Origin of the sequence: Dulcicalothrix desertica PCC 7102, assembly GCF_003991905.1 — a bacterium.
Taxonomy (GTDB): Bacteria; Cyanobacteriota; Cyanobacteriia; order Cyanobacteriales; family Nostocaceae; genus Dulcicalothrix; species Dulcicalothrix desertica.
Window position 1 is genome coordinate 1 of record NZ_RSCL01000037.1, and the last position, 82,773, is coordinate 82,773.

64 protein-coding genes and 1 other RNA gene are annotated in these 82,773 nt (G+C 39.8%); 33 read left to right on the forward strand and 32 right to left on the reverse strand.

All coding sequences use genetic code 11. The annotated features are described in order from the left end of the window. The coding region (locus DSM106972_RS44660; RefSeq protein WP_127086746.1) for a PAS domain S-box protein at nucleotides 1-1,993 on the reverse strand (1,993 nt) is incomplete at its 3' end. Between the two features lie 354 nt (nucleotides 1,994-2,347). Here DSM106972_RS44660 and DSM106972_RS44665 point away from each other — a divergent pair. From DSM106972_RS44665 to phnE, 3 genes are all read left to right on the forward strand, one after another. Further along, the gene (locus DSM106972_RS44665) at nucleotides 2,348-3,316 is read left to right on the forward strand and encodes a phosphate/phosphite/phosphonate ABC transporter substrate-binding protein (RefSeq protein WP_127086747.1); all 969 of its coding nucleotides are present in this window, start codon (nucleotides 2,348-2,350) and stop codon (nucleotides 3,314-3,316) included. Nucleotides 3,317-3,431: 115 nt separating this feature from the next. Then, entirely contained in the window at nucleotides 3,432-4,175 is a 744-nt protein-coding gene (locus DSM106972_RS44670; RefSeq protein WP_127086801.1) for a phosphonate ABC transporter ATP-binding protein, read from the forward strand. Between the two features lie 6 nt (nucleotides 4,176-4,181). Then, a complete protein-coding gene (gene phnE, locus DSM106972_RS44675) occupies nucleotides 4,182-4,982 on the forward strand; it encodes a phosphonate ABC transporter, permease protein PhnE (RefSeq protein WP_127086748.1) in 801 nt (266 codons plus the stop codon). A gap of 70 nt (nucleotides 4,983-5,052) precedes the next feature. Here the strand turns inward: phnE and DSM106972_RS44680 are convergent, their stop codons facing one another. The 3 genes from DSM106972_RS44680 to DSM106972_RS44690 form a co-directional block, all read right to left on the reverse strand. Further along, nucleotides 5,053-5,694, reverse strand: coding sequence for a (2Fe-2S) ferredoxin domain-containing protein (locus tag DSM106972_RS44680; RefSeq protein WP_127086749.1), 642 nt, complete (start codon nucleotides 5,692-5,694; stop codon nucleotides 5,053-5,055). A 29-nt stretch (nucleotides 5,695-5,723) separates the two neighbouring features. After that, on the reverse strand, nucleotides 5,724-5,963 hold the full coding sequence (locus DSM106972_RS44685; protein WP_127086750.1) for an Asr1405/Asl0597 family protein: 240 nt from the start codon (nucleotides 5,961-5,963) through the stop codon (nucleotides 5,724-5,726). Nucleotides 5,964-6,209: 246 nt separating this feature from the next. Beyond that, nucleotides 6,210-7,604: a DUF2079 domain-containing protein gene (locus DSM106972_RS44690; RefSeq protein WP_127086751.1), complete on the reverse strand. Its 1,395-nt coding sequence runs from the start codon at nucleotides 7,602-7,604 to the stop codon at nucleotides 6,210-6,212. A 420-nt stretch (nucleotides 7,605-8,024) separates the two neighbouring features. Between DSM106972_RS44690 and dpsA the strand changes: the two genes are divergently transcribed. From dpsA to mutT, 5 genes are all read left to right on the forward strand, one after another. Further along, nucleotides 8,025-8,576: a DNA starvation/stress protection protein DpsA gene (dpsA, locus tag DSM106972_RS44695; protein ID WP_127086752.1), complete on the forward strand. Its 552-nt coding sequence runs from the start codon at nucleotides 8,025-8,027 to the stop codon at nucleotides 8,574-8,576. A 282-nt stretch (nucleotides 8,577-8,858) separates the two neighbouring features. Continuing rightward, entirely contained in the window at nucleotides 8,859-12,125 is a 3,267-nt protein-coding gene (gene carB, locus DSM106972_RS44700; RefSeq protein WP_127086753.1) for a carbamoyl-phosphate synthase large subunit, read from the forward strand. Nucleotides 12,126-12,644: 519 nt separating this feature from the next. Continuing rightward, nucleotides 12,645-13,601 carry an RNA polymerase sigma factor, RpoD/SigA family gene (locus DSM106972_RS44705; RefSeq protein WP_127086754.1) on the forward strand — a complete coding sequence of 319 codons (957 nt, stop codon included), beginning with the start codon at nucleotides 12,645-12,647 and terminating at the stop codon, nucleotides 13,599-13,601. Between the two features lie 253 nt (nucleotides 13,602-13,854). Further along, a complete protein-coding gene (locus DSM106972_RS44710; RefSeq protein ID WP_127086755.1) occupies nucleotides 13,855-14,193 on the forward strand; it encodes a DUF760 domain-containing protein in 339 nt (112 codons plus the stop codon). A 105-nt stretch (nucleotides 14,194-14,298) separates the two neighbouring features. After that, the gene (gene mutT, locus DSM106972_RS44715; RefSeq protein ID WP_127086756.1) at nucleotides 14,299-14,730 is read left to right on the forward strand and encodes an 8-oxo-dGTP diphosphatase MutT; all 432 of its coding nucleotides are present in this window, start codon (nucleotides 14,299-14,301) and stop codon (nucleotides 14,728-14,730) included. A 48-nt stretch (nucleotides 14,731-14,778) separates the two neighbouring features. On the opposite strand, the gene DSM106972_RS44720 is transcribed toward mutT, so the two are convergent. Continuing rightward, on the reverse strand, nucleotides 14,779-15,966 hold the full coding sequence (locus DSM106972_RS44720; protein ID WP_127086802.1) for a histidine kinase: 1,188 nt from the start codon (nucleotides 15,964-15,966) through the stop codon (nucleotides 14,779-14,781). A 188-nt stretch (nucleotides 15,967-16,154) separates the two neighbouring features. On the opposite strand from DSM106972_RS44720, the gene DSM106972_RS44725 reads away from it, so the two are divergent. The 4 genes from DSM106972_RS44725 to DSM106972_RS44740 all read left to right on the forward strand — a co-directional run bounded on the left by DSM106972_RS44725 (nucleotide 16,155) and on the right by DSM106972_RS44740 (nucleotide 20,177). Continuing rightward, a complete protein-coding gene (locus DSM106972_RS44725) occupies nucleotides 16,155-17,615 on the forward strand; it encodes a hypothetical protein (RefSeq protein ID WP_233787745.1) in 1,461 nt (486 codons plus the stop codon). 119 nt (nucleotides 17,616-17,734) lie between these two features. Beyond that, entirely contained in the window at nucleotides 17,735-19,141 is a 1,407-nt protein-coding gene (locus DSM106972_RS44730) for an S-layer homology domain-containing protein (protein WP_127086757.1), read from the forward strand. Nucleotides 19,142-19,161: 20 nt separating this feature from the next. Next, complete coding sequence (locus DSM106972_RS44735; protein WP_127086758.1) at nucleotides 19,162-19,764, forward strand: cytochrome b/b6 domain-containing protein; 603 nt, start codon at nucleotides 19,162-19,164, stop codon at nucleotides 19,762-19,764. After that, nucleotides 19,761-20,177: a cobalamin biosynthesis protein gene (locus DSM106972_RS44740; protein WP_127086759.1), complete on the forward strand. Its 417-nt coding sequence runs from the start codon at nucleotides 19,761-19,763 to the stop codon at nucleotides 20,175-20,177. Before DSM106972_RS44735 ends, DSM106972_RS44740 begins: the two co-directional genes overlap by 4 nt. Here DSM106972_RS44740 and DSM106972_RS44745 read toward each other — a convergent pair. The 7 genes from DSM106972_RS44745 to DSM106972_RS44775 all read right to left on the reverse strand — a co-directional run bounded on the left by DSM106972_RS44745 (nucleotide 20,153) and on the right by DSM106972_RS44775 (nucleotide 26,949). Beyond that, nucleotides 20,153-20,521 (reverse strand): phage holin family protein, encoded by a 369-nt coding sequence (locus tag DSM106972_RS44745; RefSeq protein ID WP_127086760.1) that lies wholly within the window; start codon nucleotides 20,519-20,521, stop codon nucleotides 20,153-20,155. The two genes, DSM106972_RS44740 and DSM106972_RS44745, sit on opposite strands and share 25 nt — an antisense overlap. Before the next feature lie 142 nt (nucleotides 20,522-20,663). Next, the gene (locus tag DSM106972_RS44750) at nucleotides 20,664-21,782 is read right to left on the reverse strand and encodes a peptidoglycan-binding domain-containing protein (protein WP_127086761.1); all 1,119 of its coding nucleotides are present in this window, start codon (nucleotides 21,780-21,782) and stop codon (nucleotides 20,664-20,666) included. A 198-nt stretch (nucleotides 21,783-21,980) separates the two neighbouring features. Further along, on the reverse strand, nucleotides 21,981-23,258 hold the full coding sequence (locus DSM106972_RS44755) for a M16 family metallopeptidase (RefSeq protein ID WP_127086762.1): 1,278 nt from the start codon (nucleotides 23,256-23,258) through the stop codon (nucleotides 21,981-21,983). Nucleotides 23,259-23,383: 125 nt separating this feature from the next. Next, nucleotides 23,384-24,658, reverse strand: coding sequence for a M16 family metallopeptidase (locus DSM106972_RS44760; RefSeq protein WP_127086763.1), 1,275 nt, complete (start codon nucleotides 24,656-24,658; stop codon nucleotides 23,384-23,386). Between the two features lie 271 nt (nucleotides 24,659-24,929). Further along, nucleotides 24,930-25,112, reverse strand: a non-coding RNA gene (ssrS, locus tag DSM106972_RS44765) — 6S RNA. Nucleotides 25,113-25,180: 68 nt separating this feature from the next. Next, the gene (locus DSM106972_RS44770; RefSeq protein WP_127086764.1) at nucleotides 25,181-26,443 is read right to left on the reverse strand and encodes a 5-(carboxyamino)imidazole ribonucleotide synthase; all 1,263 of its coding nucleotides are present in this window, start codon (nucleotides 26,441-26,443) and stop codon (nucleotides 25,181-25,183) included. Then, entirely contained in the window at nucleotides 26,440-26,949 is a 510-nt protein-coding gene (locus DSM106972_RS44775) for a pentapeptide repeat-containing protein (RefSeq protein WP_127086765.1), read from the reverse strand. Before DSM106972_RS44775 ends, DSM106972_RS44770 begins: the two co-directional genes overlap by 4 nt. A gap of 461 nt (nucleotides 26,950-27,410) precedes the next feature. On the opposite strand from DSM106972_RS44775, the gene DSM106972_RS44780 reads away from it, so the two are divergent. Together DSM106972_RS44780 and DSM106972_RS44785 are read left to right on the forward strand one after the other, a co-directional pair. Next, nucleotides 27,411-27,764 carry a slr1957 family protein gene (locus DSM106972_RS44780; RefSeq protein WP_186538902.1) on the forward strand — a complete coding sequence of 118 codons (354 nt, stop codon included), beginning with the start codon at nucleotides 27,411-27,413 and terminating at the stop codon, nucleotides 27,762-27,764. Nucleotides 27,765-27,939: 175 nt separating this feature from the next. Next, entirely contained in the window at nucleotides 27,940-29,256 is a 1,317-nt protein-coding gene (locus DSM106972_RS44785; protein ID WP_127086766.1) for a serpin family protein, read from the forward strand. On the opposite strand, the gene DSM106972_RS44790 is transcribed toward DSM106972_RS44785, so the two are convergent. Next, nucleotides 29,225-30,421, reverse strand: a complete 1,197-nt coding sequence (locus tag DSM106972_RS44790) for an AI-2E family transporter (protein WP_127086767.1) — start codon at nucleotides 30,419-30,421, stop codon at nucleotides 29,225-29,227. The two genes, DSM106972_RS44785 and DSM106972_RS44790, sit on opposite strands and share 32 nt — an antisense overlap. 123 nt (nucleotides 30,422-30,544) lie before the next feature. On the opposite strand from DSM106972_RS44790, the gene DSM106972_RS44795 reads away from it, so the two are divergent. The 9 genes from DSM106972_RS44795 (at nucleotide 30,545) to DSM106972_RS44835 (ending at nucleotide 41,263) form a co-directional block, all read left to right on the forward strand. Beyond that, nucleotides 30,545-30,949 (forward strand): hypothetical protein, encoded by a 405-nt coding sequence (locus tag DSM106972_RS44795; RefSeq protein WP_127086768.1) that lies wholly within the window; start codon nucleotides 30,545-30,547, stop codon nucleotides 30,947-30,949. Nucleotides 30,950-31,288: 339 nt separating this feature from the next. Continuing rightward, complete coding sequence (locus DSM106972_RS44800; protein WP_127086769.1) at nucleotides 31,289-32,701, forward strand: LCP family protein; 1,413 nt, start codon at nucleotides 31,289-31,291, stop codon at nucleotides 32,699-32,701. Nucleotides 32,702-33,039: 338 nt separating this feature from the next. Continuing rightward, entirely contained in the window at nucleotides 33,040-33,891 is an 852-nt protein-coding gene (locus DSM106972_RS44805) for a hypothetical protein (protein ID WP_127086770.1), read from the forward strand. Between the two features lie 760 nt (nucleotides 33,892-34,651). Further along, nucleotides 34,652-37,390: a peptidase domain-containing ABC transporter gene (locus DSM106972_RS44810; RefSeq protein WP_233787744.1), complete on the forward strand. Its 2,739-nt coding sequence runs from the start codon at nucleotides 34,652-34,654 to the stop codon at nucleotides 37,388-37,390. 7 nt (nucleotides 37,391-37,397) lie between these two features. Then, entirely contained in the window at nucleotides 37,398-38,921 is a 1,524-nt protein-coding gene (locus DSM106972_RS44815) for a beta-barrel domain-containing protein (protein WP_127086771.1), read from the forward strand. Continuing rightward, the gene (locus DSM106972_RS44820; protein ID WP_127086772.1) at nucleotides 38,921-39,652 is read left to right on the forward strand and encodes a peptidylprolyl isomerase; all 732 of its coding nucleotides are present in this window, start codon (nucleotides 38,921-38,923) and stop codon (nucleotides 39,650-39,652) included. The genes DSM106972_RS44815 and DSM106972_RS44820 overlap by 1 nt, the downstream gene beginning before the upstream one ends. A 327-nt stretch (nucleotides 39,653-39,979) precedes the next feature. Beyond that, nucleotides 39,980-40,210, forward strand: coding sequence for a hypothetical protein (locus tag DSM106972_RS44825; protein ID WP_127086773.1), 231 nt, complete (start codon nucleotides 39,980-39,982; stop codon nucleotides 40,208-40,210). Between the two features lie 82 nt (nucleotides 40,211-40,292). Beyond that, nucleotides 40,293-40,595 (forward strand): hypothetical protein, encoded by a 303-nt coding sequence (locus DSM106972_RS44830; protein WP_127086774.1) that lies wholly within the window; start codon nucleotides 40,293-40,295, stop codon nucleotides 40,593-40,595. A gap of 116 nt (nucleotides 40,596-40,711) precedes the next feature. Next, a complete protein-coding gene (locus DSM106972_RS44835; RefSeq protein ID WP_127086775.1) occupies nucleotides 40,712-41,263 on the forward strand; it encodes a hypothetical protein in 552 nt (183 codons plus the stop codon). Between the two features lie 150 nt (nucleotides 41,264-41,413). Here DSM106972_RS44835 and DSM106972_RS44840 read toward each other — a convergent pair whose 3' ends face one another. The 6 genes from DSM106972_RS44840 to grpE all read right to left on the reverse strand — a co-directional run bounded on the left by DSM106972_RS44840 (nucleotide 41,414) and on the right by grpE (nucleotide 48,410). Then, nucleotides 41,414-42,322, reverse strand: a complete 909-nt coding sequence (locus DSM106972_RS44840) for an alpha/beta fold hydrolase (RefSeq protein ID WP_186538900.1) — start codon at nucleotides 42,320-42,322, stop codon at nucleotides 41,414-41,416. Nucleotides 42,323-42,632: 310 nt separating this feature from the next. Then, a complete protein-coding gene (gene rsgA, locus DSM106972_RS44845; protein WP_127086776.1) occupies nucleotides 42,633-43,688 on the reverse strand; it encodes a small ribosomal subunit biogenesis GTPase RsgA in 1,056 nt (351 codons plus the stop codon). Nucleotide 43,689: 1 nt separating this feature from the next. Continuing rightward, nucleotides 43,690-43,956: a sulfurtransferase TusA family protein gene (locus tag DSM106972_RS44850; RefSeq protein WP_127086777.1), complete on the reverse strand. Its 267-nt coding sequence runs from the start codon at nucleotides 43,954-43,956 to the stop codon at nucleotides 43,690-43,692. Between the two features lie 7 nt (nucleotides 43,957-43,963). Then, the gene (gene dnaJ, locus DSM106972_RS44855) at nucleotides 43,964-45,106 is read right to left on the reverse strand and encodes a molecular chaperone DnaJ (protein WP_127086778.1); all 1,143 of its coding nucleotides are present in this window, start codon (nucleotides 45,104-45,106) and stop codon (nucleotides 43,964-43,966) included. Nucleotides 45,107-45,531: 425 nt separating this feature from the next. Beyond that, nucleotides 45,532-47,490 carry a molecular chaperone DnaK gene (gene dnaK / locus DSM106972_RS44860; RefSeq protein ID WP_127086779.1) on the reverse strand — a complete coding sequence of 653 codons (1,959 nt, stop codon included), beginning with the start codon at nucleotides 47,488-47,490 and terminating at the stop codon, nucleotides 45,532-45,534. A gap of 248 nt (nucleotides 47,491-47,738) precedes the next feature. After that, nucleotides 47,739-48,410, reverse strand: a complete 672-nt coding sequence (gene grpE, locus DSM106972_RS44865; RefSeq protein ID WP_127086780.1) for a nucleotide exchange factor GrpE — start codon at nucleotides 48,408-48,410, stop codon at nucleotides 47,739-47,741. Between the two features lie 237 nt (nucleotides 48,411-48,647). On the opposite strand from grpE, the gene DSM106972_RS44870 reads away from it, so the two are divergent. The 4 genes from DSM106972_RS44870 (at nucleotide 48,648) to DSM106972_RS44885 (ending at nucleotide 53,805) form a co-directional block, all read left to right on the forward strand. Further along, nucleotides 48,648-50,663: a GspE/PulE family protein gene (locus tag DSM106972_RS44870; RefSeq protein ID WP_127086781.1), complete on the forward strand. Its 2,016-nt coding sequence runs from the start codon at nucleotides 48,648-48,650 to the stop codon at nucleotides 50,661-50,663. A 48-nt stretch (nucleotides 50,664-50,711) separates the two neighbouring features. Beyond that, complete coding sequence (locus DSM106972_RS44875; protein ID WP_127086782.1) at nucleotides 50,712-51,830, forward strand: type IV pilus twitching motility protein PilT; 1,119 nt, start codon at nucleotides 50,712-50,714, stop codon at nucleotides 51,828-51,830. A gap of 111 nt (nucleotides 51,831-51,941) precedes the next feature. Beyond that, a complete protein-coding gene (locus DSM106972_RS44880) occupies nucleotides 51,942-53,162 on the forward strand; it encodes a type II secretion system F family protein (RefSeq protein ID WP_127086783.1) in 1,221 nt (406 codons plus the stop codon). A gap of 103 nt (nucleotides 53,163-53,265) precedes the next feature. Further along, nucleotides 53,266-53,805 carry a hypothetical protein gene (locus DSM106972_RS44885; RefSeq protein WP_127086784.1) on the forward strand — a complete coding sequence of 180 codons (540 nt, stop codon included), beginning with the start codon at nucleotides 53,266-53,268 and terminating at the stop codon, nucleotides 53,803-53,805. A gap of 111 nt (nucleotides 53,806-53,916) precedes the next feature. Here DSM106972_RS44885 and DSM106972_RS44890 read toward each other — a convergent pair whose 3' ends face one another. Then, nucleotides 53,917-54,702, reverse strand: coding sequence for a DUF4198 domain-containing protein (locus DSM106972_RS44890; protein ID WP_127086785.1), 786 nt, complete (start codon nucleotides 54,700-54,702; stop codon nucleotides 53,917-53,919). 328 nt (nucleotides 54,703-55,030) lie between these two features. Continuing rightward, on the reverse strand, nucleotides 55,031-56,050 hold the full coding sequence (gene bioU / locus DSM106972_RS44895) for a (S)-8-amino-7-oxononanoate synthase BioU (protein WP_127086786.1): 1,020 nt from the start codon (nucleotides 56,048-56,050) through the stop codon (nucleotides 55,031-55,033). Nucleotides 56,051-56,535: 485 nt separating this feature from the next. Here bioU and DSM106972_RS44900 point away from each other — a divergent pair, with 485 nt between their 5' ends. The 3 genes from DSM106972_RS44900 to DSM106972_RS44910 are packed head-to-tail and all read left to right on the forward strand — an operon-like array spanning nucleotide 56,536 to nucleotide 57,637. Next, nucleotides 56,536-56,748, forward strand: a complete 213-nt coding sequence (locus DSM106972_RS44900; protein WP_127086787.1) for a DUF2997 domain-containing protein — start codon at nucleotides 56,536-56,538, stop codon at nucleotides 56,746-56,748. A gap of 38 nt (nucleotides 56,749-56,786) precedes the next feature. After that, nucleotides 56,787-57,173 carry a DUF1257 domain-containing protein gene (locus DSM106972_RS44905; protein ID WP_019494389.1) on the forward strand — a complete coding sequence of 129 codons (387 nt, stop codon included), beginning with the start codon at nucleotides 56,787-56,789 and terminating at the stop codon, nucleotides 57,171-57,173. Then, a complete protein-coding gene (locus tag DSM106972_RS44910) occupies nucleotides 57,173-57,637 on the forward strand; it encodes a ferredoxin (RefSeq protein WP_073617862.1) in 465 nt (154 codons plus the stop codon). The genes DSM106972_RS44905 and DSM106972_RS44910 overlap by 1 nt, the downstream gene beginning before the upstream one ends. A gap of 489 nt (nucleotides 57,638-58,126) precedes the next feature. Here DSM106972_RS44910 and DSM106972_RS44915 read toward each other — a convergent pair whose 3' ends face one another. The 3 genes from DSM106972_RS44915 to DSM106972_RS44925 form a co-directional block, all read right to left on the reverse strand. After that, nucleotides 58,127-59,893 carry a DUF4335 domain-containing protein gene (locus DSM106972_RS44915; protein WP_127086788.1) on the reverse strand — a complete coding sequence of 589 codons (1,767 nt, stop codon included), beginning with the start codon at nucleotides 59,891-59,893 and terminating at the stop codon, nucleotides 58,127-58,129. A 42-nt stretch (nucleotides 59,894-59,935) separates the two neighbouring features. Next, nucleotides 59,936-60,541: a DUF3038 domain-containing protein gene (locus DSM106972_RS44920; RefSeq protein ID WP_127086789.1), complete on the reverse strand. Its 606-nt coding sequence runs from the start codon at nucleotides 60,539-60,541 to the stop codon at nucleotides 59,936-59,938. Between the two features lie 472 nt (nucleotides 60,542-61,013). Continuing rightward, nucleotides 61,014-63,416 (reverse strand): endonuclease MutS2, encoded by a 2,403-nt coding sequence (locus DSM106972_RS44925; protein WP_127086790.1) that lies wholly within the window; start codon nucleotides 63,414-63,416, stop codon nucleotides 61,014-61,016. Nucleotides 63,417-63,585: 169 nt separating this feature from the next. On the opposite strand from DSM106972_RS44925, the gene DSM106972_RS44930 reads away from it, so the two are divergent. Next, on the forward strand, nucleotides 63,586-64,749 hold the full coding sequence (locus DSM106972_RS44930) for a GuaB3 family IMP dehydrogenase-related protein (protein ID WP_127086791.1): 1,164 nt from the start codon (nucleotides 63,586-63,588) through the stop codon (nucleotides 64,747-64,749). 292 nt (nucleotides 64,750-65,041) lie between these two features. Next, nucleotides 65,042-65,365, forward strand: a complete 324-nt coding sequence (gene trxA / locus DSM106972_RS44935) for a thioredoxin (protein WP_019494404.1) — start codon at nucleotides 65,042-65,044, stop codon at nucleotides 65,363-65,365. Here trxA and DSM106972_RS44940 read toward each other — a convergent pair. Beyond that, nucleotides 65,362-65,691, reverse strand: coding sequence for a hypothetical protein (locus DSM106972_RS44940; RefSeq protein ID WP_127086792.1), 330 nt, complete (start codon nucleotides 65,689-65,691; stop codon nucleotides 65,362-65,364). The two genes, trxA and DSM106972_RS44940, sit on opposite strands and share 4 nt — an antisense overlap. Here DSM106972_RS44940 and DSM106972_RS44945 point away from each other — a divergent pair. Continuing rightward, on the forward strand, nucleotides 65,673-66,743 hold the full coding sequence (locus DSM106972_RS44945; RefSeq protein ID WP_127086793.1) for an LOG family protein: 1,071 nt from the start codon (nucleotides 65,673-65,675) through the stop codon (nucleotides 66,741-66,743). The genes DSM106972_RS44940 and DSM106972_RS44945 overlap by 19 nt on opposite strands. A gap of 120 nt (nucleotides 66,744-66,863) precedes the next feature. Here the strand turns inward: DSM106972_RS44945 and DSM106972_RS44950 are convergent, their stop codons facing one another. The 7 genes from DSM106972_RS44950 to DSM106972_RS44985 all read right to left on the reverse strand — a co-directional run bounded on the left by DSM106972_RS44950 (nucleotide 66,864) and on the right by DSM106972_RS44985 (nucleotide 82,602). Continuing rightward, entirely contained in the window at nucleotides 66,864-67,358 is a 495-nt protein-coding gene (locus tag DSM106972_RS44950; RefSeq protein WP_127086794.1) for a helix-turn-helix domain-containing protein, read from the reverse strand. A 79-nt stretch (nucleotides 67,359-67,437) separates the two neighbouring features. Continuing rightward, nucleotides 67,438-68,913 carry a leucyl aminopeptidase gene (locus DSM106972_RS44955; protein WP_127086795.1) on the reverse strand — a complete coding sequence of 492 codons (1,476 nt, stop codon included), beginning with the start codon at nucleotides 68,911-68,913 and terminating at the stop codon, nucleotides 67,438-67,440. A 724-nt stretch (nucleotides 68,914-69,637) separates the two neighbouring features. Beyond that, on the reverse strand, nucleotides 69,638-71,665 hold the full coding sequence (locus tag DSM106972_RS44965) for a hybrid sensor histidine kinase/response regulator (RefSeq protein WP_127086796.1): 2,028 nt from the start codon (nucleotides 71,663-71,665) through the stop codon (nucleotides 69,638-69,640). Between the two features lie 13 nt (nucleotides 71,666-71,678). After that, nucleotides 71,679-72,152: a response regulator gene (locus DSM106972_RS44970; protein WP_127086797.1), complete on the reverse strand. Its 474-nt coding sequence runs from the start codon at nucleotides 72,150-72,152 to the stop codon at nucleotides 71,679-71,681. 10 nt (nucleotides 72,153-72,162) lie between these two features. Continuing rightward, a complete protein-coding gene (locus DSM106972_RS44975) occupies nucleotides 72,163-80,001 on the reverse strand; it encodes a PAS domain S-box protein (RefSeq protein ID WP_127086798.1) in 7,839 nt (2,612 codons plus the stop codon). A 312-nt stretch (nucleotides 80,002-80,313) separates the two neighbouring features. Further along, complete coding sequence (locus DSM106972_RS44980) at nucleotides 80,314-81,378, reverse strand: hypothetical protein (protein WP_127086799.1); 1,065 nt, start codon at nucleotides 81,376-81,378, stop codon at nucleotides 80,314-80,316. A 405-nt stretch (nucleotides 81,379-81,783) separates the two neighbouring features. Then, nucleotides 81,784-82,602, reverse strand: coding sequence for an alpha/beta fold hydrolase (locus DSM106972_RS44985; RefSeq protein ID WP_127086800.1), 819 nt, complete (start codon nucleotides 82,600-82,602; stop codon nucleotides 81,784-81,786). Nucleotides 82,603-82,773: the final 171 nt, after the last annotated feature.

An 82,773-nucleotide genomic window follows, 5' to 3' on the forward strand; every position in this document is an offset into this window, starting at 1 on the left:
TACCTAATTGCTCTCTAAAAATAGTTGCTCCAAACTCTCGCTTATCCACGAACGCAGGCGCCCCCCCTGAACGGTTACTATTTATTAACGTTACAGGCGCCAAATTCAAACGAAGATTACCACGAATCATTCGAGAAATATCGAGTAAATCTTCGATGAGTTGAGCTTGTGCTTTTGCATTACGTTCAATGGTTTGCAATGCACGAAGTTTTGCTGCTTCGTCTAATTTACGGGTTTGCATGAGTTTTGCCCAACCAAGTATTGAGTTTAAAGGCGACCGTAACTCATGCGATACTATTGCTATAAATTCATCTTTTGTATGATTTGCAACTTCGGCTTCAGTACGCGCGGTTTCTGCTTTCTCTAGTAGTATTTCTTTTTCTTGCCGCAACTGTTTTTGCTCGCTAATATCCAAAATAAATGCAACACCACGGTCAGTAAATCCAGGTAAAAACGCACAACCAATTATTATTGGTAGGTGTTTACCATCTTTACAAATATATTCTTTTTCAAAGGGGACATAACTTTCTCCCTTCGATAACAGTTGAAATTTTTCAGCATCAAGTTGATGATATTCTTTTGGTGTAATATGGCTATAGTATATCTTTCCGGCTTGTAAATCTTCGCGGTTATAACCCGTCATTTTAATAAAAGCATTGTTAGCATCTGTAATTTGACCCTCCAAATTCCAAAATAAAATACCTATTAAATCAGACTCAAAAATACCTCTAAATAATGATTCGCTTTGCTGTAACGCTAACTCCGCACGTTTACGTTCAGTAATATCCATTACCAAACCATCAAAAAGCACATCTCCATTGTCTTGTAGTTCCGGTTGAGATTTAGTGTGTAACCATTTAAGATTACCTGAAGGGGTAATTAAACGAAATTCAACGTCAAACTTTTCTAAATGTTGTGATGCAATTTTATTAGCTTCCTGTACTTTTGCTACATCGTCAGGATAAATCATTGCCCAAACGTTTGCCGATTGGTTCAACTCAGAGGGTTCTAGCTCATATATATCGCGCGACTTGGGGCTAACATATGTAAAAGCATCCTTTCCGTCAGGGTGCAATATATATTGGTAAATCATTCCTGGTACATTCGCTACTAGTCGTTCAAATCTCAATTGACTTTCACGTAAAGCTGCTTCTACTTCTTTTTGTCTAGTAATATCGCTGTCAACAGAAGTAACATACCAAACACTTTCAATTTCGTCACGTTGAGAAGTTAAAGTTGCCTGAATCCACCTTAAACTACCGTCTTGATGATAAAATCTGTATTCATAATCAATTGTCAGTTCAGCGAATATATCACTAAACTTTGGCATAATCACATTTTCTAAATCTTCTGGAAATACACGCGACTGCCAGAGATTCTTATCTGCGACTAATTCAGTACTAGTATAACCAAAAACTGTTTTACAACCTGATGAATAGTAGTCATATCGCCAATCATGGTTAGCATATACACAAAACCTGCTAATTGAGAGATTTACATTATTTAGAATAAAACTTAGCTTTTTTTCATTTTCACGCAGAGCTTGTTCTACCTGATTAAGTTCTGCTAATTCATTTATGTATACTGCTTGAGTCGTTTGATTTTGCTCGATATCTTTTTTTGTAACTGCATTTCTAACTGCTTCTATTAATCCTTCTTCTGTTAACTGCTGCTTGACTAAATAATCTTCTGCTCCGTTTTTTAGTGCTTTAACTGCTACCGCTACATCATTTTCACCTAGTATTATTACTGATGGACACTTATCGCCATATGATGCTCGTAATTTAGCTAAATAATCCAATCCATTAGAGTTAGGCAAACTAGAGTCCAGCAAAATTAAGTCAATTTGCTGCTGATTGCACAATATTAAACTAGCACTAGACGATTCTAATAATACTCTGAATGTAAATTCCGATTCCAGTAAATAACGTCGAAGATTATCCGTAATTTCTGGAAAATCGCTAACTATTAATACTGTTGCTTGCTCTATCATTGCTCCAGGGCGCCGTTATTTAATCCACAATGCCGCACTGTTGTTATCTATAGCAAAAAAGTACTAATTCTTGCAATACTTATAAAGACTTAATTTTAAAATCCCAGAAACCGGGTTTTTTTGTTGCCATATTGTAATAAAAAGGAAGATTTGCGTAGAAACCCGGTTTCTATCTATTGTATCCATTGAGAAAACTCTATGGTTATACGGTTAAATGTATAATTGTTGACACCTTTAAAACTTTATTAAAACAATTATTGACTTTCGTAATGAAATGCTCAAAAATCAAAACTACGGATATTGAAACATGTTCGCAATATTACTGCAATAAATTAGCTAAAGGGGTAACGTGAAATGGCTCGGAGTCAAAAAGGTTTGCTCGGAATTAGTGCTGCGTCATTAGCACTAGCCAGCATTGTTAGTTTTTTTGGTGGTGTGGCAGCAATTGCGAACCCTAATATTGGGAGTAAAGGACAGACAGTAGTCGCTCAAAATCCTGCAAGTCTTACAATTGTGTTCCCTAGTCGTTCAGACTCTACAGATTTGCAAAATAAAGCAAATGCGGTAGCAGCGTTCCTTTCTAAAGAATTGAAAATGCCTGTTAGAGCGCAGATTGGTGATGATACTGCTGCGGTTGAGGCACTACGCGCAAACCGCGCACAAGTTGCATTTTTGAGTAGTCGTCCAGCGCTCAAAGCTGCACAGTTAGCAAATGCAAGGGTATATCTTGCAGAAACCAGAGATAATTACTCAGGTAAATTCACATATAACTCTGTATTTGTTGTTCCAGCTAATAGTCCTTTGCAAACCAGAGGCAATGCCAGAGCGACACTCGCACAACTTCGCGGTAAGAAGATGGCGTTTACATCCCCAACATCCGGTTCGGGATTTATTTTTCCTACAAGTGAATTAGTTCGTTTCGGATTGGTACAAAACCGTGATTCTTTGGGTAATTTCTTTGGTCAAGTAAGCTACGGTGGTAACTACAGCAAAGCTTTACAAGCTGTTCTACGCGGTCAAGCTGAAGCCGCAGCAGTATCAGAGTATGCTTTGTTTCCTCCTTACATAACCAACCAAGAACGCTCACAGCTACGAATTCTACACAAAATACCAGGTGTTCCGGCACATGGTGTGGCAATTGACGACAGTGTTGCGGCGCCTATGCGTGACCGTCTTGTCGCTGTGATGTTAAAACTGAATGAACCAGCAAATAATGGTTTGCTTCGTAATCTTTATAACTCTAACGAGTTAGTAAAAGTAAATCACGACAGTCACCTGGCGCCTGTCCGTGATGCACTCAGACGCGCGGGTATTGACCCTTAAAAGTAAAAAGTTATCAGTGCTGAGTGCTGAGTTATTAGTTAATAGTTACTCCTCACTCAACACTCAGCACTCAGCACCAAGCACTCAGCACCAAGCACTCAGCACTCTTTTTGCAATGAATGAAACAGTAATTGAATGTCGCGATGTCGAAACGGCGTTTTTAAAGTCGCTACATCGTCCTATATTAAATCAAGTTAATTGCCAGATTCGACGCGGTGAGTTTGTAGCTCTATTAGGATTAAATGGCGCCGGAAAATCTACACTATTACGTTCATTTGTTGGACTCACACAAGTTTCGCGAGGAACGATTACTGTAGATAATATACCAATGGCAAGTACTACGTTGCCAAAAATTCGGCGTAATGTTGGGATGTTATTTCAAGGAGGAGGTTTAATTCGCCAACTTAGTGCAGTCGAAAATGTTCTTTGTGGCAGGTTGGGAGTTAGAAAACCTTGGCAAACTTTATTTGGGTTTCCAAAACAAGATTATCGTTTAGCGCTTCAACTACTCGACGAATTAGGATTGCATGAACATGCGTATCAAAAAACGAGTTCTCTAAGTGGTGGACAACAACAGCGAGTAGCTATTGCGCGCGCTCTCATACAGTCACCCCAAGTTCTTTTAGCTGATGAACCTATTACAGGTTTAGATGTAATGGCAGCTAAACAGGTCATGGATACCTTAGCAAAATTAAATAGTGAGCATGGAATTACTATAGTTACAGTCTTACACGATTTAGGTATTGCCGCAGAATATGCCCAGCGTGCGCTTGTACTTGATGCTGGACGTATTGTTTATGATGGCGCCTGTCACAACTTACAATCTGAATTTGCCCAAATTGGCTCTTTATCAAAATAATGCAAAATGAACGCTTATATCAATAAATTAACTGGGCGCCATCCTTGGATAAGTAATTTATTAATTATCCCCGTACTTATCCTGTTAGTTGTAGTTTATGCTTGGTCACTCGAAGGTATAGGCATAAACGCAGAAGTTTTAAATAATAGCTGGTTCTACGTTACAGATTTTATTTCTCGCTTTTTCCCACCTAATCTTAGTGTTCTTTCCAATGCTGTTAAAGCATTAATCCAGACAATACAAATGTCCTTATGGGGAACTACGATTGGGGCAATTATATCAGTCCCAATTGCTATTGCCAGCGCTAGTAATATTGCACCTGTATGGTTGCAGTGGTTAGCTAACTTTATACAAAATGCCGTCCGTTCAGTTCCTTCAATTATTTTAGGCTTAATTTTTGTCGCTGCTACCGGACTCGGCGCCCCTGCTGGAACTTTAGCGTTAAGCATTTATACTATTGGCTACCTCGCTAAATTTTATCAACAAGCTATTGAAGCAGTCAACTCTCGCTCTATAGAATCTTTACAAGTTATTGGCGCCTCTCGTTGGCAAATTACCCAATACGGTATTGTGCCCCAAGTTTTACCTTTGGCATTAGGTTATACACTTTGGATGTTTGAATATAATATTCGTGCTGCTTCTGTTCTCGGTGTTGTTGGAGCAGGTGGTATCGGGTTTGAGTTGAAAAGCTATATCGATGGATTTGAATATAACAAAGCCACAACTTTTATGCTCGTGCTGCTAGTTGTTGTTACTATTATTGATTTTTTCAGCAGCCTCTTGAGACGGCACCTTGACTCTATGTAGGATTGAAACGGGCAAGGATGCCCATTTCACAAGAGTTATCAGTATATTTTCTCATTAAAAATTAAAAAAATTAAACAAGTGTCCTTAATATAGTAATGACTGGATGGGCTTGTTTATCTGGCGTTTTAGTATTGGCGCTAATGGGGAAATATTTATCTAGCAGTGCTGGTACATCTTTGGCTTGAATACGACTGTAACGGGTTTTGTCGGGCATTATTAAGTTGGGCCCACCCTTACAGTTTTTCATGCAACCTGTTGGTTTAATTGTAACTTCGGCGCCGAGATTGCGTTCAACTAATTCTTTTTGCAATGCCTGACAAAGTGCTTTTCCACCTTTGTTCATACAGTCAGACTTCTGACACATCAAAATAGTTGTCTGTTTTGCTGGTTTATTTTTAGGAGGTTCATTTGTTTGCGGAGGACTAATGTATTCCTCTCCATTGGCACGCGCTGCCATAATTCTTTCGGCTTTAAGCTTATATTCGCCTGTTTTAGAACAAAGTTTTTTTGTACCAACGATTTGTAGTCTGGTTTGAGGCGCCAATTTCCAGTCGAATGTACATCGTAAATGTTTCGCTAATTTTACATAAGACTGACCTTCAGTTGTTTCCAGCATTAAACCTTTGAGCTTGTAGCCATCTTCGATTACGACTTCTATAAAACGCCCTTCCAGGTAAAACTCTGAAACTTGCTGCTTAAATAGTTTGCTCATAACTTAAACCTCCTTATTAACAAAATTTTTTACAAATACCAACAGCGCTCTAAAGTCTGAATTAACTGACAACGCGATGCCGTAAATTGCTGAACTACACTCCACAACTGAATTGCTGCTGTGACGTTGCTTATTTCTACAGTTAGTGGCTGGTTCATTCCACATGCACAACTCATATTTAGTTCTTGCAAGCGCGTATATACCTGCCAACGGTCTGTCCAGTTCACGGAAACAACTATCTTTGCCTCTGGTGTGATTAAATGCTTCACAAAAATCCTCTTCCAAAATCCAATTAAATCACAGCAATACTACTTACTTTAATTCACATTCGAGATGTGCCACTTGAGAAAGATAGCAAATTAGCCCTTTCTACAAGCATACTATAAGTGCAAATAATTATCAGTAATTTTTGAAAAAAAAATAAAAATATTTCTCAAATGCTTTATTACATAAGCATTTTGGGGCGCCCACTCGCTTACACAAGCACCTACCAATAATTATTGGCGCTTTTTATGCTATGTGGACTTTTGAAACAAATAAACGTCTGTACGTTCATAAGTTAATTTAAAGTCACTGCGGTTTTTAAGAGAGTTTACCAGGCGCCGCGCCGATTCAGAATCATTTACCCAACCAGGATGACGAACATCCATGAGTATATAATCATATTTGACCACATCTGAGAAAGCTTGTTCTTTAAAAGCCATGTTTATATTTTGTCTATGGGTAAGATGAGGAGATATTGCTGGAGTGGTGAGTACGCTTGCTCTCGGCTGAACTTTTGATATTGCTTCTCGCGTTGCTTGCCAAGTATCGAGTTTATCTAAGTATAAACTTCCAAAATAAGTATATTTTGCTAACAATAGAAATCCAATTAATGACCAAATAATAATGCTGCGTCGCTTGTGTATCAATCCTTTCCCCACAGCTAATGTCGCAATCAACGCTAGTATTAAAAACGGGACTGCTGGCACAGAGTAATGATTGACTATATTTTTTTGCGGTTGATAGTCAGCTATGATATTTAACGCAACACAAGGAATTGCACCTACTAATGGTGCGGCGCCTTTTAATGATAGTCCCCAAATTAGTGGCGCCGTCAGTAATATTAAATATTCTAAATTTTGTAAACTCAGAATTTTACCTAAAACTATTTGTGGTTTAGTTAATAAGTTTTTGCCAATTTCCCATACTGAGTTACCCAAATAACCATAGCGACCAACTGCTGCTGCTTCTTTGCCGCTAAAAGTAGGAATAATTACTCCAGATGCAATTACAAACCAAGCTACACCCATAGTAATAGCTACAACACCCTCTTTGGAGCGTTTTTCAAAAAGTAATAGCCAAGCACCTAGACCGAAAACGGTAAGAGATAATACCGCTTTGCACATCAATATAATAAAAACGCTGAGACAAAAATACCAAAACTTTTTAGCGCGCGCACACCATACTGCTGTTAATAACATCGGTAAAGCGATAACTTCTGAGTGAAAGTCAAAAAGGTTGACGTTAAATACCTGTGGATACAGCAAGTACACTATAGCCAACGTTGTCGCGTGCGTTTTTAACCCTGCCTGACGTGCTAAATGCCAAACTGGTAAGGCGCCTATTGCTAACGCCAAAGCTTGTACAACAAATAACCAGTAAACACTAGGATATATTTTATACAATAATGCCAAGGGATACCAAATTAAAGCTGCATGGTCGCCAAGGATGTGATATCCCATAAATGTGGAAAATGGAATTTTACCTTGACTAATTAAATAAACTGCTTGGTCAAAAATGCCTAAATCATAAGCGTTAGATTGAAAAAGTATATGACGCACGCTACTAGCTACAAACAATATCAGTGTACTGGCGCCAATAATCCAAGCCAAACTGTTTTCAGGTGTTTTTTGCTGCTTGACAGCCATTGTCGTAATATTTACTTCAGTAAATCAAAAAATAATAACATTTCATTAGCACTCCATACCAAGCAATTACACTTCAATTATCACTTATTATTTACTGTAATAATTAATACAGACATAAAACCAAAGAAACCGGGTTTCTAAGCCAAATAGTCATTTTTATTACAGATTTCAAACAATAAACCCGGTTTCTAAGATTTAAAATAACGCCAAAGAAACCGGGTTTCTAAGCCAAATAGTCATTTTTATTACAGATTCCAAACAATAAACCCGGTTTTTAAGATTTAAAATCAAAAAGTTTTTAGTTTACAAAAATCAAAACTATTTAATCTAAACTATGCGCTTCGTACAGAAATTTGGGTGTTAAGATGTAAAGACCAAGCGGTTACTAATTATAACTGCTCATAAAGCGGAGGAAAACACATGTCTGATACACAAACGATGTTACGCAATTTTGGTGATGTTTATGACAACCCTGTATTACTAGATAAAAGTGTAACGACTCCTGTTTGTGAAGGATTTAATGTTGCTTTAGCCAGTTTTCAAGCGTTATATTTACAGTATCAAAAGCATCATTTTGTAGTTGAAGGCGCCGAATTTTATTCATTACATGAGTTCTTCAATGAAAGCTACGAGCAAGTTCAAGGACATGTTCATGACATTGGTGAGCGCTTGGATGGGTTAGGTGGTGTGCCTGTAGCAAATTTAACAAAATTAGCAGAATTATGCTGCTTCGAGCAAGAACCAGATGGTGTATTTTCTTGCCGCCAAATGGTAGAGAATGACCTGAAGGCAGAGCAAGCAATGATTTCTTTAATTCGGCGCCAAGCATCGCAAGCAGAAAGTTTAGGAGACCGTGGCACAAGATATCTTTATGAACAAATTCTGCTTAAAACCGAAGAAAGAGCTTATCATTTAGCACACTTCTTAGCAAAAGATAGTTTAACTTTAGGATTTGTTCAAGCAAGCAACTAACAGCATTTTTTATCAAAATTTCTTGACATAATCTTAATATAAGGCAGAAAAGATATAATTATCTCTCTGCCTTTTTTGCGTGTTAAATTTTAAGTTCTCTGTGTTCTCTCGTGGTCTCTGTGGTAAATATAAATACAATAAAACTACACAGGCAAGATGCCTGTGCTACAAGTTGTGCCACAATTATGAGACGGTTGTGTGTTGCGTTCTAAGAAAAAAAGTTTGATTGAAGGGTAAAGACCTTTACAATAATCAGGATTTGTATTCTCGCACTCCAATACTATGCCTCGCCGCAACGACATAAAAAAAATATTACTCCTCGGTTCTGGACCTATCGTCATTGGGCAAGCTTGTGAGTTTGATTATTCAGGTACCCAAGCTTGTAAAGCACTACGTGAGGAAGGTTATGTAGTAGTACTGGTAAACTCCAACCCAGCTACAATAATGACTGACCCAGAAACAGCCGACCGTACTTACATTGAACCACTGACACCGCAGTTGGTCGAAAAGGTAATTGAGAAGGAACGTCCCGACGCTTTGCTACCAACGATGGGGGGACAAACCGCGTTGAATATCGCTGTGGCATTAGCGAAAAATGGGGTTTTAGATAAATATAATGTAGAACTGATAGGCGCCAAGTTGCCAGCTATCGAAAAGGCAGAAGATAGAAAGCTGTTTAACGAAGCGATGGCAAAAATTGGTGTTTCGGTTTGCCCTAGTGGAACTGCTTCATCGTTGGAAGAAGCCAAAGAAATTGCACATCGTATTGGTACTTATCCTTTAATTATTCGCCCAGCTTTTACAATGGGTGGTACAGGGGGAGGTATTAGCTATAACTCTGAAGAGTTTGCCGAAATGGCCCAAGGGGGTATTGACGCTTCTCCTGTTTCACAAATTCTCATTGACCAGTCGCTATTAGGATGGAAAGAGTACGAACTAGAAGTAATGCGCGACTTGGCAGATAATGTGGTAATTATTTGCTCGATAGAAAACCTTGACCCAATGGGTATCCATACAGGAGATTCAATAACAGTTGCCCCAGCGCAAACCCTTACCGATAAGGAATATCAAAGGTTGCGGGATATGGCAATTAAGATTATTCGTGAAATTGGTGTAGAAACGGGTGGTTCTAATATTCAGTTTGCCGTAAACCCTGTGAACGGCGAAGTTGTTGTGATTGAAATGAACCCGCGTGTTTCTCGTTCTTCTGCACTTGCTTCTAAAGCAACAGGTTTCCCTATCGCCAAAATGGCGGCAAAACTAGCGGTTGGTTATACGCTAAATGAAATTAAAAATGATATCACCAAGCAAACTCCGGCATCGTTTGAACCGACCATCGATTATGTAGTTACAAAAATTCCTCGCTTTGCGTTTGAAAAATTTCCTGGCTCAGAACCAGTATTAACAACGCAAATGAAATCTGTTGGGGAAGCGATGGCAATTGGTCGCACGTTCAACGAATCATTTCAAAAAGCGTTGCGTTCTTTAGAAACGGGACGTGCAGGTTGGGGATGTGATAAACCTGAAAAACTTCCAAGTGGAGAGCAAATACGCGCGCAACTGCGAACTCCTAACCCCGAACGAATTTTCGCTTTGCGTCATGCAATGTTACTAGGAATGAGTATCGAGGATATTTTTGAATTGACGGGTATTGACCCTTGGTTCCTCGATAAAATGCTGTCGATTCTTGACGTGGAGAAATTTCTCAAACGTACACCTCTACATCAGTTGACAAAAGAGCATTTGTATGAAATAAAACGTCAAGGATTTAGCGATAAACAAATAGCTTTTGCAACTAAGACTAATGAAGACCAAGTGCGCGCATATCGCTCCTCACTAGGAGTTATTCCAGTTTATAAAACGGTGGACACCTGTGCTGCTGAGTTTGAAGCGTTTACTCCCTATCACTACTCAACTTACGAAGAAGAAACCGAAATAATGCCCACTGATAAACCCAAAGTTATGATTTTGGGAGGTGGTCCAAATCGTATTGGACAGGGTATTGAGTTTGATTACTGTTGTTGCCATGCTGCTTATGCTTTGAAAGAAGCAGGTTTTGAGACAATAATGGTTAACTCCAATCCAGAAACCGTCTCTACAGACTATGACACCAGCGATAGATTATATTTTGAGCCGTTAACCAAAGAAGACGTTCTCAATATTATTGAAGCCGAAAATCCTGTCGGTGTCATCGTTCAGTTTGGCGGACAAACACCTTTAAAATTATCAGTTCCTTTACAGCAAGCACTCAGCACTCAGCACTCAGCACTCAAAACTAAAATTTGGGGTACGTCTCCAGATTCTATTGATATTGCTGAAGACCGCGAACGGTTTGAACAGATTCTGAAACGACTCGATATTGCTCAACCTCCAAATGGTCTTGCTCGTACTTACGAAGATGCTTTGGTTGTTGCTAAACGCATTGGTTATCCGGTTGTGGTTCGTCCTAGTTACGTTCTTGGTGGACGTGCAATGGAAATTGTCTATTCTGACTCAGAACTTGAGCGTTATATGACTTTTGCCGTTCAAGTTGAACCTGACCACCCAATTTTAATTGATAAATTCTTAGAAAATGCCATCGAAGTCGATGTTGATGCCATTGCCGACCATACCGGACGTGTTGTGATTGGCGGTATTATGGAACACATTGAACAAGCAGGTATTCACTCTGGTGACTCAGCTTGTGCGTTGCCATCGATTTCGTTACCTCCTGCTGTTCTAGATAAAATTCGTACCTGGACAGTGGAACTTGCTAGAGCTATTTCTGTTGTTGGGTTAATGAATATTCAGTTTGCTGTCGTCGGCGCCCAAGGTTATTCACCGAGCGTGTATATTTTAGAAGCAAACCCACGCGCTTCGCGAACTGTACCATTTGTTTCAAAAGCAACAGGTGTACAGTTAGCAAAATTAGCTTCATTAATAATGTCGGGCAAAACCTTAGAAGAGTTAGGTTTTACCAAAGAAATCATTCCTTCTCATATTGCCGTCAAAGAAGCAGTATTACCGTTTAATAAATTCCCAGGTACTGATACTATACTGGGTCCAGAAATGCGCTCAACTGGCGAAGTCATGGGCATTGACATCGACTTCGGACGTGCCTATGCAAAAGCAGAACTTGGCGCCGGCGAACAACTACCCCTATCAGGAACAGTCTTCGTCTCAATGAACGACCGTGATAAAACACCAGTAGTACCCATTGTCAAGGAATTTATCGATTTGGGTTTCCACGTCATTGCCACCGACGGCACCCGAAAAATATTAAAGGAAAACGGCTTAAACGTCGAACTCATCTTAAAACTTCATGAAGGGCGCCCTCATGTACTAGATGCCGTCAAAAACCGTAAAATCCAAATCATTATTAACACCCCTTCTGGAGGAGAAGCACAATCTGATGGCCGACTTATCCGTCGCACCGCACTAACCTACAAAATTCCCATCATCACCACCCTCGCAGGCGCCAAAGCCACTGCTGCCGCTATTCGCTCGTTACAAACCACCGACCTCGACGTCCGAGTCATTCAAGAATACAGCGTTAATAGTGCTGAGTAGAAAGTGCTGAGTGCTGAGTAGAGTTAGGAGTTAGGAGTTAGGAGTTAGGAGTTACCCTCAGCACTCAGCACTCTTAACTCTTTTCTGAGAATTTGTTACATCTCTTGATGATTCCCATTAATTTTTTATGAACTAGCATAAGTGAATTAATTGACATTTCTGGTATAATTTTTTTCTGAGTGCAAGCTGAAATGCCTAAAAATATCTCAAAAATGACTAGCCAAACCTTTTTAATAAATGTTACAATCATTAATACAAAAGCTTAAAAAATAAACTTGTTGAGTTCGTTACTTTTAATCTAACTTTAGATGATTGCGACCAAAGCCCAAAATAAAGTACCTTAACTCAAATTAATAACTATAAAAGTTCTGAAAAACTAACCGCTCTATACCGAAGCGGTATTTATACTTAGATTTCCTTTGTTAAGTTTCCAACCGAATTTGGAATTGCTTAATACAGGGTTTCTATCGGTTTACACAACCCCTGCCCACTATTAAATCAATTTACAAGAGTAGCGCCATGAAGACCGCTCAGACAGCCACAGACCTCGTGCGGACTTACCTGCGTGAGATTGGCAAAGTGCCACTCTTAACACACGAGGAAGAAATCTATTATGGAAAACAAGTCAAGCGTGTAACTGGCTTGTACGAAGTTAGAGAATCTCTAACCGCTCAGTTAGGTCATGAACCAACGCTTGAGGAGTGGGCAAAAGCCAGTGACCTTGATATTAGAGATTTAAATTCTGCCATTGCAGAAGGCGAGTTTGCCAAGCGTAAAATGGTAGAAGCTAATTTGCGACTTGTGGTGTCGGTTGCAAAAAAATACATTAAGCGGAATGTTGACCTACTTGATTTGATTCAAGAAGGTAGTATTGGCATGCAGCGTGGTGTCGAAAAATTTGACCCTACCAAGGGATATCGTTTTTCTACTTATGCCTATTGGTGGATACGGCAAGCTATTACTCGTGCTATAGCCGAGAAAGGCAGAACTATACGCTTACCAATCCATATTACAGAAAAATTAAATAAAATCAAAAAAGCGCAGCGTTCTTTATCTCAACAGTTGGGACGGGCGCCTAGTGTTGGAGAATTAGCCGAAGAGCTTGACTTAACTCCAAGGCAAGTGCGCGAATATTTAGAAAAAGCTCGCTTACCACTTTCGCTTGACTTACGTCTTGGTGATAACCATGACACCGAGCTTGGAGAAATGTTAGAAGATACAAACGCAACACCAGAAGAGTTCGTGGTTCAATCTTCGCTATCAACGGACTTAGAGCGGTTAATGTCAAGTTTGACGACTCAGCAGCGCGAAGTTATATCGTTAAGATATGGTTTGGCTGATGGGCAGTCGATGACTTTGGCGCGAATTGGTGAAATGCTAAATATCAGTCGCGAAAGAGTTAGACAAATTGAACGTGAAGCTTTGACGAAGCTTCGCAAGTCCAAAATAAGTATTAATGAATATTTAGCAAGTTAATTAATGAGTGCTGAGTGCTGAGTGCTGAGTGTTAAACCCTTACTATACTCAGCACTCAGCACTTTACACTTTGCACTCATTAGAGATAGCACACAAGATTTTGTACGGTTACACCGACTGCCAACGCGCAATTAACTTGTTACATTAGTTAGCAACAGTAAAAAACAGTTAGCTTACGTTAAGGGCATTGTAACTGCATTAAGTATAGAATTGCATCAACCAACGCTAGCTGTAAAAGTCTAGGAGGCAAAAAGTGAGTAATCAACCTAATCGAGTTTCCGAATTCTTTGATAGCGAGTCAGAAGGTGCAAACTTGCTGTGGCAGTATGTTAAGTCGTTAAGTCCTGAAACATTGTCTCAGTTATCTAAACCTTCTTCACCCGAAGTGTTTCAAGTAATGGAGCGTAATATTGTCGGTTTGCTTGGTAATTTACCTTCAGAGCATTTTGGCGTGACTATTACTACTAATAGAGAAAATCTTGGTCGGTTGTTGGCATCAGCGATGATGAGCGGTTATTTTTTACGCAATGCTGAACAGCGCATGAACTTTGAAGTCGCTTTACAAGGAACTGATACAGAAGAATCTGAGTAAAATTTTGAGTATTTTGCACCATTAATATAATTTAATAGTATGTACGCGAGTTAGAAACCTGGTTTTTTCAAGAAACCAGGTTTCTTATAAATTTGGATATCTACCATGAACCAACAAGCTTCATCTCCACCGCATAAAATTATTGGTGTTGCTGTTATTGAGAATAATTCTGGTCAAATTTTAATTGACCGTCGGCGCCCAGAAGGCGTAATGGGGGGTTTATGGGAGTTTCCTGGTGGTAAAATGGAACCGGGTGAAACGGTAACAGAATGTATCGAAAGAGAAATTAAGGAAGAATTAGGGATAAATATTGAAGTTGGTGAGTTATTAATAATCATTGAACATACGTATACTCACTTAAAAGTAACTCTGATAGTACATATGAGTAAACATGTGAGCGGAGTTCCCCAGCCAATTGAATGTGACGAAGTGCGATGGGTACACTTAGATGAACTATCTCAATTTGAATTTCCTGAAGCTAATACTCAAATTATTTCAGCTTTAAAGCAATATAAGGCGCTTACGAATATTTTTTAATAAACGAAATTACGAAGTAATACTGAAGTTATTTTGAGTTAATGTAAATTATTTTGGATAAACAGGCAGTATTAAATGGAACCATGCTCCACCAATAGGAGATTCATCAACCCAGATTTGACCGTAATGCGCGCGGATAATGCGTTGGCATAAACATAAACCAATGCCATATCCATCTATATCTTCGTCACGCTCTAAGCGAAAACGATTTTCAAAAATGCGCTCGCGGTTTTCTTCGGGGATACCTGGGCCTGAGTCACCGATGCTAAACTGCACTTTTTGGGTAGTACGATGAAGTCCAGAAATCATTAACTTGCCGTTTTCGGGAGTGTATTTTATGGCGTTATCAAGAAGATTAATCAAAACTTGGCGAATGCGGTCAGGGTCAGCGTAAATAGCAGGCAAATCTTTAGGAATGTCTTTTTGGACTTCTAATGACTTCTTGGTAATGCGGTCACGCAATTCATCAAAAACTTCTTGAAATAATTTCGCAAGTTCCATTCTTTGAGGCTGAATGCGAAACTCACTATTATTACCCCGACCAACCTGCAATAAGTCGGTAATCATGCGGTCGATAGTTTTAACCTGAGTTCGTGCCTGTTTGAATAAATTTGCCGTTAAACTCGGTTTTAAACGCTCGAAGGCGCCGCGTTCGACGTTGTAGTTCGATTGTAAAGTCTCAATAGCAATAGAAGCTGCTGTTAAAGGGTTACGAAGGTCATGCGCGAGCATCCCAATAACCCGGTCTTTGAACATCAGCTGCTCAGTAAGTTTCTCTTTTTCCTGTTTGAGACGAAAAATCTCATCAGAAAGCTGAATTAACTCTGTTGATAAAGCTAATGAACGAATTGAGGATTTTGAGGATGTAGAATGACCATTTTCGACTTCTTGCTGTAGCTCCAACTCGTTCAAGCTACTGTAATTGTTTACAGAGGCTAACCAACGAGGCCACCAAGTTTTTAATTCGTGAATAATGTTACTGCCAGCAAGAGTCTGGTTTGGTTCTGGGTGAACTTTAACCAGCGCTGGTGTCGCAACCAGTTTGTAATGTTCTGCCAAATATGGTTTTTGTCCGACATTAACAACCTGTAGTTCAAACCTATGTTCAGCCTGTAGTTTGTCTAGATATGACTTTACCTGCTGAACTTCTTGTTGAGACTTTGGACGGTCATCAACAAAAAGGAACAGTTGGAGTGGAACCTCTGAATAAACCGGCTGGTTGGCTTCTGCTTGCATGTAATCGAGTTTTAGCACTGGTAACAAACCGACGACGCAATTGTGAAAGTCAGTTAACCAGCGGTGAATATCCCGTTGGACTGTACTTTGATGCAATGAACAGACAGTTGTCGTTTCTGCTGCTTATTGTTTACAAATTTAATATCTATTTTAGATTTTTCATACTACTATCCAATCACAAATTTGAGATGAGATACATTTTTTTGAGCATTTTGGCGCCTTTATGGCTGCAAACTATGTCATTTTCGGCGCTTGCGAAAGAACATAAACCACAATCAAAGATGATTCAAGCTTCCTCGTCAAGTCCTATAGACACTTTTTATACAGCGACAAGTAAGCTAGTTCAGGAGCAAATCAACTTAATTGCACGTATTGAAAACGCAATGAACGTTAAAGACCCGAACCGAGTTCGTGCGGTACGCGGACAAATACTTATACAAGCTGCATCTATTGAAGGTTTTGTCAAACGACTTGACCCTAACTATAAAAACATTTGCGCTTCTGAGCTAAACAGCAAAGAAGCAAGAATTTTTTGTCCACTTTATGCATCAAGCCAAGAGTTATTAAAACTTTCGCCTTTACTCGACCGTATTTTATCGCGACGAGGTGAGTCAGCTATGGTTCGCTCACTACCACTAGTAAGTGGAGAACGTCAATCTGACCCAGTGATGCCAATGTCACCCATTTCACGTCCAGATTTGGGTCGAATCGCAACTCCCCACGCAACGCAAGAACCGAATTTATTCAACTTGGCGCCACAACTCGTTATCGGTAGTTCCACCAAGAAACTAGTTGCCAATTATACGCAACCAATCCAAGGCGCCATCAAGATTCCCCAAGAAGCAATAAAAGTGTTAGAAGCAGCACAAAAACACATCGAACAAGCACAATTAGAGTTTGGACAAGAAGCGAAATTTCATAATCCGAAACAGACGGCAATTGCACTCGACCGCTTTGCTTATGACCTTGACCCGCAAGAAAGTCAAACCTACTCTAAGTTTCTGGCATTGCCTCAAACAGGTATTTTTCGCGTCCTACCACATACAGTTTACCACCGTCCGTTAAACACGCTTCAAAATCGATTATCAAAAACTGTCATAGAACGATATCCTTTTCCATCTTTAGCAGAAAAAGACGGTTTTACTCCAAATTTCGCACTTTCTCTAGTAGGAAATAACTTTCATGTCTTAGCAAGTGGAGTTGATTACAGCTTAATGGCAAATTTGGGAAATATACCTATTGAAAAACTAGACGCGAATCTCGAAAACGTAAATCCACTAGCCAAAGCTTTTTTTACTTACCAACCACCCAGGCAGTTAAATTTATTACAGCAGGAACGGCGCCGATTAGCTACTAATAAACAAAATAATTCAGGTTTACTATCGAGCGTTCCAGCACAATTAAACAATACCTATTTAGTGCGCTCGTTTCAATTTAAACTACCATCAGCTATAGTTAGTGGTAAAAAACTCACCCCACAAGAACGTTTAAGCATTGACGAATTACTCAAAATCTCTAGTAGCGACACAATTGTAGCGTTTCGTCCAGTTCGACAACGTTCTGATGGTAGTTATACTGTACTTTGGCGTGTCTTAAATAGATTCACAGCACCACAAATAGAAGATTTAGAAGCGTATTTAAAATATTAAGAAACCGGGTTTTTAGGCAAAGTTGTCATTTTTACAAAATATCTTGATGAACAAACCCGGTTTCTGGCAATTGTAATGCGTTAGTGTAGGAAGGGGAATTACACTTATTATTTTGGTTTGTGCTTTACTGTAAACGTTTGGTTGTGTTATTGAGTTCGGCAGTTATATTAAGTTCTTTAACTGCGTGTGCAAATAGTCCTACTGCTAAAAACTTAGAAAAGTCTTTAGCAGCAGATTCGCGATTGCAAAACAATAGTAATATTTTTGGCGCCAACCAATCACCTCAAGCTACACCACAACCGCAACCAACAGTTCAGCTACCAGCAGATTTTCCTGCGGAGATTCCAATATATCCAAATGCCCAACTACAATCTGTGACACCAGGCGCCGAGGGTCAATTTGTGGGACTATGGCAAAGTATTGACCCAAGTAATTTCATCACAAGCTTTTATCGTAGTCAATTTGGCGCCAATAATTGGCAAATAGTTCAGCAACCCAACGACGATACAGGAACATTTGAAGCTCGACGCAATAACTTATTAGTAAGAGTTACAATTCAGCCAAAGTCAGTTACAAGCGCAACACCAAATCAATCTCAAACATTAACAGAGTTACGAATTGATTATTCTCCCAACGGTACAGCGTTTGCATCTCCTATTCCATCAACAGATACAACCGCAACTCCCAACCCAACTACTACACCAAATACTGAAGTAGCAAGTAATACCAATCAACCAGGAAGTCCAGATTTTATTGGCCCAGTCTTACCAAATAGTAACGCGGCGCCTGCACCAACAACTACACCTACAACCGCACCAGCAACTACAACACAAACAGCGCAACAGTTCAGCGATATAAATAAAGCTCCCCAACAATTACAGCGTTATATACAAGACCTAGCAACATTGGGAGTTTTAACAACTTCCACAAACCAAGTAAAAGAAAATACCAACACTAATTTATTTGAACCGAGTAAAGCTATTACTCGACGTGAATACGCACGCTGGTTAATTGCTGCCAACAATGCCATGTATGCTAGTAACCCAGCAAAACAAATTCGTACAGTTTCAGAAACCGCACAACCCGCGTTTACTGACGTACCCAAAACCAATCCTGATTTTGCCTATATTCAAGGACTCGCAGAAGCAGGTATAATACCCAGTACATTATCGGGTGATTCTACAGAAGTATTATTTCGACCAGATGCACCATTAACACGCGAGCAATTACTTCTATGGAAACTACCACTAGATACACGCTCCGCATTACCAACAGCAAACTTAGAAGCCGTCAAACAAACATGGGGTTTCCAAGATGCAGGTAAAATAGACTCTAGAGCATTGCGAGCAGTACTAGCTGACTATCAAAATGGAGAACAATCAAATATTAGACGTGTATTTGGATTTACCACACTCTTTCAACCCAAACGAACTGTAACACGCGCCGAAGCAGCCGCAGCCCTATGGTATTTTGGCACACAAGGTGACGGCATCTCAGCAGCAGACGTACTCAAAGGTAAAACTTAACAAATTTGTTATATTCACTTATGCCTCAAACCAAACCTTATCAACCACTACTACTACGACTTCTGCACAGTATAAACGCCATCCTAATAATAGGTGCCTTAATTACAGGATTTTTAGTATACGACAGTTGGGATGGTAGGTTTGGAAGCTTAGGAATAACAAGAGTAAACCGTGACTTAATAGATATTCACGGAACATTTGGATTTTTTATCTCATTTGTAGCACTGCCAATATTTTTGATTTATTGTTGGAACGCAGGAAGACAACGTTTAATTCAAGCTTCCACATTCAAACAGTTAGGTAACGTTAGAAAACCAGCATGGTGGTACGCACTGCAACAAGTAATCAATACTTTAGTATTATTAGCAGCATTATTCTCAGTCATATCAGGTAAATTTCAAGACGAAAACTGGCTACCGCAAGGTGAATTAAATCACATCGCTTATTATATTCATTTAATCGCTTGGGTAGTAATAGTAATAGCGCTGTTAATGCATTTATTGATGAGTGCCAAAGTCGGAGGTTTCCCCTTATTACTCTCAATGCTCGACATAACATATCGTCCAAACGACAGTCCGCGTTTATGGCGCCAAAAAATTGTAAATTGGTTTCAGAAAAAATGACCAATGCAAACTATCTATGGGTAGGTATTGGTTGTCAACGTGGAACGGAGTGTGAATTTATCGCAGCAGCAATAAAACATGTGTTTCAACAAAATAATCTACTTGAAGGCGCCATTACAGGAGTTGCCACTATAAATAGTAAAGCAAACGAAACCGGTTTAATCGAATATTGCTCTATGCGTAATTTACCCTTAGTCTTTTTTACTACCGAACAACTACAAAATATAAACGTACCTAACCCATCACAAATCGTTGCCAGTAAACTTGAAACACCAAGCGTTGCTGAAGCTGCCGCCATGATTGCCGCATCAGTTGATACATTATATGTGCCTAAACAAATTATTCGTTCAGTCCAAAATTTAAAAGGCGCCGTTACATTAGCAGTAGCTTACTCAACTACTCTTAAAACATAGCTAATAATACTCGAAACAATAGACAGTACAATTGAACCTAAAAAAGCAGGTATAAAGCCGTTAATTGTAAAATAATTAGCAGGAGTTAGCGCACTTGCTAACCAAAGAGCTAAAGCATTTAAAACAAATGTAAATAAGCCAAAAGTTATTAAAGTAACTGGGAACGCGAGAATACCTAAAATTGGACGGATAAAAGCATTTACTAAACCAACAACAACGGTTGCAACAAGAGCAGCAGCAAAATTTTTAACAATAAAACTATTCGCAATAAAATTATTAACAATATGAGCAGTGATAATTAGCGCAACGGCAGTTCCAAGCCAAGTTAATAAAAAGTGCTTCATATTTTTTTTCTAGATAAAATAACCTCGTCATTGTCATGCTGAACGTAGTGAAGCATCTAATATATATAGTGGTACTTTAGATTCTTCGCTGCGCTCAGAATGACAGTTGAGGCAACTAATGCCAGTTGGTATCAAAAGTATATTAAGATTGAGAGCGGTTAGTACGGCGCCGGGTTAAAATTTCCCAGGTTTCACCACCAGCGACACCATCAGCTTCCATACCAAAGCGTTTTTGTAATGCTTTGACTGCTGTTTCGGTATCGGCGCCAAAATCGCCATCAGGGTTATTTTTAAGATATCCTAATCGCTGTAATCTGGTTTGTAAGTCGTAAACTTCTTCACCACGCATTCCTAAACGCAAAATTGGAAATCCGGCTGCTGTATATTGAATACCAGGCTTTTGTAAATTTGAGTCGGTTTGACGAGTGCGGTATGTTGAGCTATTACTTGCCGTGCTACGTGCAGTACGATTATTTGTATTTCTTGTTGATGTTGTAGTAGTCGTATTGCGTCCACGATTAGCTGTACTCGTATTATTAGTATTATTTCTATTTGCATTAGTACGAGTTGATGCTGTATTAGTCGTATTGCGTCCACGATTATTTGTACTATTTTGATTAGTGGTGCGCGTGGTTTGTCGCGAAGTATTATTATTGCTGTTGCGAGTTGTAGATGTGGTGCGTACTGTTTCTTGTTGTCCGTTGCCTGTATTTATTCTTGTTGTAGTAGTGGTTCTAGATTCTTGGTTGGATACTACTACAGGTTTGGGTAAATTAGCAGCGGTTTGATTTGGTTTGGGAAAGTTAGTGTTTGTTGTAGTTGCTGGTGAGGATGTTTCGTCTGAACTGGCAGCGACTGTTTGCCCACCTGGGAATAATTGTTGCCAAGTTGCTGTGTCTACTACACCATCTGGCGCCAAACCTGCTGATTGTTTAAACTGGGATACTGCTGCTGCTGTTGTTTGACCGTATGTTCCATCGACGGCGCCGTTATAATAGCCCATAATTTTTAAAGCAGCTTGTAGTTCACTTACTGCATCTCCTTGGCTACCAACTTTGAGAGTTGGACGGTTTACGGTGCCTACGGTGATAACTTGAGCTATTTGCTGTTCTACTGTAACAGAGGCTACAGATGGAGTGCTAAATAGTAAGGGTACTCCGGAACATAATAGCAAGCCTAAAAGGTTCTTCCGACTCAGTAATTTAAACGAGATGACTGATACCAGGTAATTGATTATACTTATTTCGTTTCTACCTTTCATTGGAATTTGCCCCCGGTGTCTCTATACTAATAGTACAATTATCTAATGCTGAATAAAAGTGCTGAGTAGAAAGTGCTGAGTGCTGAGTAATCTTTTTAATTCCTAACTCCTAACTCCTAACTCCCAACTCAGCACTCAGTACTCAGCACTCAGTACTCAGTACTCAGCACTCAGCACTCAGTACTCAGCACTCAGCACTCAGCACTTATTAAAAGCATTGTCAATCGCTTCTTTTTGACCTACTAGTGATACATAAGGTTCCCGTAAATAATTACACGCTGCTGCCATAGCGCTTTCGGATGTGACTGCTGTAATTAAGTTGTGAAAGTTGCTGTCAAACTCAACGCCAAGTCCCAATATTTCATACCAACCGTATATTTGAGCAAGTTGGGCGTTTGTTTGTTTACCAAGTGCATACTGTCCCAAAATTTTATTTTTCGCAGCTTGAAGTGCTGTTTCTTCTAGTGGTTCGGTTGTAAGTAAATTTACTTCGCGTTGCAGTTCTGTCAGTGCTGTTTTGGTATTTTCTGGCGCCGTTCCCATATAAACTACAAATGCTGCGGTAAATAACCGAGTTGGGTATAGTGCTGATACTTCGTAAGCTAAACCGCGTTTTTCTCTTAATTCGACAAATAATCGACTCGATAGTCCGTTACCTAAGTATGACGATAATAGTTTTAGCGCTGCATAATCTGATGAATGTACTGATGGCGCCAAATAACCCAGCATTAAAATAGATTGCTGTGTATTTTGGTGTTTAAGCACTTGTTGTGGAGCAAGCTTGACTTCGGGTAATTGTGTTGGAATTATTTGACGAGCATCGTTCTTCCAGTCACCAAAAATTTCTTCAATTAGTGCAACTGCGTTGTCTAAAGTAATACGTCCAGCAATACTAATAACTATATTATCTGGACGAAAATAAGTTTTGTGAAACTCAACTAAATCAGCACGAGTTAAACTGCTCATTGTCGCTTCATCACCTAATGCTGACATTGCATACGGATGATTTTGATACATCGCTAGACGTAACTGCTCGAATGCGATGCTAAAAGGTTGCTCCTTTTGTGAGCGAATATCTTGAAGCGCTAGTCTTCGTTCTAGTTCAACTTCAAGTTCTGGAAAAGTTGGAAATCGTAATATTCTTCCCGCTAGCGCTAATATTTCGGCAAAATCTGCCGTTACTGTTTTTAGCGATACCAAAAAATAATCGCTTGTACTATCTGCACTCAAAGATGCTCCTACAGACTCGACTGCTTCAGCAATTTCCATGCTCGAAAGTCCATCACATCCTTTCGTCATTACTGCTGATAATAAATGCGATAAACCCGCTTTTTCTGGTTGCTCACAAAAACTTCCTGCACGAATAAACACACGTGCAGCAATAATATCGGCTACTGGATTTTCTGTAACTAAAACTACAATACCATTACTTAATACTGTACGATGAACATGAGATTTTTGTGGCGAAATTGTCATATGATTTTGGATTTTGGATTTTGGATTTTAAATTGTTGATTCTATGATTTGTTAATTTTAGATTATCCCCATAAATAAATTCAATCGCTTATTTTTATGACAATCCAAAATCTAAAATCTAAAATCTAAAATCTAAAATCTTGTGATGGTTTAAGCGTAGTTACCGCGTATTGAGTAGGCGAAAGATATAAGAGTGCTAATTTTTGCAGTTCTTGGGTATCAAATGATAAAATTTGGTCAGGATAAGTTATTGCTAACTCGACATCAGTAATTGTGTTGTAATAACCGTAAAGTCCTGCTAGTTGATTTGGTGTTTCGGTTGAAAAGGCAAAGTCGTTACAGAGTAATCTTTGAGCGCGTCTCAATTCTTGTTCACTAATACCATTTGTAATGATATCTTGCAAATGCATTTTAATTGCGGTTTCGACTCGTTCTAAACATTCTGGCTCTAAAACTGCACTAATTGTAAATAAACTTGATTCTTTTTGCAGCGAAAAATTGCAGCATATATAACGAACTAATTGCTGTTCTTCACGTAAATCCCTTACTAACCGTGATGTTCGACCAGATGCTAATAAGACTGATAATAAGTCTAATCCACATGCTGTTGTTAGGTCATATACTCCTGGCCCAATCCATGCCATCATTAGACGTGCATTTTCTAAACGTGGTAAGTTGATTTCTTGGCGCCTAATTCCTGCTATAAATGGTTCAACTATTGTTTCTCTTGAAGTTAAATTAAAATTATTATCAGATAGAGGCTGAAAACTGTCTGATTTAAAAGTGTTTTTAACTAATTCTAAAGCAGGTGCAACAGGAATTCCACCGACGATGACCACGGTCATATTTTCTGGTCGATAATAAGTGCGGTGAAACGAGCGTATATCAGAGCTAGAATGCTGCTCAATATCGGTTTCGTTACCTAAAATCGAACGTCCGTAGGGGTGTTGTTGGTAAATACTCTGGACTAAATGCTGATATCCTACCCAATCGGGGTCATCATTATAAGAGCGAATCTCTTCTAATACAACATCACGTTCTCGCTCTAGTTCGTCGTCGGGAATTGCCGCATTTAACAGCATTTCTGCTAATTGTGGAAAAGAGGAGTGTAAATATGAGTTCGTGGAGGTAATAGAATAATGTGCGTAGTCGTAACTTGTCGCTGCATTACTGACACCACCTTGGTTTTCTATATTATAGTCAAATACTCCAGCAGGTAATTTTGCTGTACCTTTGAATATCATATGCTCTAGAAAATGTGCCATTCCGAACCCGGAAGTTGGTTCTGATATACTACCTGCACTAACCCAAACATCTGCCACAACTACGGGTGTCGTGGGTATTTCTTGATGTATCAAAGTTAAGCCGCTGTCCAGTTTGAATATTGAGGCTGGAAACACTGTATTTATTGATGGTTGTAATATTTTTTGTAATTGTAATCACAATTTCTTACAATTCTACTGATTGTAGCTCTGAATGTGGCACCATTTAGATTCAATTTATACAAATTTATTTGAAAAAGCAAAACGTATTATTTGTGGTATAATAACAATCCTAGAAACCGGGTTTATAATTTTATATTTCGCTAAAAAACTTAATCTCTTAAAGGAAGTCGGTTTCTTAAAAAAGTGAAAGCTCCTGCGTCGAAAAGACTTCAGGAGCTGATTATTTTGTCATACCGCGACGCCGTTTTACCTAAGTTTATGACCTGGTATAACCAGGTGGGAGCCTTGTGTTTCGTTTAAAGTTTCCGAGTACAAGCTCGGTCTACTGCCACGAACAATAATTGGTTCCCTAATTCTTAAAGACATAGATCAAAAAACTTGATGGCAGTCACCAACGTTGCAGTACAACAACCCCATTATAGCCTCCAAAAATACAGTTGTGCATCATTACAAGATTTTTCTTTATTTCTTTGTGTTTCAGTTTTGATTTGGATACCAAATTGCTTCGACAGTACGCGCAGCTAACATGGCGCCATCTCGACTGGGGTTGTCTAATAATATAGTCACGTGTCCGAGTTTGCGGCCCGGACGAGATTCGGTTTTTCCGTACCAATGAAGGTGGGCATTTTCTATACGCGACAAAATCTCGCGCTTTTCAAAGTAATCAGACAACGAATTTTCGTAACCGAGTAAGTTTACCATAACGGCGCCGGGACTAATTAAGGCTGTACTGCCTAGTGGGAGTCCACATACTGCCCGTAAATGCTGCTCAAATTGTGAAGTTTGACATGCATCGATTGAGAAATGTCCCGAATTATGGGTACGTGGCGCCACTTCATTGATTAATACATTGTCATCTACCGTCAGGAATAGTTCGATGCCAAAAACTCCAACCGCATCAAGACTGTTGAGGAGAGTTTTAGCGACATCATTAATTTTGGCGGTAACTTCAGCAGAAATATCGGCTGGTACAATTGCACGCCGACAAACTTGTTGCTCCTGTTGAGTTTCTACCACTGGATAGATGACAACTTCGCCATCGATTGAGCGAGCCGCGATAACAGCAAGTTCATATTTAAAGGGCACAAACTCTTCAAGTAGAAACTCAGTGTTACTAGCTTTGAACCGTCCATTCTCAAGTTGGTTAATTACTGATTTAAATTCGTTGCCATTTTTAATAATGTATGTACCTTGACCGTCGTAGCCATGACGACGAGCTTTCAAAACCACAGGAAAATTAAAATTAAAAACGGCGCCGTTGGTAGTATTAGTGACATCGAAGGCGGTAAATGATGGTACTGGTAAACCAATATCGCGTAAATAGCACCGTTGATGATACTTATCCAAAAGAGGAGCAAGCGCTTCTAGCTTCGGACGAAAACAAACGCCACGTTCGGCTAAAGTTGAAAGTGCCTCTAAATCAACAAATTCGTTTTCAAAAGTAATGACATCACTGTTTTTAGCCAGTTGTACTGTAGCAACTGCATCATCAATGCGTGCTTGTACAAAATTAACAGGCTCTTTTACAGGAGTCTCGGTAATTGCAAACAGTTTTTGCTGCGGTTCATCGATTAAATACTGCTCTGGTTTACTTTTATGAAAACCATTGCCGTTTCTGAGTGCAACAGCTGGGTCTTTTGCACTCGGAGTTTGTACAACTAGTTCTAAACCAAGCTTGCTTGCTGCCCCTCCCATCATCCAAGCGAGCTGCCCACCACCAATTACACCTATACGTTTCATCTGCACCCTAGCGAATCACGAGTTTTAATACCTGTCTGTTTATTTACTCCACGAGCGATGCCACACAGTTCTTTAACCTGTGCCCCATCCAATATTGCATCAGTAAAATCAGCACCATTTATATTCACGTTTTTGAACGTGGTACGAAGCAGCAGCGCTTCAAAGAATATTGCATCACTTAAGTCTGCCCCTGTTAAGTCTACCTGATCTACTAGTGCATTTGATAGATTCGCTGCCTGCAAATTGGCGGAAGTCATCACCGAAGCACTCATTACTGCCCCACGTAAATCAGCATTACTAAAATTTGCTAACTCCATATTGGCGTTAGAAAACTCACATGCTTGTAATTCTTGCCCAGAAAAATCTTTTCTCGACAATTCCGCGTTGCTAAATGACATCGGGTGTGTCCAATCGGCAATAGCGCTGCTCGGCACAAATACTACACAAGCTACAATCACGACCAAAATAACCACCGCTGTTTTGTAAGCGTTTATGAGGCGCCACATATTAAGTAATACCCAGAGTTGATTTCCGCTATTTTTAGCTTACCGCGAATTGTGTCACTACCTCACTTTTGCGAACCCATATGCATATTGACACTCAATCATTTAATTTAATAATAAATAATTTTTTAATTCCTTTTATTCTATTTTTATTATTAGTATTAATGCTCTGCGGAACACCGAACTATTCAATAACAAATTACCACCCTTTTAAGATTTGCTTAACAAGTTTATATTTTTCGGATGAACGTGTACTTTTGTAATTATTACGAAATATTTACATAACAATTCAAAAGTAAAGTTTATTTTCATTTTGGCGCCTGACCTCTTTGAAGCTGGTATGGTTGAAAAGTAACGAAAAACAATATTCTGCGTAATATAAGTTAACGAATAACTCAAAGCGAATAACTTAAACCGAATAACTCAAACTAATATAATCACTCTCTAGCACAAATCTAAACAACATGTTAAGTCTAACTTCCCGCCCCAGCGTCAAAATACAGCATTTCCATGATGAATGGCTCGAAGATTGGTGCCAAGAAAATGGTTGGACTGATTTGTTCTGTGAACGTAAAAATAACTATTGGGCGTTTCCTCCAGGAGCAGTAATGCCTGAACCAATTCCTGGAAAAGTTTTAAGAAATATTAAGTCAAAAAATGGAATGACCCAGAGCGAAAAATTCTGGTCAGTATCCGCGATAATTGGTACATGTGTAGCAGTAATTTCTACTTATTTACTCAAATGTCCAATGCCAATGATTGTAGCTTTCGCGTTCGATGCAGTTACTGCGGCACATTTAGAATTAGAAGATATTTAGCAACAGATTATGAACGGATGTAACGGATGGTTGATTTAACAATTCATCCGTTACATCCGTTACAACCGTTGTCAGGAAGATTAAAACAACTGTTGCTAAAAGTGTAACCGTCTAGTGTACGCATGGTTTTGATGTCATAGTCAAACATGAAGACGTGGACACAAGGGTGAAGCGGATGCAGGAAAAATCGAGCCAACGTTGCAATAAGTTTTTACAAAGACGATACGGCGTGCGTTTGGGAAGACGTTACGCATTAGCGGCAGCAGGTGTAGTACTAATGGGAATGATTGGATGCTCACCTTTAACAAGTGAGTCGAGTGCAGTTGCCGCGCGCCCTAACACAGAATCTCCGATGTCAAAAGTAGTAATTCCCGATACCAAGCTTGTTAATAGTAATACTAAGTTTGGTTTTAAGTTGTTTTCAGAAGTTCTCAAAAAGGATAAAGGCGCCAACGTTTTTGTTTCGCCTTCGAGTGTAGCTTTTGCTTTGGCAATGACTTATAACGGTGCTGAAGGAACAACTCAGCAAGCAATGGCAAAGGCCTTAGAATATTCTGGGTTGAGCTTGCAGCAAATAAATTCATCGAATGCAGCATTAAAAACGCTTCTAGAAAATCCTGATCCAAAAGTACAGCTAACTATTGCTAATTCGCTATGGACTAATAGTAATGCGTCGTTAAATCCAAGTTTCATGCAACGAAACCGCGATTTTTATGCTTCGCGCGTTACAAACCTAGATTTTACTGACAGCGGCGCCGCGAATACGATTAATAACTGGGTCAAAGATTCGACGCGCGGTAAAATTGATAAAATTGTTGAGCAAATCAGTCCAGACCAAGTAATGTTCTTAATTAATGCCATTTACTTTAAAGGCGCCTGGACTGAACCATTTGATAAAAGCCAAACCAAAGAACAACCTTTCACAAAAGCGTCCGGTCAAATTGTTCAAACTCCGATGATGACGCAACGAGGGAAGTATAAGTATTTAGAGAATAATAAGTTTCAAGCAATAAGCTTACCTTATGGTAGAGACGGTAAAATCAGCTTTTATGTATTTTTGCCGAAAGAGAATTCGGGTGATTTGAAAGAGTTTTACCAAAGTTTAAATTCTCTTAACTGGGAAAAATGGATGCCACAGTTCCAGTCGCGCTCTGGTGAAATTCGATTGCCTCGTTTTAAAATGGATTACGAGGTAACACTCAACGATGCTTTAACAGCGTTGGGTATGGGAGAAGCATTTAGCGATAAAGCCAATTTTTCGGGAATTGGTAAAAATCTTGCTATTAGTACTGTTAAGCATAAAACTTTTGTTGAAGTATCTGAAGAAGGAACAGAGGCAGCAGCAGCGACTTCAGTAGGCATTGTCGCGCTTTCTGCCCCTATGAACCCTCCATTTTCGATGGTTGTTGACCGTCCATTTTTCACATTCGTTCGCGATAATCAAACGGGCAGCATTTTGTTCATGGGTTCAATTGTGGCGCCACAGTCGTAGAAGTCGTTGAATTAGATTGACTAATTTGACTAGATGTGGACACCGACATTTCGCTTGCTGTATTGGGTGCAGCTACTTCCGACAAAATAATGGGACTTTCATTACTACCACTTGCACGTCGCAACGCACTTAAAGCGGTTTTAACTACTACCGCACTAGGTACAGCTAAAATAACTCCTAATAAACCTCCGATTCTAGCTCCGGTCAAAACAGAAATTAATAGCCAAACAGGGTTTAAGCCAGTAAAACTGCCCAGAATACGGGGTGCAATCAAGTTTTCCAAAATTTGTTGAACGATTACTGCTGCAATTAATACTCTTCCCCCCATACCAAAATCTTGCAGCGCAACAAGAGAAGTTGTTAAGGCAATACCAACAGAACCACCATAGGGTACAAGTGCCATTAAACCAATTGTCAAGCCAAATAATAACCCAAAGGGTACCTTTAGCCATAAAAAGGTAGGAATTAAGGCACTGGCCATACAGGTAGAGATAATTAACTGAGTAATGAAGAAATTTTCAAAGCTGGAGCGTAACGTTTGTGAAAACGGTTCGCGGAATTTAGCAGGAAGCCAATCGACCAAGCTTTGCCAAAGTTCATCACCATGCTGCAATAGATAAAATGTCAACACCATTGTGAGCAAGAAGTCTAGCAAGGAAGTCACTGTAATAACTGCTAGGTTTAGAACTTGCCCTGCAATAGCTTGTAATTGTCCTTTTACACGGTCATTAATTTGTACTACTAATGCATCTAGGTTTACAGGCAAACCTAGAATTTCGGCTTTTTCGTTCAACATCATTAATTGTGAACGTCCCGAGTCTATTAACTCTGGAATGCGCGCGACTAATTGTTGAGCTTGAGTTAGAGCTAGTGGAATTAGCGTAACGCCTAATGCCAGTAGAATTGACAAAGCCAGTAAAAATACTAAGATAGCTACTGGTTCCCGTTTGGCGCCTTGGCGTTCCATCCAACTTACAGGATAGTTAAGCAGAAACGCTAACACTGATGCTCCGACTAAAATAACAATCAGCGAATGGAAATACTCAAAAATTGCCGAAATTGCCCATCCATTGAGGACGAGCAACGGGGCAAAGAGCGCGATTGCTACAAATCGCGCAATTGGCGTTAGTGTTTGCCACCAGTTTAGGAGCTTGCGTGTCTGCATCTGCTGCTACATGCCTGATACAACTAAATAAATATGTTCATAAGTCATTAGTCTATTATCTCTGACAAAAAGACTTACACACATCTGTCTTGCGTGCGTATTAAAGAATTTCTCGCTTAGATTATGAAAAAACGTAAATCGATTTTTAATTTATCAAGTACACATGCAGGCGCCCGTAGCGATGCATCTACCTTACAATTGGTGTTATACATAATTCCGGTTGTGGGCTTTTTTCCCTCACTGTGGACACTGTATAGTCGTCAGGGGACACGGGAACAACTTATAGCAAGTAAGTTGTCTATTACTTTGATGCTTACTTGGATACTGGGATACCTGTTACTCGCGACAGGAGCAGAGCAAGCGTCAAATACGTTGGCATTGCGTCTACTTATATTGAATAGTTTTTTGACATCAGGGTACTTTTTAGTTAGCGCTTGGTTAGTTGTACGCGCTCTTAAAGGTAATCGTGTGCGCGTACCGGGATTTAATAAGCTTTCGGAACGTCTTTTAGGTAAATATACTCGTTAAAATTAAAATTAGGCATTTTCAGGCAATATTGATAAGTATTTACACGGAACTTTGCGCTCTTGTAACCAACATGCTGCTCATAGGTCTAGTCAAATCGGCTTAAATATTGCCATACTTCAATAAAACAAGCCAAGCATCTCCGGATTTGCTTTAGGAGGAACAGAAAAATAAGGAAAATACAGTTATAAGTGTTTTGGTTAACACCGATATACGGTACTTAGCCTTAATAATTCTAAGAGTTAGCAATTTAATTTCAAAGCATCTACGTATAAAAAGTAGAGACATTACATGTAACGTCTCTACCCGGTTAATTTATATAGATTAAGTGTGAGGAAGTCAGTGACGATTCAAAGAACTTCTGCGGAAGAGAACTTTTCAAGTGATACTAAGAATGTAAGCAGTAAAAAAATTCCGGACAAATCAGGACGTTGGTTATGGTTCTGGGTGGGGATGAGCGGAATAGCAATGGTATCGGCGACTGCTGGAGCATTACTAGCGGTATCCTTAAGCAGCACCCCTCTGATGCAAGCGAACTTAAGTCCACAAGAAGCAGCAGTATTCGATGGGGACCGCATTGCCGGAGGTGGGTTACGCTTTTCTGAATTGACACGTCCTGTCAACATTCTTGTGATGGGAATGAGCGTGCTTCCTCCCGATGTTAAAAATCCTCCTACCGAAAGTCAAAATCTTCGTTACCTTCCCCAAGTTAATTCCTTTGACGGTTTAGCGGATGTAATGTTATTAATTCGCTTTGACCCAGAAAATAAAACTTTAAAAATGCTCTCTATACCCCGTGATACCCGAATTGATATTGAGGGACACGGAACAAAAAAAATTAATGCAGCTAATACCTTTGGTGGACCTGCTTTAACTGCCAAAACAGTCAGCAACTTGCTGGGTGGTGTGGGAGTTGACCGTTATGTTCGTATTAATGTACTAGGTGTTGGCAAGTTAATTGATGCCTTGGGTGGTGTCAATGTTTTTGTGCCCAAGGACATGAAATATCAAGATGATTCACAGCATCTTTACATTAACCTTAAAAAAGGTCAGCAGCATTTAGATGGTAATAAAGCGTTACAGTTACTACGTTACCGTCACGATGAAAATGGCGACATTGGTCGAATTCAGCGTCAGCAAATGGTAATGCGTGCGCTTATGGACCAAACTCTTAACCCAGCAACTTTGGGACGTTTACCAGATGTACTCAACGTCGTCAAAGAACACATTGATACTAACTTGACCGTTGAAGAATTATTAGCGTTGGTAGGATATGGCGCCCGTACAAACCGTTCAAATATACTACAGTTAATGGTGCCAGGTCGGTTTAGCGAGAAAAACGAATTTGACGCGAGTTACTGGATACCAAACAGTGACCGGATTGCGAAAACAATGGCACAGCACTTTGATTTGCAATCTGTAGCAGCGACAAAAGACACCGAACCCAGGAGGTTGCGTATTGCAATTCAAGATAGTACTGGGGATGAGAAAACTAACCTCCAACCTTTAATTCGGATTTTAGAAAAGGCAGGTTATCGTAACGTATTTATCGCAAAAAGCTGGGGTGAACCGTTACAAGTCACTCATATTCTGGCACAGCAAGGTGATGGTAATGAAGCTGAGTCGGTACGTAGTACTCTAGGTTTCGGTGAAGTTCGTGTTGAAAGTACAGGTACTCTAGGCTCGGATGTTAGTATCCAAGTTGGTAAAGACTGGTTACAGCAACTCAATTCGACAGAAAATCAAGGTGGATAGTCCTGGCAACGGATGATAAACGGATGTAACGGATAGGCGTTTTAGATAATTCATCCGTTACATCCGTTGTATTCTTTGCTTTTTTTTAGCAATTTAAGAAGAATACTTGCTTTATCAGTAAGTTTACTTATATTATACATAGTTATATTTGCAGGAAAATATTATACGTAAATGTCAGAGTAATTCTACGCACGTAGAATTTTAATAGCTGCATCGTATAATATCAATTTCGCATAATCATTGAACAATATAATTTGCTCTAGGCAACTACCTTACTTGTACGGTGGTAAGTTTTGGTTGCTTTTTGTCTGTAATTTGACAATATATCAAAGAATTTTATGCAAAAACTTTTGAACTCAAAGTACTTTTTACTATTGACATTTACAGCTATTACTAGTTGTTTTATAACGCCAAAAGCCAGTATAGCTGCAACTTTTGCATTTTCAGAAGCTGGTTTTAGGTTTGATAATTTTAGTGTTAGTCCAAAGGATGTAGAGACTTTCGCAGATACAAATATCCAGGCTATTAATTTTAGTTCTCAAGGTAAAGCTAATGCTGATGCAGAAGCAAATGCTAATTTTACTAGCATTCCTAATTTACCTTTATCATTCGCTAATAATCTTTCATCAAGTATAGCTATGGGTGAAGGGAAAGACTATTTTGGTAGCGCTGAAAGTGTTGCTAGTGTTACAGGTTATAACTTTCAAGTTGCACCAGAAGGTATTTTTTCGTTTGACTTTACGGGGTTTCTTGTTCTTCTGGCTCTAGCTGATGACCCTACAACTGAATATGCCAGTGCCGATGGTGAAATCTCACTTCAATTATATGACCAAGATAACGGCGTACTTTTAGACTCACTATCAATACAAGGAAATACGGCGACTTCTAATAATTTGAGTTTTCTCACCCAGAATAAAACCGATAATTTCTCTTTTATTCCTACTGACACTTCTTTTGATACAGACTTTAACGGTATAAATAAATACGCTATTGCTAGTGTTAAAGGTAAGTACTCTAGAAAACTTGCAGCAGGCGCCAATCTGAGTTTGTTTGAGCTAAAAAATAATCGTGTGCGTGTTGCAGTTCCAGAACCCACAAGTCAGTTGGCTCTTGTTTTTGGCGCAATAAGTATTCTCCTAATTGTAAAACGAGAGCGTAAATTACTTCAGAACAAAATTACTATTAAATAAAAAGAAAGAAGCTAGTGGTTTATGTCAAAAGTTTTGGAAGGTTGTAAAATCGGCAACGGATGATAAACGGATGTAACGGATGGTTGATTTTTAATAATTAGATGAGCGTTTGTAACCAATAACTTATCCGTTACATCCGCTCTGATCCGTTGCTAATCAACACACCAAAATTAATGACACAGACCACTAGAGAACGCTGTTTTTAAGGCAATTTGGCAGGTTCATAGTCGATAAACCCCGCCAAGCTTCTATTTGCCCCTATTTTCCACTACTTACAGTGATACTTCTTATATAAAACCTATAATTTTACTGATTTTTATACTCGAAAATTAATTTTCTTTAAGAAATACATTAAAAAAATAAAGCAACATTTAAAATTAGGTATAGGACAGCGTATTAAGCGCTAACATAAATAAGTTCAGTTAAATTAAATAAGTTCATAAGTGCTAGAGCAAAGTTATTTATCTTTTTCTCCTCAAAGATAATATTAAGCCATAGCATTCATTTGCTTAATGGCAAGGTCAGAAAATTACAAATTAATAAAAACTTAAAGATTAAAGGCTTTGTCATCTACCCAGAGAATGAGGTAAGCAAATTCCCTAGATAGGTCAGAAAGCATATAAGAGCATCATTTCTTTAAAGGTTGATGCCATGCTTGTCTTCGGTCAGATTAATTTGCGATTAAAGTCTCATGGATTTTTTTGAAAGAGAGAAAAATATATAATTCATTTCTTTTGAATATACAAAAGGTTGGTGTGACGTGTTTTCTAACCAACATCTTGGTGAGCTACTAACGGCTACCCTAGGAGAATCATTCTCACAAAATGACCTTAATGACTGCTTGCGGGGAGTAGAAATACTTAAACCGCCACCCCTAAAGCGGTTTTGGCAGGCAGCAGAGTCAAAGCCAGGAATTTATATAGTTCTGGCAGGAAAAGTTAGATTGCTGGATTCTGATAATTTAATTGCTACTCAAGGCGCCGGGACTTCGTTTGGTGAAATGACTCTATTTCCTAAAGAAGGATTTGGTGTTTATGTTGCTAAAGCTTCAACAGACTTAGAAGTTTGTTATGTCGGAAGTGATGTGTTGCTTCCGTTGATGGAGAAATATCCTAATATATACGCTCATCTCAAAGCGCGCGCTTTGAGTTGGGATAAAAGATTGCGGCGCCAAAACCATCAACAGCCACAACCACTTGGTCATACTAGTAATTGTCAAACATTATCAAAGCGTACTAATCACAGCAACGTTTTACCTTTTACACGAGCATCAGTTAGAACTAGTAAACCAAAACAAGCTTATTTTCCGAGTCCGAGTTTAAAAATTGGGCATTCGTTACGGCGCCACTTTAAACGCTATCCGTTTTATGCACAACAAAGCGCTTCTGACTGTGGCGCCGCTTGTATTGCGATGATAGGTCGCTACTGGGGTAAGTATTTATCGGTAAATCGTTTACGCGAACAAGCTTTAACGAACCGTAGCGGAACTTCGCTGAAGAATTTAGCATATTCGGCAGAAACGGCTGGCTTTGCCACCAGACCAGTTAAAGCTAGTTTGGATAAGTTAGCTCAACAACCTCTACCCGCAATTGCTCACTGGGAAGGTAAGCATTACGTGGTTGTTTATGAAATTAACTCGAAGCAGGTAATTATCGCTGACCCCGCAATTGGGCAACGCACTCTAAGCATTACTGAGTTTCAAGCTGGTTGGACAGGTTATGCTCTATTGTTACAACCTACGTCGAATCTAGATAATGCTGAACTAAAGAATTCATTCTGGAAATTCTTTGAGCTAGTTAAACCTCACTCTCTAGTACTGTTTGAAGTATTTATTGCTTCTGTGTTGATTCAAGTATTTGGATTAATAACACCACTATTTACACAGCTACTACTAGACCGAGCGATTGTACAAGGCAGTACTTTAACTTTGAATGCGATTGGTTTAGGTCTAGTTATTTTCGGTTTATTCCGCATTGCTTTAAATGGAGTGCGGCAGTATCTACTAGACCATACTGCCAACCGCGTGGGAGTCTCTTTACTCGTAGGGTTTATTAAGCATACCTTCCGCTTACCCTTAGAGTATTTTGAGTCGCGTTACGTTGGTGACATCATTTCTCGTGTTCAAGAAAACCAGAAAATTCAACGCTTTTTAACTGGTGAAGCATTATCAATCATTCTTGATTTACTCACCGTGGTTATCTATTTGGGGTTGATGTTCTGGTATAGCTTTAGTATGGCGTTGTTAGTGCTGTTGATTGTGCCACCATTTTTTATTCTGGCGTTCGCTAGCACAAGTATTTTGCGTCGTGTTTCTAGAGAAATTTTTAATGCCTCAACCGAAGAGAATAGTTATTTAATTCAGTCTCTCACAGGTCTACGCTCAGTTCGTTCAATGGCAATTGAGCAGACAGTGCGCTGGCATTGGGAGGAATTGTTACATAAGTTAGTCAAAAAAAGCTTTGCTGCACAGGTAATTGGTAATCGTTTATCTATTATTAGTGCTTCGATTCAAACGTTAATAACTACAGGACTACTCTGGTTCGGCGCCTTACAAGTGATTCATAGCGAACTGACGATTGGGCAATTAGTAGCTTTCAATATGTTATTGGGTAACGTCATTAGTCCTTTTCAGAGGTTGAGTGTGTTATGGAACCAGTTTCAGGAAATTATTATTTCTACAGAGAGAATAAATGATGTTTTAGATGCCCAGCCAGAAGAAGACTTACAATTATTTCCTCGTCAGCCATTACGTAGACTTCGTGGCAGCATCCGCTTTGAAAATGTTACCTTTCGATACCATGAACAAAGCGATATTAATGTACTAGAAAATATTAGTTTTGAAATACGACCAGAACAAACAGTAGCAGTTGTCGGTCGCAGTGGTTCTGGAAAAACAACGCTTTCCAAATTAATTTTAGGTTTGTATCCTCCTACAGAAGGAAAATTATTTATCGATGGGCATGATATTACAACTATTGCTCTTAAATCTCTAAGAGAACAAGTTGGTGTAGTAGACCAAGATACATTTCTTTTCGGTGGCACAATTCGGGAAAATTTATGTATTGCTTATCCTGATGCGACACACGAAGAAATGATTGAAACTGCACGTTTTTGTGGCGCCGACGAATTCATTTCTCAATTACCGATGGGTTATGAAACACAAATCGGTGAAGGAGGTGGAATGTTATCGGGTGGACAACGACAACGACTAGCAATTGCGCGCGCAATACTTGGTAAACCTCGCTTACTACTACTAGATGAAGCAACCAGTCATCTAGACACCGAATCTGAAAGGATTATTCAAAACAACCTCAGCAAAATCATCCAAGGAAGAACAACTTTAATAATTGCCCATCGCCTTTCAACAGTACGCAATGCCGACCTAATTCTCGTTTTAGATAAAGGTGTACTAGTAGAGACGGGTACTCATGAAGAATTAATCGCCAAGAAAGGTCATTATTACTACCTCAACCAACAACAATTTGCTCAAGCAGGATAGTTTCGCCATGCCATATCCATCTAACTATTCATCTAATGCGCGTGTCGAACCAGAAATCGACGCAGTAGAAATCACAGTAGAAACTACTGATATTGATAATAACAATGGCTGGTCTTGCGGCACTGAGGAACTTTTAGATGCTTTGCCCCAACCTTGGACGCGCTCGCTACTATACGTACTTCTAATATGTGTAACATTTGTTTTGCCGTGGGCAATGTTATCTAAAGTCGATGAGACAGGAAGTGCAAGAGGACGTATTGAACCAGAAGGAGCAACTCAAAGATTAGATTCTCAAGCATCGGGAAGTGTAAAAGCAGTCAAAGTCAAGAAAGGAGATGTAATAAAAGCTAATCAAGTACTAGTTGAATTAGAGTCTGATGTTTTACAAGCCCAAATACAACAAGTTCAGACAAAGTTAGAAGGAATAGTAAACCAGCGCAGGCAGTTAGAATTGCTCGCAACTCAGTTACAGTCAGCAATTGACGTAACTGAACAACAAAACAAATCTCAAGAACTTGAGAAACTTGCTCAAGTTAATCAAGCGTACAAAGACCTTGACACCAAGCAGAGTACCCACAACTTACAAAAATTGGAGAAACTGGCGCCAATAGAGCAAGCGCAACAGAATATAGAATCTACCCAAACCGCGCTTTCTTTAGCCGACATTCGATTGAGCAAAGATATTGCTGAAGTCCAGCGCTATAAAGAGTTAGCGCAACAAGGTGTAGTACCGCAAACCAAAATAGTAGAGCTAGAAAAACAAGCTCAAGAAAGCCAAGTACTAACATCGAAAGCGCAATCTGATGTAAAGCAAGCGCATTTGCGATTAAAACAAGAGCAAAGTCGTTATCAAGTGATTATCAATCAGACGCTTTCAGATATAGGGCAAGCAAAGCTTCGTTACCTTGAGCAGCAAAGCAGTTATAAGAGTGTCATTCAAGCGGGTAGACTGGCTTTACTAAAAAGTCAAGAAAACCTCAAAGACTTACAAACACAAATCGGCGCCCTACAATCTCAAATTGCTCAAACTAGGGCTGAGATAACATCCTTGAAACTTCAGCTACAGCAAAAAATAGTCAGGGCGCCTATCGATGGAGTAATTTTTGCATTGCCCATTGAAAAGCCAGGAATGGTAGTGCAACCAGGGCAAATGATTGCTCAAATAGCACCAAAAAATACGACTTTGATACTTAAAGCTCAAATACCCAGTCAACAGAGCGGCTTTTTGAAAGTGGGCAGAAAAGTCAAAGTCAAATTTGACGCTTACCCCTACCAAGACTACGGAGTGGCGCCGGGACAAATCAAATGGATATCACCAGATTCAAAAGTAAATCAAACACCCCAAGGCAATATAGAAACCTTTGAATTAGACATTGCCTTGCAACAACCTTATCTCGAATCAGGAAACAAACGTATTACCTTAACACCTGGTCAAACAGCGACAGCAGAAGTAATTATCCGTCAACGACGAGTAATTGATTTTATGTTAGACCCATTTAGAAAGTTACAAAAAGGAGGTTTAGAGCTTTAATGTCACAAGTTTTAACAGTAAAAAACGAAGATATTATTCGTCATATAAAATTCTCTTGCCAAATACCAGATGTTCTGCGGGCAGTAGCAATTCAAAAAATAATTACAGACACTGCCGAGAAAGCGGGTATTAAAGTTGATGAGCCAGAACTTCAACAGGCAGGAGATAACATGCGAGTCGCCAATAAACTTGTAAAAGCGACTGACACCTTAGCATGGTTAGCAAAACATAATTTAACAGTCGAGGAATTTGAAGAATTAGTTTATGCAAACGTACTATCAGCAAAACTTGCCAATCATTTATTTGCTAAACAAATAGAAAGTTACTTTTTCGCTCACCAACTAGATTATGTGGCAGCAGTTACATATGAAGTTGTTTTAGATGATGAAGATTTGGCGTTTGAGATGTATTACGCATTGCAAGAAGGAGAAATAACTTGGAGCGAATTAGCGCGTCAATTCATTCATAACCCAGAGTTGAGGAGAACTTGGGGATATCAGGGAATTAGGCGCCGCATAGACTTTCGTCCTGAACTAGCTTCTGCAATATTTGCTTTGGTGGCGCCCCAGATTCTCAAACCGATAGTGACTTCAAAAGGAGTCCATCTAATTTGGGTTGAAGAAATAATTCATCCGAAATTAGATGAGCAACTACGCGCCAAAATTCAGCAAGATTTATTTTCAGCATGGTTAAATCAACAATTTGAACACCTAGAAATAAAAATGCAGTAGAGACGTTACATGTAACGTCTCTACTCAAACGAAATATCTTATTAACTACCACTTCATTATCAAAAAATTAGTTTTTTTGATTATATTTTGACATAATTAAAAATTCTAAAATACAGATTAGTGAAGAGTTTTTCTGTGTTTAAAAAAAGATGAATTTACATTAGTTAATGTATTGCTTTTTTCATAAATTGAATGTAAAGTTTAAATAAATGTGATTCAATCTACTAATTTTAATGTTATGTTTAAGGTGTCACTAAAAAAGAAATAAATAACTGAAATATTAGTGACATTAAATCAACAAAAATTTTGTATTCCTGGGAGAATCTTATGATTATCTCTGATATTTCACATTTAGAAGTTGCTACTGAAGAAAACAGTATTATTGGTGGATTAGCAATTGCAAATGCATATTCGAGTGCATACGCTAATGGTCCAAACTTTGCAGGCACTAATACTAGCACCTATACCAGTGCTTACACTAATGATAGATACTACTATTACTACAGTCCAAACAACAGTGCTAGCTCTAACTCTAACTCTAGTTCAGCATCATCATAGGCACTTTAATAATCACTTTCTTTAAGGAAATGCTGAAAGCTTTTTTTATAGCTTTCAGCTTACCTACTTCAAAAGGGGCATTATGAATAAATTAAAAATTGCTGACCTTAGTTTTTGTGAAACTGAGCTTTCTAATAGTGGTGAAGTTCAAGGTGGCGCCGGAGCTTATTACCAACCTGTAGGCTCAGTATCAACCAGTTTCAGTGCAGATAATAGTGCAGGCTATTATGGCAACTGGGGAGTGTATAGAGATACTTACGGAGGATACATCATAACAGCGAATGTTTACGGTTCTGTTGGTGGTGCTGCTGCTGGTGCCGCTTCTGGCGCCGCTTCTGATGGCACTCACTACGCTTCATCCTCCGCACAAGCTAGCACTTATTAATTGACTGATGAAAAATCAAAATCCCGGTAGCTTCTATGCATACCGGGATTATTTTTATGTGTTTCAAAAATAAAATTTCAAAGAGAAATAAAAAATTAAATGAAAGGAGTAGTACTATGAGTGATGCAAAAATATTTTTAGAAATATGTTACGCAAAAGAAAAGTTTAATCCTATTTACACTTTACATTCACTATCATATTTCACAGAATTAATCGGTGGACTAAATGTAGATACAGTAGCCCAAGAAATTCCTCATTGGTCGAATAATAATCTATCTCTAAAAAAAGAAAAGATTATTACAATTCAAGAAAAGCTACTTCAAGGGGAGTTAAAGTTTAGAGTTTTATTTTATTTTCCTGAGAGTCAAGAATTGATTAATGCTCTATCCCAAACTTACGGAAAATCTGTCCAAGAAGTTAAAACTTATTCCTGTGAAGGTAATGTGTTGCTAGGATACGGAACTATTTATATTTCGCTAGAAGAAAAATTTGCCAAACTGCGAATATTCCCAGATATCGATGTTTTGGCTAATATGATAATGCGAACATCTCTTATTTGCTCTTATTTGGAGAAATTGTGCCAGGAAACAAATGCATTATCGGCTCATTGGGAAGACTTTGATGATGAAATTTTAATGACGATTTGGTCAAATAAAGTGGCTATATGAATATAAAGGGGGCATTTGACAACCATTGGTTGTCAAAATCTCTGGAATTAAAATTTGATAACCATTGGTTATCAATTTTAAGGTTTTATGATTGAAACGGGCAAGGATGCCCGTTCCACAAGATGTTTATTCCATAATTTGTCTCATAATTTATAGGGAGTGTTGTGTTTGTTCGGAAATCCAGTCTTGTAAGATGGGGTTGATGATTTGTGGCGCCTCGTCTTGGGGGCAATGACCGACACCTTCGATGGGGATAAATTTGAGTACTTTGGGGTAGTCGGCAAATTGGCGTCCTAATTCTATAGGTTCCCAAGGGTCTGCGGCGCCCCATAAAATAATTGCAGGACAGGGTAATTTAGGTAATAAGTCTTCGGGCAAGGGTCCGCTGGAATATGATGTAAATGCTAAAAATACAGCCACAGCTCCTGGGTCTGCTGCTGGTGACATTAAAATATCTACTAGTTCGTCGGTGACTGCATCTGGATTCGCGTAAGCTTGTAATAAGATTTTACGAACTGTTTTGGGCTTGGCAAGTTGGTTAAAGAAAAAGTTACCTACAGTTTCGTTAGATAATACTTTTTGCAATAATGGGGTGCCAAAACGTCGATACCACGGTAAAGCAGCGCGTTTGCGGTCGTGTAATAAACGCAATGAACAGTTAAGCATCGCAACTCCACGAGCAATATCTGGATTATCTACTGCTGCTTGCATGGCAACAATACAACCAATGGAGTTACCTACCAAAAACACGGGTTCCCCAACTACTTCGCGACTAAAGTCAGCTATCTGTTGTCCCCAAGTTTCAAATGTATATTCAATTTCTTTTATTGGGTTTGGTTTTGCTGAACCTCCAAAGCCAATCAAATCAATCGCAAAAACGCGACACTTATCTGCTAGTACCGATATATTTTTCCGCCAATGCCATAACGAGGCGCCGAAACCATGTATTAAAATTACTGCTGGACCTGTAGTTCCTTGCACTTGGTAAGAGATTGGATAACCCCGCCAAGTCCATATTTGCGATGAAGACAGTTTAGGAGTAGAGGCAGATATGGTCATGGGTTATTACTTAATTTATGTGTGTTTCAATGCGCTAAAATTTACATTCACGATATTTACAGCTACTATATATACAGTTAGTTGCTGTATTGCTATACGAAATCCACAAACGGATAGTTTGCCTTCCCAATAAAAACTTTAACTGTTTTTATTTTTTTGTTGCAGAGTAATAATACGAGTATAAATAATATTTTGTTACATTTTTTTATAAGTATTTAAACGTATATTAAGAAATTTAAGAAACCGGGTTTCTGTTGATATATTGTAATAAAAATCATGATTATGGGTAGAAACCCGGTTTCTGGGGTTTTTACTCTTCGCTTTCTTGATAGAACTGCTGCAATTCCTGTAATTGTGTTCGTCGAGATTTTTGACGATATTTTTTGGTTTCGAGTTTCGGTTCGTAGTGACTTTCACCTTTACCTTTGCTTTTTAGCTTTAAGGTCGATTCGGGGTCGGTTGATGAATTGAGATGAGCTTGTCTTGATACAGATTCTTCTAAAAAGACTAAGTAATGTTCGTACCGTTCCCAATCTCCGCGAACTACACATAATGGTTCATCACGATGCAGGCAGTCACCAAATCGACAGTTTCCAGTAGCTAGCTTCAGTCTTGCTTCTGGAAAATAGTATGCTAGTTCAGATGGACTACAATTTAAGTCGGGTTGGTTAAAACCTGGGGTGTCAGCGAGCAAACCACCGTTTGGCAGTTCAAATAGTTCAACGTGACGGGTAGTATGGCGCCCTTTACCAAGTTTTCCTGAAACTTCACCAACACGCAAGTTAATATTTGGAATTAATTTATTTATTAAGCTCGATTTACCTACACCAGAGGCGCCTGCTAACACGGTAGTTTTATTTTGAAGTCTATTTAATAAAATATCGGTGTTGAGACTGTTATATACACTAATAAAAGTAGGTTGATAACCCCATAAACTTAATCGTTCCTTAATATCCTCTTGTTCTGCATGTGATACTAAGTCAGATTTATTGAGACACAAAACAACATCTAAGCCAGTAGATTCAGCTTTGACTAAAAAACGGCTAAGTTGATATGGTTCTAACGGTGGGTCAGCGGCGGCAAATACGAGTAATATTTGATTAACATTAGCGATTGCGGGACGGTCTAATTGACTCGAACGTGGTAAAACATCCGCAATAGCACCCCTATTACCAGTCCAGTCAGGTTCTTCAACTACAACACGGTCTCCAACCATGACAGACAGCCCGATTTTTTTTAATCGAGTTCGACGAGTACAGAGGAGGGTTGAAGTGTCAAGTTCTCCTCTGTCTCCATCGAGTTGCACCTGATAAAAATTAGCCTGTACAGCAACGACCGTACCTGTTAGTTGTGCCTTCGCTTCCATATTAACCGCGACCGCTCACCGCGTTTGGACGGCGTACTAACAATGAAAAGTAACCAGAACAATCGGTTATTTGCTCGACTTGAAAACCTGCCATAGTTAAGCTATCAGGTACTTGCTCGATTGGTTCACCTGGGTCTAACCAAACTTCTAGCAAATTACCTGGTGCCATTTTTTCTAAGCTTAACTTTGTCCGAACAAAATTAATCGGACAAGGGGTACCACGCAAATCAAGTTGAGCATCGGGTGTGTATGTAGAAGATACGCTCATTCCTAGTTTATCTCTGATGGAAAAAGTTGCCTAAAAACCCTTCGATACCGCCCTTTCCGGTGCGTTCTCCTCTAATTTTAGCGAGTTCTTCAAGCAATTTTCGCTCTTCAGCGCTTAATTTAGATGGATTTGGAATATCAATCATTACCGTTACCAACTGGTCACCCCGGTTAACAGGATTGCCTAATCTTGGCACGCCATGATTTTCTAACTTAAACTCAGCGTAAGGCTGTGTGCCCGCAGGAATCGTTAATTCCTCTGGCCCATCTACGGTATCTACCTGTAGTCTACATCCTAAAATTGCTTGCAAATAACTAATTGAAATTGTAGAGCGTATATTTAAGTCTTCGCGTTGGAATTCGCTATCTTCGTTAACTGTTAGTTGAACATACAAGTCACCTGCTGGGCCACCGCGTTGACCTGCATCTCCTTCACCAGGTATCCGCAAACGTAGTCCATCGTAAACCCCTGCTGGAATTGTGATTTTGAGTTGTTTCGCTACCTGATTTGCGCCTTTGCCACCACAGTTATCACATTTTTCTTCGATAACCATTCCCGTTCCATTACAGGTGGGACAAGTTGAAACTTGGGTGAAACTACCAAAAGGTGTACGTGTGACGCGACGTACTTGTCCGGTTCCGCTACAAGTTGAACATGTACGCGGTCGAGTTCCGGGTTTGGCGCCACTTCCGGTACAAACTTCACAAGTTTCTAAATGAGCAATACGAATTTGTTTTTCGCCACCAAATACAGCTTCGCGAAAGTCTAACTTTAGGTCGAGTTGTAGGTCATCACCGCGAACCGGACCACTACGGCGCCGTTGCTGCGTTGGACCGCCCATACCACCTGCGAAACCGCTGAAAATACTTTCAAAAATATCGGCGAAACCACCCATGTCGCCCATATCTTGAAACCCAACCCCAGCTCCCGCATTCACACCATCGTGACCAAAACGGTCGTAGCGTGCGCGTACTTCTGGCTCAGAAAGCACTTCATAAGCACGGTTAATTTCTTTAAAACGTTCTTCTGCCCCCGCTTCTTTATTCACGTCTGGGTGGTACTTACGAGCCAATCGACGGTAAGCACTTTTAATTTCGTCTTTGTCTGCCTCACGAGAGACACCTAAAATTTCATAATAGTCGCGAGCCATATTGTAAAAGGTGAGAGTTAGAAGTTAGACATTTGCGCGTAAGCCTCTTTCAATTTCTCTTTGATAGAGGCGCCGAAGGCAAGAGTTAAGTTTTGTTAATAGTAAATTTTACCTTTTACCTTCTACAAAAATCACCAAAAATAAATATATTTAGTCGTTTTGGACTCCAAAAGTGTCCACCGGTTAAAAAGGTATGTAACTTTTTGGTTCGTGAAACGTTATCAAACGTCATGTATGAGTATACTTAAAATCATCAAGGAAGTGCAGGTGTGGTTTCCACCGCCTTATACGACAACTGCCTACAACAGTAGGTGCGGAAAACCGTATCTTGTACGATAGAATTTGAATATGTTATGTCATTCAAAAGCAGTAGAGACGTTACATGTAACGTCTCTACATAATAATATATCTGAATTTTTGTTAACCTAGTCAATCGCTTCGTAATCAGCCAAGGCAGCCGCTTCTTCTTCAAAATCAAAGTTGAATTGCGGTGTCATGTTTTCGTTTACACCATTATTGCTTTCAATACTTGAGGTATTGGTTATTTCGACAATTTCACCTGGTTGACTGTTGCCAGCTCGATTATAAACCTCGGCGCCGATAGCAAATAAAGCTTGTTGGAATTCCTCCAAACGTTGTTGGAACTCGTGAATAGAAACACTACTATCGTTACTTATTGCTTGTAATTGAGATAGTTTTTCATCAGCTGACTGTTTCATGGAGTCGCTAATTAGATGAGCGTTATTTCTCAAAGTAGATTCATAACTACCCAACAAGTTATCAGCTTGGTTTTTCAAAGCAACCATTTCAATACGCTTCTTATCTTCTTCTGCAAAAACTTCGGCTTCTTGGCGCATTTTTTCGATTTCCAGCGCGCTTAAACCACCTGTATTAGTAATACGTATGCTTTGCTCTCTACCAGTACCTTTGTCTTGGGCAGCAACTTGCATGATACCGTTGACATCAATTTCAAACGATACCTCAATTTGTGGAACTCCGCGCGGTGCAGGTGGAATACCAGTTAGTAAGAATTTACCAAGGCTTTTATTATCGCGTGCCATTGCCCGTTCACCTTGGAGGACATGAATTTCGACTGAAATTTGCCCATCAATAGCGGTAGAGAAAACTTGAGATTTACTGGTGGGAATTGTGGTGTTGCGCTCGATAATTTTGGTGAAAACTTCGCCTAAAGTTTCAATACCTATAGATAACGGAGTGACATCGAGTAGCAATAAGTTCTCAACTTCACCACCTAATACCCCAGCTTGAATTGCGGCGCCAAGAGCAACAGCTTCATCAGGGTTAATAGAGCGGTCAGGAGCTTTGCCACCGAAAAACTTCATTAAAGCATTTTGCACGGCAGGAATACGAGTCGAGCCACCGACCAAAATAATTTTATCGATATTTTGAGGCTTAAGGTCGGCATCTTTGAGTGCTTGCGTCATTGGTTCAAGCGTTGCTGCAATTAAATTACTTGCTAACTCTTCAAATTTGGCGCGACTTAGTTCGGTTTCTAAATGCTTGGGACCACTGGCATCGGCAGTGATAAATGGCAAATTAATACTTGTGTTGCCCATGCTCGATAATTCGATTTTGGCTTTTTCTGCAGCCTCACGCAAGCGTTGCAGCGCCATTTTGTCTTGAGCTAAATCAATTCCTGACTCTGAACGAAAAACTTCAATCATCCATTCAACAATCACGTTATCAAAGTCATCGCCACCTAAATGGTTATTACCACAAGTCGCTTTAACTTCAAACACGGAATCTCCGAGTTGAAGAATAGAGACATCAAATGTTCCACCACCAAGGTCAAATACAAGAATTAGCTGTTCAGTATCTTGTTTATCTAACCCGAATGCCAAAGCTGCTGCGGTAGGTTCATTGATAATACGTAAAACTTCAAGACCAGCAATTGTGCCTGCGTCTTTTGTAGCTTGACGTTGGGCATCGGTAAAATATGCGGGTACTGTAATAACTGCTTGTGTAACGGTTTCACCTAAAAAGTTCTCTGCGTCTTGCTTGAGCTTTTGCAAAACCATCGCGGAGATTTCTTGGGGTGTATAGTTCTTGCCGCGAATTTGGACGTCAACCGTATCATCACGACCTTTTATACACTGATAAGGCACCCTCGACCGCTCGGTCTCTGTATCTTCCCAACGGCGCCCAATAAATCGTTTGATACTATAAATAGTATTTTCTGCATTTGTGACAGCTTGACGTTTTGCCAATTGACCAACCAAGCGTTCACCACCCTTACCAAAACCGACGATACTTGGAGTTGTTCTTCCACCCTCGGTATTAGCAATAACAATTGGTTGACCACCCTCTAAGACTGCTACGCAACTGTTAGTAGTGCCCAAGTCAATCCCAATAACTTTTCCCATAAGTATAATATTCTGTACTTGTTAGTTCGTTGACATAACACGGAATATTTACATTGGGTTGAGAGCATACTTACGTAATTATTACTAGTGGGAAAAAGTTGCGCTAGCAAAAGAAGTATTAGTGATAATTATGTACCGAACGGTCGTGTACTTGAAGTTTAAAGCAATAGTAGTATAACCGTGTCAATCAAGAAAATTGACGCGGTAAATACGTACATGGAAACTAACTATCAGGTTCAACTGTCAGCTTAACTATCCGCTGCACTTGATTGAGTATCATCAAGAACTGGCGTATCTTCTTTTGGAGCTGCGACTTTCACCATTGCATGGCGTAGTACACGTTCACCCAAAAAATATCCGCGCACTAACTCTTCTAACACTGTTCCCTCTGGATGTTCATCCGTAGGTTCGCGCAATACTGCTTCATGAAGGTTGGGGTCAAATGGTTGACCTTCGGGACGCATTGGCGAAACACCCAATCGTTTTAAACTGTCAACCAGTTGTTTATAAACACCTTGATAGCTTTTATGAATTGCCATCTCAGAATCGTTTTGAGGTTTAATGTGAGCGCGCGCACGCTCAAAATTATCGACTACTGGTAATAGTTCTGTAATTGTGTTTCGTTTAACTAATGCATCAAGATCGTCTTTTTCCTTCTGAGTGCGCTTGCGATAATTATCGAAATCTGCTACTAACCGTGTGTATTGATTGCCACTTGCTTCGAGTTGAGCTTTGAGCGAATCGATTTGCGGCGCCATTGCATTAGCATCATCGGAAGCAGCGTCAGCATTTACGCTATTGTCAGATGTCGAAGCATAGGAACTCACATCGTTAGTTGCCACAGCACTTGGGTCAGCTACTTCGCTGCCAGATGTACTTGTGTTGTTTTGTTCAGGGAAGTCGCTATTCATCGTTTGCATTACCTCTTAGAGTTCTCCTTATTGCTGAGTAGTTAATCATCGTTCTCTATTTTGACAAAAGCTGGATATATTCGGACAGAGGTTAGAGGACGGCTTTCCGTAGAGTATTGTAGTGCGGGTTTCCGTAAATTGAGTCAAGGTTCTAATTTTTCTTTGTCAAGATGAGAGTTCTGGGTTGACTGATGGGAATACTCAATATAGAAGAGGTTTTGGCTACCCATATAAATATAAGAATATATGACTTATTCGTCATCACAACAGAGGCGAAGTACTGCTCTTACAACGAGAACAGAATTTTCGCCCTTCGGAACAAAATTAGTACAATCAGGGTTTGTTGATACCGAGCAAATGCGACAAGCACTGATAGAAAGTCGCAAAAACGGGACACCTTTGACTGAGGTGCTTGAATCGATTTCAGGGCGCCAGCTATCACCGGAACTGCTGAGATTATATAAAAAACAACAACTTTTTGAATTAAAAATACTTTACGGGGTTGAATCACTTGACCCAGAAGTTAACTCCATCGGCACATCGATGGTGGCAAACTTGATAGACACACTTATCCCAGTAGATATTTGTCGGCGCCATCGTTTAGTACCATTATCACGTAACGACGAACAAAACCCACCCAATGTATTGGTGGCAATGGTTGACCCAGATAACTTAGAAGCATCGGATGATCTAAATCGGATTTTGCGTCCGCAAGGGTTGATGTTGCAACGGATGGTAATCACTACTGAGGACTACCAGCAGATTATCAACCAGTTTCTTGATGAGCTAGCAGTTAAGCAGAAGCACATCGAGCAGCAAAAATTAACGGATATCAATCAAGATTTAGAAAACCTTGGTGATTTAGATTTAGCAGATGCTCCAGATGACGCAGAAGCTGATTTAGGGTCAGCGATGAAAGGTGCGGAAGATGCACCGATTATTAATTTGGTGAACCGAATTTTAGGAAAAGCGTTACAAGAGAAAGTTTCGGATATCCACGTTGAACCGCAAGAAGAGAATTTACGCATACGGTTTCGCAAAGACGGGGTATTGCGCGAAGCGTTTGACGCATTACCAAAAAAAATTATTCCTGCCATCACAGCCCGATTTAAGATTATTGCAAATTTAGACATTGCCGAACGGCGCTTACCACAAGACGGACGGATTCGTCGGATGTTCGAGGGACGTAAGGTTGACTTCCGTGTTAATACCTTACCAAGTCGTTACGGAGAAAAAGTAGTACTGCGGATTTTGGACAACTCCGCAACACAATTAGGTTTGGATAAATTAATTACCGACCCAGAAACTTTGCATATCGTCCAAGAAATGGTTTCGCGTCCTTTTGGTTTGATATTAGTAACAGGACCAACAGGTTCAGGAAAAACGACTTCGCTTTATTCAGCACTTGCCGAACGTAACGACCCAGGTATTAATATCAGTACAGTAGAAGACCCTATTGAGTACAGTTTGCCAGGAATCACACAGGTACAAGTTATCCGTGAAAAAGGATTAGATTTTGGAACTGCACTACGTGCGTTTTTACGTCAAGACCCTGATGTATTGCTCGTGGGTGAAACGCGAGATAAAGAGACAGCAAAAACTGCGATTGAAGCAGCGTTAACAGGACACTTAGTATTAACAACACTTCACACCAATGATGCTCCTGGTGCCATCGCCCGTTTAGGTGAAATGGGTATTGAACCATTCATGATATCAAGCTCATTACTGGGAGTATTAGCACAGCGCTTAGTACGACGTGTATGTTCAGACTGCCGTATTCCTTACACTCCGACACCTGAAGAACTCGCTCGTTATGGAATGACGGCATCACAAGATGTTGGGCTAACTCTTTACAAAGCGAATGCACTTAGCAACGAGCAAATTCTACAAGCCAAGAGTAACGGTTCGCTATGTCCAACATGTAACGGTATTGGGTACAAAGGACGCTGTGGTGTTTACGAAGTCATGAAAATTACAGAAAACCTACAGACTTTAATCAACGAAGATGCACCAACCGAACGCATCAAAGAAGTAGCAGTAGAAGAAGGGATGAAAACCCTGCTTGCCTACAGTTTAGACTTAGTACGTCAAGGCGCCACAACTCTAGAAGAAGTAGAGCGTGTAACCTTCACCGACACAGGTTTAGAAGCAGAACTAAAAGCCAAACGCAAGAGTGGTTTAACTTGTCGTACATGTAGCGCCGAACTTCAACCCGAATGGCTGGAATGTCCCTACTGTATGACATCCCGCTTCCACGACTAACCGTAATAAGCACTTCAGTGCTTAAAAAACACACAGAGGAGAAAAACAATGGATTTCATGATTGAAGACTTGATGGAAGACATGATTGAACAAGGAGGCTCAGATTTACACTTATCTGCAGGTCTACCTCCTTACTTCCGTGTCAGTGGAAAACTCACACCTCAAGAAAAATATGGTGTGATGTCAGTTGACACATGTCAGCGACTAATTTTTAGTATGCTCAACAACACCCAGCGTAAAACACTAGAACAGACCTGGGAATTAGATTGCTCTTACGGTGTAAAAGGACTAGCGCGCTTTCGTGTTAACGTTTACAAAGACCGAGGCGCCTATGCAGCATGTTTACGCGCGTTAAGTTCTAAAATTCCTAACTTTGAGAAATTAGGTTTACCCGATGTAGTTCGTGAAATGACAGAAAAACCAAGAGGATTAATCTTGGTAACAGGACCTACAGGTTCAGGTAAAACCACAACACTAGCGGCAATGATTGACTTAATCAACCGCACAAAAGCAGAACATATATTAACAGTAGAAGACCCAATTGAATTTGTTTACGAACCAATTAAAAGCTTAGTACACCAGCGTCAGCTAGGTGAAGACACAAAGAGTTTTGCCAACGCATTAAAAGCAGCTTTACGGGAAGACCCAGATATTATTCTAGTGGGTGAAATGCGGGATTTAGAAACCATATCTTTGGCAATTTCTGCGGCAGAAACAGGACACTTAGTATTTGGCACACTACATACAAGCTCGGCTGCACAAACCGTTGACCGGATTATCGACGTTTTTCCACACGAAAGACAAACGCAAGTCCGTGTACAATTATCAAACTCATTAGTAGCAGTATTTAGTCAAACCTTAGTACCCAAGAAAAATCCCAAACCAGGTGAATATGGTCGGATAATGGCGCAAGAAATTATGGTAATTACACCAGCTATTTCTAACTTAATTCGTGAAGGAAAAACATCACAAATTTACTCCGCAATTCAAACTGGGGGTAAATTAGGAATGCAAACACTAGAATCAGTTTTAGCAAACCTGTATAAGCAAGGAACAATTTCCTTTGAAGCTGCAATGTCTAAAACATCTAAACCCGATGAAGTTCAACGTCTCATCGGTGGTGTTCCTCCACAAAATGGCACCAAAGTAGCTGCAAAATCCCACTAAACCTAATAGTTAGGATTTGGGAGTGAGGAGTGAGGAGTTAAAATTCCGCACCTCCTAATTCCTAACTTCTAACTCCTAACTCCTAACTTTTAACTCATAACCTTTTAAAATATGCCAAGTTTTGTAGCGCGTGTCAGGGATTCTCAAGGAAAAACTAGAACTGAAAAAGTAACGGCAGAATCAATAAAAGAAGCGCGTATAAATTTACGACAGCAAGGTTTTGTAATTCAAGACTTGAAAAAAACAGAAAGTTTTGACCTCAAATCAGCACTTGATTTTAATGCGCGTTTTGCATCAGTTTCTGTTAAAGATAAAGCTGTTTTTTCACGTCAGTTTGCAGCATTGGTCAACGCTGGTGTAGCAATTGTAAGAAGTTTAGGTGTACTTGGAGAACAATGCACAAATCCTAAACTAAAGCAAGCACTTTTAGATATAAGTTCCGATGTTCAAAACGGGATTAACTTATCTGATGCAATGCGGAAACACCCAAAATGTTTTGACGGGTTGTATGTGAGTATGATACAAGCGGGTGAGGTTGGTGGTGTACTCGACGAAGTACTCAACCGACTGGCGAAATTATTAGAAGACGTTGCACGTTTACAGAACCAAATTAAAGCAGCACTTTCGTATCCGGTTGTGGTTGGTTTTTTAGCGGTTGCAATTTTTATTGGGATGACGGTTTTCTTGATTCCAATTTTTGCTAATATCTTCAAAGATTTGGGAACTACATTGCCTCCATTGACACAATTCATGCTTGATGTCAGTGAAATTTTGCGAAGTTGGCGATTATTTGTAGTAATTGCTGCTGTGATTGGTTTGTGGATTGCTTATCAACAATATTATAAAACAGCCGTTGGTAGACAAACTATTGACCGTCTTTCTTTAAAAATGCCTTTATTTGGTGACTTGATACAAAAATCAGCCGTCGCCAAATTTAGCCGTACATTTGGTTCTTTAACTCGTTCAGGTGTTCCAATTTTAACTTCTCTAGAAATTGTACGTGATACCGCAGGAAATCAAGTTATTTCTAATGCTATTGATGCCGCACGCGCAGAAGTACAGCAAGGTGGCATGATAAGTATGGCACTGCAAAAAGAGAAAGTTTTCCCTGCAATGGCAATTCAAATGATTAGCATTGGTGAAGAAACAGGGGAAATTGATGCGATGTTAATGAAAGTCGCTGACTTTTATGAAGATGAAGTTGAACAAGCTGTAAAAGCTCTAACGAGTATTTTGGAACCAATTATGATTGTGGTACTTGGGGGAATGGTTGGTACAATTTTGTTATCAATGTATTTGCCCATGTTTGCCGTATTCGAGAAATTGGGATAACTAAGTAAAAGTTATGAGTTATGAGTGCTGAGTGCTGAGTTATAACTTTTAACTCCTAACTCCTCACTCCTAACTCCTCACTCCTAACTCTTTATTATTATATATGCCTGTACACAAATCTAATTATGAAGCATGTTTGGCAGAATACAGTCATCACCTCGGCGCCATAGAACTGTTCAAACAGCACCGTCCTTATTTGGAAATGATACCAAGCTTACGGCGCCCAGCTGAAAGCGTTATCACTATACCTTTACCAATTATCCGCATTCGCAAAGCGGGTTCATTATCAGAAGCAATAACGTTATCGTGCGATGTTGCTATTTTAATGTGTGACCCTGAATGGAAAATTAAAACAGGCACCGAAATTTTTATTTACATCCACCGTCCAGAAGAAGATTTTTCTGATTTATTAATGCGTTGGCGCCAAACCCAAGTTTTACTTGATAAAGACTATGAGTGGTTAATGCCAGAACGTCACAGTCATATATTAAGCGAGGGTGCAAATACTAAATACCCACTGTTTGTCGTATTTCCTGAAACATCCGAACGCATTAAACGCGGTTTAATAGGCGCCGAACTTCCATTCGTTATTCAAACACACGAATTTTCACTTGATGAAAACCCAGTTGAAAGTTTGTCGTAGAATCCCCCCAACAAGAACGCGAATTCGGGTGGCTAAAAATGCTCTTCTTGTCCCCCCCTTATCAAGGGGGGTTAGGGGGGATTAGATATTAGATTACTTTCCTAACGTCTTCTAAGCCTTGGCGCCAAACATTTTTTTTCGGTTTAACGCTAGTAACCCAAATACACCAATTCCTAGTAAAGCTGATGACTCAGGTATCGAAGTTTTCTGAGCGGTGAAACTTGCTTCGTAAGAAATCTTGAAATCTGGATTTATTAGAGATTCATACTGAGCTTCAACTTGTTGTAATCCTCCAACACCAATAGGAATCGAAAAAATACCATCTTGACCTATAGGTACTACCTGACCTAAATATTCTAGATTTGCATCTGAAGCCGGTTTGCCTTGATACAAAACTCTTACATTCAGATTATCCCCAGCTTTTACTTCCAAAGGGTTCTGTAAAGGCAAAATTTCGAGTGGCTGATTAAAAGATTCTGCTAGAGCAGGCGACCAATCGTAAAGTGCCTTAGTATATTTGAGAAGATGCCGAACATCTTTATTTTGAGCGACTTCAGATTCAGAAATTCGACTATATCTATTGCCTGCAACATCAGCAACAAAACCATTATCTAAAAATCCAGTTAGTGCGGCAACGTTTCCTGTTGATGTTAACGATACTCCATCTGGTTGCCGATTAATAGTAAATGGTATTGTTTGCCGTTGCGAGTCATAAGCTACTGCTTCTTTAAACCTGGTAGTGTCATAAGCTATTGGACCTTCTTCTGGATGACCGTATAAAACTTTGTATTCTCCATTTTGATAGTCATACCAAATGACATGAGCAGATGCTGCCTGCATCATCAAGGGTAGAAATGCCACCGCTAGCAATAACTCTTTTAATCTGTTGATAAGCACCAGTGATTTCCTCAATCAAGCTGTTAACTAATTAACAAGCTTTTTTGATACTAAACAATCCCCCCGTATAGGATGCTTAGTTTTATAATGGTCTAACTCAAATTTTTGATGAAATTTACTTATGTATTACTGCCTATATATTTGGGATATTTGAATGTAACCGAAATCAAGTAGAATTGTATAAACCATCACTAGAAAAAGTAATCATTTTATTATTTTGTATACATAATTTTACATTTCATTACAATACTTATTTAAGTTTGTTGTCTAAAATAGTGCTTTTATGATATGGGATGGGTGGGCACTGCCCACCTTACAAATTTACTAATTATTTCACAAACTGCGGCATAATTTCAGCAGCAGTAAATATTCCGTGAATGCCTTGCTTATGTAATTTCATACCGGCTTTTAAATAACCAAAAGCTGGGCCACAAACGTTAGCTGCCATACTTGTTTCGTCACCCAAGGTAAAAGTATGGGTAGAAATTTTTCCTTCAAAGGTTCTACCTGTGACTTTTACATTAGTGCTTAAAGGCTTTTTGGGGTTACGAGTATCAACAACACCACCTACAGTAACGCGGTTACGCGCGCAAATTCCAGCAAGCTCAAGCATTATGTCATCTGCGTGTTCCATATTCTCTAGTTTGAGAATACCATTGGTTTTATCTAATAATGCTTCAACTTCAGCATCAGTCATAGAATTTGCTTTCTCTACATTATAACCAGGCATATGACCAATATCTTCACGAATTGTAGCGCGGTAAGCTTCCCAGTTAGCAATACCTACACCAAAAGTAATCTCTACTTTATGAACGTCAGCAAAACTTTGTGCTGCGAGTGATGCTGCTGCGGTTAATAACCCTGGAGTGGCGCCACATCCTGTCATATAAGTTATACCAGCTTGTGCGAGTTCACCGCGCATTTCTAAAAGTTGTTCAACAGCGCTTGTACGCTTAATAGCATCAACAAGCACTCCACGCCAACCCAACTTAATAAATTGCTTAACTACATTTGGTATAAAATTATTAGGTAAATTGGGTAGTGCTAAAAAATAACCATCGACAGAGGAACCCGCACTGATTAACTCCTCAACGCTTTCGGTAGTTAATTTGCCAAATGGCTCTAAGTATCCAACTGAACCTAAAGATTGATAGGTACTAATACATCCCGAAGCATCTATACCATCTGGACGATAAACATAACCGTGTTTATCTGCTGCTGCTACTAGTATCATTTCCCGTTTAGGCGCCAAACGAATTGCAGCTGCTTGCCCTAGTCCACCAAAACCTAGTACCCCGACGCGCGCTACTGGTAAATTAGAAGAACCTGTTACTTGCTTTGCACTCATAATCTAAATTCCGTATTGACTCAAAGCTTACAATATTTTCGATTCAGGATTTTAAATTGTAGATTTTTCGTCATGTTGTAAAGATAAGTAGACTGCGGCGCCTTTGTAATATATAATCCCGACTTTAATCTGAAATCGGTAATAATAATAAAATTTCTCAATAAATTTTGTCTAGATTGCTCTATGAAACAGGATAGAAAAGCTTATGGTATATATATTTCAACTTTTTTATACTTAAGTTACGTATACATGAGTGAAGCTTGACTAATCTTTTAGGTTAAGGGAAACTTACATATAGTGAACGTACTGACTAAACAATTTAATAAGTTTTGTAAATTTTCTGAGATATATATTTTGAGAGATGGAACATTAGTTAACAAATGACAAGTTTGTAACTAGGGGTATGTTCCGGAGGGCTATATATATAGTTCTCTAATAGAGCAGTACAGTCCAAACGTACTTATCTTTGGTTGGCACAGTAAATTATGGAAACATTAGAGTTCATTATTTATCCAGATGGTCGGGTACTAGAAAAAGTCACTGGCATAGTAGGTACTTCGTGCGCTGAGGTTACAGCAGCGATAGAAGCACAGCTAGGAATAGTACTTAATCATGAGCCAACCTCAGAGTTTTTCACCCAACCTGTTGTTCAACAATCAGGTGTGGCGAATACACAGACCAGTTTCAGCGATTGGTAGCTTTTTTAACCTTTTAGTTTCGTTATCTCACAAACACCATGTCACACTTTAGCCAAATTAAAACTCAAATCCGTAACGTTGAATCATTGAAGGAAGCGCTCACAGAATTAAATATTGATTGGAAACAGGGTCCGCGTCCGGTACGTGGTTATCGTGGCCAAACTCACGATGCAGAAATTACCATAGAACAAGATAATGGCTACGATGTTGGTTTTAAATGGAATGGCAACGAGTACGAACTGGTAGCCGATTTACAGTATTGGCAACAAGATTTATCAGTTGAAGGTTTTTTACGTAAAGTAACCCAACGTTATGCATTCCAAACAGTGATGAAAGAAACGGCACGTGCTGGTTTCCAAATTGCTGAACAACAAAAAAATGAAGATGGTTCTATTCGTTTAGTAGTACAGCGCTGGAGTGCGTAATGGCTGATTTTATGCCGTCACCTGAAGACAATGAAGACGGACGGTCTGGTTTTGAGCCAGAGTTGGGTGGTTTTTTACGCTCGGCACCCGAACGGTCTGGTTTTGAGCCAGAGTTAGGGGGAATGCTGCGTCAAAAGGGTGTTTACGTCGATGAAATCACTTGTATTGGCTGTAAGCATTGCGCGCATGTTGCTCGTAACACTTTCTATATTGAACCCGATTATGGACGCTCGCGCGTTGTTCGTCAAGATGCAGATGCTGAGGAAGTCATTCAAGAAGCGATTGACACATGTCCTGTTGACTGCATTCACTGGGTTGATTACACCGAACTTAGAAAGTTAGAAGACGAGCGTAAATTCCAAGTTATTCCTTTAATTGGCTATCCAGTTGAAGGAGCTGTTGTAGCTGCGGAACGGCGCCGTAGAAAGGCAAAATTGAAAAATACCAAAAAATCACGTTATTAAACAATAACTTAAATCTATCTATAGGGGGTTGTGGTAGCAGCCCCCTTTTTTGGTGGTTATCCGTACCGTGGACGCTCCTACTATTTACCACGAAGTTGGCGCCATTTATTTTGATTGGCAATTGGGCTTTAGATTTCATCTTAAAAATCTAGGGCGGGCAAGGATGCCCACCCCACAAGAATTTTATTTAAAGTTTTATAGAATTAGTTTTAAAGCTTATTTAAAGAATCATGTTTTCAGAGCAAACGTTCTACTTTTGCTTCATCTATTTGGGCTGTTATTTTGTTTGATTCGTGAAGGTTGGTTTTATACTGATTTTTTAACTTGATTTTATTGTACTTTTATTTACTATTGGCTACAAGTAGAGTAGTGGACAGTTTGAGAAGTGGCTATGTGAAATGTGAACCATTGGTTCACAAATAGGCAAAATACTAGAAACCCGGTTTTTTGAAGAAACCGGGTTTCGGGAAAACATATTTAATCCAATATTTAATCTTTTTCTGGAAAGGTTTGTACTTTGCCGTCTGGACTAAATACTGCGCGGATACGAACTGACTGTCCGTTACGGTTGGGTGATACAAACTGTTCGCCTATTAATGGCATTCCTGTACGGTCTACGAAATCACGTGCGGCTTTTCCTAATGGTAAAATTCGCTCGATAGAACCATCAACACCAACTAATAAGCTGTATTCTAGAGTTTGCTTTAAACCTTGTGGGGGTTTCCAGGTAGCACGCAATACGTTTCTTGCTTCTGATATCTGGGGTGTATCAAATATTGTATTAGTAGCTGTGGTGGTACTTCTATTACTAGCTGTGGCAATTCTTCCAGAGCTATCACGAGCTTCACGCAAACGGGTTAATAAAGAACCATCTGTTCCACCTGGCGCCGTTCGGTTTGCACGTGGGGTAGCAGGACGCGGTTCATTATATGGTGTTTCTAGGGCATCGAGAGAGGGTAGTCCAGTTGTTGGAGATATTGGTGATATTGAAGATATTGGAGGTATTGTTGAAGGTAATGTTGTTGAAGGTAATTTACTGGTGCCGATATTTCCCCTTGCAGAAGTATTGTTTCTGGGTTGAGTACTGCTGCGCGCTTGTTGAGCAATATTTGGTTGCAGGGCAATTGAACCTGGTGAGGTTAAAATAGGCGATGTTTTACCCGTTGGTATTGTGGGTAATCTGGGATTTGTTAGCTCAGGAATAGTAAGTGTGTTTCCGGATGGGATGCGGTCGGGAAAAGTAAAGTTTGCACCGGGCTGCGATGTTGTTGGCACCCCTAAATTTGGACGTTGTGTAGAGTTTGGAATTGGAAGATTACCAACAATACTACTTGGAGGTAAATTTGTTGTTGGCAGCGTACTTGTATTTATATTGGCGCCTGGTGTTGGAATTGCACCTGGTATGGGTAAATTAGTACTGACTGCTCCAGGGGGAGGGGTAGGTAATCCTGCTGCAATTGGTGGTAAAGTGTCGAGTGGTGTCGGTAGAAGTCCTGGTGTTGCTGCGACTGTTGGCAATGGAGTTTGTAGCGCTTCACTTGGAGTGTTTGCAGCAGTTTGTTGAGATTGTTGATTTTGACGTGCGCGGTTTGCGTACTGCAATGTAAAGGGTGTTAACCCTAACGCTAGGGCAAATACTGCTGCTATTGGCGCCCAATTCGGAATTGCAGAAGTACGACGGCGTGTATTGTTAAGGTTGGGTAACGCCAAAACATCGGCTGAATACTCGTCTAAGGCAGATGCTAAATCGAATAATTGTAAAAGGCTTAATTTAACAACTCCTGTAGTTGGAGAAGCAAGATTTCCAAGATGTAAATGATGTGATAAATAACCACTGGGTTCTATATATATCTCAGATTGAGGAAACTGAGTATTATTGATGTTGTAAGGTTTTCCTAAAGTCGAAAGCCGCGTATTCGTATTATGGATATCTTGTGGTGCCTCAGTACTGTTTAATACCTGAGTCGCATCGCCACTATTGTTGTAGCTTTCCCAAAACTTATCTGGTTGGGTGTGTAAAAACTGTTGGACATAAGCTGTCACTGCTGCACACAAAGCTTCAAGTTGGTCGCGATTGCCTCGAATTGCAACCCTCTGGTCTTCTGGTAGTCGCGGGTCATCCAAACGAAGCGAAAAGCTCAGTTGCTTGAGGACTGATTTACCCATCCACTGTGATAATGGCGAGTTTTGCGCGCTTACTTCAAGAGTGCAAGTCGGTGGTGTATAGCGACGGATGACAGAATTTGATAGAGGCATGGCAAAAAATGCAATGGGGACTAAAATCTCGCAATCTAAAATCTAAAATTTTGTTGAACGGTCGATAAGTGTAAGCCAAAGACGTCGATGTCCACCAGGACCGCTGTAAAACAGTAAATCAACTAGCAATTTCAGCGCCAAGCGGGTGAGCAAATCCGTAGATATTGACTCGTCTTCCTCCATCCGCTCTTGGTAAGTATTACAAAAGGCATCAATGTAATCTCCCAATAGAGCGGAAGTATGCGGTTCACGATTTGTTTCCGCCATTTGTTCGAGTAAGCTAACAGCACGACGAATTAATTCTTGGTGCTGTTTCGCCAGATGACAAATAATCAAAACTAGCGAACGTGCTTCTTCGACATCAAGTTTTTTCCGTCCTCCCTGACCTTTACGTATCGGGTTTGACTGACGCAGGCGCCATAATGCTACACGGTCTGGAACTTTTGACTCTAAGCCTAAATCAATGGCAGCAGTGAGCATTGCTTCAGAGCCAATACCAGTTAATGTTTCTAGCGCCAACAACACCAAATCCAATTGGGCTTTAATATTGTCCCACTCGGCAGAGTTGGGGGCACCTATTTGGGTTAAGTCCTCCCACTGTGAAGTCGGGTTTGGGGAATTGGCGGCAGGTTGCATAACTTTTAGCATAGGTGATCGGGCTTTATGGAACTATTGCTGTTACCCATTTTGAAACCAGACTCGATAGCCGAAGGATTGGTTTCCTTTACTATAATGTGGGCGCCGGGACTTCGAGGACAACAGCGTTTATATGAATGTCTTAACTCTAAGACGAACAAGCGAGTCTGTAAAAGCAAACGAAGAAAATATTTATCCTGTCTTTACAGAGAGCGGAATAGGTAAGAGCCTATGCTTAGTATAAGCAAATGCCGCCACGTAAGTATCAAATTACCTACTACCTTAACGCCTGATTCTAATGTGTTAGCAACGAACAGCCAAGATTTGTTTACTGTTTAACATATGTAGAGACCGTACATGTACAGTCTCTACAACTATGCAAAAAATGTTACTTTTGACAATCCCTTTCGGAAATATTTTTTGTCAGCAAACCATTATTTAATGTTGTGACGTGTAAAGACGCGACATGTCGCGTCTCTACATTCTAAACATAGGCAATAGTTACACCAGTGCCACCATCCGCTTGTGCTGCGGGTTCCATACGTTTAACTCTTGAGTGTTGTTTCAGGTATGCATGAACTCCTTCACGTAGTTTACCTGTACCGTGTCCGTGGATAATCCATATTGGTCCCGACGCTTCTGAAATTGCTTTATCTAAAATTATTTCAGCATCAGCTACCCGTTTACCACGTATGTCAAAGGTATTTTTGGATGTGCGGATATTTGGAGCTTCTGGGGGTGGGGTGACGTTGTTTGATGGTGTGTTACGTGTTTGTTTTACAGGTGGTGGTTCGACTTTTTGACCGTCGAGAGACTCGATATCTGTTAGTTTAACGTTCATTTTCATGATGCCAAAGCGGACGTTTAATTCGCCGTCAGAGTCAGGTGCTGTTATGACTTCGGCTGTTTGTCCTAATTTAGATATACGAATGCGGTCGCCAACTTTTGGCATAAACCCAACTTTTGGTTTTTGCTGTTGAGGTGTTGTAAATTTCTCCGCAATTTGATTCAAATTATTTGTAGCAAATTGCGCTTCTTGTGCGGTTGGTGTTCCTTTTTGCAGGCGCCTAATAACGGTCGCAATTTCACCTTTCGCACTCGCTATAGCTTGTTGTACTGCTACTTCTTGCTTTTCTTTTAATGATTGTTCACGTTCTTCTAAAGATGTGGCTTTTTCGGATACTTGTTTGTATAAAACCTCTGCTTGCTGTAATAACTTTTGAGCTTCAGCAGCTTTAGTTTCTTGGCGCCGACGTTGTGCTTCTAACCCAGCAATTACTGAGTTTACTTCGTCGTTCGCACCTCCCATTTCTTGCTTTGCTGCTTCTACAACTTCAGGGTTTAAGCCTAAACGACGCGCAATAGCAAGTGCGTTAGAACGTCCAGGAATTCCCCATAATAAACGATATGTAGGTGACAGTGTGGCATCATCAAATTCTACGGAAGCATTTTCAAAACGTTCATCTTGATACTTTAATGCTTTGAGTTCACCAAAGTGTGTGCTTGCCATTGTTAGTAATGCATAGTCGGCAAGATACTTTAGTAATGCTATCGCCAAAGCACTTCCTTCTGCTGGGTCAGTTCCGGCGCCGACTTCATCTAAAAGAATTAATGATGATGATGTAGAGACGTGATTAATCACGTCTCTACCTAATTCATTTAAAATTCGACTAATGCGGCGAATGTGTCCCGAAAATGTTGATAAGCTTTGCTGTAATGACTGCTCGTCACCGATATCAGCTAATATCATGTCGAACCAAGGTAACTCTACAGGTTCACGTGCAGGTACAAACATTCCAGCTTTTGCCATTAACGCTGCTAGTGCCAGAGTTTTTAATGTGACTGTTTTTCCACCTGTGTTGGGACCTGTAATGGTGACAACGCGAGTTTCTGGTTGTACTAATAAATCTACCGGAATTACAGCATGTCCTTGTTCGTGATGGTGCTGCCATTCTAATAAAGGGTGCCGTAATTGTCTGAGGGTTATTTTTTCGTTGGCTTTAATATCGATAAAGCGAGGTGGGTTTGCTTTGAGCCAATAACCATAACGCGCTTTTGCTGTTGCTAAATCTAAAGTCGTGACTATTAACAGCAATCTTTCTAAATCTGGACAAATAGCTCCTACTTGCTCGCTTAATTGGCGCCTTATTGCTTCTTCTTCAATTTCTTCTTTACGGGTGAGTTGACGCAGTTGATTACCCATTGGTACAACTGAGTTTGGCTCAACGTACAACGTTAAACCACTCGTCGATGTGTCATGTACGATACCTGGTATTGCGTCTTTGTGGGTTGCTTTAACAGGAATTACAAATCTATCACCACGCTGAGTAATAATATTTTCTTGAAGCGCACTTGATTTGACTTGAATAATATTATGTAACTTTTGAGTAATTTGACTACGTGTTTTCCGCAAATCGGCACGAATATCACCGAGTTTCTGACTCGCACGGTCAGCAATTTGTCCGCGTTCATCTACACAGCGATGAATTTCTTGCTCGACTTCTGGGTAAGTACGTAATTCAGAAACTAAGCTAGTTAATACAACTAAATCCTCATGGTTATCAATAGCACGTCGTAAATTACGTGCCCCGCTTAGTGTTGTGGCAATGGCTAGCAACTCATCACCAGCTAAAATACCTTGAATTTGCGCGCGTTCGAGAGAATCCCCAATATCTTGAATACCCTCGAACGATAATCCACTATTCAGACGGCTTTCGAGTTCGTAGACTTCTTTGGTTTGCGCGAGTAGTTCTTCGCTCAGGTTCTTTGAAGTAGGAATTGTAAGATGTCGCGATGCAACAGCACCCAATTTTGTGGCAGCAAAGGTTGACAAATGCTGGCACAGGCGCGACCATTCGAGTAGTTCTAGGGTTTCAGACTGAATCAAGGGAATTGATTATGAAAAAAATTTTAAGTTATATTAATAATTTTAGCGATTTTACAGCGCTATAGCTCGCGTGTGCCGATTATTTTATCTAAAGTCGTGAATGAAAATTAGGTAGAAGTACCCCACAATTTGCTAACCTAGCTTAAACAGAATTGAGAACATAAAAGGCGTGGACATTCAAATCGGGCGGGGGAAAACAGCTCGTAGAGCATATGGCATCGATGAAATTGCTCTAGCCCCAGGAAATCGAACACTCGACCCAAGTTTAGCGGATACTAAGTGGCGAATTGGTAATATCGAGCGGGAAATACCCATTATTGCCAGCGCTATGGATGGTGTTGTCGATGTGCGTATGGCTGTTGGTTTGTCGAAGTTGGGTGCTTTGGGGGTAATTAACCTCGAAGGTATTCAAACTCGCTATGAAAACCCAGAGCCAATTCTAGACCGCATCGCGTCTGTTGGTAAAGACGAATTTGTAGGGCTAATGCAGGAGCTTTATGCTGAACCTATAAAACCTGAATTAATTACGCAAAGAATTAAAGAAATTAAGCAGCTTGGTGGTATTGCCGCTGTTAGTGCTACTCCAGCAGGCGCCAGTAAGTTTGGTAAAGTCACGGCAGAAGCTGGTGCCGATTTGTTTTTTGTACAAGCAACGGTGGTATCAACCGCTCACTTATCGCCAGAGTCAATAGTACCACTTGATTTGGCAACCTTTTGTCAAGACATGCCAATGCCTGTTTTACTTGGAAACTGTGTAACTTACGAAGTTACCCTTAACCTGATGAAAGCTGGCGCCGCAGGTGTACTAGTTGGTATTGGCCCTGGCGCCGCTTGTACATCGCGAGGTGTTTTGGGTGTTGGTGTGCCTCAAGCTACCGCTATTGCTGACTGCGCTGCTGCACGTGATGACTTCTTTCAACAAACTGGTAAATATATACCAGTGATTGCGGATGGGGGCTTAATTACAGGTGGTGACATTTGTAAATGTATTGCTTGTGGTGCAGATGGTGTAATGATAGGTTCACCGTTTGCGCGGGCTTCTGAGGCGCCGGGACGAGGTTATCACTGGGGAATGGCGACACCGAGTCCTGTTCTACCTCGTGGTACACGCATTAAAGTTGCTACCACTGGTACTTTAGAGCAAATCCTCATTGGTCCTGCTGGACTTGATGATGGAACACATAACTTGTTGGGTGCTTTAAAAACTAGTATGGGTACTTTAGGCGCCAAGAATATTAAAGAAATGCAACAAGTTGAAGTCGTAATCGCACCGTCATTGCTTACGGAAGGAAAAGTTTACCAAAAAGCACAGCAATTAGGTATGGGCAAGTAACGTTAATAAAATTTTTCTGGCATTTGCAACAATTGCTGGAAAAATCACATATCTCGCTTACAATGGAAGAAGCGGAGACGCATGTTTCCGTTCACTCCTCACACCACACTCCGCCCGGACTATATGTTCGGGCGGTTCCTTTTTTAGGGTATGGTTAAAAAAAGCGGCAAATATATAAAGAAATTCTTTAATGTGATTGTAAATGTATATTCATGACTCCGAACCGGCGCGTGCTTGCTGTGGTAGAATTTTCACAAAAATGAAAACAATGTAGTAGGCAAAGGTTGAAGGCATGTCAGCAGCCGCACAAGTTACAGACTCTAGTTTTAAACAGGAAGTTCTCGACAGTGAAGTTCCTGTTCTGGTTGATTTTTGGGCACCCTGGTGCGGTCCTTGCCGCATGGTTGGACCAGTTGTGGATGAAATTGCCGCTCAGTACGATGGACAACTCAAGGTAGTAAAAGTTAATACTGATGAGAATCCAAACGTTGCTAGTCAATATGGCATTCGCAGCATTCCTACTTTAATGATTTTTAAAGGTGGACAAAAAGTTGATATGGTTGTCGGCGCCGTTCCGAAAACTACATTAGCTAACACTCTCGAAAAATATCTTTAGATTTGTAAAATATTTAAGGGAGGTAAAGAAGAGTGACTTTGCCTCTCGATAAAATTTTTTACGCCTTTAGTGGCATGGCGTTTTTGATTTAAATCTCTGTTGATTTTTGAGGTGAATTGAATAATTTGCCCACAAACGTGGTTTAAAAATTGTCCCACCCCTGCGTATATAGTAGGGGTGGTTTTACCAATGTCAGAAACGGTGCCTCTTGCAGCAGGTACATTGATTGAGTTAAGTTTAAGACTCACAGAACTAAAGCCTACATCTAATTTTACGTAAATATAAAGCTGAAAAGCAGCAGTGGAACATGACCTCCAAAGCTTCATTTGATACACTAGACACTCTGAAAGCGGATATCGCTCTCATGATTGAGCGTTTACCTACTTTAAAAAATCGACAATTTATTCAGCAAGCACTAAACACGATTTTAAGTTTAGCTGATACTGAAATTGAGCGCCTTGACTGGAAAATTTTATCCTCAGCTTTAACTGATATGGAACGAGGATTTCAGTTATTTTACGACTATAGACATGTTCGTAAAGTTACTATTTTTGGTTCCGCACGCTTGGCGCCTGAAACTCCTGAATATAAGATGGCTCTTGAATTTGCCCAGCGCGTCACAGATTTAAATTTTATGGTGATGACTGGTGGTGGTGGTGGCATTATGCAAGCCGGTCACGAAGGAGCAGGACGCGAAAATTCATTTGGCTTAAACATCCAACTTCCTTTTGAACAGCAAGCAAACCCCTACATCGAAGGAGACCACAAATTAATTCATTTCAAATATTTCTTTACCCGCAAACTGTTTTTACTCAAAGAAAGTGACGCAGTAGCATTATTTGCTGGTGGTTTTGGCACTCAAGATGAAGCATTTGAATGCATGACTTTGAGTCAAACGGGTAAATTTGGCCCTGTTCCTTTAGTACTAATAGACCATCCAGGTGGTGATTATTGGCGATGCTGGAGCGAGTATATTGAAAAACACCTTTTACAAACTGGCTTGGTAAGTCCAGATGATTCAAGTTTGTATACCATTACTGATAATTTAGATGTAGCCTGTGATGCAATTACTCAGTTTTATCAGGTTTACCATTCAAGTCGTTATGTAAGTAACAGGTTAATAATTCGACTCAAATCAGATTTATCTGACGAAGCACTTGACCAACTCAACACTAACTATAGCGATATTCTGGTTCAAGGCAAAATCGAAAGAACACAAGCCTTGCCTCAAGAAGGACAAGACGATACCGTAGATTTACCTAGGTTGATTTTAGACTTTAATCAACGAGACCTAGGAAGACTCTATCAAATGATTGCCGCTATCAATAAAATGGGTAGACCTTCTGCCGAAGATAAAGCACATCCAGAGCTTAAATAATCTACTGGCTCATATCATTAATTTTGATACCTTGTGGCACAGGCATAGAAAGCCTGTGCATTACATATAATTTTTTTTACCACACAGATACAGAGTTCACAGAGCGAAGAGTTAAAAGAGTTATTTATTATAGTTCGACTTAATATTTTCGGCTACTTTACTCAAGTACTTGGATGCCATACGTCTTGGCTCATATACGCCGTTTTCCCATTCGCTAATTGTTTGCTGACGAACACCCAACTCCATAGCAAATTCTGTTTGTGTAAGTCCCATTTTTTGACGCAAGGCTTTTATTGATTCGCTGTTCCATTTCACTTCATTTCCTACAGCTTCTACTTTTGCTGGTTTTACTTTGTAGGCGCCATTTGATTTGCTAAATGTGATTTTTTTTTCATCTAAGTCAATTTTTGTGACAGTATAGCCAGCTTGCATCCAAGAAGTGGCTTGCAAGGCGCCTTTGTTACGATTTCCCCACCATTGACGTTTGGTATGCGCGGAGTCGGGAAGACTATCACCGATTATTTCTTCAATTTGTGTAAAGGTGAGGGTAATTTCATCAGTGTTGCTTTTTTCTAGGTATTTCTGAAGTGGTTGATATTTGCTTTCTTCTGTCACGGCGCCCTCGCATTCCGTTTATTGTTTGTTAAATTGTGTGTTGTAGAGACGTTACATGTAACGTCTCTACATTATGGGTTTAGCTTAATACCCAGTTTACTAGGGTGCGGACGCCAAAACCTGTGGCGCCACCGGGGTTATAACCGTTTTCTTTATCTGCCCAAACTGGCCCTGCTATGTCTAAGTGTGCCCAAGAGGGGGTTTCTTTAACAAATTGTTTGAGGAATAAAGCTGCGGTTATGGAACCACCTGGTCTGGGGCCTGTATTTTTCATGTCGGCTATACCAGATTTTAAACCTTCAAAGTACTTTTCTTCCATTGGCATTCGCCATAACTTTTCACCTGCTGAGGTGGAAGCTTCTTCTAATTGTTTCGCTAAGTTATCATCGGGTGTAAATAAACCTGCTATATCATCACCTAAAGCTATTACACAGGCGCCTGTTAGTGTTGCTAAGTCAACTATTGCGTCAACTCCAAGCTTATCAGTATAAACTAATGCATCGGCAAGGGTTAAACGTCCTTCAGCGTCGGTATTATTGACTTCGATTGTTTTACCGTTCGATGCTGTAAGAATATCACCTGGGTGCATCGCGCGTCCACTAATCATGTTTTCGGTGACTGCGGAAATAAAGTGAACTTCTACGTCGGGTTTTAGTTGTCCGATAGCTTTTGCGGCGCCTAATGTTGCTGCGGCACCACCCATATCGATTTTCATCGTTTCGATACCGCTACCCGCACCTTTAATATTTAAACCACCTGAGTCAAATGTCAAACCTTTACCTATTATTGCGACTTTGCGCTTAGGTGTCACAAGTGGTTTGTAGGTTAGGTGGATAAACTTTGGTGGTATTTCAGATGCTTGTGCAACTCCTAAGAAGGCGCCCATACCAAGCTTTTCACAATCTTCTTGTTCCAGGATTTGTAATTGTAACCCGTGGTCATTAGCTATGGTTTGGGCTGTTTCTGCCATTGTAATTGGTGTTACTGCATTCGCAGGCGCCGCTACTAGTTGCCGAGCTAAAAATACTCCAGAAGCGATTTGATTTGCACGTTCTATCGCAGCTTCTTGTCCACTCAATCCTAGTAAATCTACTGTTTCGAGTTGTGGCCCTTTGTCTTCAGGCTCCGACTTGAAACGAATATCTTGGTAAAGCGCTAATTGTACACCTTCAGTGATGGCTTGAGCGCTGATAGCTGGGTCACCATCTACAATAGGTAAACTAATACCAAGAGTTTTACACTTTTGTTTTTTCGCCAAACGCGCAATAGCTGCTGCTGCACGTCGTAGTGTTTCAGCCTTTAAAGTATCAGGTTTACCTAAACCAACTAGTATAACTTTACGTACCGGACTACCTGCACCAACGCGCGTTACAGATGTGCTTCCAAGTTTACCCTTAAAATCTTCTTCGGTTATTAGTTCTTTTAATACACCAGCGAACTTTTCGTCTAATGCCGCTAAGTCGCCTGTTAATTCTGTAGCTTCTTCAAATAATCCGACAGCTAAACCATCCCCCGTCCACTCCAATAGTGGCGTATTCGTTGCTCGAACTTCCATTTTTAGGACTCAACTTAAACTTTCATGTACCAGTATTGCTCAAAATTTCGGTTTTATGCTTGCACCTGGGGAGGTTATAACATTTTTTTCTTTGTGGAATGGGCATTTATCTTGTGGAATGGGCATTTATCTTGTGGAATGGGCATCCTTGCCCGTTCCAATTCTAGGACGGTTCGGGATGCCCACCCCACAAGATGGATAATTTATTTCTTGGAAATCCCTCAGTTTTTCTTTGCAGCTTTGCTACATCAACCTACTACTAGAATAAAGTAGCGCATTAGATGATTTAATTGTAGATGTTGATATTTTAGTTAAAACACGTTTGGATGTAGAGACGTTCAAAAGCGTTCCAGCATCATTAACTAGAAAAATAGTTGAACAGGGTAAGCAACTCTATGGACAAGGCAAAACGTATACTAATACAATTTTGGTTGAAAAAAGCAAAGCGTGATTGATCCGCTGCTATTGTCCTTACTCTAACTTTTTTTTCTGAGATGCAAATCGTTTAACCCTTGATTCAATATCATTAGCAATTTATTTAATTTGTTTCAAATAGGTTGGTAATAAATGATTGGATAATATTTTAAAAGTTTCTTCTATATCTATAGAATACTGTAATAGCAGCAACAAAATATCATTTTTTATTTTATAATTTTGATATTGTTACAATTGACATGTTTAAAGATGCTTCGTTCCTCAGCATGACAGAGAGGGAGATGTTTAATTAGGTTTTTACTAGTTCGGATACTGCGTTAACTATATCGTCTGGCGCCACTGGTTTGGGTAGATGGGTTTGGAAACCTGCGGCAAGTGCAGCTTTTTTGTCTGCGTCTCCTGCGTATGCTGTTAATGCTATTGCTGGAACGGCGCCTCCTTTTTCATATGGCAGTTCGCGTATTTGCCGCATTAAACTATAACCATCTTGGTCTGGCATTCCAATATCGCTAACTAATACCATTGGCTTGAATGTTGGTAATATATTTAGTGCCTCTGTTGCTGATGATGCTGATGCTATTTCGGCGCCTGATGCTTCTAGTGCAAATGCTAAAAAGTCACGCGAGTCTGTATCATCATCTACTACTAATACACGTATTCCTGAAAGGACTAAGTTTTGAGTGCTGAGTTCTGAGTGCTGAGTGCTGAGTAGGTCTTGTATTTCTTTTGGTTCAGCACGACTCACTTTCGACTCAGCACTCTTTACCATTGGTATACGTACTATAAAGGTGGCGCCTTTTCCTTCTCCGGGACTTTGTACGGAAACATTACCGCCGTGAAGTTCGACGAGGTGACGCACAATAGCTAGTCCTAAACCTAAACCACCAAATCTCCGTGTTGAGGAACCGTCAGCTTGTCGAAATGAGTCAAACACATAAGGTATAAAGTCACTACGAATACCCATACCTGTATCTTTTACAGTTATTTGGGCAAAATTTGTATCTGTTGTGTTTGTTCGTTCAACTCGTTCGAGTACGATTTCAACTCGTCCTGTGTTAGGAGTAAATTTAATCGCGTTTGATAATAAATTCCAAACTATTTGCTGTAAACGGTTGGGGTCTCCAAGTACTTCAAATTTGGGATTTTCACCACTTAACTTATTCATGTGCGAAGCAAAATCCAAAATCGAAAATCTAAAATCGATCGATTTTGCTTGTGCTGCGAGACGCATCGTATCTATTGCGGCTTCTATAGCTGGTACTAAATTGGTTTTATGAGCTTTTAAGCTTAATTTTCCTCGAATGATGCGTGATACATCTAGCAAGTCTTCGATTAGTTGGGTTTGTAATTTGGCGTTGCGTTCAATAGTTTCTAACGCGCGCTCTAATGTTGCTTTGTCTACGTTGCGTCCACGTAATATTTTTGACCATCCTAAAATAGCGTTAAGGGGGCTTCGCAGTTCGTGGGAAAGTACTGCTAAAAATTCATCTTTGACGCGGTTGAGTTCTTCTAGCTCTGCTTTTTGTTCGCGTAGTTTAATTTCTGCGCGCTTGATTACAGTAATATCACGAGCAACACTTAGTATAGTTTCGATAGTTCCATCAGTTCCGTACTCAGGTACCATTCGCACGTCGAGGTACCGTGTACCAGTTTGAGAGGGATGTTCTAGTTCAAAAAAACGTCCTTGTGAGGTTTCAAGAACACTTTGAATTTCTTCGACCCATTGCTGATAAACTTGTTCAGGAAGATTATGTTCTTCGGGTGTTTTATTGAGAAAATTTTCTGGAGGTAAATCTGTAATTTGGGTGATTGCAGGGCTGATATATAAAGTGCGAAAATTTGTATCGAAGCGAGCTATTATATCTGGGGAATTTTCTACTAACGCGCGAAATTCTTGTTCACGACGGTGTAATTCGGCTTCAGCTTTTTGACGTGCTTTTACTTCTTCTGCTTCGCGTAAGGCACGTATTATGGATGGTACTAATCTGTCAAGACGCTGTTTGAGTACATAGTCTGTGGCGCCGCTTTTTAGCGTTTCGATAGCAACTTCTTCACCCATTGTCGCCGTTACAAAAATAAACGGCACTTCTGGACATTGCTGCTGCGCTATTTCTAAAGCGGCGAAACCATCAAACCCAGGAATTGTGTAATCAGAAAGTATTAAGTCATAACAGGACGAATTAAGTTTAGCTTGAAACTCCTCGCCTGTTTGCACCTGAATGAGTTCGCAGGTAATGCCTCCCTCGGCGAGCGTCGCTTGGATTAATTCTGCATCTAACAAGCTATCTTCAAGCAAGAGAAACACTAGCTGTGACATATCATTTTAACTCCTATCTAATTCCTTGAGCATTACTACGTGCGGGAGGTATTGAACCTGGTGGTGGTTCATTTATTATTGCCCAAAATAATCCTAGCCCTTTTATGACATCCACAAATTCGTGAAAATCTATGGGCTTAACGACATAGGCATTAGTTCCCAACTCATAGCACCGCGCTAAGTCATGTTCCTCGCGCGAACTAGTCAAAACCACTACCGGAACAGTCCGTAGCGAGTTGTTAGCTTTTAGTTCTGACAATACCTCAATTCCATCTACTTTAGGTAACTTTAAGTCGAGTAGAACTACTACCGGGTTGCCCTCACGGCGCAAGCGGTACATACCTCTACGGTATAAATAATCTAAGGCTTCCTCACCATCTCGGACGACGACAACTTCATTACCAAGATGATTTTCAGCCAGCGAAGTCAGGATTAACTCTACATCATTAATGCTGTCTTCGACCAGGAGTATACGCTTCAGTTCCATTGACCTTTCTTTAATCTCCACTCCTGACCCCTTCTAATGGTTGCAACACTTCACTATTCTTAGGTAATGAAAAGTAAAATGTTGCCCCAATGTCAACCTCGCCAATAGCCCATACACGTCCACCATGACGGTGAATAATGCGTTGAACGTTTGCTAGCCCAACTCCTGTACCTTCAAACCGAGGGTCGGTGTGCAGGCGTTGAAATACACCAAACAATTTATGTATGTAACGCATGTCAAAACCTATGCCATTATCTTTGACGTAGAATACTATTTCTTGAGTACTCTGTGCTGAGTTATGAGTGCTAAGTGCTGAGTGCTGAGTGCTGAGTAGGGAGTATGGAGTAAGAGTAGTAGTTTGTTTTTTTACTTTTTCTTCCGTAGTTCCTGCTCTTTCACTCAGCACTAAGCACTCAGCACTTTCCACTTCTTTTTCAGCACTTTCCACTTGTTTGAGGGTGCCAATTGTAACGGATGCCACTTCACGAGTTTTGCTGTATTTTAAAGCGTTTTCGACCAAATTCCGCAAAACTAGGCGCAGCATGGAAGGGTCGCCTTGTACCTGGGGAAGAGTTTCTATATGCCATATAACCTGGCGATCTTTTATTACATCGTGGCAGTCTCGCTTGACTTCTTCCACGAGTAAATTCATATCTAATGTTGTGTATCGCATGGCCGCGCGTCCCATGCGTGAAAATGCTAATAAGTCATCAATTAGTCTACCTGCTTGGGCTGTTGCGTCAACTATTGTATTTATGTATCGTTTGTTTGTTTCGTCTATTTCTTGTTTTTCTAGCCGTTTTTTTAATAAGTCTACGAACCCAGCTATGTGACGTAAAGGCGCCCGTAAATCATGAGATACTGAATACGAGAATGATTCTAATTCTTTATTAGCAGCTTCAAGTTGAGCGGTGCGCTGTTTTACTCGTTCTTCGAGTGTTTCGTTAAGGCGCCGCACTTCAGCATCCGCACCTTTTCTGTCAGTAATATCTAATATAAATGCTACTGATTGAGTGCGGTCTTCACCGTAAAGTATATAACCGACTAATACGTCAACGCGCGTTCCATCTTTACGAATGTATTGTTTTTCATAAGGTGTACAGCTTCCGCGCACTTTTGCTTCTGCAATACCTGCATCATCTAAAGGTAAATATTCAGGTGGGGTAATATCAACCCAGCTAACTCGACCGGCTTCTAAATCATCGCGCGTGTAGCCAATAATATCTAAGAAGGCATTGTTTGCTTCAAATATACCACCTATTGTATCACCATATAACATACCAATAATATCAGATTCGGCGAATAAGCGCAGCCTTTCTTCGCTTTGTCTTAGAGCTTCTTCTGTTTTCTTACGTTCGGTAATATCATGGGCTACAGCATACATTAAGCCAGCTTCAATATCAGGTACCGTGTTCCACACTAGCCATTTATACTCGCCATTTTTACAACGATAGCGGTTCTCGAATTTTAGTGTAGCGGCGCCATCTTTTAAATTTTTGAGTTCGCCTAAACTTTGAGCAATATCATCAGGGTGGATTAAATCTAGATATGGAGTAGAAAGTATCTCAGCTTCGTCATAACCCAACGTATTTACAAAAGCAGGATTTATGCGTTTAAAGTAACCATTAAAGTCAGCAATACAAAGTAAATCTATTGACACATTGAAAAACTTGTCGCGTTCAACTTCAGCTTGTTTACGTTCGGTTAAATCATGTGCGACAGCATACATTAAACCACTTTCAACATCAGGAACACAGTTCCACATTAACCACCTGTACTCACCGTTCTTACAGCGATAGCGGTTCTCAAAATAAAGTGTTGTGGTGCCGTTCTTTAGTTTTTCAAATTCGCGCTGAGTTGCTGCAACATCATCGGGGTGAATAAAATTGATAAACGGAGTTGTTAAAATTTCAGTTTCGCTGTAGCCAAGCGTGTTTGCAAAAGCAGGGTTTATACGTTTAAAGTATCCATCAAAACCTGTTATGCCAAGCAAATCTATAGACACATTAAAAAATTTATCACGTTCTTCTTCCGCACGCTTTCTTTGAGAATTATCTAATATAAACGCTACTGCTGCTTGCTCTTCGACTAATCTAAAACCAACAAATACAGGAATACGCGAACCGTCTTTGCGAATATACTCTTTTTCATATGGCGTACAAACACCTTTTGTTATTGCTTCGACAATACCTATTTCATCTATAGGCAAATATTCTTTTGGTGTTAAATGGCGCCAGTCAAGTGTTTTGTTTTCAATATCTTCTTTTGTATAACCTATCATCTTTAGAAAGGCGTTATTTGCTTCGTAAATTTCGCCCTGAAAATCTGCATAAAGAATACCTATTATATCTGAATCTACAAACAAACGTAGCCGCTGTTCGCTTTGCCGTAAAGCTTCTTCCGCTTTTACTTTGTCATCTATATCAGTACAAGTACCTAGCCATCTTGTGATATTATTTTGTGCGTCGTGCATTGGTACTGCACGAGCTAGAAAATAGCGGAATGTACCATCATGGCGCCTTAAACGGTATTGCACATCGCGCATGGGTGTACCAGTACTAATAGCTGTCGTCCATTTTTCCATCGCTTGCGGTAAGTCGTCGGGATGAACTATTTGGCGCCAGTCCCATCCTGCATATAAATTTAAATCTAATCCTGTATAGTTAACCCAACGTTGGTTGAAGTACGTAATACTACCATCTGAATCTGATACCCAAACTAGTTGAGGTACGTTTTCGGCAAGTTGGCGATAACGATTTTCACTCTCTATTAGTTGAGCTTGATATGTTTTACTGTCATGTACATCTGTATTTGTACCTATCCAACCCGTAACATTTCCAGCGTCATCATGAACAGGTACAGCGCGCGCTAAGTGCCAACGATATTCACCGTCTTTGGAGCGTTTAATTCTCAATTCGGCTTCGTATATATCTCCTTTAACTTTACATTCTAACCAGTGCTGCTTAGTTTTCTCTAAATCTTCGCTAGGTATTATCGATGACCATTTATTCTCAATGGTTTGTTCGATATTATCTAATGTGACACCACAATACTCTTGCCACTGATGATTGAAATATAATGGTTTACCGTTGGCATCAGCTTGCCAAACTAAATGAGGTATTGCTTCTGCTAAAAAGCGGAAACGTCTGTCACTTTCTGCCAATGCGGTTTCCATATCCTTACGCTCGGTGATATCTGTGGAAATGCCAATTATTCCAATGATATTACCAGTTTCATCGCGGTAAGGCGATTTCGTGACTATATAAGTTCTTGAACCAGAGTTAAATAATATCGTTTCCTCGAATATATGAGTTTCGCCAGTTTGAATAACGATGCGGTCATTGCTAACTGCCATTGCTGCATCGTTACAATTTGTTAAGACATCAAAGTTCGTGCGACCAATAACCTCGTGTTCTGACTTGCCGAGTGTGCGAAGTGTTGCTGGGTTTGCTGCTACAAACTTTCCTTCCAGGTCTTTGACAAAAATTAGTGTTCCTGTGGCATTATTTATCGCATTGAGTATGACTAAACTTTGCCGCAGTGCGTGTTCAGCTTCTGTCCGTGCGAGTTCAGCTATTTTACGCTCGTGAATATCTAGCGTGGCGCCTGTTATACTTACAGGTTTGCCATTATCATCATATTTTACTTGACCCCGCAACATCATCCATCGATATGGCGCCGACTCGATATTTGTACCAGGAGTGACTAACTTTACACGGTGTTCAACTTCAAATACTGTACCTGTAGAAATTCCATAATCAAAAGCTGTTCTTACAGATTCTAAGTCATCAGGGTGGACAGGCTCTAAAGCTTGCTCGAATGGCATTACCGAGGTAAACACTGGGTCAACTATGGCATTGACAAAAGTAATTTCGTCGTTTTTTAAATTACGTTCCCATAAGAAAGTATTCGTAACTTCTAACGCGCGTTGCAGAAGATTTTGGCTTTCGCGCAAAGCTAGTTCTGTAACTTTTAGCTCATGAATATCTGTAGCAGTACCAACCCATTTAATGATATTGCCTTGACCATCTTTAAGAGGTACAGAGCGCGCGAGATACCATCGATATGTACCATCGCTCCTTAGCGCACGGTATTCAAATTCGTAGTTTGAACCATTACTAATTTGTTCAAGCCATCCTGATATTATATTTGGCAAATCATCTGGATGGATAACTTTATCCCAATCATTATATTTAATATCTTCTGCTTGGTACCCTGTATATTGGCGCCAGTTGGAATTTGCATATTCCATAGAACCATTACAGTTAACCAACCAAACGAACTGTGATGAAGCTTCGGCTAAAGTTCGATATAAATTTTCACTTTCGGCAAGCTTCGCTTCGATTTGTTTACGTTCAGTAATGTCAATTGAAACACCTATTAGCCCAGTAATATTACCGTTGTCGTCATAGTAAGGAGACTTTGAAGAAATATATGTACAAGTTCCTTTTGGAAATTGCAATGTTTCTTCGAGTACCTGAACCTGACCATTTTCCATTACCAAACGGTCATTTTCCATTATCATTAAAGCTTGCTTGCGGTCAGCAAGAAACTCTAAATCTGTTTTTCCAATAACTTCTGCTTCTCCCAACCCAATTCCTTCTAGTGTAGCGGGGTTTGCCATTAAGAATTTGCCGTCACGGTCTTTAACGTAAATGAAATTAGGTGTTGTTTGGTTAATAGTGTTTAGAATAGCCAAACTTTGGCGTAATTCATTTTCCATTGCTTTACGTGCAGTTATATCTGTTGATACACCAATTAACCCAATAATATTACCGTTATCATCATAATAAGGTGACTTTGCAGATTGAAAAACGCGCTTTCCTTGTCGTGTTTCTGCTTCCTCTTCAAATATATGTAATTGACTAGTTTCAATCACCAAACGGTCGTTCTCTAAAACTGTCATTGCTTGCCCATGTCCAGGATGATATTCAGCAACGTCGGTATTGAGAACTTCGTCTTCAGGTTTACCAATGACTTCAAGCGTAGCAGGATTTGCGATTATCAAACGACCTTGACGGTCTTTGATGTAAATGAGAGTTGGTGTACTTTGACTGATAGTATTTAAAATTGCTAAACTCTGCCGCAATTGGTTTTCCATATCTTTGCGGTCAGTTATATCAACAGAGATACCTATTAACCCAATAATATTATTTTCCGAGTCGTAATAAGGTGACTTTGTAGTTAAAAAAGTGCGGGTTCCTTGGGAAATTTCTACTGTATCTTCAAATACATGGACTTTACCACTTTCCATTACCAAGCGGTCATGTAGTAAAACTTCTGAAGCTTGTTCGGATGGAAGAAAACTAGTTTCATTTTTACCTAAAACTTCTGCTTCCTTTTTACCAATGACTTCAAGTGTAGCAGGGTTTGCCATTAAGAAGTTACTGTTATGGTCTTTGACGTAAATTAAATTAGGGGTATTTTGATTAATCGCGTTAAGAATAGCTAAATTCTGTCGCAAATCGTTTTCCATTGCTTTGCGGTCAGTTATATCACGCACGAAAGCAACGCATTGATTTTCAGCAACTAATTTAGTACTAATCTCTACTAATATTCTTGTATTGTCCTGATGTATTAATGTATATTCAGCGATATAAGTATTACCCGCTAGTATACATTCACGTTCTAATTTCCAACGCGGTATATCTTCAGTGGCAATAATGTCAGTAATAGATTTGCTCTTTAGTTCAGCGTGTGTGTACCCAAGTAATTCGCACGCTTTGTTATTAACATCTTTTAATTGTCCTTGTTGATTCGTTATAAATATAGCATCAGGCGCCAGTTCAATTAAACTTCGATAGGTTTGTTCACTTGCTTGTAACGCTAACTCTGCGCGTTTACGTTGCGTAGTATCTAAACAAATACCAACTATCCGCACAGCTTCGCCATGTTCATCATAATAAGCTTTACCGCGTCCATTAATCCATCGCTCACCGTCAGGATGGTTAATACGGTAAACTAAATCTAAGTTACCATTTTGTTGTAACGTGGTTTGAATTTCTGCCTGTACTCTGTCTCTTTCTTCAGAGTAGATGCTTTCAAGCCAGTTTTGATAACTCGGCTCGACGCTTCTATCAATACCAAATAAACTATAAAATTCTGGCGACCACTTAACTTTATTATTTGCGGCACTCCAATCGTATACACCAGCATTCGATAATTCTAAGGCAAGGCGTAACATTTCCTCGCGTGCTTGTAATTCTTGTTGTGCTAACTTTGTTTCTGTAATATCCGTTACTACACCACAGCAACGTCCACTATTACTGCCATCTATTGGAAAACCTTTGTCGCGTACCCACCGAACCGTACCATCAGACCGAACAACGCGGTACTCTATATCATATGTACCTTGATATAAATCTTGATTGATAGCATTTTGGACTCTTTGTTTATCAAAGGGGTGAATACCATCTACCCATTCATTATAATTTGTATGTAAAGAATCTATATTACGTCCCCATATCTTGGCATAAGCAGGACTAATATAAATTAAATTATTATTTCGCGGTTCAGATATCCAAAAAATATCTTCTATAGTTTCGGCAATATTACGAAAGCGCATTTCACTTTCACGCAGCGCATCTTCCGCACGCTTTTGTTCATCAATATCGGTACAAACGCCAAACCATTTAGTTATATTATTATTTTCATCACGAATTGGTACGCTGCGACCCCGAAACCAGCGATAATTATTATCGGTGCCACAAAAGCGGTATTCTATTTCAAAAGGGTCTCCAGTTTTTACCGACTCTAACCAACGTGCAAGAGTTCGTGTTCTATCATCTGGATGCACAAAAATATCTATCCAGTTAAACCCACTTATGGCGCCTTTAGGTAATCCTGTATATTGATATAGTTGTTTACTAACGTAATCACATGAACCATCCGGTAGATTAGTGAAGAGAATGGACGGCACATTTTCGCTTAACATACTATAGCGAGCTTCGCTATCACGTACAGTAGCTTCAGCAATACGACGTTTTTTATCTAATTTATTTAGATAAATACTATTTCGCCAAATCGTAAATAAATATATCACAATTAACGAAACGGTCATCAGCGACGTACCAAAAGCAAAATCATAATAATTTGCCTTTTCGCCTTTAATAACTATCCAACCTAATAATATAGGCAGAAATATAGCTGTTGGTATTAATCGTCGCGCAGTTACACCACCATTAAGTTCAGTAGTAACGGTTGCCATAAGCCCGCGATATGCATTATTAGATAGTATTCCTAAACACAAAATTAGGAAAGTGAGCGCTGTATGCACCGTCATATAAGTATGATAAGCGCGGAACAAGTAAAAAACCCTCACACCATAGATATAGCCTATTAAAGCGTGAAAACAAATGAAAAGGACAATAAATGTAGAGACGTGACATGTCACGTCTCTACATTTATTATTTTTGGCTGTATTTCCTTTTTCTAACCACAGTGCTGCACTAATTAATAACCAATTGATAGCAGTGTTTACACCCATCCTACCTGGATGTGATGTAGCTGATGATAATGGGAAGTCACGAAATAATAATTCATCAATTCCAAAATTCCACCCAAAGAGGTATTGACTGAGTGTAATTAAAGAAACGATAAAAATTGTTAGTGTGCAAAATTGTGAGATTAAATAAAATTTATAATTTACCCTTACTGCTTTTAACCACAACGTCACCCCTGCCAACACAAAGCAAATAGCTGTGTTTGCTTTCATTGTTGCGGCACTCTTAATTAAGCTTTTAAGAATATCAATATTAACTGCCCAACCTAACAAAGCTATGCAGCCTATACAAATTACAACTGCACTCGCTAGTTTGGTAAAAGCTTGCATTAACTTCAAGTTACGCATCGTTATATATATTGCATTTGGATTGATTCGGGCGCCGTATAGTATCAAGTTTCTTAACTAATTTACTATATAAATTAATACAATCATTATTTACGTGCAACTTTATAGAGGTATATCAGAACTAGCTTAAAGCTTTGAAGCAGTTTATAAATGTACCTTTAGATAGAGGCTAATTAATACTTTATATATATATCTTTGTACGGTTGACAAATTTGGATTAGGTTAATCCCCCTAACCCCCGCGAATTCGGGGGGAAAGGAAAGAAAAATTTAAAGCGCCCCAAATCAACGTTCTTGCTGGGGGATTAATATTTTACAATTGAAATTTGGATTGGATGGCGCCGATAATTTTTTGTTCTTCGGGTGAAATATTACCGTTGATTTGGGCAATACGTTGACATTGTGCTAATAGTGTGATGGCGTAGTCACGGTCGAGTTTGTTGAGTAGTTCTTCTATTGGTTGTGGAGAATGAATGCTTTTACCTATTTCTTCAAGTGATTGTGAACCAAGGTTGATGGCTTTTAGTTCTGGTAATATTTCTTCCCAGGTTTTATTTGGATGACTACTAAGTATCATGTGAACGAGGATTCTATCCATGATAGCTTGTTGAGAAACAGCTTTTTCTAGATATTCTTCACTTTCAAGTTTTAATTTATCTATTGTTGCTTCTGAGTTTAAGTCTGTAGCATCATCTAATTTTGCTTCGTAAAATCTACATGCAGCGTATCCCAATGAGTAAATCATTGTGGCATTTGAACTGGCGCCTATTACAGCACCTGCGAAGGGGACGTTACGTAATAAACTTAAACCAGCAGCTTTGAGCAAGCGACCACCACCTAAAGCGAGTCCAAAAATAGCTACTACTTCACCTTTACGTGCAGGGTCTTTTAAGTCTAAACCATATAAAGCGGCAATTTGATATACCATTTCTGATTGCAGTTCGGTTGTAGCTGCAAGGTCAATAGCAAGTAATGCTGCTGCGACTCCTGGTATAACGCTTGTTGCTAAACCTATCCCACCTGCTTTTGTTGCTTTTTCCACCATGATGCGGTGGGCAAGTTGTTGAGGTGTTTCATTGGGGTAAGTTTGCTTGAGTTTTTTTACTGACTCTGCGGCTTTATCTAGATTAACGTTATCTGAGGCGCCAACCAACCAGCTAAGATTTAATACTCCAGCAAGTTTACGAATAAACCAGTTATTACCAAGACTGTTTGCAACTTGTCCGGTAAAATGCGTTGAAACTTCAAATAATTTACGCGCTTGACTTGCCGCAGCTTGTCCTGCACCACTAACTTGCTGTGCTAATGATTGAACTAACGATATATCAAATTTATTAAGTGATTTATTATTTTGCTTAGAAGCTGATTGGTCTGACATGGCTCAATAATATTTAGTTTAAGTAAGACTTTTAAACTAAATTATCAAACAAAAGCCTAAAATATGCATCTTCCTGCAAGAAGATTGTGTCTTATCTTAAGGATTAACATTACTGCTTACATAATTCTTGTGGAGCGGGCATCCTTGCCCGCCCCTGAAAGAATGCATATTAACAGTTCGTGATGCCTGTTCCACAAGAGTTTATTATTTAGCTGGAAATTGTTGACGCAATTGGCGAATAGCTGTACTTGTGTAACTTTGACGCGCTTTCTGTAAGCACTTTTCAATAATATTATATTACTTTGATATTCTGAAAATACTGACTATTTGTTTGCACAGCATAACTGGTTTTTATGAAGAGACGGGCAGGGATGCCCGTTCCACAAGAATGTTTTACAAGACTTATTATGTTTTTGAGGGTATGGTAATTGTTAAGTCACCTAGAAAGTTATTTGTTTTGAGAATTTCATAGAGATTAATATCGGCTTCTAGTAGACAGGCGTGTCCACTGTAAGGTAATGTTACCATTTTGGAGTTAGGTAAAATATTAGCTAATCGGCGCCCTTCTTCTGATGATGGTAAAAGTCGGTCGTCGCTACTTGCTATTATTAATGTTGGTTGTGTAAGTTGCGCTAGTTTATTATTGTCTATTTCAAATTCGCGTAATAAAGAAACCCGCCAACGAATGGTTTGTGACGGGACTGACTGAACAGTTTCCAGAAGTTCGGTGCGGTCGTGTTCAGAAATACGGGATAGTGAAGCAAGAAAAGGTAGTAAACCAATGGCGCCTACATCAAACACCCATTCGGGTACGTAGTTCATGAGTGGAGATGCCCAAACATACCAAGGACGTAGTTTAAAACTCGAAGCTGGGTTAATTAATATAATACGTTTGAATAAAGAAGGCGCCGAAATTGCCACTTTTTGCGCTAAACAACCTCCAAAGGACTCCCCACACAGATAAACTGAGCGTTCCGAGTTTCGGTCGAGTTCAACTTTAATTAGACTAAGTACACTTTGGGTTATATCTTCCCAACTGGTCATGTCACTACGCGGTATCGCTAAACACCGCACGTCAAAAGCTGCCTCAAGTCCGGCAGTTTGCGACCGCAGTAATTGACCTGTGCCATCCATCCCAGGTAAGTAAATAAATAGAGGGCATTGAGGCTGTAGTCTTTTAGGGGTTAGGAAACAAGGTTTTGATTCTACTTTTGGGATAGTCATTAGCCATGCTTGTATTATAATGAATTATCTGAGTGATATAGCCCTAAGTAACTATATTAAAAAAGATTCTGATTTTAAAGTATACTCACAACTGATACTTTTAACCTGGACATCTTTGAACATCTAGGACATTCTGGATGTTTAGTACAACATCACCAACAGAGTCAGTGA

Excerpts from the sequence above, each read along its gene's own strand:
- DSM106972_RS44665 (WP_127086747.1), top strand. The coding sequence starts at position 2,348 with ATGGCTCGGAGTCAAAAAGGTTTGCTCGGAATTAGTGCTGCGTCATTA.
- DSM106972_RS44670 (WP_127086801.1), top strand. The coding sequence starts at position 3,432 with ATGAATGAAACAGTAATTGAATGTCGCGATGTCGAAACGGCGTTTTTA.
- phnE (WP_127086748.1), top strand. The coding sequence starts at position 4,182 with ATGAACGCTTATATCAATAAATTAACTGGGCGCCATCCTTGGATAAGT.
- DSM106972_RS44680 (WP_127086749.1), bottom strand. The coding sequence starts at position 5,694 with ATGAGCAAACTATTTAAGCAGCAAGTTTCAGAGTTTTACCTGGAAGGG.
- DSM106972_RS44690 (WP_127086751.1), bottom strand. The coding sequence starts at position 7,604 with ATGGCTGTCAAGCAGCAAAAAACACCTGAAAACAGTTTGGCTTGGATT.
- dpsA (WP_127086752.1), top strand. The coding sequence starts at position 8,025 with ATGTCTGATACACAAACGATGTTACGCAATTTTGGTGATGTTTATGAC.
- carB (WP_127086753.1), top strand. The coding sequence starts at position 8,859 with ATGCCTCGCCGCAACGACATAAAAAAAATATTACTCCTCGGTTCTGGA.
- DSM106972_RS44705 (WP_127086754.1), top strand. The coding sequence starts at position 12,645 with ATGAAGACCGCTCAGACAGCCACAGACCTCGTGCGGACTTACCTGCGT.
- mutT (WP_127086756.1), top strand. The coding sequence starts at position 14,299 with ATGAACCAACAAGCTTCATCTCCACCGCATAAAATTATTGGTGTTGCT.
- DSM106972_RS44720 (WP_127086802.1), bottom strand. The coding sequence starts at position 15,966 with ATGCAAGCAGAAGCCAACCAGCCGGTTTATTCAGAGGTTCCACTCCAA.
- DSM106972_RS44725 (WP_233787745.1), top strand. The coding sequence starts at position 16,155 with ATGAGATACATTTTTTTGAGCATTTTGGCGCCTTTATGGCTGCAAACT.
- DSM106972_RS44735 (WP_127086758.1), top strand. The coding sequence starts at position 19,162 with ATGCCTCAAACCAAACCTTATCAACCACTACTACTACGACTTCTGCAC.
- DSM106972_RS44740 (WP_127086759.1), top strand. The coding sequence starts at position 19,761 with ATGACCAATGCAAACTATCTATGGGTAGGTATTGGTTGTCAACGTGGA.
- DSM106972_RS44745 (WP_127086760.1), bottom strand. The coding sequence starts at position 20,521 with ATGAAGCACTTTTTATTAACTTGGCTTGGAACTGCCGTTGCGCTAATT.
- DSM106972_RS44750 (WP_127086761.1), bottom strand. The coding sequence starts at position 21,782 with ATGAAAGGTAGAAACGAAATAAGTATAATCAATTACCTGGTATCAGTC.
- DSM106972_RS44755 (WP_127086762.1), bottom strand. The coding sequence starts at position 23,258 with ATGACAATTTCGCCACAAAAATCTCATGTTCATCGTACAGTATTAAGT.
- DSM106972_RS44770 (WP_127086764.1), bottom strand. The coding sequence starts at position 26,443 with ATGAAACGTATAGGTGTAATTGGTGGTGGGCAGCTCGCTTGGATGATG.
- DSM106972_RS44775 (WP_127086765.1), bottom strand. The coding sequence starts at position 26,949 with ATGTGGCGCCTCATAAACGCTTACAAAACAGCGGTGGTTATTTTGGTC.
- DSM106972_RS44780 (WP_186538902.1), top strand. The coding sequence starts at position 27,411 with ATGTTAAGTCTAACTTCCCGCCCCAGCGTCAAAATACAGCATTTCCAT.
- DSM106972_RS44785 (WP_127086766.1), top strand. The coding sequence starts at position 27,940 with ATGCAGGAAAAATCGAGCCAACGTTGCAATAAGTTTTTACAAAGACGA.
- DSM106972_RS44790 (WP_127086767.1), bottom strand. The coding sequence starts at position 30,421 with ATGCAGACACGCAAGCTCCTAAACTGGTGGCAAACACTAACGCCAATT.
- DSM106972_RS44795 (WP_127086768.1), top strand. The coding sequence starts at position 30,545 with ATGAAAAAACGTAAATCGATTTTTAATTTATCAAGTACACATGCAGGC.
- DSM106972_RS44805 (WP_127086770.1), top strand. The coding sequence starts at position 33,040 with ATGCAAAAACTTTTGAACTCAAAGTACTTTTTACTATTGACATTTACA.
- DSM106972_RS44815 (WP_127086771.1), top strand. The coding sequence starts at position 37,398 with ATGCCATATCCATCTAACTATTCATCTAATGCGCGTGTCGAACCAGAA.
- DSM106972_RS44820 (WP_127086772.1), top strand. The coding sequence starts at position 38,921 with ATGTCACAAGTTTTAACAGTAAAAAACGAAGATATTATTCGTCATATA.
- DSM106972_RS44825 (WP_127086773.1), top strand. The coding sequence starts at position 39,980 with ATGATTATCTCTGATATTTCACATTTAGAAGTTGCTACTGAAGAAAAC.
- DSM106972_RS44830 (WP_127086774.1), top strand. The coding sequence starts at position 40,293 with ATGAATAAATTAAAAATTGCTGACCTTAGTTTTTGTGAAACTGAGCTT.
- DSM106972_RS44835 (WP_127086775.1), top strand. The coding sequence starts at position 40,712 with ATGAGTGATGCAAAAATATTTTTAGAAATATGTTACGCAAAAGAAAAG.
- DSM106972_RS44840 (WP_186538900.1), bottom strand. The coding sequence starts at position 42,322 with ATGACCATATCTGCCTCTACTCCTAAACTGTCTTCATCGCAAATATGG.
- rsgA (WP_127086776.1), bottom strand. The coding sequence starts at position 43,688 with ATGGAAGCGAAGGCACAACTAACAGGTACGGTCGTTGCTGTACAGGCT.
- DSM106972_RS44850 (WP_127086777.1), bottom strand. The coding sequence starts at position 43,956 with ATGAGCGTATCTTCTACATACACACCCGATGCTCAACTTGATTTGCGT.
- dnaJ (WP_127086778.1), bottom strand. The coding sequence starts at position 45,106 with ATGGCTCGCGACTATTATGAAATTTTAGGTGTCTCTCGTGAGGCAGAC.
- dnaK (WP_127086779.1), bottom strand. The coding sequence starts at position 47,490 with ATGGGAAAAGTTATTGGGATTGACTTGGGCACTACTAACAGTTGCGTA.
- grpE (WP_127086780.1), bottom strand. The coding sequence starts at position 48,410 with ATGCAAACGATGAATAGCGACTTCCCTGAACAAAACAACACAAGTACA.
- DSM106972_RS44870 (WP_127086781.1), top strand. The coding sequence starts at position 48,648 with ATGACTTATTCGTCATCACAACAGAGGCGAAGTACTGCTCTTACAACG.
- DSM106972_RS44875 (WP_127086782.1), top strand. The coding sequence starts at position 50,712 with ATGGATTTCATGATTGAAGACTTGATGGAAGACATGATTGAACAAGGA.
- DSM106972_RS44880 (WP_127086783.1), top strand. The coding sequence starts at position 51,942 with ATGCCAAGTTTTGTAGCGCGTGTCAGGGATTCTCAAGGAAAAACTAGA.
- DSM106972_RS44885 (WP_127086784.1), top strand. The coding sequence starts at position 53,266 with ATGCCTGTACACAAATCTAATTATGAAGCATGTTTGGCAGAATACAGT.
- bioU (WP_127086786.1), bottom strand. The coding sequence starts at position 56,050 with ATGAGTGCAAAGCAAGTAACAGGTTCTTCTAATTTACCAGTAGCGCGC.
- DSM106972_RS44900 (WP_127086787.1), top strand. The coding sequence starts at position 56,536 with ATGGAAACATTAGAGTTCATTATTTATCCAGATGGTCGGGTACTAGAA.
- DSM106972_RS44905 (WP_019494389.1), top strand. The coding sequence starts at position 56,787 with ATGTCACACTTTAGCCAAATTAAAACTCAAATCCGTAACGTTGAATCA.
- DSM106972_RS44910 (WP_073617862.1), top strand. The coding sequence starts at position 57,173 with ATGGCTGATTTTATGCCGTCACCTGAAGACAATGAAGACGGACGGTCT.
- DSM106972_RS44915 (WP_127086788.1), bottom strand. The coding sequence starts at position 59,893 with ATGCCTCTATCAAATTCTGTCATCCGTCGCTATACACCACCGACTTGC.
- DSM106972_RS44920 (WP_127086789.1), bottom strand. The coding sequence starts at position 60,541 with ATGCTAAAAGTTATGCAACCTGCCGCCAATTCCCCAAACCCGACTTCA.
- trxA (WP_019494404.1), top strand. The coding sequence starts at position 65,042 with ATGTCAGCAGCCGCACAAGTTACAGACTCTAGTTTTAAACAGGAAGTT.
- DSM106972_RS44945 (WP_127086793.1), top strand. The coding sequence starts at position 65,673 with ATGACCTCCAAAGCTTCATTTGATACACTAGACACTCTGAAAGCGGAT.
- DSM106972_RS44940 (WP_127086792.1), bottom strand. The coding sequence starts at position 65,691 with ATGAAGCTTTGGAGGTCATGTTCCACTGCTGCTTTTCAGCTTTATATT.
- DSM106972_RS44955 (WP_127086795.1), bottom strand. The coding sequence starts at position 68,913 with ATGGAAGTTCGAGCAACGAATACGCCACTATTGGAGTGGACGGGGGAT.
- DSM106972_RS44965 (WP_127086796.1), bottom strand. The coding sequence starts at position 71,665 with ATGTCACAGCTAGTGTTTCTCTTGCTTGAAGATAGCTTGTTAGATGCA.
- DSM106972_RS44970 (WP_127086797.1), bottom strand. The coding sequence starts at position 72,152 with ATGGAACTGAAGCGTATACTCCTGGTCGAAGACAGCATTAATGATGTA.
- DSM106972_RS44975 (WP_127086798.1), bottom strand. The coding sequence starts at position 80,001 with ATGCGTAACTTGAAGTTAATGCAAGCTTTTACCAAACTAGCGAGTGCA.
- DSM106972_RS44980 (WP_127086799.1), bottom strand. The coding sequence starts at position 81,378 with ATGTCAGACCAATCAGCTTCTAAGCAAAATAATAAATCACTTAATAAA.
- DSM106972_RS44985 (WP_127086800.1), bottom strand. The coding sequence starts at position 82,602 with ATGACTATCCCAAAAGTAGAATCAAAACCTTGTTTCCTAACCCCTAAA.